Origin of the sequence: Ferriphaselus sp. R-1 (assembly GCF_000746095.1) — a bacterium.
Taxonomy (GTDB): domain Bacteria; phylum Pseudomonadota; class Gammaproteobacteria; order Burkholderiales; family Gallionellaceae; genus Ferriphaselus.
The window spans coordinates 284,655-396,882 of sequence record NZ_JQKP01000002.1 but is presented as its reverse complement, the minus strand read 5'-3'; the positions used below and the strand labels follow the sequence as shown (position 1 = coordinate 396,882).

General features: G+C 62.1%; 115 protein-coding genes, 2 tRNA genes and 1 riboswitch (2 of these 118 only partly in view). Of the genes, 62 read left to right on the top strand and 55 right to left on the bottom strand.

Annotated elements, in window-relative coordinates:
* Window positions 1–533, bottom strand: the start of a protein-coding gene (mpl, locus tag DM08_RS04340; RefSeq protein WP_035383377.1) for a UDP-N-acetylmuramate:L-alanyl-gamma-D-glutamyl-meso-diaminopimelate ligase. Its footprint begins 847 nt before the window's first position; 533 of the gene's 1,380 nt are visible here — the first part of the coding sequence; its start codon is at window positions 531–533; its stop codon lies off the left edge, out of view.
* A gap of 4 nt (window positions 534–537) precedes the next feature.
* Window positions 538–882, bottom strand: a complete 345-nt coding sequence (locus DM08_RS04335) for a DMT family protein (RefSeq protein ID WP_035383376.1) — start codon at window positions 880–882, stop codon at window positions 538–540.
* Window positions 883–940: 58 nt separating this feature from the next.
* Between DM08_RS04335 and DM08_RS04330 the strand changes: the two genes are divergently transcribed.
* Complete coding sequence (locus DM08_RS04330; RefSeq protein ID WP_051937788.1) at window positions 941–1,354, top strand: YqaA family protein; 414 nt, start codon at window positions 941–943, stop codon at window positions 1,352–1,354.
* Between the two features lies 1 nt (window position 1,355).
* Here DM08_RS04330 and DM08_RS12995 read toward each other — a convergent pair whose 3' ends face one another.
* From DM08_RS12995 to DM08_RS04295, 8 genes are all read right to left on the bottom strand, one after another.
* Entirely contained in the window at window positions 1,356–1,496 is a 141-nt protein-coding gene (locus DM08_RS12995) for a hypothetical protein (protein ID WP_161780260.1), read from the bottom strand.
* Window positions 1,497–1,498: 2 nt separating this feature from the next.
* Window positions 1,499–2,986: a M17 family metallopeptidase gene (locus DM08_RS04325; protein WP_035383375.1), complete on the bottom strand. Its 1,488-nt coding sequence runs from the start codon at window positions 2,984–2,986 to the stop codon at window positions 1,499–1,501.
* Window positions 2,987–3,102: 116 nt separating this feature from the next.
* The gene (locus DM08_RS04320; protein ID WP_035383374.1) at window positions 3,103–3,306 is read right to left on the bottom strand and encodes a hypothetical protein; all 204 of its coding nucleotides are present in this window, start codon (window positions 3,304–3,306) and stop codon (window positions 3,103–3,105) included.
* Between the two features lie 163 nt (window positions 3,307–3,469).
* Complete coding sequence (gene ispD, locus DM08_RS04315; protein WP_035383373.1) at window positions 3,470–4,147, bottom strand: 2-C-methyl-D-erythritol 4-phosphate cytidylyltransferase; 678 nt, start codon at window positions 4,145–4,147, stop codon at window positions 3,470–3,472.
* On the bottom strand, window positions 4,140–4,637 hold the full coding sequence (gene rfaE2, locus DM08_RS04310; protein WP_035383372.1) for a D-glycero-beta-D-manno-heptose 1-phosphate adenylyltransferase: 498 nt from the start codon (window positions 4,635–4,637) through the stop codon (window positions 4,140–4,142). The genes ispD and rfaE2 overlap by 8 nt, the downstream gene beginning before the upstream one ends.
* Window positions 4,637–5,233, bottom strand: coding sequence for a BON domain-containing protein (locus DM08_RS04305; protein WP_237560218.1), 597 nt, complete (start codon window positions 5,231–5,233; stop codon window positions 4,637–4,639). The genes rfaE2 and DM08_RS04305 overlap by 1 nt, the downstream gene beginning before the upstream one ends.
* Entirely contained in the window at window positions 5,230–5,820 is a 591-nt protein-coding gene (locus DM08_RS04300) for a phosphoheptose isomerase (RefSeq protein ID WP_035383370.1), read from the bottom strand. The genes DM08_RS04305 and DM08_RS04300 overlap by 4 nt, the downstream gene beginning before the upstream one ends.
* A gap of 32 nt (window positions 5,821–5,852) precedes the next feature.
* Window positions 5,853–6,314, bottom strand: a complete 462-nt coding sequence (locus DM08_RS04295; RefSeq protein WP_343282966.1) for a YraN family protein — start codon at window positions 6,312–6,314, stop codon at window positions 5,853–5,855.
* On the opposite strand from DM08_RS04295, the gene rsmI reads away from it, so the two are divergent.
* Window positions 6,314–7,141, top strand: a complete 828-nt coding sequence (rsmI, locus tag DM08_RS04290) for a 16S rRNA (cytidine(1402)-2'-O)-methyltransferase (protein ID WP_237560217.1) — start codon at window positions 6,314–6,316, stop codon at window positions 7,139–7,141. The genes DM08_RS04295 and rsmI overlap by 1 nt on opposite strands.
* Here rsmI and plsY read toward each other — a convergent pair.
* On the bottom strand, window positions 7,138–7,740 hold the full coding sequence (gene plsY, locus DM08_RS04285; protein WP_035383367.1) for a glycerol-3-phosphate 1-O-acyltransferase PlsY: 603 nt from the start codon (window positions 7,738–7,740) through the stop codon (window positions 7,138–7,140). The genes rsmI and plsY overlap by 4 nt on opposite strands.
* A 73-nt stretch (window positions 7,741–7,813) precedes the next feature.
* On the opposite strand from plsY, the gene folB reads away from it, so the two are divergent.
* Window positions 7,814–8,167, top strand: coding sequence for a dihydroneopterin aldolase (gene folB, locus DM08_RS04280; RefSeq protein WP_035383366.1), 354 nt, complete (start codon window positions 7,814–7,816; stop codon window positions 8,165–8,167).
* Between the two features lie 15 nt (window positions 8,168–8,182).
* Here the strand turns inward: folB and DM08_RS04275 are convergent, their stop codons facing one another.
* From DM08_RS04275 to DM08_RS04255, 5 genes are all read right to left on the bottom strand, one after another.
* Window positions 8,183–9,106 (bottom strand): branched-chain amino acid ABC transporter permease, encoded by a 924-nt coding sequence (locus DM08_RS04275; protein ID WP_035383365.1) that lies wholly within the window; start codon window positions 9,104–9,106, stop codon window positions 8,183–8,185.
* Window positions 9,107–9,118: 12 nt separating this feature from the next.
* On the bottom strand, window positions 9,119–10,294 hold the full coding sequence (locus DM08_RS04270) for a branched-chain amino acid ABC transporter substrate-binding protein (protein WP_051937787.1): 1,176 nt from the start codon (window positions 10,292–10,294) through the stop codon (window positions 9,119–9,121).
* Window positions 10,295–10,415: 121 nt separating this feature from the next.
* On the bottom strand, window positions 10,416–10,736 hold the full coding sequence (locus tag DM08_RS04265) for a c-type cytochrome (RefSeq protein ID WP_035383364.1): 321 nt from the start codon (window positions 10,734–10,736) through the stop codon (window positions 10,416–10,418).
* Window positions 10,737–10,879: 143 nt separating this feature from the next.
* Window positions 10,880–11,701 carry an undecaprenyl-diphosphate phosphatase gene (locus DM08_RS04260; RefSeq protein ID WP_035383363.1) on the bottom strand — a complete coding sequence of 274 codons (822 nt, stop codon included), beginning with the start codon at window positions 11,699–11,701 and terminating at the stop codon, window positions 10,880–10,882.
* A gap of 15 nt (window positions 11,702–11,716) precedes the next feature.
* Entirely contained in the window at window positions 11,717–12,511 is a 795-nt protein-coding gene (locus DM08_RS04255) for a thymidylate synthase (protein WP_035383362.1), read from the bottom strand.
* Window positions 12,512–12,721: 210 nt separating this feature from the next.
* Between DM08_RS04255 and ispF the strand changes: the two genes are divergently transcribed.
* From ispF to DM08_RS04235, 4 genes are read left to right on the top strand one after another with little or no spacing between them, the layout of a single operon-like run.
* Window positions 12,722–13,195, top strand: coding sequence for a 2-C-methyl-D-erythritol 2,4-cyclodiphosphate synthase (gene ispF, locus DM08_RS04250; protein ID WP_035383361.1), 474 nt, complete (start codon window positions 12,722–12,724; stop codon window positions 13,193–13,195).
* Window positions 13,195–13,887, top strand: coding sequence for a tRNA (adenosine(37)-N6)-threonylcarbamoyltransferase complex dimerization subunit type 1 TsaB (gene tsaB / locus DM08_RS04245; protein WP_035383360.1), 693 nt, complete (start codon window positions 13,195–13,197; stop codon window positions 13,885–13,887). The genes ispF and tsaB overlap by 1 nt, the downstream gene beginning before the upstream one ends.
* Window positions 13,884–14,318, top strand: a complete 435-nt coding sequence (gene rimI / locus DM08_RS04240) for a ribosomal protein S18-alanine N-acetyltransferase (protein ID WP_237560216.1) — start codon at window positions 13,884–13,886, stop codon at window positions 14,316–14,318. The genes tsaB and rimI overlap by 4 nt, the downstream gene beginning before the upstream one ends.
* Window positions 14,315–15,061, top strand: a complete 747-nt coding sequence (locus tag DM08_RS04235; RefSeq protein ID WP_035383359.1) for a uracil-DNA glycosylase — start codon at window positions 14,315–14,317, stop codon at window positions 15,059–15,061. The genes rimI and DM08_RS04235 overlap by 4 nt, the downstream gene beginning before the upstream one ends.
* 49 nt (window positions 15,062–15,110) lie before the next feature.
* Here the strand turns inward: DM08_RS04235 and DM08_RS04230 are convergent, their stop codons facing one another.
* Entirely contained in the window at window positions 15,111–15,482 is a 372-nt protein-coding gene (locus tag DM08_RS04230; RefSeq protein WP_035383358.1) for a c-type cytochrome domain-containing protein, read from the bottom strand.
* 126 nt (window positions 15,483–15,608) lie between these two features.
* On the opposite strand from DM08_RS04230, the gene DM08_RS04225 reads away from it, so the two are divergent.
* The 3 genes from DM08_RS04225 to DM08_RS04215 all read left to right on the top strand — a co-directional run bounded on the left by DM08_RS04225 (window position 15,609) and on the right by DM08_RS04215 (window position 17,989).
* Window positions 15,609–16,355 carry a hypothetical protein gene (locus DM08_RS04225; RefSeq protein WP_035383357.1) on the top strand — a complete coding sequence of 249 codons (747 nt, stop codon included), beginning with the start codon at window positions 15,609–15,611 and terminating at the stop codon, window positions 16,353–16,355.
* 76 nt (window positions 16,356–16,431) lie between these two features.
* Entirely contained in the window at window positions 16,432–16,842 is a 411-nt protein-coding gene (locus tag DM08_RS04220) for a CopD family protein (protein WP_035383356.1), read from the top strand.
* A gap of 1 nt (window position 16,843) precedes the next feature.
* Window positions 16,844–17,989: a THUMP domain-containing class I SAM-dependent RNA methyltransferase gene (locus DM08_RS04215; protein WP_035383355.1), complete on the top strand. Its 1,146-nt coding sequence runs from the start codon at window positions 16,844–16,846 to the stop codon at window positions 17,987–17,989.
* Between the two features lie 5 nt (window positions 17,990–17,994).
* On the opposite strand, the gene DM08_RS04210 is transcribed toward DM08_RS04215, so the two are convergent.
* Both DM08_RS04210 and DM08_RS04205 read right to left on the bottom strand, forming a co-directional pair.
* The gene (locus DM08_RS04210; RefSeq protein ID WP_081908756.1) at window positions 17,995–19,131 is read right to left on the bottom strand and encodes a PilT/PilU family type 4a pilus ATPase; all 1,137 of its coding nucleotides are present in this window, start codon (window positions 19,129–19,131) and stop codon (window positions 17,995–17,997) included.
* 19 nt (window positions 19,132–19,150) lie between these two features.
* Window positions 19,151–20,194, bottom strand: coding sequence for a type IV pilus twitching motility protein PilT (locus tag DM08_RS04205; RefSeq protein ID WP_035383354.1), 1,044 nt, complete (start codon window positions 20,192–20,194; stop codon window positions 19,151–19,153).
* Between the two features lie 69 nt (window positions 20,195–20,263).
* Between DM08_RS04205 and DM08_RS04200 the strand changes: the two genes are divergently transcribed.
* From DM08_RS04200 to DM08_RS04095, 22 genes are all read left to right on the top strand, one after another.
* Complete coding sequence (locus DM08_RS04200; RefSeq protein ID WP_035383353.1) at window positions 20,264–20,959, top strand: YggS family pyridoxal phosphate-dependent enzyme; 696 nt, start codon at window positions 20,264–20,266, stop codon at window positions 20,957–20,959.
* Window positions 20,956–21,765 (top strand): pyrroline-5-carboxylate reductase, encoded by an 810-nt coding sequence (proC, locus tag DM08_RS04195; protein ID WP_035383352.1) that lies wholly within the window; start codon window positions 20,956–20,958, stop codon window positions 21,763–21,765. Before DM08_RS04200 ends, proC begins: the two co-directional genes overlap by 4 nt.
* The gene (locus DM08_RS04190) at window positions 21,765–22,331 is read left to right on the top strand and encodes a YggT family protein (protein ID WP_035383351.1); all 567 of its coding nucleotides are present in this window, start codon (window positions 21,765–21,767) and stop codon (window positions 22,329–22,331) included. The genes proC and DM08_RS04190 overlap by 1 nt, the downstream gene beginning before the upstream one ends.
* A 1-nt stretch (window position 22,332) precedes the next feature.
* Window positions 22,333–22,632, top strand: coding sequence for a DUF167 domain-containing protein (locus DM08_RS04185; RefSeq protein WP_035383350.1), 300 nt, complete (start codon window positions 22,333–22,335; stop codon window positions 22,630–22,632).
* Between the two features lie 214 nt (window positions 22,633–22,846).
* Entirely contained in the window at window positions 22,847–23,296 is a 450-nt protein-coding gene (mraZ, locus tag DM08_RS04180) for a division/cell wall cluster transcriptional repressor MraZ (protein WP_035383349.1), read from the top strand.
* Window positions 23,293–24,231 (top strand): 16S rRNA (cytosine(1402)-N(4))-methyltransferase RsmH, encoded by a 939-nt coding sequence (rsmH, locus tag DM08_RS04175; RefSeq protein WP_035383348.1) that lies wholly within the window; start codon window positions 23,293–23,295, stop codon window positions 24,229–24,231. The genes mraZ and rsmH overlap by 4 nt, the downstream gene beginning before the upstream one ends.
* Entirely contained in the window at window positions 24,228–24,518 is a 291-nt protein-coding gene (ftsL, locus tag DM08_RS04170) for a cell division protein FtsL (RefSeq protein ID WP_035383347.1), read from the top strand. The genes rsmH and ftsL overlap by 4 nt, the downstream gene beginning before the upstream one ends.
* A complete protein-coding gene (locus DM08_RS04165; RefSeq protein ID WP_051937786.1) occupies window positions 24,515–26,254 on the top strand; it encodes a peptidoglycan D,D-transpeptidase FtsI family protein in 1,740 nt (579 codons plus the stop codon). Before ftsL ends, DM08_RS04165 begins: the two co-directional genes overlap by 4 nt.
* Window positions 26,251–27,735, top strand: a complete 1,485-nt coding sequence (locus tag DM08_RS04160; protein WP_035383346.1) for a UDP-N-acetylmuramoyl-L-alanyl-D-glutamate--2,6-diaminopimelate ligase — start codon at window positions 26,251–26,253, stop codon at window positions 27,733–27,735. The genes DM08_RS04165 and DM08_RS04160 overlap by 4 nt, the downstream gene beginning before the upstream one ends.
* On the top strand, window positions 27,732–29,108 hold the full coding sequence (murF, locus tag DM08_RS04155; protein WP_035383345.1) for a UDP-N-acetylmuramoyl-tripeptide--D-alanyl-D-alanine ligase: 1,377 nt from the start codon (window positions 27,732–27,734) through the stop codon (window positions 29,106–29,108). Before DM08_RS04160 ends, murF begins: the two co-directional genes overlap by 4 nt.
* On the top strand, window positions 29,093–30,196 hold the full coding sequence (mraY, locus tag DM08_RS04150; RefSeq protein ID WP_035383344.1) for a phospho-N-acetylmuramoyl-pentapeptide-transferase: 1,104 nt from the start codon (window positions 29,093–29,095) through the stop codon (window positions 30,194–30,196). The genes murF and mraY overlap by 16 nt, the downstream gene beginning before the upstream one ends.
* 9 nt (window positions 30,197–30,205) lie before the next feature.
* Entirely contained in the window at window positions 30,206–31,588 is a 1,383-nt protein-coding gene (gene murD, locus DM08_RS04145; protein ID WP_202593364.1) for a UDP-N-acetylmuramoyl-L-alanine--D-glutamate ligase, read from the top strand.
* A complete protein-coding gene (ftsW, locus tag DM08_RS04140) occupies window positions 31,585–32,742 on the top strand; it encodes a putative lipid II flippase FtsW (RefSeq protein WP_035383342.1) in 1,158 nt (385 codons plus the stop codon). Before murD ends, ftsW begins: the two co-directional genes overlap by 4 nt.
* 109 nt (window positions 32,743–32,851) lie before the next feature.
* Window positions 32,852–33,916: an undecaprenyldiphospho-muramoylpentapeptide beta-N-acetylglucosaminyltransferase gene (murG, locus tag DM08_RS04135; RefSeq protein WP_035383341.1), complete on the top strand. Its 1,065-nt coding sequence runs from the start codon at window positions 32,852–32,854 to the stop codon at window positions 33,914–33,916.
* The gene (murC, locus tag DM08_RS04130; RefSeq protein WP_035383340.1) at window positions 33,913–35,379 is read left to right on the top strand and encodes a UDP-N-acetylmuramate--L-alanine ligase; all 1,467 of its coding nucleotides are present in this window, start codon (window positions 33,913–33,915) and stop codon (window positions 35,377–35,379) included. Before murG ends, murC begins: the two co-directional genes overlap by 4 nt.
* 2 nt (window positions 35,380–35,381) lie before the next feature.
* Complete coding sequence (gene murB, locus DM08_RS04125) at window positions 35,382–36,305, top strand: UDP-N-acetylmuramate dehydrogenase (RefSeq protein WP_237560215.1); 924 nt, start codon at window positions 35,382–35,384, stop codon at window positions 36,303–36,305.
* Complete coding sequence (locus DM08_RS04120; protein ID WP_035383338.1) at window positions 36,302–37,213, top strand: D-alanine--D-alanine ligase; 912 nt, start codon at window positions 36,302–36,304, stop codon at window positions 37,211–37,213. Before murB ends, DM08_RS04120 begins: the two co-directional genes overlap by 4 nt.
* A complete protein-coding gene (locus DM08_RS04115; protein ID WP_035383337.1) occupies window positions 37,203–37,940 on the top strand; it encodes a cell division protein FtsQ/DivIB in 738 nt (245 codons plus the stop codon). The genes DM08_RS04120 and DM08_RS04115 overlap by 11 nt, the downstream gene beginning before the upstream one ends.
* Window positions 37,941–37,956: 16 nt before the next feature.
* Window positions 37,957–39,192, top strand: coding sequence for a cell division protein FtsA (gene ftsA, locus DM08_RS04110; protein WP_035383336.1), 1,236 nt, complete (start codon window positions 37,957–37,959; stop codon window positions 39,190–39,192).
* A gap of 53 nt (window positions 39,193–39,245) precedes the next feature.
* On the top strand, window positions 39,246–40,415 hold the full coding sequence (gene ftsZ, locus DM08_RS04105; protein WP_035383335.1) for a cell division protein FtsZ: 1,170 nt from the start codon (window positions 39,246–39,248) through the stop codon (window positions 40,413–40,415).
* Window positions 40,416–40,510: 95 nt separating this feature from the next.
* Complete coding sequence (gene lpxC / locus DM08_RS04100; protein WP_035383334.1) at window positions 40,511–41,422, top strand: UDP-3-O-acyl-N-acetylglucosamine deacetylase; 912 nt, start codon at window positions 40,511–40,513, stop codon at window positions 41,420–41,422.
* 16 nt (window positions 41,423–41,438) lie between these two features.
* On the top strand, window positions 41,439–41,639 hold the full coding sequence (locus DM08_RS04095; RefSeq protein WP_035383333.1) for a hypothetical protein: 201 nt from the start codon (window positions 41,439–41,441) through the stop codon (window positions 41,637–41,639).
* On the opposite strand, the gene DM08_RS04090 is transcribed toward DM08_RS04095, so the two are convergent.
* Window positions 41,636–42,058 carry a DciA family protein gene (locus tag DM08_RS04090; RefSeq protein WP_035383332.1) on the bottom strand — a complete coding sequence of 141 codons (423 nt, stop codon included), beginning with the start codon at window positions 42,056–42,058 and terminating at the stop codon, window positions 41,636–41,638. The genes DM08_RS04095 and DM08_RS04090 overlap by 4 nt on opposite strands.
* A gap of 87 nt (window positions 42,059–42,145) precedes the next feature.
* On the opposite strand from DM08_RS04090, the gene secA reads away from it, so the two are divergent.
* From secA to DM08_RS04065, 5 genes are read left to right on the top strand one after another with little or no spacing between them, the layout of a single operon-like run.
* The gene (gene secA, locus DM08_RS04085) at window positions 42,146–44,860 is read left to right on the top strand and encodes a preprotein translocase subunit SecA (RefSeq protein WP_035383331.1); all 2,715 of its coding nucleotides are present in this window, start codon (window positions 42,146–42,148) and stop codon (window positions 44,858–44,860) included.
* Window positions 44,861–44,878: 18 nt separating this feature from the next.
* Window positions 44,879–45,376 (top strand): Crp/Fnr family transcriptional regulator, encoded by a 498-nt coding sequence (locus DM08_RS04080; protein ID WP_035383330.1) that lies wholly within the window; start codon window positions 44,879–44,881, stop codon window positions 45,374–45,376.
* Window positions 45,377–45,387: 11 nt separating this feature from the next.
* Window positions 45,388–46,602, top strand: a complete 1,215-nt coding sequence (argJ, locus tag DM08_RS04075) for a bifunctional glutamate N-acetyltransferase/amino-acid acetyltransferase ArgJ (protein ID WP_035383329.1) — start codon at window positions 45,388–45,390, stop codon at window positions 46,600–46,602.
* 4 nt (window positions 46,603–46,606) lie between these two features.
* The gene (locus tag DM08_RS04070) at window positions 46,607–47,068 is read left to right on the top strand and encodes an EVE domain-containing protein (RefSeq protein ID WP_035383328.1); all 462 of its coding nucleotides are present in this window, start codon (window positions 46,607–46,609) and stop codon (window positions 47,066–47,068) included.
* The gene (locus DM08_RS04065) at window positions 47,068–47,871 is read left to right on the top strand and encodes a sulfite exporter TauE/SafE family protein (protein ID WP_035383327.1); all 804 of its coding nucleotides are present in this window, start codon (window positions 47,068–47,070) and stop codon (window positions 47,869–47,871) included. The genes DM08_RS04070 and DM08_RS04065 overlap by 1 nt, the downstream gene beginning before the upstream one ends.
* A 33-nt stretch (window positions 47,872–47,904) precedes the next feature.
* Here the strand turns inward: DM08_RS04065 and DM08_RS12190 are convergent, their stop codons facing one another.
* Complete coding sequence (locus tag DM08_RS12190) at window positions 47,905–49,752, bottom strand: hypothetical protein (protein ID WP_152555773.1); 1,848 nt, start codon at window positions 49,750–49,752, stop codon at window positions 47,905–47,907.
* 111 nt (window positions 49,753–49,863) lie between these two features.
* Window positions 49,864–52,644, bottom strand: a complete 2,781-nt coding sequence (gene ppc, locus DM08_RS04055) for a phosphoenolpyruvate carboxylase (protein WP_051937784.1) — start codon at window positions 52,642–52,644, stop codon at window positions 49,864–49,866.
* A 102-nt stretch (window positions 52,645–52,746) separates the two neighbouring features.
* On the opposite strand from ppc, the gene hemC reads away from it, so the two are divergent.
* The 4 genes from hemC to DM08_RS04035 are packed head-to-tail and all read left to right on the top strand — an operon-like array spanning window position 52,747 to window position 56,732.
* Window positions 52,747–53,697 (top strand): hydroxymethylbilane synthase, encoded by a 951-nt coding sequence (gene hemC / locus DM08_RS04050; protein ID WP_035383326.1) that lies wholly within the window; start codon window positions 52,747–52,749, stop codon window positions 53,695–53,697.
* Window positions 53,690–54,460: a uroporphyrinogen-III synthase gene (locus tag DM08_RS04045; RefSeq protein ID WP_035383325.1), complete on the top strand. Its 771-nt coding sequence runs from the start codon at window positions 53,690–53,692 to the stop codon at window positions 54,458–54,460. Before hemC ends, DM08_RS04045 begins: the two co-directional genes overlap by 8 nt.
* Complete coding sequence (locus DM08_RS04040; protein ID WP_237560214.1) at window positions 54,433–55,560, top strand: uroporphyrinogen-III C-methyltransferase; 1,128 nt, start codon at window positions 54,433–54,435, stop codon at window positions 55,558–55,560. The genes DM08_RS04045 and DM08_RS04040 overlap by 28 nt, the downstream gene beginning before the upstream one ends.
* Window positions 55,557–56,732: a heme biosynthesis HemY N-terminal domain-containing protein gene (locus DM08_RS04035; protein WP_035383323.1), complete on the top strand. Its 1,176-nt coding sequence runs from the start codon at window positions 55,557–55,559 to the stop codon at window positions 56,730–56,732. Before DM08_RS04040 ends, DM08_RS04035 begins: the two co-directional genes overlap by 4 nt.
* Window positions 56,733–56,740: 8 nt before the next feature.
* Here the strand turns inward: DM08_RS04035 and DM08_RS04030 are convergent.
* Window positions 56,741–56,814 (bottom strand) — tRNA-Gly (locus DM08_RS04030).
* A gap of 42 nt (window positions 56,815–56,856) precedes the next feature.
* Between DM08_RS04030 and thiS the strand changes: the two genes are divergently transcribed.
* The gene (thiS, locus tag DM08_RS04025; RefSeq protein ID WP_035383322.1) at window positions 56,857–57,060 is read left to right on the top strand and encodes a sulfur carrier protein ThiS; all 204 of its coding nucleotides are present in this window, start codon (window positions 56,857–56,859) and stop codon (window positions 57,058–57,060) included.
* A gap of 24 nt (window positions 57,061–57,084) precedes the next feature.
* Window positions 57,085–57,873 carry a thiazole synthase gene (locus tag DM08_RS04020; protein ID WP_035383321.1) on the top strand — a complete coding sequence of 263 codons (789 nt, stop codon included), beginning with the start codon at window positions 57,085–57,087 and terminating at the stop codon, window positions 57,871–57,873.
* Here DM08_RS04020 and DM08_RS04015 read toward each other — a convergent pair.
* Entirely contained in the window at window positions 57,870–60,332 is a 2,463-nt protein-coding gene (locus DM08_RS04015) for an EAL domain-containing protein (protein WP_152555772.1), read from the bottom strand. The two genes, DM08_RS04020 and DM08_RS04015, sit on opposite strands and share 4 nt — an antisense overlap.
* An 83-nt stretch (window positions 60,333–60,415) precedes the next feature.
* Here DM08_RS04015 and trmB point away from each other — a divergent pair, with 83 nt between their 5' ends.
* Window positions 60,416–61,093 (top strand): tRNA (guanosine(46)-N7)-methyltransferase TrmB, encoded by a 678-nt coding sequence (trmB, locus tag DM08_RS04010; RefSeq protein ID WP_035383319.1) that lies wholly within the window; start codon window positions 60,416–60,418, stop codon window positions 61,091–61,093.
* Between the two features lie 3 nt (window positions 61,094–61,096).
* Here trmB and DM08_RS04005 read toward each other — a convergent pair whose 3' ends face one another.
* The 4 genes from DM08_RS04005 to mfd all read right to left on the bottom strand — a co-directional run bounded on the left by DM08_RS04005 (window position 61,097) and on the right by mfd (window position 67,777).
* A complete protein-coding gene (locus DM08_RS04005) occupies window positions 61,097–61,675 on the bottom strand; it encodes a histidine phosphatase family protein (RefSeq protein WP_035383318.1) in 579 nt (192 codons plus the stop codon).
* Window positions 61,676–61,706: 31 nt separating this feature from the next.
* Window positions 61,707–62,924, bottom strand: a complete 1,218-nt coding sequence (hemW, locus tag DM08_RS04000; protein WP_035383317.1) for a radical SAM family heme chaperone HemW — start codon at window positions 62,922–62,924, stop codon at window positions 61,707–61,709.
* 19 nt (window positions 62,925–62,943) lie between these two features.
* Entirely contained in the window at window positions 62,944–64,221 is a 1,278-nt protein-coding gene (locus DM08_RS03995; RefSeq protein ID WP_035383316.1) for a DUF445 domain-containing protein, read from the bottom strand.
* 67 nt (window positions 64,222–64,288) lie between these two features.
* Window positions 64,289–67,777 carry a transcription-repair coupling factor gene (gene mfd, locus DM08_RS03990; RefSeq protein WP_035383315.1) on the bottom strand — a complete coding sequence of 1,163 codons (3,489 nt, stop codon included), beginning with the start codon at window positions 67,775–67,777 and terminating at the stop codon, window positions 64,289–64,291.
* A gap of 102 nt (window positions 67,778–67,879) precedes the next feature.
* Between mfd and DM08_RS03985 the strand changes: the two genes are divergently transcribed.
* From DM08_RS03985 to DM08_RS03970, 5 genes are all read left to right on the top strand, one after another.
* Complete coding sequence (locus DM08_RS03985; protein WP_237560213.1) at window positions 67,880–68,230, top strand: gamma-butyrobetaine hydroxylase family protein; 351 nt, start codon at window positions 67,880–67,882, stop codon at window positions 68,228–68,230.
* A 116-nt stretch (window positions 68,231–68,346) separates the two neighbouring features.
* Window positions 68,347–69,081, top strand: a complete 735-nt coding sequence (gene ubiE, locus DM08_RS03980; RefSeq protein WP_035383313.1) for a bifunctional demethylmenaquinone methyltransferase/2-methoxy-6-polyprenyl-1,4-benzoquinol methylase UbiE — start codon at window positions 68,347–68,349, stop codon at window positions 69,079–69,081.
* Between the two features lie 5 nt (window positions 69,082–69,086).
* Window positions 69,087–69,707 carry a cold shock domain-containing protein gene (locus tag DM08_RS12485; protein ID WP_081908755.1) on the top strand — a complete coding sequence of 207 codons (621 nt, stop codon included), beginning with the start codon at window positions 69,087–69,089 and terminating at the stop codon, window positions 69,705–69,707.
* Window positions 69,708–69,787: 80 nt separating this feature from the next.
* On the top strand, window positions 69,788–70,126 hold the full coding sequence (locus DM08_RS03975; RefSeq protein ID WP_035383312.1) for a zinc ribbon domain-containing protein YjdM: 339 nt from the start codon (window positions 69,788–69,790) through the stop codon (window positions 70,124–70,126).
* Entirely contained in the window at window positions 70,123–70,320 is a 198-nt protein-coding gene (locus DM08_RS03970) for a hypothetical protein (RefSeq protein ID WP_237560212.1), read from the top strand. Before DM08_RS03975 ends, DM08_RS03970 begins: the two co-directional genes overlap by 4 nt.
* Before the next feature lie 10 nt (window positions 70,321–70,330).
* Here DM08_RS03970 and DM08_RS03965 read toward each other — a convergent pair whose 3' ends face one another.
* The 6 genes from DM08_RS03965 to metK all read right to left on the bottom strand — a co-directional run bounded on the left by DM08_RS03965 (window position 70,331) and on the right by metK (window position 76,386).
* A complete protein-coding gene (locus DM08_RS03965) occupies window positions 70,331–70,621 on the bottom strand; it encodes a hypothetical protein (protein ID WP_035383311.1) in 291 nt (96 codons plus the stop codon).
* Window positions 70,622–70,855: 234 nt separating this feature from the next.
* Complete coding sequence (locus DM08_RS03960) at window positions 70,856–72,304, bottom strand: peptidase U32 family protein (RefSeq protein WP_035383310.1); 1,449 nt, start codon at window positions 72,302–72,304, stop codon at window positions 70,856–70,858.
* Between the two features lies 1 nt (window position 72,305).
* Window positions 72,306–73,142: a methylenetetrahydrofolate reductase [NAD(P)H] gene (metF, locus tag DM08_RS03955; protein ID WP_035383309.1), complete on the bottom strand. Its 837-nt coding sequence runs from the start codon at window positions 73,140–73,142 to the stop codon at window positions 72,306–72,308.
* On the bottom strand, window positions 73,139–73,492 hold the full coding sequence (locus DM08_RS03950) for a phage holin family protein (protein WP_035383308.1): 354 nt from the start codon (window positions 73,490–73,492) through the stop codon (window positions 73,139–73,141). Before DM08_RS03950 ends, metF begins: the two co-directional genes overlap by 4 nt.
* 63 nt (window positions 73,493–73,555) lie before the next feature.
* Window positions 73,556–74,968, bottom strand: a complete 1,413-nt coding sequence (gene ahcY / locus DM08_RS03945) for an adenosylhomocysteinase (protein ID WP_237560211.1) — start codon at window positions 74,966–74,968, stop codon at window positions 73,556–73,558.
* A gap of 72 nt (window positions 74,969–75,040) precedes the next feature.
* Window positions 75,041–75,115: riboswitch (S-adenosyl-L-homocysteine riboswitch) on the bottom strand.
* A 107-nt stretch (window positions 75,116–75,222) separates the two neighbouring features.
* Window positions 75,223–76,386 (bottom strand): methionine adenosyltransferase, encoded by a 1,164-nt coding sequence (gene metK / locus DM08_RS03940; protein ID WP_035383306.1) that lies wholly within the window; start codon window positions 76,384–76,386, stop codon window positions 75,223–75,225.
* A gap of 58 nt (window positions 76,387–76,444) precedes the next feature.
* Here metK and DM08_RS03935 point away from each other — a divergent pair, with 58 nt between their 5' ends.
* From DM08_RS03935 to ubiD, 3 genes are all read left to right on the top strand, one after another.
* Window positions 76,445–77,332, top strand: coding sequence for a lysophospholipid acyltransferase family protein (locus tag DM08_RS03935; protein ID WP_035383305.1), 888 nt, complete (start codon window positions 76,445–76,447; stop codon window positions 77,330–77,332).
* Window positions 77,332–78,201 carry an LpxL/LpxP family acyltransferase gene (locus DM08_RS03930; RefSeq protein ID WP_035383304.1) on the top strand — a complete coding sequence of 290 codons (870 nt, stop codon included), beginning with the start codon at window positions 77,332–77,334 and terminating at the stop codon, window positions 78,199–78,201. Before DM08_RS03935 ends, DM08_RS03930 begins: the two co-directional genes overlap by 1 nt.
* A 115-nt stretch (window positions 78,202–78,316) precedes the next feature.
* On the top strand, window positions 78,317–79,795 hold the full coding sequence (ubiD, locus tag DM08_RS03925) for a 4-hydroxy-3-polyprenylbenzoate decarboxylase (protein WP_035383303.1): 1,479 nt from the start codon (window positions 78,317–78,319) through the stop codon (window positions 79,793–79,795).
* A gap of 60 nt (window positions 79,796–79,855) precedes the next feature.
* Here the strand turns inward: ubiD and fba are convergent, their stop codons facing one another.
* The 11 genes from fba to def all read right to left on the bottom strand — a co-directional run bounded on the left by fba (window position 79,856) and on the right by def (window position 92,997).
* On the bottom strand, window positions 79,856–80,920 hold the full coding sequence (gene fba, locus DM08_RS03920; protein WP_035383302.1) for a class II fructose-bisphosphate aldolase: 1,065 nt from the start codon (window positions 80,918–80,920) through the stop codon (window positions 79,856–79,858).
* Between the two features lie 82 nt (window positions 80,921–81,002).
* Complete coding sequence (gene pyk, locus DM08_RS03915) at window positions 81,003–82,442, bottom strand: pyruvate kinase (RefSeq protein WP_035383301.1); 1,440 nt, start codon at window positions 82,440–82,442, stop codon at window positions 81,003–81,005.
* An 8-nt stretch (window positions 82,443–82,450) separates the two neighbouring features.
* Window positions 82,451–83,650: a phosphoglycerate kinase gene (locus DM08_RS03910; RefSeq protein ID WP_035383300.1), complete on the bottom strand. Its 1,200-nt coding sequence runs from the start codon at window positions 83,648–83,650 to the stop codon at window positions 82,451–82,453.
* Window positions 83,651–83,782: 132 nt separating this feature from the next.
* On the bottom strand, window positions 83,783–84,784 hold the full coding sequence (gap, locus tag DM08_RS03905; protein ID WP_035383299.1) for a type I glyceraldehyde-3-phosphate dehydrogenase: 1,002 nt from the start codon (window positions 84,782–84,784) through the stop codon (window positions 83,783–83,785).
* Window positions 84,785–84,852: 68 nt separating this feature from the next.
* Window positions 84,853–86,868 (bottom strand): transketolase, encoded by a 2,016-nt coding sequence (gene tkt / locus DM08_RS03900; protein WP_035383298.1) that lies wholly within the window; start codon window positions 86,866–86,868, stop codon window positions 84,853–84,855.
* 109 nt (window positions 86,869–86,977) lie between these two features.
* Complete coding sequence (locus DM08_RS03895; protein ID WP_035383297.1) at window positions 86,978–87,616, bottom strand: response regulator; 639 nt, start codon at window positions 87,614–87,616, stop codon at window positions 86,978–86,980.
* Entirely contained in the window at window positions 87,616–89,736 is a 2,121-nt protein-coding gene (locus DM08_RS03890) for a sensor histidine kinase (RefSeq protein ID WP_035383296.1), read from the bottom strand. Before DM08_RS03890 ends, DM08_RS03895 begins: the two co-directional genes overlap by 1 nt.
* Window positions 89,737–89,739: 3 nt before the next feature.
* A complete protein-coding gene (locus DM08_RS03885; RefSeq protein WP_237560222.1) occupies window positions 89,740–90,270 on the bottom strand; it encodes a DUF4390 domain-containing protein in 531 nt (176 codons plus the stop codon).
* A 22-nt stretch (window positions 90,271–90,292) separates the two neighbouring features.
* On the bottom strand, window positions 90,293–91,564 hold the full coding sequence (rsmB, locus tag DM08_RS03880; protein WP_035383295.1) for a 16S rRNA (cytosine(967)-C(5))-methyltransferase RsmB: 1,272 nt from the start codon (window positions 91,562–91,564) through the stop codon (window positions 90,293–90,295).
* Window position 91,565: 1 nt separating this feature from the next.
* A complete protein-coding gene (gene fmt, locus DM08_RS03875; protein WP_035383294.1) occupies window positions 91,566–92,489 on the bottom strand; it encodes a methionyl-tRNA formyltransferase in 924 nt (307 codons plus the stop codon).
* Between the two features lie 4 nt (window positions 92,490–92,493).
* Complete coding sequence (def, locus tag DM08_RS03870; RefSeq protein ID WP_035383293.1) at window positions 92,494–92,997, bottom strand: peptide deformylase; 504 nt, start codon at window positions 92,995–92,997, stop codon at window positions 92,494–92,496.
* 87 nt (window positions 92,998–93,084) lie between these two features.
* Here def and DM08_RS03865 point away from each other — a divergent pair, with 87 nt between their 5' ends.
* From DM08_RS03865 to topA, 4 genes are read left to right on the top strand one after another with little or no spacing between them, the layout of a single operon-like run.
* Window positions 93,085–94,140 carry a LysM peptidoglycan-binding domain-containing protein gene (locus DM08_RS03865; RefSeq protein ID WP_035383292.1) on the top strand — a complete coding sequence of 352 codons (1,056 nt, stop codon included), beginning with the start codon at window positions 93,085–93,087 and terminating at the stop codon, window positions 94,138–94,140.
* A 2-nt stretch (window positions 94,141–94,142) separates the two neighbouring features.
* Entirely contained in the window at window positions 94,143–95,210 is a 1,068-nt protein-coding gene (gene dprA / locus DM08_RS03860) for a DNA-processing protein DprA (protein ID WP_035383291.1), read from the top strand.
* 23 nt (window positions 95,211–95,233) lie between these two features.
* Entirely contained in the window at window positions 95,234–95,689 is a 456-nt protein-coding gene (locus tag DM08_RS03855) for a Smg family protein (RefSeq protein WP_035383290.1), read from the top strand.
* 20 nt (window positions 95,690–95,709) lie between these two features.
* Window positions 95,710–98,178, top strand: coding sequence for a type I DNA topoisomerase (gene topA, locus DM08_RS03850; protein WP_035383427.1), 2,469 nt, complete (start codon window positions 95,710–95,712; stop codon window positions 98,176–98,178).
* Between the two features lie 46 nt (window positions 98,179–98,224).
* Here topA and murI read toward each other — a convergent pair whose 3' ends face one another.
* Both murI and DM08_RS03840 read right to left on the bottom strand, forming a co-directional pair.
* Window positions 98,225–99,052: a glutamate racemase gene (murI, locus tag DM08_RS03845; protein WP_035383289.1), complete on the bottom strand. Its 828-nt coding sequence runs from the start codon at window positions 99,050–99,052 to the stop codon at window positions 98,225–98,227.
* A 40-nt stretch (window positions 99,053–99,092) separates the two neighbouring features.
* Entirely contained in the window at window positions 99,093–100,688 is a 1,596-nt protein-coding gene (locus DM08_RS03840; RefSeq protein WP_035383288.1) for an ABC-F family ATPase, read from the bottom strand.
* Window positions 100,689–100,866: 178 nt separating this feature from the next.
* Between DM08_RS03840 and DM08_RS03835 the strand changes: the two genes are divergently transcribed.
* The 6 genes from DM08_RS03835 (at window position 100,867) to ptsP (ending at window position 106,146) form a co-directional block, all read left to right on the top strand.
* The gene (locus tag DM08_RS03835) at window positions 100,867–101,325 is read left to right on the top strand and encodes a bacteriohemerythrin (RefSeq protein ID WP_035383287.1); all 459 of its coding nucleotides are present in this window, start codon (window positions 100,867–100,869) and stop codon (window positions 101,323–101,325) included.
* Window positions 101,326–101,432: 107 nt separating this feature from the next.
* The gene (gene gshA, locus DM08_RS03830) at window positions 101,433–102,704 is read left to right on the top strand and encodes a glutamate--cysteine ligase (RefSeq protein WP_035383286.1); all 1,272 of its coding nucleotides are present in this window, start codon (window positions 101,433–101,435) and stop codon (window positions 102,702–102,704) included.
* On the top strand, window positions 102,704–103,750 hold the full coding sequence (locus DM08_RS03825) for an FAD:protein FMN transferase (RefSeq protein WP_035383285.1): 1,047 nt from the start codon (window positions 102,704–102,706) through the stop codon (window positions 103,748–103,750). The genes gshA and DM08_RS03825 overlap by 1 nt, the downstream gene beginning before the upstream one ends.
* Window positions 103,751–103,758: 8 nt before the next feature.
* Window positions 103,759–104,181 carry a PTS sugar transporter subunit IIA gene (locus tag DM08_RS03820; protein WP_035383284.1) on the top strand — a complete coding sequence of 141 codons (423 nt, stop codon included), beginning with the start codon at window positions 103,759–103,761 and terminating at the stop codon, window positions 104,179–104,181.
* A complete protein-coding gene (locus tag DM08_RS03815) occupies window positions 104,153–104,422 on the top strand; it encodes an HPr family phosphocarrier protein (RefSeq protein WP_035383283.1) in 270 nt (89 codons plus the stop codon). Before DM08_RS03820 ends, DM08_RS03815 begins: the two co-directional genes overlap by 29 nt.
* Entirely contained in the window at window positions 104,419–106,146 is a 1,728-nt protein-coding gene (ptsP, locus tag DM08_RS03810) for a phosphoenolpyruvate--protein phosphotransferase (protein ID WP_035383282.1), read from the top strand. The genes DM08_RS03815 and ptsP overlap by 4 nt, the downstream gene beginning before the upstream one ends.
* 128 nt (window positions 106,147–106,274) lie before the next feature.
* On the opposite strand, the gene DM08_RS03805 is transcribed toward ptsP, so the two are convergent.
* The 8 genes from DM08_RS03805 to DM08_RS12180 form a co-directional block, all read right to left on the bottom strand.
* A tRNA-Arg gene (locus DM08_RS03805) sits at window positions 106,275–106,351 on the bottom strand.
* A gap of 83 nt (window positions 106,352–106,434) precedes the next feature.
* Window positions 106,435–107,070: a carbonic anhydrase gene (locus DM08_RS03800; RefSeq protein WP_035383281.1), complete on the bottom strand. Its 636-nt coding sequence runs from the start codon at window positions 107,068–107,070 to the stop codon at window positions 106,435–106,437.
* Window positions 107,070–107,951, bottom strand: a complete 882-nt coding sequence (locus DM08_RS03795) for a phosphoribosylaminoimidazolesuccinocarboxamide synthase (protein ID WP_035383426.1) — start codon at window positions 107,949–107,951, stop codon at window positions 107,070–107,072. The genes DM08_RS03800 and DM08_RS03795 overlap by 1 nt, the downstream gene beginning before the upstream one ends.
* 55 nt (window positions 107,952–108,006) lie before the next feature.
* The gene (purE, locus tag DM08_RS03790) at window positions 108,007–108,498 is read right to left on the bottom strand and encodes a 5-(carboxyamino)imidazole ribonucleotide mutase (RefSeq protein WP_035383280.1); all 492 of its coding nucleotides are present in this window, start codon (window positions 108,496–108,498) and stop codon (window positions 108,007–108,009) included.
* Between the two features lie 60 nt (window positions 108,499–108,558).
* Window positions 108,559–109,548 carry a class 1 fructose-bisphosphatase gene (locus DM08_RS03785; protein WP_035383279.1) on the bottom strand — a complete coding sequence of 330 codons (990 nt, stop codon included), beginning with the start codon at window positions 109,546–109,548 and terminating at the stop codon, window positions 108,559–108,561.
* A gap of 82 nt (window positions 109,549–109,630) precedes the next feature.
* Window positions 109,631–110,479 carry a formyltetrahydrofolate deformylase gene (gene purU, locus DM08_RS03780; RefSeq protein ID WP_035383278.1) on the bottom strand — a complete coding sequence of 283 codons (849 nt, stop codon included), beginning with the start codon at window positions 110,477–110,479 and terminating at the stop codon, window positions 109,631–109,633.
* A gap of 91 nt (window positions 110,480–110,570) precedes the next feature.
* Window positions 110,571–111,929 carry a diguanylate cyclase gene (locus tag DM08_RS12185; protein WP_051937782.1) on the bottom strand — a complete coding sequence of 453 codons (1,359 nt, stop codon included), beginning with the start codon at window positions 111,927–111,929 and terminating at the stop codon, window positions 110,571–110,573.
* A 29-nt stretch (window positions 111,930–111,958) separates the two neighbouring features.
* Window positions 111,959–112,228: the 3' end of a response regulator transcription factor gene (locus DM08_RS12180; RefSeq protein ID WP_161780259.1), read on the bottom strand. 336 nt of this gene lie beyond the right edge of the window; 270 of the gene's 606 nt are visible here — the last part of the coding sequence; its start codon lies off the right edge, out of view; its stop codon occupies window positions 111,959–111,961.

Genomic DNA, 112,228 nt, shown 5'->3' with positions numbered 1-112,228 from the left:
TACTCGTCGGCTTCGATGACGAAGAACGGGGAACCCTCTCCCCCACCCCCTCTCCCGCCTGCGGGCGAGGGGAGTCCAGAAAGTCGTGCCGAGACGCCGAAGTTCTGCGGCACGCCGCCGATCAGGAATCCGGGATTCAGCCCCGCGTACTCCAGCACCCAAGCCAGCATCGAGGTCGTCGTCGTCTTGCCGTGCGTCCCGGCTACGGCCAGCACCCACTTGTCGCGCAGCAAAGTATCCGCCAGCCATTGCGGGCCGGAGGTGTAAGGCAGGCCGCGATTGAGAATTTCTTCCATCAGCGGGTTGCCGCGCGACACCACATTGCCGATCACGAACATGTCGGGCTTCAGATCGAGCTGCTCAACGCCAAAACCTTCGATCAATTCGATGCCCTGCTCCTCAAGCTGGGTGCTCATCGGCGGATAGACGTTGGCATCGCAGCCGGTGACGCGGTAGCCCGCCTGTTTGGCCAGCACGGCGATGCCGCCCATGAACGTGCCGCAGATGCCGAGGATGTGGATGTGTTTGCGCATGATGTCAGGTACGGAAGATGAAATAGACTGCGCCCAGCAGGCACAGCGCGGCGTAAAGGTAATCCAGCTTGAACGGCTGGTTCATATAGTAGATAGCGAACGGTACGAACACCGTCAGAGTGACGACCTCTTGCAGGATCTTGAGCTGCCCCAGATCCAGTGCGGTATAGCCAATCCGATTAGCGGGCACTTGCAGCAGATACTCGAACAGCGCGATGCCCCAGCTCACCAGCGCCGCCACGTACCACGGCGATTGCGCAAAATTCTTCAGGTGGCCATACCAGGCGAACGTCATGAAGACGTTGGAAGCAATCAATAACAGGGTAGTGAGGATCAGTGGCGACGGCATGGCCGGATGGTAACGGTAAGCGCGCCGCCGTGCCAGTGGATTGCGCTACACTCGGCGCATGGATGCGCTCAACCAACTCTTTTCCAGCGATCTCAGCCTGTGGGGATTGTTCCTGTCCAGCCTGCTGGGCGCGACCTTGCTGCCAGGCGGCTCGGAAGTGGTGCTCGCAGGCGTACTGAAAATACATCCCGAGCTACTTTGGCCCGCCCTGCTGCTTGGTACGCTGGGGAACACGCTGGGCGGCATGATCTCGTTCGGCATGGGCTGGATGCTACCGATGACGCAGCAACTCAAGCATGTAGACAAAGTGCGACGCTATGGCACACCCACGCTACTGTTGGCTTGGGCACCGCTGATCGGCGATGCGCTGTGCGTGGCGGCTGGCTGGCTGCGGCTCAATCCCTGGCACGCCGCGCTGTTCATGGCAGCAGGCAAGTTCGGTCGCTACGGGTTGATCGCGCTCGCCATCTGAATCAAGTGAAATCGATCTGGGTGAACACCACCCACAGCCCGAACCCCGCCAGCGGGACGCTGATCAGCAGGGCCAGAATCACCAGTATCCAGAACAGACCGTTCGGCATCTCATCCGGCTTGAAACGCAGCAGCCACGCCATCTTTACACCTCGCCCAACATCTTGAGGCCCCAGGCCACGCCGAAGCCGTTCACGTCCGCCGCCACCGCACCCAGCCCGCCCTCGCAGCGACTGGCCGACAGATCGACGTGCAGCCAGGGCGTGTCGTGCTCGACGAAGCGTTTGAGGAAGCGCGTCGCCAGAATGTGGTCGGCCTCGCCCGCCAGCGTGCATTGCTTGATGTCCGCGATCTTGGACTCCAGCTCGGTCTCGTAATCCTCGTCCTGCGGGAAGGCGCACAGGCGTTCGCCGGCCTCTTTGCCGACACGCACCGCACGCTGCGCCAATTCATCACTGGTAGCGAACACACCGGAATAGCGCGCGCCCAGCGCGGTAGCCATGCTGCCGGTGAGCGTGGCGAAGTCGATCATCAGATTGGGCTTGGCGCGCGAGGCCAGCGTCAGCGTATCGGCCAGCACCATGCGACCTTCTGCGTCGGTGTGGATGATCTCAATCGTGGTGCCGTTCAGCGCCTTGACGATGTCGTTCTGCTTGTAGGCTTTCGGGCTGATGTGGTTCTGCGCGATGGCCAGCCAGCAATCAAGATTGACCGCCAGTTTCTGCTCGCTGGCGGCCAGCAAGATACCGAGCGCCACGGCGGAGCCGTTCATGTCCTCGTGCATGTTGTGCATGTAGCGCGAAGGCTTGAGGTTGTGGCCGCCAGTGTCGAAGCAAATGCCCTTGCCCACCAGCGCCAGGCTGCATTTCGCCTTGGGGTGACGATAGCTGAGATGCACGATGGCGGCATCCTCAGGCTCGCTGCCCTGGGCTACCGCCACGAACGCGCCCGCACTCAGCTTGCGCAACGCCTTCATATCGAATTCCTCATGCGCCCAGCCCTGCTCGGCAGCCAGCATCCGCACCCGCTCGCGGTACAGCCCCGGTGTCAACTCGTTCGGCGGCAGGATGGTCAGCTCGCGGCACAGCAGATTGCCTGCGGCTTGAGCGCGTAGCGCGTCGAACGCTTTCTTGTCCAACGCCGCACTGCCCCCTCTCCCTCTGGGAGAGGGCTGAGGTGAGGGAATGCGCGCACTCAAATTCACCACCTCGATCTTCTTCAGCGGCTTGCGCTCGTCTTTTTTCTTGCGGACCGGCAACAGCGCGCCATTCACCCACGCGCCATACACCGCCAGCTCCGCCGCCCGCTGCGCAAGGTCGCCCGACACCGCGATACCCAGCATCTTGGGCTGCTCTTCCAGCAACAATTGCAGCGCCTTACGCACCACCACCTGCAACGCGAACGTATCCTTTTTCCCGTCCAGCATCGCCCACGCCACCAGCGAGCCATCCGCCGCATTGGCCGCCACAGGTGATTTCGCCAGCTCTTCGAACTTCATGTCGCGGCGCTTGAGTACGCTGGCCAGCAGCTCACTGTGCGCGCAGTCCTGCGGCAGAGTCTTGGATTTGGGGAGAAGGATGAGTTGGTGTGAAGCGGTGAGGGTGTCGGTAATAGCGAGTTGGGCGAGGGGCATGGCGTTCTCCGGAAGTCAGGAGCGGATTATACGGAATTGTCGATCCGCCACATCCCCCGCCCCAGTTCACGCCACCACGGGCAGCTTAGACGGCTGCCCATGACTGCCCCGGTAGCTTACACGCTGTATGCCGATACCGAGGTGGCACAGCGCACCCGATCGAAACGCAGGGTATGAAGGAACGCCTCCCTGCTGAACAGCAGGATCAACAACAGCACAGGTGCCGTGATGATGACGGCGCTGATGACCATGCTATGGATCAACAGATTAAGAATGATGCCGATCGTAACCGTGACTACTTTGTGAAGGATGGTACCCATGCTGCCCCCGATGGATGTATCTGTTTGACGGGACGCATGGTATCCGCAGACCCGTCTAGGGGTAATCGGGCAGGCGATGATTCTACAGCTGAGATTCCTTCACTCCGGACAGGGGACTTTACCTAGTACCGACTAAAGGAATCTCAGCGCGCTGGGTGCCAGATCAAGGGTGGCCGAGCAACAGTTCGGCCAGACGCAGATCCTGCGGGTAGGTCACTTTGAAGTTGGTCGAGTCGCTGGCGACCAGTTTGGGCGACAAGCCGAGTGTCTCGATGGCGGAGGCTTCGTCGGTGACTTCGATGGCGCTGCTCAGCGCCTGCGCCAGCAGCCCGACACGGAACATCTGCGGTGTCTGCGCGCCCCACAAGCCGTTGCGGTCTTCGGTGCAGGCGATGCGGTTGCCCTCCCCGGCGCGCTTGAGCGTGTCGGCCACCGGGGCGGCGAGGATGCCACCGACCGGGTCGTCGCGCAGTTCGGCGATGAGTCTTGCGATCAGCGCCTGAGTCAGGCAGGGACGGGCGGCATCATGCACCAGCACCCAGTCATCCACGTCGAGTTCGGACATCAGCAAGCCGTTCTGCACGCTCTCGGCGCGGGTCGCGCCGCCGCAGTACAGCGGTTGCAGCTTGTCGCCGAACGCCGACCAGTCGTAGCTTCTGAACCATTCGTCTTGCGGCGAGAGCACCACGAACACGGTGGCGAGTTGCGGGCTGGCGCACAAGGCGGCCAGCGCATGGCGGATCATCGGCTGGCCTGCCAGTGGCAAGTATTGCTTGGGTAACTCACTGCCCATGCGCGAGCCGGAACCGGCGGCGGGAACGAGGGCGTGGAACTCAGCCATGCGCGCGGATTTTCTTCAGCAGCGCGGTGGTGGAGCGCTGGTGCTCGAACGGGATGCTGTGGACGCTGCCGCCGCGCGCCTGTACTTCGGGTGCGCCGACGATGTACTCCGGCTTCCAGTCGCCGCCCTTGACCAACACGTCCGGCTGACAGGCGAGGATGAGGTTCAGCGGCGTATCCTCGTCGAACACCACGACCAGGCTGACCGCTTCCAGCGCGGCCAGCACGGCCAGACGGTCGTCTTCCTGATTGACCGGGCGGTCGTCTCCCTTGCCTTGGCGCTTGACCGAGGCATCGCTGTTGACCCCGACGATGAGCGACGCACCCAGCGCGCGCGCCTGCGCCAGATAGGTGACGTGGCCGCGATGCAGCACGTCGAAGCAGCCGTTGGTAAATACGATGGGGTGCGGCAACTGCGCCGCCCGCGCCGCGAAGTCAGCGGGGGCGCACAGTTTCTGTTCGAATGCGGGAGCGGGGTACAGCGGGGCCATCAATGCTTGGCGGGGGGCGGGGGGCACTCGATGTTCTCGAACACCTTGACTACGCGCTGCACACCGCTGGACGTGCTGGCGATTTCGGCGGCGGCATTCGCCTCGGGTTGGCACACCAAACCCATCAGGAACACGGTGCCGTTCTCGGTGATGACCTTGACATGGTTGGGGCTGAACACCTTGTTGCCGAGGAAACGCGCCTTCACGTTGGAGGTGAGCAGCGTGTCGTTGCTGCGCGAAGTCAGACTGGTCGCACCCGAGATGGTCAGCTCATTCGTCGTGCCCCTGACGTTACCCTGAGCCGAGACGATGGCTGCCACGTCTGCCTTGACTGCCTCGTCCGGCACCTCGCCCGTGATCAGCGCATGGCGGTTGTAGCTGGTCACATTGACATGGACACCGGCGTTGTTCTTGTATTTGGCGAGTATCTGGCTGAGCGACTTGTTCTCGATGGATTCATCCTCGATGTACGCGCCGGTGGTACGGCGGTCAGCCACCATCAAGGCTCCGGCTCCCACGATCACCGGAGCCACACAGCCTTGCAGCGCCCCGGCCAGCGCCAGGGTCAACAGCGTGATCTGGATCGTTCGCATCATTCGTCTCCCAGTAGCAAGTGGTCGATGACATCGCACAGGCAGTGCAACGCCAGTAAATGGACTTCCTGGATACGCGCCGTGCTGGTAGCGTTGACGCAGATATGGACATCGCCCGGCTCCAGCACCTTGCCCATGCCGCCGCCATCGCGCCCGGTCAGCGCCACTACGGTCATCTCGCGCTCATGAGCGGCATGGATGGCCTCGACCACATTGCCGGAATTGCCGCTGGTAGAGATGGCCAGCAACAGGTCTCCAGACATACCCAGCCCGCGCACCTGCTTGGAGAAGATCTGGCTGAAGTCGTAGTCGTTGGCGATGGAGGTCAGCACCGAGCTGTCGGTGGTCAGCGCGATGGCCGCCAGGCTGGGGCGCTCGATCTCGAAACGGTTGATGAGTTCGGCGGCGAAGTGTTGGGCATCTGCTGCCGAACCGCCGTTGCCGCACACCAGAATCTTGCCGTCGCTGGTCAGACAGTCGAACATGGCTTGCGCCCCGGCAGCGATGGGCTTGGAAAGTTCGTCGCGCAAAGTCAGCTTGAGTTGTGCGCTATCCTGGAAATGTTTGCTGATGCGTTGGGTCAGACTCATGGCGTATATCGGGGGCGATGATTGCGCGCATCTTACCATGCACTGAAAGCATTCTTGATCCATTCAAGCGGCGCGCCGGTGTCCCGCAGCAATACGACATCGAAGCGGCAAGGCGGCGTGCGCGGCAGTTGCGCCAGGTAATGCTGGGCCGTGAGCGTGAGCTTGCGCTGCTTGTGGCTGTCGATGCTGGCGGCGGCACCGCCGAAGTCACCACGCGAGCGCAGGCGCACTTCGACGAACACCAGCGCGTCCCCGTCTTGCAAAATCAGGTCGATCTCGCCGTAGCGGCAGCGGTAGTTGCGTGCCAGTAGCCGCAGCCCCTGGCGCGTGAGCAAGTCGGTGGCAAGCTGCTCGGCCTGCGCACCCCGGTCGCTCATCGCCGCGCTCCCGGCAATATGGCGCAGGTGCAGGCGCTCACGTATAGTGCGCGGCAAATCGTCATCGGAATCGTCGGCCTGTGCATACTTCTGCTCCCCCCAAACTCGAAGCCGCATTGTATGTCGTCGCCACCCCCATCGGGAACCTGCGCGACATCACTCTGCGTGCGCTCGACACGCTGGCTGCGGCCGATACCATCGCCGCCGAAGACACCCGCAACACCCGTCACCTGCTCAATGCCCACGGCATTAGCGACGTGCGCCTGCTGGCGCTGCACCAGCACAATGAGCGCGGGGCGGCGGACAAGATCGTCGCGCTGCTGCAACAAGGTCAAAGTGTGGCGCTGGTGACGGATGCTGGCACGCCTGCGGTGAGCGATCCCGGCGCGCTGCTGGTGGAGGCGGTGCGCGCGGCGGGTTTCCGCGTCATCCCCATCCCCGGCGCGAGTGCCGCCATCGCGGCGTTGTCTGCCTCCGGTCTGGTAAATCCGCATTTCCTGTTTCACGGCTTCCTGCCCAACAAGTCTGCGGCGCGCCGCAGCGAACTGCAAACGCTGCTCGAACATCCTTACACGCTGGTGTTTTATGAGGCTCCGCACCGCATCCTGGAGTGCGTGGCCGATCTGCATGCGGTATTCGGTGGTGAGCGCGAGCTGGTATTGGCGCGCGAGGTGACCAAGCTGTTCGAGAGCATCCACCGCTGCAAGCTGGCCGATGCGCTGGAGTGGCTGAACCGCGACTCGAACAATCAGCGCGGCGAATTCGTATTGCTGGTGTCCGGTGCTTTGCCGCATTCGGAAGGCTTGAGCGCCGAGGCCGAGCGTACGCTAAGTCTGCTGCTGGAAGAGTTGCCGCTCAAACAGGCGGTGCAGCTCGCTACCCGCATCACGGGCTTGGGGCGCAATGAACTGTATCAGCGCGCCCTGGAGTTGAAGGAGCGCTAGGCTTTTCCGCCGATCTTGCCTTCTTGACCAGAAAGTAGCTTCTGGATGTTGCTCTTGTGTCGCCACACCAGCAGCACGGCGAGGGTGAAGGCGACGGCGGTGTATTCCAGCGGCTCGTTGAGCAGCCAGGTGTAGAGCGGCGCACAGGCGGAAGCAATGAGGGCGGCCAGCGACGAGACTTTGAACACCTTCGCGACGATCAGCCAGGTGCCAAAGGCGGCCAGTCCCAGCCAGGGATTCAGCGCCAGCAGGATGCCCAGCGCAGTGGCCACGCCTTTGCCGCCCTGAAAACGGAAGAATACCGGGAACAGGTGGCCGAGGAACACCGCGATGGCGACTGCCGCCACCAAGCCCACCAATTGCGCATCCTGCGGGGCGAACTTCAGCGTCAGGAACACCGCCAGCCAGCCCTTGGCGGCATCGCCCAGCAGGGTCAGTGCGGCGGCGGCTTTCTTGCCGGTGCGCAGCACGTTGGTCGCGCCGGGATTGCCGGAGCCGTAGCTGCGCGGATCGGGCAGGCCGAAGGCCTTGCTGGTGATGACGGCGAACGAGATGGAGCCGAGCAGGTAGGCGGAGACAACAAAAAACAGGTTGGGCATCGGGAATGACTTAAAATGCGGTGGTGGGCGGATTCTACGCCAACTCCCTGCGACCACCAAACGACGGCATTACATGGACATCATCTTTCTACGCGAACTCAAGGTCGACATGCTCATCGGCGTGTACGAATGGGAGAAGCGCGTACCCCAGACCTTGCAGATCGATCTTGAGATCGCCCTGCCCAGCAGCCGCGCCTGCGAGACCGACGACATCAACGACGCGCTCGATTACTCCGAGATCGTCCGCCACATCCAGACCGTGCTCACCAGCCGCCATTTCAACCTGCTCGAAGCCCTGGCCGAACACATCTCCCGCATCATCCTCGACGACTTCAAAGCCCCCTGGGTGAAAGTAAGCGTCGCCAAACTCCAGGCGATACGCGGCAGCAAGATGGTGGGGATTTGTGTCGAGCGCGGCAGCCGCTGACCCCGAGTGTGCGGGTCAGGCGCGTTCCGCAACCCGCTCGCCCAGCAAGCCGGAAGGTCGGAGCACCAGCACGGCGATGAGGACGAAGAAGGCGAACACGTCCTGGTAGTTACTGCCGAGGAAGCCGCCGGTGAGTCCGCCGATGTAGCCCGCGCCCAGACTTTCGATCAATCCCAGTAACACCCCGCCCAGCATGGCACCGCGCAGGTTGCCGATGCCGCCCAGCACGGCGGCGGTGAACGCCTTCAGGCCGAGGATGAAGCCCATGTAGTAATGCACGATACCGTAGTTGGCGCTGACCATGAGTCCGGCCACCGCAGCCAGCGCCGAGCCGAGCATGAAGGTGACGGAGATGACGCGGTTGGTGTCCACGCCCATCAGTTGCGCGGCGGCGGGGTTTTCGGCCACGGCACGCATGGCGCGCCCCAGCCGGGTGCGATGCACCAGTAGCAGCAACCCGGCCATAACCAGCAGCGAAACAAAGATGATGATGAGTTGCGTGTCATTGATCACCGCGCCGCCCAGAGTGTGGGTGCCGTTGGGTAGCAAAGCGGGGAAGGCGCGGTATTCGCGCCCCCAGAAGATCATCGCCAGATTCTGCAGCACGATGGAGATGCCGATAGCGGTGATCAGCGGGGCAAGGCGGGGCGCGTTGCGCAGCGGGCGATAGGCGACGCGCTCGATGCTGTAGCCCAGAGCCATGCAGACCAGGATCGCCACCAGCAGTCCGAACAGCAACACCAGCGGCGCGGCCAGCCCGGCGGCGATCAGCTTGAGCATCACCGACAGCGCCACCATCGCGCCGACCATCAGCACCTCGCCGTGGGCGAAGTTGATCAGTCCGAGGATGCCATAGACCATGGTGTAGCCGAGCGCGACCAGAGCGTAGACGCTGCCCTGAACCAGGCCGTTGAGTATCTGCTGGAGGAGGATTTCCATCGGATGGGGGCGTTACTTGGCTGCGCCACCCATGGTCAGCACCGGTTGCCACTTGCCCTGTTGTACTTGGTACAAGGTCACCGCGCCGCCGGTCAGGTCACCTTTGGCATCGAAGGCGATTTTGGCGGTCACGCCATCGTGGTTGGTCTTGGCCAGTTCCGGCAGATACTTGGCCGGATCGGCGGAGTCGGCGCGCTGCATGGCGGCAATCATCACGTTGACTGCATCGTAGCAGTAGGGCGCGTATTGCTGGATGGGTTGCTTGAAGCGTGCCTCATAGCGCTGGGTGAAATCTTTGCCCGCCGGAGCTTGCGCCAGAGGCACGCCGGGTAGCGAAGCATACACGCCTTCCGCCGCAGCGCCAGCCAACTCGATCAGCTTGGGCGTAAAGCCACCGTCGCCCATCATGAATTTGGCGTTCAAGCCCAGCGCCTTGAGCTGCTTGACCAACGGCACGCCCTGCGGATCCATGCCGCCGAAGAACACCAGATCGGGCTGCTTGCCTTTGATCGAAGTCAGCACGGCGGTGAAGTCCACGGCCTTGTCGCTGGTGTATTCCTGCGCCACGATGGTCGCGCCACCCGCCTTGGCCGCCTTGATGAATTCGTCCGCCAGACCTTGGCCGTAAGCAGTGCGGTCATCGATCACGGCGATCTTCTTGGCGCTCAGATTGCTGGCGGCGAAATCGCCCAGTGCCTTGCCCTGCTGGCCGTCATTGGCCATCACGCGGAAGGCGGTGTTGAAATTCTGCGCGGTGTAAGCGATGGCGGTAGCGGACGGCGAGATCTGCGGGATGCCGAGGTCGTGGTAGATGCGCGAGGCAGGGATGGAGGTGCCGGAATTGAGGTGGCCGATGACCCCGTTCACCTTATCGTCCATCAGCTTCTGCGCCACGATGGTGGCGGTCTTCGGGTCGGCTTGATCGTCCTCGCTCACCAGCTCGAAATGCACTTTTTGCCCGGCGATGCTGATGCTCTTTGCGTTGGCATCCTCAATGGCCAGCCGCGCGCCGTTCTCGTTGTCCTTGCCCAGATGCGCTTGCGGCCCGGTCAGCGGTGCGACCGAGCCGATCTTGACGAGCAGCTCGCCTGTGGCAGCTGTGCCGGTAGGCGCTGCAGATTTGCCGCAGGCGGCGAGGGTGGCGGTAAGCAGCAGAGCAAGCGTCAAGGCGGAGCGTTTGGGCGACATGGCGGGATCAGGAGGTCATAGGATGGACGCGCGGATTATGCGTAGCGGCTCCCGCGCTTGTCAATTTCACAAGCAAGAAAAAAGCCGGGTCGCCCCGGCTTGCTGACTATCCCGCCACGACTTACAGGGACAGGATGAATTTCACCAGCTCTTTGATCTCGGCTTGCTTGGTGCCGCTCGGATCATTGGCCGGCATGGGCATGGAGCCCCAGACACCGCCGCCGCCCTTGGTCACTTTGGTGATCAGCTTGGCTTCGGCACCGGCATCGCCCTTGTATTTGTCGGAAACCGCTTTCCAGCCCGGGCCGACCACTTTTTTATCAATCGCGTGACAGGCAGTGCAGTTGAGCTTCTTGGCCGTAGCAGGCATATCGACAGCACCGGCAGAGCCAGCGACCATCAGACCTGCTCCAACGATCACGCTTGCAATGATAGATTTCATATTGTCTCCAAGTTTAAGTAGTGTCCCGAAACAGCCAGTAGCACATAGTGCTGTGAGCTTGGCCGCTTGCACCCGTTCGATGAGCAGACGAGGTGCCTGTTCTAACGCATCGTTCCGACTCAGGTTGACATCACCGTCCAAAATCAGGCCGACCAACTGACCAGGCCCGTCCACGATGTAGCCAGTACGATCAGGCCGAACACGATGCGATACCAGGCGAACAGGGTGAAATCATGGTTGCTGATGTAGCGCAGCAGCCAGCGCACGCACAGGAAGGCGCTGATGAACGAGGCGATGCCGCCGACGACGAACATGGGCAGGTCGCTGGCATGGAACAGGTCGCGATACTTCACCACTTCGTACAAGGTGGCGGCAAACAGCGTCGGGATGGCAAGGAAGAACGAGAACTCCGTCGCGGCACGGCGCGACAGGCCGAAGAACAGGCCGCCGATGATGGTCGCGCCGGAACGCGATGTGCCTGGGATCAGCGCCAGCGACTGGGCGAGGCCGACCTTAAGCGCATCCCGCCAGTTCATATCCTCGATCGAATGGATGGTGGTCTGATGGTCGCGCCGCTCCGCCCACAGAATGATGAAACCACCGATGATGAAGGCGCTGGCCACCGGCACCGGCGCGAACAGATGCGCCTTGATGCTCTTGGCGAACAGGAAGCCCAGCATCGCCGCAGGCAGGAAAGCCACCATCAAATTGGTCGCGAAGCGTTGCGCCGGCTTGCTGCGGGGCAGGTCGATGATGACGGCGCTGATGCGGGTGCGGTATTCCCAGCACACCGCCAGAATGGCGGCGAACTGGATGATGATCTCGAACACCTTGCCGCGCTCGTCGTTGAAATTGAGCAAGTCGCCCACCAGGATCAGGTGGCCGGTGGAAGAGATCGGCAGGAATTCGGTCAGACCTTCGACCACGCCGAGGATGGCCGCTTTCAGCAGCAGGAAAATGTCCATAGTGACTTTCTTGAGTTAAACGGCAACGGGTGCTTTGATCGGAGGGTGCGGGTCGTAGCCTTCGAGTGTGAAATCCTCGAACTTGAAGCCGAAGATGTCTTTTACCTCGGGGTTGATCTTCATCGTCGGCAACGCACGCGGCTCGCGCGCGAGTTGCAGCGCGGTCTGCTCCATGTGGTTGGAATACAGATGCGCATCGCCGAAGGTATGCACGAAGTCGCCATACTTCAGCCCGCACACCTGCGCCATCATCATCGTGAGCAAGGCATAAGAAGCGATGTTGAACGGCACGCCGAGGAAGATGTCCGCGCTGCGCTGGTAGAGCTGGCACGACAGCTTGCCGTCTGCCACGTAGAACTGGAAGAAGGCATGGCAGGGCGCGAGCGCCATCTTGTCCAACTCGCCCACGTTCCAGGCCGAGACGATGATGCGGCGCGAATCCGGGTTGTTCTTCAGTTGCTCGACGGCGATCTTGATCTGGTCGATCACGCGACCATCGACGGTCTCCCACGAACGCCACTGCTTGCCGTACACCGGGCCAAGGTTGCCGTGCTCGTCCGCCCACTCGTCCCAGATCGAGACGCCGTTGTCCTTGAGGTATTTGGTATTGGTACTGCCCTGCAAAAACCACAGCAATTCGTGGACGATGGATTTCAGGTGGCACTTCTTGGTCGTGACCAGCGGAAAGCCCTTGGAAAGATCGAAGCGCATCTGGTAGCCGAACACGCTGGTGGTGCCGGTGCCGGTGCGGTCGGATTTTCTCGTGCCGTGGTCCAGCACATGTTGCATCAAGTCAAGGTAGGGGCGCATGGGGTCTCATCGTCGTCACTGCGTACCGAAGACGCATCAGAGTGCGCAATGCTAGCACAGCCCAGTCGCCGGTGTCGCTGCCCGCCGCCCTGCTCAGACTCCCGCAGCCAGGCTCCCTGCTGCTACAATCCGCCGCTGACAAAGGACGGCGCTCCCGCCTTCCCGCCCCATCCAACCCGGGCCTTCGCGCCCCAATCGAGTACAGACGAAATGCGTATCGGACAAGGTTTCGACGTTCATCAACTGGTGGCAGGGCGCAAGCTCATCATCGGCGGGGTGGACATTCCCTACGAAAAAGGGCTGCTCGGCCATTCCGATGCCGACGTGCTGCTGCACGCCATCTGCGACGCGCTGCTGGGCGCGGCGGCGCTGGGTGACATCGGGCGGCACTTTGCCGACACCGATGCGCAGTTCAAGGACATCGACAGCCGCATCCTGCTGCGCGACGTGGTGCGTAAGGTCGAAGCGCAAGGCTTCCGCATCGGCAACGTGGATGCCACCATCATCGCCCAAGCGCCCAAGATGGCCCCGCACATCCCGACCATGACCGCCAATATTGCCGCCGACCTGGGCGTTGCGATGAACGCCGTCAACGTGAAAGCCACCACCACCGAAAAACTGGGTTACACCGGACGCGGCGAAGGCATCGCAGCGCAGGCGGTGGCATTGTTGCTGGTGGCCTGATGCGCCTGCTCGCCCTCGAAACCTCCACCGAATATTGCTCCGTCGCCCTGTGGCAAGACGGCGCGCTGACCTCGCGCTGCGAGCTGGTGGGGCAGAAGCACTCCGAATTGTTGATGCCCATGCTGGATAGCGTGCTGCGCGAGGCGGGCGTAAAGCTGGGCGAACTGGATGGCATCGCCTTCGGCTCCGGCCCCGGCTCGTTCACCGGCGTGCGCATCGCTTGTGGCGTGACGCAGGGGCTGGCGCTGGGAGCCGGGCTGCCGGTGGTCGGCATCTGCACCTTGCTGGCACTGGCCGAGGCCGCCGGTCAAGACAAGGTGATCGCCGCGCTGGATGCGCGCATGGGCGAGATCTATCACGCGGCTTACGCCAAGCGGGACGATGCCTGGTTGACGGTGGTCGAGCCGAATCTGTGCAAGGCGGAAGATGCGCCGATGGTGACGGGCGAGGGCTGGCACGGCAGCGGCAGTGGCTTCGCCGCACACGAGAACGCGCTGGCCGTCCGCTATGCCGGTCAGTTGGCGAGCAGCGATGGCACAGCCATTCCGCAGGCTGCCGCCATAGCCCGTCTGGCCGCTCCCTTGTTGGTCGCAGGCGCGGGCATGGATGCCGCACTGGCCGCTCCCTTCTACCTGCGCGACAAGGTGGCGCTGACCACGGCAGAGCGGCTGGCGCGCGGAGCGACGGCGTGATCCGCACCATGACCGCAACGGATGTGGATGCCGTCTTGGCCATCGAACAAGCCGTGCACGCCCATCCGTGGACTCGCGGCATGTTCGCCGATGCGCTGGCCTCGGGTTACCAAGGCTGGGTAGATGAGGAGCATGGCTCTCTGCGCGCCTATGCCGTGCTGCTGCCGGGCGTGGACGAGGCGGAGCTGCTGACCCTGGGCGTAGCAAGCAGCTGCCAGCGTCAGGGTTTGGCGAACGATCTGATGCACTGGCTGGAAGCTCAAGCCAGGGCACGCAACTTTGCCCGACTGTGCCTGGAAGTGCGCCCATCCAACACGGCTGCGCTGGCGCTCTACCGCAAGACCGGCTTCGCCGAGATCGGTCGCCGGCGCAGCTACTACCCGGCAGCACATGGGCGCGAAGACGCGATCCTGATGGAGAGACGGCTGTGAACCACGATGACGCGCTGCTGCGCGAACTGAACATTTATCCGCTGTGGTTGCGCCGCGATGTGCAGGTGGAAGCTCCGCCGGTCGCCGTCGCGCCGCCACAGCCCGCACCACCGGAACCCGAGATGAAACGAACCGCCGCCCCCCCTGCTCCAGCCGCCATTCAGCCTTCGCCTTATGCCGACTTAGGCTGGTCAGAGCTGAAACAAAAAGTAACCGACTGCACCGCCTGCAAGCTGCGTCCGACCTGCACCCAGACCGTGTTCGGGGTGGGCGACGAGCAGGCTGACTGGATGATCGTGGGCGAAGGTCCCGGTGCAGACGAGGACATCAAGGGCGAACCCTTCGTGGGACAGGCCGGCAAGCTGCTGGACAACATGCTGGCGGCCATCAAGCTCAAGCGCGGCGACAATGTCTACATCGGCAACATTGTGAAGTGTCGCCCGCCCGGCAACCGCACACCGGAGCCGGACGAGATCGCGCAGTGCCTGCCCTATCTGCGCCGCCAGATCGAACTGATCCGGCCCAAACTCATCGTCGCCCTAGGCAAGACTGCCGCCACCTCGTTACTCGGACGCGATGCGGCGTTAGGCTCGCTGCGTGGTCATCTGCATGAGTTCGACGGCATTCCGCTCATCATCACCTACCACCCCGCCTATTTGCTGCGCTCACCTACGGAAAAAGCCAAGGCTTGGCAGGATCTGTGTCTTGCCGTGGCCACGTTGCAGGGAATGGCCGAGCAGTGAGCCGGAGCGCGGTGCCCCGAGCAACCAGAGCTGGCGAACCACACGCCGCTCAATTGTCCTTGGCGCCCTGATCCACCCAGCGCTTGAACAATCTGACCTTGTCTGGAGACAACGAGCCCTTGATGCCGTAAGGCATGCTGATGGAAGGGTCGGCCCGCCCTTCGATCAACATGTTGAGCGTACTGTTCTGACTATCTCCAGGCTTGACCACCGGACCGAACTGGGTGCCTTTCATCAGGCTCTGGTAACTGCTCAGGTCCAACTTGCTCTTTTCGTATCCTTTGCCGCCGGGCACGTGACAGCTCAAGCAATAATCATCCAGCACGGGCCGTATGTCCGCCTTGAAACTCACCGGCTGCTGAGCCAGCGCCACCAACGGGAGCGCCGCCAGCACCGCCCCTATCATCCTGATCGCCTTCATTGCCACACCCCCTGTATCCCATACATCGAATGACCCGATGGCCCCGATTCTATGCCCATGTAGCCGCGTGGGCCATCTTCCCAAAGGGGTATAATCCCGTCCATTGTTAACTATCAGTACCGCGCCATGACAGATATCCAACGCTTCACCCTGGCAAATCTAGCCCTGCCCACCAAGACACTGTTCACCGGCTACCTGCTGACCATAGGCCTGGGATTATTGATGGCCGGAGCCCAGATCATGCTGACGCACGGAATGGCAGACGGCAAACCTGGCCTGTCGGTGGACGACATCGTATACAGCTACCACGGCAACCATGACGGCCCGAACGCCTCCAAGCTGGAAGCCAAACTCTATGGTTCGATGAAGGACAATGCGCCACCCGAGGTCAGGCTGGAGCTGCTCAAATGGGCGGACAAGGGCGCGCCGGCGAACGAATGGGAGTCCAGCATCAAGCCCAAGGTCGACGAGTATTGTGCCCCGTGCCACGCCAACATGCCGGGGCTGGCCAACGTCGCCGATAAGGCGGTGATGGACCAGATGACCAAGCGTGATGAGGGAGCCTCCTTCTCCACCTTGACGCGCGTGTCACATATCCATCTGTTCGGCATCGCATTCATCTTCTTCTTCGTGGGCTGGATCTTCACCTACGCGACCGGCTTCTCGTCCAAGATGAAAGCGCTGCTGATCTTCACGCCGTTCGGCTTCCTGATGCTGGATGTCGTTTCCTGGTGGCTGACCAAGATGAATCCCGGCTTTGCCTGGCTGGTCATCATTGGCGGCTTCGGCTACAGCGTCGCTTCAACCGTGATGATCTTGTCGTCCCTGTATCAGATGTGGATCAGCCCGCTCCGCGCGGCTGACAAGCCCTGAACGCAGCCTCCGTGAAGCGGACGTAAACCGGCTTCCCGTATAATCCGCCGCATACGATTTTCACATAGGACATTCCATGCTTTGGCTCAAGGCGTTCCACATCATCATGGTCGTTTCCTGGTTCGCCGGGTTGTTCTACCTGCCGCGCATCTTCGTCAACCACGCGATGGTGGGCGATGCCGCGACGCTGGAGCGGCTGGGGCTGATGGAGCGCAAGCTGTATCGTTTCGTCACGCCCATCGCTGCACTGGCCTTGGCTAGCGGGCTATGGCTGTGGTTCGGCTACGGCTTCGAGGGCGGCTGGCTGCACGCCAAGGTCGCATTGGTGCTCGGCCTGGTCGCCTATCACCTGTACTGCGGCCATCTGGTCAAAGAGTTCGCCGCCGGACGCAACACGCGCAGTCACGTGTGGTTCCGTTTCTTCAATGAAGTGCCCGTGCTGGTGTTGATGGCCGTGGTCATACTCGTAGTCGTTAAACCATTCTGATATGCCTGAATTCTTCGCACCTTGCCCGCGCGGGCTGGAAAAACTTCTCACCGACGAACTGACCTCGTTCGGTGCGACCAAGTTAGCCCCCACTGACGGCGGCGTCGGCTTCTTCGGAGACTGGGCGGTGTGCTACCGCGCCAACCTGCAAAGCCGCTTGGCCTCGCGCATCCTGTGGCAGGTGCAGCCTGCGCTGCTGTATCGCAGTGAACAGGACATCTACCAGATGGCGCTCGATCTGCCCTGGCCGCGCTGGTTCGACGTAAAGGACACCATCCGCGTCAACGTCACCGCCATCAAGTGCCCGCTGAAGAGTCTGGAGTTCATCACCCTCAAGATCAAGGACGCGATCTGTGACAAGTTCCGCAGCGCCAAGGGCGCGCGCCCCAGCGTGGACACGCTGGAACCGGACATGCGCATCCACGCTTTCATCGAGGGCGAGAAGGTCACGCTGTATCTGGATACTTCCGGTGATGCGCTGTTCAAGCGCGGTGTGCGCCTGCACACCAACATCGCCCCCATCCGCGAGAACCTGGCGGCGGGCATCCTGATGATGACCGGCTGGAAACCAGGCATCCCGCTGATCGACCCGATGTGCGGCAGCGGTACCTTCCTGATTGAGGCGGCGCAGATGTCGCTCAACATCCAGCCGGGCATAGCACGGCGCTTCGCCTTCGAGAAGCTGAAGAACTTCGATAGCAAGCTGTGGAGCGAGATGCGCGAACAGGCACTGGCCGCACAACTGCCGGTGAGCGAGCTGCCCATCTACGGCAGCGACTTGTACGGTGATGCGTTGCGCGCGGCCCACGCCAATCTGGACGATGCCGGTCTGCGCGAGACCGTGGACCTGAAACAGTGCAATGCGCTGGAAGCCTCGCCACCGACCGATGAGCCCGGCATCCTCGTCGCCAACCTGCCTTACGGCGAACGCATGGGTGATGAAGATGAGATGGCCGCGCTCTACCCCAAGCTGGGCGACACGCTGAAGCAGAGATTCGCAGGCTGGAATGCCTACCTGTTCACCGCCGACCTGCGCATCGCCAAGTTGATGCGCCTTTCGCCCAGTCGGCGCACCCCGTTGTTCAACGGCGCGATCGAGTGTCGTTTGTTCGAATACAAGATGCGGGCGGGCAGCAACCGTCCCTGACGGGTTCAGGTCAACTTCAAGTGACCGATACCTGACATCAGATCGCTATCCTTGGCCGCTTTGCTCTCCAGCTTGATACGCAAGCGCAGGTCGTTGAGCGAGTCGGCGTTCTTGAGCGCTTCCTCGTAGGTGATGAGGTCGCTATCGAACAAGGCGAACAGCGCCTGATCAAAGGTCTGCATCCCGATCTCACGCGACTTGCCCATCACCGCCTTCACTTCGTTGATCTCGCCCTTGAAGATGAGGTCGGCGATCAGCGGGGAATTGAGCAGTATCTCCATCGCGGCGATGCGCCCGGAATCACTCTTGCGCGGAATCAGCCGCTGCGAGATCAATGCCTTGAGATTGAGCGAAAGGTTCATCAGCACTTGCTCGCGGCGCTCTTCCGGATAGAAGTTGATGATACGGTCCAACGCCTGATCGGCATTGTTAGCATGCAGCGTGGCCAAGCATAGGTGACCGGTCTCGGCAAACGAGATGGCGTATTCCATCGCTTCGCGGTCGCGTATCTCGCCGATCAGAATCACGTCCGGGGCCTGGCGCATGGCGTTCTTCAGCGCCGAATGCCACGAGTCGGTGTCCACACCGATCTCGCGGTGGGTGACAATGCAGTTGCGGTGCTCATGCACGAACTCCACCGGGTCTTCCACCGTAACGATATGCCCCCGACTGTTCAGATTGCGATGCCCGAGCATCGCCGCCAGCGTGGTGGACTTGCCGGAGCCTGTCGCCCCGACCAGCAACACCATCCCGCGCTTGCTCATCACGATATCTTTGAGGATGGGCGGCAGATTCATCTGCTCGATGGTCGGGATCTTGGTAGTGATGGTGCGCAACACCATCCCGACATGCAACTGCTGCATGAACACGTTGACGCGGAAACGCCCGATGCCCGGCGGACTGATGGCAAAGTTGCACTCATGGGCGATCTCGAACTCGTTCGCCTGCCTGGCATTCATCAGGCTACCGGCCAGTTCCTGCGTATCCAGCGCAGTCAAGGACTGGTCGGACAGCGGGGTAAGGACACCGTCAATCTTCAGTGCCGGCGGGAAACCGGCGGTGATGAACAGGTCGGATGCCTTGTGCGCCAGCATCTGTCGCAGCAGGGAGTGGATCGTCTCGGTCGCAAGCACGTGGTCCATGATTCGGCTCCGGCGGCGATCAAGCCGGGAACATATCCTTGTTGGCGGCACGGGTGCGCGCCTCGGAGGAGGCAACGACGCCGCGCCGCACCAGATCCATCAGACACTGGTCCAGCGTCTGCATGCCCATGGCCTGGCCTGTCTGGATGGCGGAATACATCTGCGGCACCTTGGCTTCGCGGATCAGGTTGCGGATGGCCGGGGTACAGATCATGATCTCGTGAGCGGCCACGCGACCGTTGCCGTCCTTGGTCTTGAGCAAGGTCTGCGAAACCACGGCGCGGAGTGATTCGGACAACATGGCGCGCACCATCTCTTTCTCGTCAGCCGGAAACACGTCGATGATACGGTCGATAGTCTTGGCAGCGGAGCTGGTATGCAAGGTGGCGAACACGAGGTGGCCGGTTTCAGCCGCCGTCATCGCCAGCCGGATGGTTTCCAGATCGCGCATTTCGCCGACCAGGATCACGTCCGGATCCTCACGCAACGCCGAGCGCAGCGCATTGCTGAACGACATGGTGTGCGGACCGACTTCGCGCTGATTGATCAGACATTTCTTGCTCTCATGGACGAACTCGATCGGGTCCTCCACGGTCAGGATGTGTCCCAGCATGCTCTCGTTGACGTGATTGATCATCGCCGCCAGCGTGGTGGACTTGCCGGAGCCGGTCGGCCCCGTCACCAGCACGATGCCGCGCGGGTATTCGGCAATGTCCTTGAATATCTTGGGTGCCTTCAGATCCTCCAGCGTCAGCACGGTGGAAGGAATGGTGCGCAACACCGCGCCAACTCCGCGCTGGTGGTTGAAGGCATTCACGCGGAAGCGTGCCAGCCCCGGCACCTCGAACGAGAAGTCGATCTCCTTGTTCTCTTCGTAATGCTTGCGCTGGCCATCGTTCATGATGTCGTACACCATGGCATGCACGTCCTTGCTTTCCAGCGGCGGCAGATTGATGCGGCGAATGTCGCCATGCACCCGTATCATCGGCGGCAAGCCGGCAGAAAGATGCAGGTCTGAGGCCTTGCTCTTGACGCCAAAGGCGAGCAGTTCGGTAATATCCACTATAATCCCCCGTCGTTGGACAAACCCACCGGGTGGGGCTTGCCGAGTCAACCTGAAACGCGACCGATTATGACCACAATCACTTCCAACTGGCAAGCTGTGCACGCGGCCATCGCGGCGGCGGCACGCGCTGCCGGACGCGATCCGGCAACGGTGGATCTGTTGGCTGTGAGCAAGACTTTCCCGGCCTCGGCGGTGCGCGAAGCATATGCCGTCGGACAACGCGCCTTCGGCGAGAATTACGTGCAGGAAGCCGTCGAGAAGATGGCGGAGCTGGCTGACCTGCCCATCGAATGGCATTTCATCGGCCCCATCCAGAGCAACAAGACGCGCAGCATCGCCGAACATTTTGCCTGGGTGCACGGAGTGGACAGACCGAAGATCGCGGCACGGCTGTCAGAGCAGCGTCCGGCGGGGCTGCCGCCGCTGAACATCTGCTTGCAAGTGAACATCAGCGGGGAAGATAGCAAAAGCGGCGTACGGCCTGGCGAAGTCGAAGCCTTGGCGCAGGCCATCGCCGGATTACCGAACCTGCGCTTGCGCGGCTTGATGGCGATCCCCGCCCCCGCCTCGGGTGAGACCGAGCGCGCCCCGTTCGCCCGGATGCGCGAATTGCAACAGCAGCTGAATGCCCACGGGTTCAGGCTGGACACATTATCGATGGGCATGTCGCACGATTTTGCGGCGGCCATCCACGAGGGCGCGACGCTGGTACGGGTCGGAACGGCCATCTTTGGACCAAGAAACTACGGAGAAACGACATGAGCATCTGTTTCATAGGCGGTGGCAACATGGCGACGGCACTCATCGGCGGGATGCTCAAGCGCGGACACTCGGCAGGCAAGATCCGGGTCGTCGAGATCAACCCCGATGCGCGGGTACGCCTGCATGAGGAGTTCGGGGTACGCGCCGTTGCCGCTGTCGCCGAGGGCGTAGCCCATAGCCGGGTGATCGTGCTGGCAGTCAAACCCCAGCAGCTCCGCAGCATCGCCACAGAGATCGCCCCGGCACTGGACGGACAGCTGATCATTTCCATCGCAGCCGGCATCCGGGCAATCGATCTGGCGCGCTGGCTGGGAACACAGAACATCGTACGTGCCATGCCCAACACCCCGGCGCTGGTGCGGCGCGGCATGACTGGCCTGTACGCCCTGCCTCAAGTAGCCGAGAACCAGCGGGAGCAGGCGGAAAACATCCTGGCCGCCGTGGGCCACACTTTATGGCTGACCGATGAGACGTTGATGGACGGCGTGACCGCGATCTCCGGCAGCGGCCCGGCCTATGTGTTCTATTTCATCGAAGCGATGCAACAGGCTGCCAGAGAGCTGGGCTTTGACGCTGACGCTGCCCGTCGCTTGACACTGGACACCTTTATCGGGGCAGCCAAGCTCGCTGAGTCCAGCCATGAGGATGTCAGCGTGCTGCGCGCCCGCGTCACCTCCAAGAACGGCACCACGGAGCGCGCCCTGCTCAGCATGGACGCGGCATCGGTCAAAGCCGGCATTGTGGCCGCCGCTCATGCAGCAGCACAGCGCTCGCGGGAATTGGGCGACGAGCTGGGGCGCGACTGATGTTGGCACAAGCGCTCCAATTCCTGCTCGATACGCTGGTACAACCGTTCGCGGCGATCCTGCTGCTGCGCTTCCATCTGCAATGGCTGCGCGCACCGCTGCGCAACCCGGTCGGCGAGTTCGTCATGGTGTTCACCGATTTTGTGGTGCTGCGCACCCGCCGTTTCATCGCCTCCGCCTGGGGTTACGATACCGCCACCTTGCTGCTGGCCGCGATCGTCGAAGGCTTTTACGTGACCGCCAATCTCGGTGTGCAGGGCTACCCGTTCACCGGCCTGCCCCTGCTTGGCCTGTTGGCCTGGACGGTGGTCAAGCTGCTGAAGATCAGCATCTATCTGTTGATAGGCTCACTCTTCGTCGAGGCCATCCTGTCCTGGGTAAATCCGCACACGCCGCTGGCACCCGTGCTGAATGCGATCAACCGCCCCTTCCTGTCGCCATTACGTCGCCGCCTGCCAACCATCGGCAACCTCGACCTTTCGGTGCTAGCTCTGTTCATCCTGTGCCAACTCATCCTGATCGTGCCGGTCACCTGGCTGGAGCGTCTGGCCGTTGGGCTGCTCTGAAATGCCGGAATGGTTCCGCCGTGATGGCGACGTGGTGACCCTGACCCTGCATGTGCAACCCGGCGCCAAGCGTAGCGAGATCGCCGGGCTGCACGGCACCGCGCTGAAGTTGAGACTGGCCGCACCGCCGATCGAGGGCAAAGCCAACGAAGCCCTGCTGCGCTTCCTGTCCGGAGTGTTCGCCGTGCCTTTGCGCAACATCGAACTAAAACAAGGCGCACAGTCCAGACATAAAGTCATCCGCATCACCGCCAGCCCGATCTCCCCGGAAGCCCTGCTTCCCGCTCCTAGCGCAAAGTGAACCGCATCACCCCCGCTTCTAACAAACAACTCTAGGTTGTTTACACAACCCTTTCTTTATCAAGACAATTCGCAGACATTAGCAATCTGCGCTAACTCCTTGTACTGTAAAGAAAAAACCCGTTTCCGCGCTTGACCGGCCCAATATTTTTCAATATAGTGGGCGCAAGTGGTGATTTGTGGGTTTTTGTGGGAAATTGGAAGCGGGGTTAAGGGTGTTTCAGGGGGCAATTCAACTCAATCTGGATAGCAAGGGCAGGCTGGCGATACCGGCCAAGCACCGCGATGTCCTGCTTGCGCAATGCGCAGGCAAGTTGGTGTTGACCGCCGATCATCAGGATGCCTGCCTGCTGATCTATCCCGAGCCGGAGTGGGCCCCGATCAGCGAAAAGTTGCAAAAAATGCCCGCGCTCAATCCGCAAGTCCGTCAGTTGCAACGCCGCTTGCTCGGTCACGCCGAGACCATCGAGATGGATGCCGTTGGACGTGTGCTGGTGTCTTCCACCCTGCGCGACTACGCCAAGCTGGACAAACAAGTGGTGCTGGTCGGTCAGGGCAACAAATTCGAACTGTGGGATCAACAACGCTGGGGCAAGCTGAGTGAGGAGGTCATCGACTTTGGCGATGGCTCGCTACCGCCCGGCATGGAGGGCTTCACACTGTGAGCGAGGGTTTGTCCCACGCCACGGTGTTGTTGCAGGAAGCAGTCGAAGCGTTAGAGATCAAGCCGGACGGCATCTATGTAGATGGCACGTTCGGTCGCGGCGGCCACAGCCGACTGATTCTGCAACGGCTCGGCCCGCATGGGCGATTGATCGCGCTGGACAAGGATCCACTGGCGATCGCTGCCGCCCGCCAGATCACCGATGTGCGCTTCCAGATCGCTCACAGCGCCTTTGCCGACCTCGGCGAGGTGTTGCAGGCATTGCAAGTGCCGCGAGTGGACGGCGTGCTGCTCGATTTGGGTGTCTCTTCACCGCAACTCGACGATGCACAACGCGGGTTCAGCTTCCGCTTCGACGCACCGCTGGACATGCGCATGGACACCAGCCGGGGCCTGACTGCCGCAGAGTGGTTGGCCGTTGCTGAAGAAGGATCAATCAAAGAGGTCATCAGGGAATATGGCGAAGAACGGTTTGCTGCACAGATTGCAAGGGCGATTGTTGCTGCGCGCCAAAAGCAGCCTATCGCAACCACGCGCCAACTCAGCGAGGTCGTTGCTCAGGCCGTGCGCACCCGCGAACCCGGCCAGAATCCGGCGACGCGCACCTTTCAGGCTATACGGATTCATCTCAACGGTGAGCTCGACGAGCTATCGCGGGTCTTGCCGCAATGCGTGGAGCATCTGAGGGACGGGGGGCGACTGGTGGTCATCAGTTTTCATTCGCTGGAAGACCGTATGGTCAAGCGCTTCTTGCGCGACATGGCCGAGGGCGACAAACTCCCCCGCCATGTGCCCATCCGCGCCAGTGAGATCCCGCAGGGTAAGCTACAGCTCATCGGCAAGCCGGTCCGCGCCTCGGAAGCCGAACTGGCAGTCAACGCGCGCGCGCGCAGCGCCATCATGCGGGTAGCCGCAAGAATACGGGAGGCGGCATGAATCGCCTCGATTTGCTGCTGCTGATCGTTGCCATCGTCTGCGCCCTGGGCACGATCACGGCACAACATCATGCCCGCAAGCTCACCGTGGCCATCCAGCACGAGAAGGACAGCGCCCAGCAGATGGAAGTCGAGTGGGGCCAACTCCGCCTCGAACACAGCACCTGGTCGATGCCCGCACGTGTCGAGAACATCGTCACCAACCAGCTGCAGATGCAGCTACCCAACCCAAAACAGATCCAGTACGTGCACGTCAGCCGGGCCATGTTGCAGGAGGCGCAGCCATGAGCTACGCCGGCACCCTGCGCCGCCGCCCACCGGAGCCGATGAAGCTGCCGCCGTGGCGCGCGCGACTACTGTTCCTGCTGCTGCTCGCGGGCATGGGCGGCCTGGTGGTCCGCTCCGCCTACCTGCAAGGTTTCCACGACACCTTCCTGCAAAGCAAGGGCAACGCCCGTTACAGCCGCGACATCGAGATCTCGGCCCATCGCGGCATGATCACCGACCGTTTCGGCGAGCCGCTGGCCGTCAGCACGCCGGTCGAATCCATCTGGGCGAACCCGGAAGATGTCGAGGCCACGGCACAGCAACTGGACAAACTGGCGAAGGTGTTGCATCTCGGCAAGGACGAACTGGCCAGCAAGCTGGCCAACCGCGACAAGGGTTTCGTCTACCTCAAGCGCCAGCTTCCACCGGACGAAGCCGAAAAGGCGGTCCGACTGAAGATACCCGGTGTCGCCCTGCACCGCGAATATCGCCGTTTCTACCCCGGAGCCGAAGTCACGGCGCACCTGCTGGGCTTCACCGGCGTGGATGACAACGGCCAGGAAGGGCTGGAACTACTGCTGCAAGACCAGCTCGCCGGCATGGCGGGCAGTGAGCGCATCATCAAGGATGCGCGCGGCCATGTGGTCGAGGATGTGGCCAACGTGCGTCCGCCCAAACCGGGCACCGATGTCGCACTGAGTCTGGACAGCAAACTGCAATATCTCGCCTTCCGCGAGATCAGGCTAGCGGTCGAGAGCCACCACGCCAAGGCCGGCTCCATCGTGGTGCTCGATGCCAAGAACGGCGAAGTGCTGGCGCTGGCGAACTGGCCCAGCTACAACCCGAACAACCGCGAACGGCCAGCCATGCAGACCATGCGCAACCATGCCGTGACCGACCTGTTCGAGCCGGGCTCCACCATGAAGCCGTTCACCGCTGCTGCCGCGCTGGAAGCGGGCAAGGTACGCCCGGACACTCTGATCAATACCGAGAACGGCGCTTATGTCGTAGGCGGACACAAGATCCGCGACACGCACTCCGCCTCGTCCATGACGGTGTCCGAGATCATCCAGAAATCCAGCAACGTAGGCGCGACCAAGCTGGCGCTTTCGTTGCCGCCGGAGGTGTTCTGGCACAACCTGAGCGAGGCCGGTTTCGGCGCGCTGACGGGCAGCAACTTCCCCGGCGAAGCCTATGGCCGCCTGCGCGATTTCAAGCGCTGGGTGCCCATCGATCAGGCCACCATGTCCTACGGCAACGGCATCTCGGTCAATCTGCTGCAACTGGCGCGCGCCTACACCGTGTTCGCCAACGACGGGGAGTTACAGCCGGTCACACTGACCCGGCGCGACGTGCCCATGGTCGGCAAGAAAGTGTTCTCGGAACGGACCGCGCGTGAAGTGCGCGCCATGCTGGAACTGGTGGTACAGCCCGGCGGCACCGCGCCGCAAGCCCAGATCAACGGCTACCGCGTGGCGGGCAAGACCGGCACCGCGCACAAGCTGGACGGCGGACACTACGTCAACAAATACATCGCGTCCTTTGTCGGCATGGCACCCGCCTCCAACCCCCGCTTGATCGTCGCCGTGATGGTGGACGAGCCCGCCGGGGCGCAGTATTACGGCGGTCAGGTCGCCGCGCCGGTGTTCAGCAACGTGATGGGCAGCGCCCTGCGCATGATGAACATCCCCAACGATGCGCCGCTGGGCAACGTGTTGATGCCGCCCGCAGGCGAAGTCATCGGAGAGGAAGTATGAGCTTCACTCCCGACCTCCTGCACACGCTGGGCGCTCCGGTCTCGCGCCTGACCACCGACAGCCGCGCCGTGCAGCCGGGCGACACCTTCGTCGCCTACCCCGGCGCCGCTGCCGATGGCCGTCGCTTCATCCCGCAAGCCATCGCCAACGGTGCCAACGCGGTGATCTGGGAATCGCACGGTTATGTCTGGGATGCCGCATGGCATTGCCCCAACCTGCCCGTCGCCGGACTGCGCGAACACGCAGGCGAGCTGGCCGATGCCGTGTACCGGCACCCGTCCGACAAGCTGTGGATGATCGGCGTGACCGGCACCAACGGCAAGACTTCGTGCAGCACCTGGCTGGCCACCGCGTTGGCGGCCCAGGGCCGGAGATGCGGCTTGATCGGCACGCTGGGCAACGGCTTCCCCGGCGCGTTGCTGCCGACAGCCAACACCACGCCGGATGCCATCCGCCTCCACGGCCTGCTGGCCGAGTTCCTGAAGCAAGGTGCCGCTGCCGTGGCGATGGAAGTCTCCTCCCACGCGCTGGAGCAGGGCCGTGTTCAGGCCGTGCGTTTCGACGTGGCGCTGTTCACCAATCTGAGCCGCGACCATCTCGATTTCCACGGCGACATGACGCACTACGCCGCCGCCAAGCGCAAGCTGTTCGACACCCACGGGCTCAGATACGCCGTGCTGAATCTGGACGATGCGCACGGCATGGAGTTCGCCGAGCAACTGCGCGACAGCGATGTCGAAGTGATCGGCTACGGCTTGAGCGATGCCGCACTCCAGCGCGCCGAGCATCTCGGCATCCGCATGGTGTACGGCGGCGAGCTCCGGATGGCCGGTACGGGCCTGCAACTGAACGTGCATTCGAGCTGGGGTGGCGCGCGCTTGAGCAGCCCGCTGGTCGGTCGCTTCAACGCCGCCAACCTGCTGGGTTCGCTGGCCGTACTGCTGGTCAGCGACGTGCCGCTGGCACAGGCGGTGGCTGCGCTGGAGCAAGTCCAGGCAGTCCCCGGACGCATGCAACGGCTGGGCGGAGATGACCGCCCGACGGTGGTGGTGGACTACGCCCATACGCCGGATGCGCTGGACAAGGTGCTGACTGCGTTGCGCGAACTGGCCGAAGCGCAGCGCGGTCAATTGATCTGCGTGTTCGGCTGCGGCGGCGACCGCGACAGCGGTAAGCGCCCGATGATGGGCAAGGTCGCCGAGAAGCTGGCCCAGCAGGTCATCGTCACCAGCGACAACCCGCGCAGCGAAGCGCCGCAAGCCATCATCGCCGACATCGTATCCGGCATGGAACGCGCCCAGGTCATCGAAGACCGGGCCGAGGCTATCGCCCACGCCATCGCCCGGGCGGGCGCACGCGACACCGTGTTGCTGGCTGGCAAGGGACACGAGCCGTACCAGGAGATCGGCGGGATCAAGCATCCGTTCAGCGATGTGGCGCAGGCCGAAGCGGCACTTTCCGTCTGGAGGGCCCGCACATGATGACGCTGCTGCAAGTCGCCAAGGCTCTGGGCATCGCGCGCAGCGCGACGAACCCGCGCATCGCCAACGTGAACACGGACAGCCGCAAGATCGTCGCGGGTGACCTGTTCGTCGCCCTGCGCGGCGAACACTTCGACGGGGCCGCATTCGTGGCGCAGGCGGCCAAGGACGGTGCGGTCGCTGCCGTGGTCAATGCCGACAGCGAGGTCGGCGACGTGACCATTCCCGTGTTGCGCGTGCCCGATACCCGTTTGGCGCTGGGGCAGCTCGCCGCCTGGTGGCGCAGCCGCTTCGATCTGCCACTGATCGCCGTCACCGGCAGCAACGGCAAGACCACCGTGAAAGAAATGCTGGCCGCCGTCTGCACCGTCGCAGCGGGCAGCAAAGATGCCGTGCTGGCCACGCAGGGCAATCTGAACAACGACATCGGCATGCCGCTGACCCTGCTGCGCCTGCGCAAGACCCATCGCTACGCGGTGATCGAGATGGGCATGAATCATCCCGGCGAGATCGACTATCTGACCCGTCTGGCCAGCCCCAACGTCGCGCTGGTGAACAACGCCAGCGGGGCGCATCTGGAAGGCCTGGGCACGGTGGAAGCCGTCGCCCGCGCCAAAGGCGAGATCTTCGCCGGACTGGCGGCGGGTGGCGTGGCCGTGCTCAATGCCGACAATGCCTATGCCGGATTGTGGCGCAAACTCGCCGCACCGCATCCCGTCCTCGATTTCGGTCTGGATGCCGCCGCCGTGGTGTGTGGCAGCTGGCAACCGATCGCCGCCGGCTCGCAACTGACCATCAGCACACCGGCGGGCATCGCCCACCTGCATCTGCAAGTGCCCGGCGCGCACAACGCCCGCAACGCCCTCGCGGCCACCGCCGCCGCTTTGGCGATAGGCATCAAGCTGGAGCAGATCAGGGCCGGGCTGGAAGCGTTCGCCGGGGTGAGTGGCCGCTTGCAGCGCAAGCGCACCCCCGGCGGTGCCATCGTGATCGACGACACCTACAACGCCAATCCCGCTTCGATGCGCGCGGCCATCGCCGTACTGGCGCAAGCCGACGGACTGCGCATCTTCGTGTTGGGCGATATGGGCGAGCTGGGCGCTGATGCGGCACGTTTCCACGCCGAGATCGGCGCAGCCGCAGCGACCAGCGGGATCGATCGACTGTACGCGCTGGGCCCGCTGAGCGCCCAGGCGGTACAGGCGTTCGGCGCAGGCGGACAACATTTCGACCGCATCGAGGATCTGCTCGATGCGCTGGACAGGGCGCTGGAACCCGAAGCCACCGTATTGGTGAAGGGATCGCGCTTCATGAAGATGGAACGGGTGGTAGCCCACTGCCTCACCGGGGAGGAAACATGCTGCTCGCATTAGCACAATGGCTGGGCCAGGACGTACGCACTTTCAACGTGTTCAATTACATCACGCTGCGCGCCGTGCTGGCCGCGATGACGGCCTTGTTCATCTCCTTCGCCGTCGGCCCGTGGATGATACGCAAGCTGACCGCCATGAAGATCGGCCAGTCGGTTCGCAACGATGGGCCACAGACACATCTGGTGAAAGCGGGCACACCCACCATGGGCGGCGCGCTGATCCTTACCTCGGTCGCCATCACCACCCTGCTCTGGGGCGACCTGCACAACGCCTACATCTGGGTGGTGCTGTTGACCACACTGGGCGTGGGTGCCATCGGCTGGGTGGACGATTACCGCAAGGTGGTGCACCGCAACCCCAAGGGCTTGTCGGCCAAGGCCAAGATGTTCTGGCAATCGCTGATCGCGCTGGCTGTGGGCGCGTATCTGTGGCAGACCGCCTCCCTGCCCGCCCACACCGAGCTGATCGTGCCGTTCTTCAAGTATCTGGTGTTCCCGCTGTCGGCGTTCTGGTTCCTTGTACTGGTGTATTTCGTCATCGTCGGCACCAGCAATGCGGTGAACCTGACCGACGGGCTGGACGGCCTGGCGATCATGCCGACCGTACTGGTCAGCGGCGCGCTGGCCATCTTCGCCTACGTCGCGGGACACGCCGTGTTCGCCAGATACCTGGGCGTGCCGCACGTTCCGGGTGCGGGCGAGCTGGCCATATTCTGCGCCGCCATCGGGGGTGCCGGACTCGCCTTCCTGTGGTTCAACGCCTATCCGGCGGAAGTGTTCATGGGCGATGTGGGCGCGCTGGCGCTGGGCGCGGCACTGGGCACCGTCGCCGTGATCGTGCGGCAGGAAGCCGTGCTGTTCATCATGGGCGGCGTGTTCGTGGTGGAAACCCTGTCGGTCGCCGCCCAGGTGAGCTACTTCAAATACACCAAGGCCAGATTCGGCGAAGGCAAGCGCATCTTCCTGATGGCACCGCTGCACCACCACTATGAGCAAAAAGGTTGGAAGGAGACTCAGGTGGTCGTGCGTTTCTGGATCATCACGATGTTACTGGTCCTGCTGGGACTGGCATCCCTCAAGCTGAGATAGGAGCCCATTATGGAATTGGCGAACAAACATGTGCTGGTGCTGGGTCTGGGTGAGACCGGGTTATCGCTTGTGCGCTGGTTGAGCGCGCAAGGGGCACGTGTGCGTATCGCCGACAGCCGCAACTTCCCGCCCGGTCTGGAATCCCTGCGCGCGCAATTCCCGCTGGCCGACGTGCGTTGCGGCTTCTTCCGCAGCGAGTTGCTGGACGATGTCGATCTGGTCGCCATCAGCCCCGGCGTGCCGGTCGCCGAGCCGCTGGTACAGCGCGCGATGGAGCGCAAGATCCCGGTCGTGGGCGACATCGAGCTGTTTGCCCGCACCCTGCCCAGGGAGGGCGCACCCAAGATCATCGCCATCACCGGCTCCAACGGCAAGACCACCGTCACCAGCATGGTCGGCGCGATGTGCCGCGCGGCCTGGCTGGATACCGAGGTGGCAGGCAACATCTCGCCCGCCGTGCTGGATGTGTTGCTGGATCGCGCCGGCAAGCAGCCCGAAGTATGGGTGCTGGAGCTGTCCAGCTTCCAACTGGAAACGACTTGGTCGCTCAGCGCCGATGCCGCCACCGTGCTCAACATCAGCGAAGACCATCTCGACCGTTACGCCGACATGTACGGCTATATCGCCGCCAAGTCGCGCATCTTCCGCAGCGAGGGTCAGCACGGGGTACAGGTGCTCAACCGCGATGACGCGGAAAGTTCGCGCATGGCCCTACTGGGCCGCAACTGTGTGACCTTCGGCCTGAGCGCGCCCCCCACCGGCAAGGACTGGGGCATCACCCACGCCGACGGCGATGTCTGGCTGGTACAAGGCATGCTGCGTGTGATGAAGGCCAGCGAACTTCAGCTCAACGGACAACACAACATCGCCAACGCGCTGGCGGCACTGGCGCTGTGCCGCGCCATCGGCCTGCCGCTGGAGCCGCTGGTGCAAGCGTTACGCGAGTTCAAGGGTTTGCCGCATCGCGTGGAAAAGGTCGCCGAGATCGGCGGTGTCAGCTGGTATGACGACTCCAAGGGTACCAACGTCGGTGCTACGGCAGCGGCACTCAGCGGCATGGGGCAGCCGACCGTGCTGATCCTGGGCGGCGATGGCAAGGGGCAGGACTTCTCCCCGCTGAACCAGCCCGTCGCACAATATGCCCGCGCCGTGGTGCTGATAGGCCGCGATGCCCCCCTGATCGAGCAGGCACTGCAAGGCTGTAACAAGCCGCTGTACCACGCCTCCGACATGGCCGAAGCTGTGCAACTGTCCGCCTCGCTGGCGCAAGCCGGCGATGCCGTATTGATGTCGCCCGCCTGCGCCAGCTTCGATATGTTCCGCAACTATGTACACCGCGCGCAGGTGTTCATCGCCGCCGTGCAGGCGCTGCCGCAACAGGAGCCCGCATGATCGCCGCCGCAAAACGGTCGTTCGCCCCCCTGGCCGAGTACGATGCCGTGCTGAGCTGGGTGGCGTTGCTGCTGCTCTCCATCGGGCTGGTGATGGTCTATTCCGCGTCCATCGCCACCGCCGAAGCCAGCAAGTTCACCCATCAGGCGACCTACTACCTGACACGCCAGACCATCTTCATCGCCGTCGGATTCACCGTTGGCATGATCGCCTTCCAGATGCCGGTACGCGGTTGGCAGAAGCTGGCCCCCTGGCTGTTCCTGGCAGGAGTGGCCTTGCTGACTCTGGTACTGATCCCGGGTATCGGCAAGGTGGTCTATGGCAGCCGCCGTTGGCTCTCGCTGCTGGTGTTCAACCTGCAACCGTCGGAACTGATGAAGCTGTTCGCCGTGCTGTATGCAGCCGACTATACCGTGCGCAAGAGCAGCGTCGGCCACCTGCTCACCAAAGCCTTCCTGCCCATGGCTATCGTGATGGGCGTGGTCGGAGCCCTGCTGTTGCTGGAACCTGACATGGGTGCCTTCGTGGTGATCTTCGCCATCGCTTTCTGCATCATGTGGCTGGGGGGGTTCAAGCTCAAAGTATTTGCCGGGCTGATGATCATTCTGCCACTCGGGTTCGCCGCGCTGATCCTGTCGTCCGAATACCGCATGAAGCGGGTCACCGGCTTCATGGACCCCTGGTCCGACCCCTACGGCAAAGGCTACCAGTTGAGCCATGCCCTGATCGCCTTCGGTCGCGGCGAATGGACCGGGGTCGGCCTGGGCGGCAGCGTGGAGAAACTGTTCTACCTGCCCGAGGCCCACACCGACTTCCTGATGGCGGTGATCGGCGAGGAACTGGGCTTCATCGGCGTGTTCGTGGTGATGGCACTGATCACCTGGTTCGTCGCCCGCGCCTACATGATAGGCCGTCAGGCTGCCTTCGTGGAGCGCCCGTTCGCAGCCTTGGTCGCTCAGGGCATCGCCGTCTGGATCGGCATCCAGTCGATGATCAACATCGGCGTGAACATGGGCGTGCTGCCCACCAAAGGTCTGACCCTGCCCTTCCTCAGCTTCGGCGGCAGCGGCATCGTGGTGAACTGCGTCGCAGTGGCGATCCTGCTCAGAATCGATTATGAAAACAGAAGGCTATTACGGGGGCTGCCAGCATGATGCTTAGCGTTGAGCCTTCTGTTTCGGCGAAGACTAACTTGCGACAGCAAGTTAAGCCCCAACGGGGCGGTCGCAGCCAAAACAGACGATTGCTACGGGGGTTGCCAGCATGAGCCCGCGCAACATTCTCATCATGGCAGGCGGCACCGGCGGGCACATCTACCCAGGGCTGGCGGTGGCCGACGTACTGCACGGTCAGGGCTGGAACGTGACCTGGCTGGGTGCACCCGCCAGCATGGAGGCTGAACTGGTGCCCAAGCACGGCTACCCGGTGGCCTGGGTGAACTTCGGCGGGCTACGCGGCAAGGGGCTGGTACGCAAGTTGATGCTGCCGTTCAACCTGCTGCGCGCACTCGGACAGAGCGCCGCAGCCATCTTCCGCCACCGCCCCGACGTGGTGCTCGGTCTGGGCGGCTACATCACCTTCCCCGGCGGGTTAATGGCCTGGTTGCTGCGCCGCCCGCTGGTGATCCACGAACAGAACTCGGTGGCCGGATTAAGCAACAAGGCGCTGGGCAAGCTCAGCGACCGCGTGCTGTCCGGCTTCCCGCAGGTGTTGCCCGATGCCGAGTGGCTGGGCAACCCGGTGCGCGACAGCATCGCCGTGCTAGCCGCGCCCGCCGAGCGGTTCGCCGGACGCAGCGGCCCGCTCAAGGTGCTGGTGGTGGGCGGTAGTCTGGGCGCGAAGGCGTTGAACGAATGCCTGCCGCAGGCCTTGGCCTTGCTGCCGGAAGGTGCGCGTCCGCACGTGACGCATCAGACCGGCAAGCAACATTTTGAAGCAGTGCAGGCCTTGTACGCGCAAGCCGGCGTGAACGCCGAAGTGTGCGCCTTCCTGAACGATATGGACGCGCGCTACGCCGCCGCCGATCTGGTGATTTGCCGCTCCGGCGCGCTCACCGTGGCGGAGCTGGCAGCGGCTGGCGTGGCCAGCGTGCTGGTGCCGCTCCCGTTCGCAGTGGACGATCACCAGACCGGTAACGCCAAGTTTCTGGCCGATCACGGCGCGGCCATCCTGTTGCCGCAACCGGAACTGACAGCGGAAAAACTGGCGGGCATGTTGCAAGAGATGACACGCGAACGCGCTCTGGCCATGGCCGAGGCGGCGCGGGCGCTGGCCAAGCCGGACTCGGCGCGGCAAGTAGCCAAAGTATGTGAGGAGTTGGCCGCATGAAGCATAAAGTCAAAGCGCTGCATTTCGTCGGCATCGGCGGCTCGGGGATGAACGGCATCGCCGAGGTGCTGCTCAATCTGGGTTTTCAGGTGAGCGGCTCGGACTTGGCCGACAACGCCGCGACGCAACGTCTGGCCGCGCTGGGCGCGACCATCCATCGTGGTCACGCTGCCGAGAATCTGGGCAACGCCGACGCGGTGGTGACTTCCACCGCCGTGCAGGCCGACAACCCGGAAGTGGTCGAAGCTCGCGCCCGCAAGATTCCCGTGGTGCCGCGCGCCATGATGCTGGCCGAGCTGATGCGGCTGCGTCAGGGTATCGCCATCGCCGGGACGCATGGCAAGACCACGACCACCAGCCTCGCCGCCAGCGTGCTGGCGCAGGGCGGTTTCGATCCGACCTACGTGATCGGCGGGCGGCTGAACAGCAGCGGCACCAACGCCAAGCTGGGCACCGGCGAGTTTCTGGTCGCCGAGGCGGACGAATCCGACGCCTCCTTTTTGTATCTCTCGCCCATTCTGGCCGTGGTCACCAACATCGACGCCGACCACATGGAAACCTACGGTCACGACTTCAATCGTCTGAAGCAGACCTTTGTCGATTTCCTGGAGCGCCTGCCGTTCTATGGTCGTGCCATGCTGTGCGTGGACGACCCCAACGTGCGTGAGATCATGGGCCGCATCAGCAAGCCCTACACCACCTACGGCTTCAGCGAAGACGCGCAGATTCGCGCCGTCAACGTGCGCCACGAAGGCGGCAAGATGCGCTACACCGCGCTGTGCCGCCACAACAGCGTGCCGATCGATCTGGAAGTGACGCTGAATCTGGCGGGCAATCACAACGTGCTGAATTCGCTGGCCGTCATCGCCATCGCACTGGAAGTGGGCGTGGACGAACAGGCCATCGTGGCCGGGCTGGCCGAGTTCCAGGGCGTGGGACGGCGGTTCCAGCGGTATGGGGAGATTCCAGTGTTGGATGCCCCTCTCCCCAACCCTCTCCCGCTTGCGGGCGAGGGGGCAAACGTCCTTGCCGCCAGCGGCAAGGGAACCTTCACCCTCTTGGACGACTACGGCCATCACCCTGTCGAGATGGCGGCGACACTGGCGGCGGCGCGCGGCGCGTTCCCCGGTCGGCGCTTGGTGTTGGCCTTCCAGCCGCACCGCTACACCCGCACCCGCGACCTGTTCGAGGATTTTGTGAAAGTGCTGGGCACGGTGGACGCGCTGTTGCTAGCCGAGGTCTATGCCGCCGGTGAAGCCCCCATCGTGGCGGCGGACGGCCGCGCGCTGATGCGCTCGCTGCGGGTGACGGGCAAGGAAGCCGTGTTCGTCGAGCAGATCGCCGACATGCCGCAGACCATCCTCAATCTGGCGCAACCCGGCGACGTGGTGCTGACCATGGGCGCAGGCTCCATCGGCGGTGTGGCCGCGCAGGTTCGTAAGCTCGTCGCGAGGGCGGAATGAACATGAGCGAACCCACCAACTTCTTGCGCGGCGAACTCAGCCTGGACGTGGACATGAGCCGCCATGTGAGCTGGCGCGCGGGTGGCCGGGTGGCGCGGATGTATCAGGCGGTGGACTTGGCCGATCTGGCGCTGTTCCTGCGCACCTTGCCGCAAGACGAGCCGCTGCTGACGGTGGGGCTGGGCAGCAATCTGCTGGTGCGCGACGGCGGTCTGCGCGGCACCCTGCTGCTGACCCACGGCGCGCTGACCGAGTTGCATCAGGAAGCGGATGGCTTGCTGTATGCACAAGCGGGTGTGCCGGGCGCGAAGCTGGCGCGCTTTGCCGCCACCCACGATTTGATCGGCGCGGAATTCTGCGCGGGCATTCCCGGCACTGTCGGCGGGATGCTGGCAATGAACGCTGGCTGCTACGGCAGTGAGATCTGGGACAAGGTGGCGCGCGTGCAGGTGCTGACCCGCGCGGGCGAACTGGTCGAGCGCACACCGGCGGATTACGCCATCGGCTATCGCAGCGTGCAGCGGCGTGATGACGACGGCGAACCGTTCCCGCTGCCGACCGACGAGCTGTTCGTCGGCGTCTGGCTGAAGTTTGAATCCGGCGACGGCGCGGCCTCGCGGCTGGCGATCAAAACGCTGCTGGAAAAGCGCGTCGCCAGCCAGCCCATAGGCACGCCCAACGCTGGATCGGTGTTCCGCAACCCGGCAGGCGACCACGCCGCACGGCTGATCGAGTCTTGCGGGCTGAAGGGCTGCAAGATCGGCGGCGCTGAGGTGTCGCAGAAGCACGCCAACTTCATCGTCAACACCGGCGGGGCGACAGCGGCTGACATCGAAGGATTGATAGAGCGGGTGCAAGCGGAAGTGGCGGCCAGGACCGGCATCCATTTGCATCCGGAAATACGCATCATCGGAGAGAAGCAGTGAAAAATTTCGGCAAAGTCGCAGTCTTGTTCGGAGGTCGCTCGGCGGAGCGCGAAGTGTCGCTGAAGAGCGGCGCGGCGGTGCTGGCCGCCTTGCAGCGCAGCGGCGTGGACGCGCATCCCTTCGACCCGGCGGTGCAATCGCTGGAAGCACTACGCGACGACGGCTTCGACCGCGCTTTCATCGCCCTGCATGGTCGCGGCGGCGAGGACGGCACGGTGCAGGGCGCGCTGGAACTGCTGGGCATCCCTTACACCGGCAGCGGCGTAATGGCTTCCGCGCTGGCGATGGACAAGTGGCGCAGCAAGATGATCTGGCAGGCGGGCGGCCTGCCGGTGCCGCAGTACGAGATGCTCAGCGCCGACAGCGACTGGGCAGGCGTAGCTGAACGGCTGGGTCTGCCGCTGTTCGTGAAGCCTGCCAACGAAGGCTCCAGCGTCGGCATCAGCAAGGTGAAATCGCTGGCCGACTTGCCCACGGCCTACCACGAAGCGGCCAAGCACGACGCGCTGGTGATCGCCGAGCGCGCGGTGCTGGGCGGCGAATTCACCGCCGCGATTCTGGGGGATACGGCGCTGCCGGTGATCCGCATCGTGCCCGCCAACGAGTTCTACGACTACGAGGCCAAGTACCTGCGCAACGACACGCGCTACCTGTGCCCGTGCGGGCTGACTGCAGAACAGGAAGCCGAGATGCAGCGCCTGGCCTTGCAGGGCTTCAAGCTGCTGGGCGGTCGCGGCTGGGGGCGGGTGGATTTTCTGGTGGACGAAGCAGGCCGCCCCTATCTGCTGGAAGCGAACACCTCGCCCGGCATGACCGACCACAGCCTGGTGCCGATGGCGGCGCGTGAGTCGGGGCTGAGTTTCGAGCAACTGGTTCTCAAAGTATTGGAGATGGCCCATGTGGGATGACGCCAAAGCGCTGCGCAATCTCGCCAATGCCCTGCTGGGCATCAGCCTGCTGCTGATCCTGGCAGGTGCGGCGCATTACGTGGTGCATCTGCCGATCTTCCCGCTAAAGACGGCCAAGCTGGCCGCTGCCCCGATCCGGATTTCCGAGGAACAAGTGGCGCGAGTGGTGCGCAATGAGTTGAAAGGCAACTTCTTCACGGCTGACCTGGTCCATCTGCGCCAGTCGCTGGAACAACTGCCCTGGGTACGCAAAGTCAGCCTGCGCCGCGAGTTCCCGGCGCAACTGGAGATCGCGCTGGAAGAACATCAGGCCGTGGCACGCTGGAACGGCATCGAGCTGGTGAACAACCATGGCGAGGTGTTCGCCGCCGAGACCGAGGAAGAGTTGCCCGAGTATTACGGCCCGACCGGTACGGCAGCGGAGGTGATGCAGAAGTTCGCCGATTTCGGCGCGCAGGTCAAACCGCTGGAGCAGAGCGTGGTGCAGATCAGCCTGTCTCCGCGCCGCGACTGGCGACTCAAGCTGGACGACGGGCTGGTGCTGGAATTGGGACGCGAAGATGTCGGAAGGCGGCTGGCGCGCTTCGTCGCGGTGTACCACTACAGCCTAGCTTCATCGGCACACAAAGTCAGCTATGTGGATCTACGTTATCGCAGCGGCTTTGCCGCCTATCTGCCGGGCGGACTGAGCAAGCCGGCGGCACGCACTACGAACAGCAAGGTATAGGGGCAGGAGGAAAGACATGAGCAAGAGCAAGGAATACAAGGAACTGATCGTGGCGCTGGACATCGGCACCTCGAAGATCGTGTGCATCGTGGGCGAGGTCAAACCGGATGACACGATCGAGGTGATCGGTGCGGGCATGCAGGAATCGTCCGGCATGAAGAAGGGCATGGTGGTGAACATCGATGCCAGCGTGAACACCATCCAGAAGGCGCTGCGCGACGCGGAGTTCATGGCTGACTGCAAGATCACCCAGGTCTACACCGGCATCGCGGGCAGCCATATCAAGAGCATGAACACCAGTGGCATGGTCAAGATCAAGGACAAGGAAGTGACGCAGTGGGACATCGACCGCGTGGTCGAGACCGCCAGCTCGATCAGCCTGCCCAGCGACCAGCAGATCCTGCACATTCTGGAAAAGGAATTCAGCATCGACGGCCAAGGCGGCATCAAGAAGCCGCTGGGCATGAGCGGGATGAAGCTGGAAGTGGAAGTACACATCGTTACCGGCGCGGTGGCGGCGGTACAGAACATCATCAAATGCGTGCATCGCTGCGGGCTGGAGATGAACGAGATGATCCTGCAGCCGCTGGCATCGAGTCGCGCCGTGCTGGAAGACGACGAGAAGGAACTGGGCGTGTGCCTGGTGGACATCGGCGGCGGCACCACCGACGTGGCGATCTTCACCGGCGGGGCCATCCGCCATTCGGCAGTCATTCCCATCGCCGGTGATCAGGTGACCAACGACATCGCCATGGCCTTGCGTACCCCGACCAAGGATGCCGAGGACATCAAGATCAAATACGGCTGCGCGCTGCGCCAGCTGGCCGATGACGTGCCTATCGAGGTACCCGGCGTAGGTGAGCGCAGCACGCGCATGTTGTCACGCCAGACGCTGGCCGAAGTGATCGAACCGCGTATCGAAGAGCTGTATTCGCTGGTGCAAGCGGAGCTGCGCCGCAGCGGTTACGAAGACCTGCTGTCCTCCGGCATCGTCATCACTGGCGGCAGCGCTGCCATGCAGGGCATGGTGGAACTGGGCGAGGAGATTTTCCACATGCCGGTGAGGTTGGGCATGCCACGTTACGTCGGCGGCTTGTCCGACGTGGTGCGCACGCCACGCTACTCCACCGGCGTGGGGCTGTTGCTGTACGGACTGGAAAGCCACAAACAGCACAGTGAACACAAAATGCAAACCAAATCTGTCGGCGATGTGCTGGGCAAGATGCGGGCATGGTTTCAGGGCAATTTCTGATTTTTCGGAGTTGGTTTTATTCAGGGTGTGGTCGTTTTAATAAGGAGAGAACAATGTTTGAGATATTGGATGCACAACCTCACGGTGCGGTGATCAAGGTCATCGGAGTGGGCGGCTGCGGCGGTAATGCAGTCGATCATATGATCGAGCAGGGCATGAAAGGCGTGGAGTTCATCGCCATCAACACCGATGCTCAGGCGCTCAAGCGCAGCAAGTCGCGCGTGCAGTTGCAGATCGGTGCGAACCTGACCAAGGGTCTGGGCGCGGGTGCCAAGCCCGAGGTCGGCCAGGCAGCGGCGGAAGAAGACCGCGAGCGCATCGCCGAACTCATCCGGGGCGCGAACATGGTGTTCATCACTGCGGGCATGGGCGGCGGCACCGGCACGGGCGCGGCACCCATCGTGGCCAAGGTGGCCAAGGAGTTGGGCATCCTGACCGTGGCGGTGGTGACCAAGCCCTTCATGTTCGAGGGCAAGCGCATGACGCTGGCACAGAACGGTATCGAAGAGCTGGCCAGCCACGTCGATTCGCTGATCATCGTGCCGAACGCCAAGCTGATGGAAGTGCTGGGCGGCAAGACCACGCTGCCACAAGCGTTCAAAGCCTCGAATGGCGTGTTGCAAGGTGCTGTCGCCGGTATCGCTGAAGTCATCAACGTGCCCGGCATGGTGAACGTGGACTTCGCCGACGTGAGTACGCTGATGTCCGAGAACGGCATGGCCATGATGGGCGCGGCCACCGCGACTGGCGAAGACCGCGCCAAGCGAGCCGCCGAACAGGCCATCGCCAGCCCGCTGCTGGAAGATGTCGATCTGTCCGGCGCACGCGGCATCCTGGTCAACATCACCTCCAGCAGCAACCTGACACTGGAAGAGCTGCACGAAGTGATGAACTGCTTCCAGTTCGCCGCTCAGGAAGCCACCGTCATCGTCGGTTCCGTATTCGACGAAGACATGGGTGACGAACTGCGCGTGACGCTGGTGGCCACCGGTCTGGGCAAGGTCGGCAGCCGCCGTCAACCCAAGCCGGTGCTGGTCGCTCCGTCCTACGAGAACCAGCGCACCGGTACCGACGATATGCCGATGATCAACTACGGCGAACTGGATCGTCCCACCGTGATGCGCAGTGGCCGCAGCCAGCGCGAGACCGCAGTCGCCTCGCTGCGCGAATCCGGCATGGACATGCTGGACATCCCGTCCTTCCTGCGCAAGCAGGCGGACTGAGTCCGGGCGACCCGGGGCGCATCTCTCCGCCGCCCCGGGTCGCCGCCTGTCTGGCTATGCTAGAATCGCGGCCAGGCAAACGGCTCTGAACGGACATGATCAAGCAGCGAACTCTCAAATCGACGGTAACGGCCACGGGGGTCGGCCTGCACACGGGGGAAAAGGTCCAACTTACCCTCAAGCCAGCGCCCGTCAACCACGGCATCGTCTTTCGCCGCGTCGATCTGACACCCATAGTCGAAATCCCGGCTACCGCCGAGTCGGTCCATGACACCCGCCTTTCCACGTGCATGGAAGCGAACGGCACGCGCGTTTCCACCGTAGAGCATCTGATGTCGGCCTTTGCCGGACTGGGCGTGGACAACGCCATCGTCGAGCTGACCAGCGCCGAAGTCCCCATCATGGACGGCAGCGCGGGCACCTTCATCTTTCTGCTGCAATCCGCCGGCCTGATCGAACAGGCCGCACCCAAGAGATTCGTTCGCATCCTCAAGCCGGTCGAGGTCAGGGATGGCGACAAATGGGTACGCTTCGACCCGCATCACGGCTACAAGCTCACCTTCACCATCGCCTTCGCCCACCCGGTTTTCACCGCCACCAAGCAACATGTCACCGTCGATCTGGGCGAACACTCCTACATCCGGGAAGTGAGCCGTTCGCGCACCTTCGGCTTCATGCACGAAGTCGAGTACTTGCGCTCGCAAGGTCTGGCACTCGGTGGCAATCTGGACAATGCCATCGTGATGGACGAGTACCGCGTCATCAACCCGGACGGCCTGCGCTCGGACGACGAGTTCGTCAAGCACAAGGTGCTGGATGCCATCGGCGACCTGTATCTGATCGGGCATCCGTTGATCGGTGCCTTCTCCGGCTACAAGTCCGGCCACGCTCTCAACAACGCCCTGCTACGCGCGCTGCTGGCGGACGCATCGGCCTGGGAATACGTGAGCTTCGACAAGGAAGAGGAAGCGCCGGACTTCCTGCGCCTGCAACTTCAGGCGATCTGACGCATCGCACCGGGCCATGTTGATCCTGCGCCTGTTCCTCATCCTCGCCGCCCTGCTCATCGCCGTCTCCGGCGGCATGTACCTGTTCACCCGGAAGCAGCGTTACCTGAACTTTGCCTGGCAGACCGTGCGCCTGATCGTGGTCGTGGTGCTGATCTTCGCGGCCTTGTTCGTATTGGAACGGTTGGTGCTGACCGGCTGGCGGATACTGGTCTAGCGACAGTGCTGGAGTAGCTTCTCCAGCGCCGATCGCAGCGGCGATTCGGCCAGCGACTCGGCCAGCAAGCGTACCTCCTGCTGCCCCTGACTGCCCAGCGCCCCGCCGCCCTTGCGGCGCGGTGCGGCGTAACCGCCGACTTGCACGCGCACCCACACTTCACGGATCGGGCAACCCTTGCTCTGAAGCGCCTCCAGCAGGGTAGGCGCGAGCTGGCGCAACTTGGCCGCGACGGTCCCGTTGTCGGCCAGCAGTTGCAAACGCCCCGCATCCACCTGCCCCACACGACAGCTCGGTCGCAACGAAGGCGGCACGATTTGCTCGAACTCGCCCTGCCAGCGCTGCAACTCGCGAGCATGTTCGAGCAATGGCCGCAGCTCCGGGTTGTCGCCGAGGAAGGCAGTCAGTTGTTTCGACATGGGCTTAGGGTGATAGTGGGACGGTCTGTATGGTAATATGCCGCGCCCTTAGGCAGAAGCCTTTGTCATTCCCATAGAAGAAGAAACATGATCTCCAATTTGCTGAAAAGTGTCTTCGGTAGTCGCAACGACCGCCTCCTCAAACAGTATCGCAAGTCGGTGCAGGCGATCAATGCGCTCGAAGCGCAGATGGCGGCATTGACCGACGACGAGCTGCGCGGCAAGACCACGGCATTCAAGGAGCGCGCCGCAGCGGGTGAATCACTCGATGCGCTGCTGCCCGAAGCCTTCGCCGTGGTGCGCGAGGCGGGCAAGCGCGTGTTCGGCATGCGTCACTACGATGTGCAGATGATAGGCGGCATGGCGCTGCATCAGGGCAAGATCGCCGAGATGCGCACCGGCGAGGGCAAGACGCTGATGGCTACTCTGCCCGCCTACCTGAATGCCCTGTCCGGCAAGGGCGTGCATGTAGTGACAGTGAACGACTATCTGGCTGCGCGCGATGCGGAATGGATGGCCAGGCTGTACAACTTCCTCGGCCTGTCGGTCGGCGTGATCCTGTCGCAGATGGCGCACGACCAGAAACAGACCGCTTACGCCGCCGACATCACCTACGGCACCAACAACGAGTTCGGTTTCGACTACCTGCGCGACAACATGGCGACGCAGGCCAATGAGCGCTTTCAGCGCGGGCTCAATTTCGCCATCGTCGATGAAGTCGACTCCATCCTGATCGACGAGGCGCGCACCCCGCTGATCATCTCCGGCCAGGCCGAAGACAACGTCGAGATCTACAACCGCATGAACGTGCTGGTGCCCAATCTCAAGCGCCAGCAGGAAGAGGATGGCCCCGGCGACTTCAGCGTGGACGAGAAGAACCACCAGATCCTGCTGACCGAGTCCGGCCACGAACATGCCGAACAGATGCTGGCGCAAGCCGGCCTGCTGCCTCCGGGTGGCAGCCTGTACGATCCGGCCAACATCACGCTGATCCACCATCTGTACGCCGCGCTGCGCGCCCACAACCTGTTCTTCCGCGACCAGCATTATGTGGTGCAGGACGGCGAAGTGACGATCGTGGACGAGTTCACTGGCCGCCTGATGGCGGGTCGCCGCTGGTCGGATGGCCTGCACCAAGCCGTGGAAGCCAAGGAAGGCGTGTCCATCCAGAAAGAGAACCAGACGCTGGCCTCGATCACCTTCCAGAACTACTTCCGCATGTACAGCAAGCTGTCGGGCATGACCGGCACGGCGGATACCGAAGCATTCGAGTTCCAGAGCATCTACAACCTGGAGACCGTGATCATCCCGCCGCACCGCCCCACCGTGCGCAAGGACATGATGGACAAGGTCTATCTGACCGCCAAGGAGAAGTACGAGGCGGTGGTGATGGATATCAAGGATTGTTACGAACGCGGCCAGCCGGTACTGGTCGGCACCACCTCGATCGAGAATTCCGAGCTGATCTCGAACCTGCTGGCCAGGATCGATCTTCCCCATCAGGTGCTCAATGCCAAGCAGCACGCGCGCGAAGCCGAGATCGTGGCCCAGGCCGGTCGCCCCAAGATGGTGACCATCGCCACCAACATGGCGGGGCGCGGCACCGACATCGTATTGGGCGGTAACGTCGAGAAGCAGACCGAACACCTGCACGCCGATGCCTCGCTGGACGAGACGACGCGCAACCAGCGCATCGAGCAACTGAAGTCGGAGTGGCAGTCGCTGCACGAGCAGGTGCTGGCCGCCGGCGGCCTGCACATCATCGGCACCGAGCGCCACGAATCACGCCGGGTGGACAACCAGTTGCGCGGTCGCGCCGGCCGTCAGGGCGATGCCGGTTCCAGTCGCTTCTACCTGTCGCTGGAAGACCCGCTGCTGCGCATCTTCGCCTCCGACCGCGTCACCGCGATCATGAACAAGTTCAAGCTGCCGGAAGGCGAGGCCATCGAGCACACCTGGGTGACCCGCGCCATCGAGAACGCGCAACGCAAGGTGGAAGCGCGCAACTTCGACATGCGCAAACAGATTCTGGAGTACGACGACGTCGCCAACGACCAGCGCAAGGTGATCTACCAGCAACGCAACGAGCTGCTGGAAAGCGGCGACATCTCCGAGACCATCGTGGCCATGAGCCGCGACGTGCTCAACGACATCGTCAGCGAGTTCATCACGCCGGGCAGCATGGAAGAGCAATGGAACGTCGCCGGGCTGGAAGGCGAGCTGAAAGCGCGCTTCCTGCTCAACCTGCCGTTGCAGCAATGGCTGGATGAGGACAAGACGCTGGACGAGGCCAAGCTGCGCGAGCGCATCGAGCAGACCGCGCTGGATGGCTACATGATCAAGGTCGGCATCGTCGGTGCCGAGCTGATGCACCACTACGAGCGCGTGGTGATGCTGCAAAGCCTGGACCAGCACTGGCGCGAACATCTGGCGGCGCTGGACCATCTGCGCCAGGGCATCCACCTGCGCGGCTATGCACAGAAGAACCCCAAGCAGGAGTACAAGCGCGAAGCCTTCGAACTGTTTTCGCACATGCTGGAGAGCATCAAGCGCGAAGTCACCCAGTTGCTGCTGACCGTGGAGATACGCAACGAGGCCCAGGTGGAGCAGGTGGAAGCCACCCCTGGCGTGGAAAATGTACAGTATCATCACGCCGACTACGATGAGGCGCTGGCGCAGCCCGCCGAACCGTCCGCCGAGCATGCTCCGTTCGTGCGCGAGGAACAAAAGATCGGTCGCAACGATCCATGCCCCTGTGGCTCGGGCAAAAAGTACAAACAATGTCACGGTAAACTAAGTTAATTCGATGGGAGAAACGGCATGACCACTGATGAACTGCTTCTGCAAACTTTGCATCACACCACGCTGACCGAGGAGCTGCGCGACTCCGAGATCGAGGTTCTGGCAGGTGTCGTCACCCTGCAACGCTACAAGGCGGGCGAGGTCATCATCGAGCCGGGCCGCAACCCGCTGGCCGAATCGCTGATGATTCTGGCCGAAGGTGAGGCCGAGATCCAGGCCACGGTGAACAACGAACCGATGACCCTGCAGCTGAACAAGCAAGGCGACCTGGCCAGCATCATCGGCTTCGTCGGCGGCAAGGGCACCAACATCAACGCCCGGGTCGAAGTGAAGAAAGACGGCGCGGTACTGTTGCTGGAGCGCGCCAAACTGGAATCGTTGCTGGATCGCCACCCGGCCATCGTCTACTACGTGATGCGAGGTCTGGTGCGCTACATGCACGGCGTGGCACGGCGCAAGAACGCCGAGACCGAAGAGATGAGCAACTATTTCTACAAGATGCACGGACGTTACTAGGAGGAACCGCGATGCCGGTCAAACTGACATCGCCCACCGCCGCTGAACTGTTGCCAGTCAGCGGCGTTTTGTTGGGCACCACCGAAGCCAATATCAAACGCCCCAACCGCAAAGATCTGCTGGTCATTCGTCTGGATGACGGCGCGACCGTGGCGGGCGTGTTCACCACCAACCGTTTCTGCGCCGCGCCGGTCACCGTCGCCAAGGAACATCTGGCCGCATCGTCCACGCGCGCACTGGTGGTCAACACCGGCAATGCCAACGCCGGCACCGGCGAACCAGGCATGGCCGCCGCGCGCGCCACCTGTGCCGAACTGGCCAAACTGCTGGGCTGCGCGCCGGAAGCGGTGCTGCCGTTCTCCACCGGCGTGATCATGGAGCCGCTGCCGGTCGACAGGATCGTCGCCGGCCTGCCGCAAGCCGTAGCTGCGCTCGCCGAGGACAACTGGCACAACGCCGCCCACGCCATCATGACCACCGACATCGTCGCCAAGGGCTGCTCGCGCAAGGTGCAGATCGGCGGCAAGACCGTCACCGTCACCGGCATTGCCAAGGGCTCCGGCATGATTCACCCCAACATGGCGACCATGCTGGGCTACATCGCCACCGATGCCGCCGTGCCGCAGGCGCTGCTGCAAACCATGGTCAAGACCGCTGCCGATGCCTCGTTCAACAGCATCACCGTGGATGGCGACACCTCGACCAACGACGCACTGATGCTGATCGCCAGCGGCAAGAGCGGCGCGTCCGTCAGTGCCGCCAATTACGCCGAACTGCAAACCGCCATCAACGAAGTCGCCATCCAGCTGGCGCAAGCCATCGTGCGCGACGGCGAAGGCGCGACCAAGTTCATGACCATCACCGTTGAGGGTGCACGTGACGTGGCCGAGGCCAAGCAGATCGCTTACGCCGTGGCCAGATCGCCACTGGTCAAGACCGCCTTCTTCGCCTCCGACCCCAACCTGGGCCGCATTCTCGCCGCCATCGGCTACGCCGGGGTGAGCGACCTCGACGTGACGCGGCTAAAGCTGTATCTGGACGACGTACTGGTCGCCGAAAACGGCGGTCGTGCGGCGAGCTATCAGGAGGAGGACGGCGCGCGCGTGATGAAGCAAGAAGACATCGGCATCCGCGTCGTGCTGGATCGCGGCAACGCCACCGGCACGGTATGGACCTGCGATTTCTCCTACGACTACGTCAAGATCAACGCCAGCTACCGGAGCTGATCCCGTGCGTTACTGGCTGATGAAGTCCGAGCCCGCCGATGTCAGCATCGACGACCTTGCCGCCCTGCCCGAGCAGACCGTGGCGTGGTACGGCGTGCGCAACTATCAGGCGCGCAATTTCATGCGCGACCAGATGGCGGTCGGCGACGGCGTGCTGTTCTACCACTCCAACTGCGCCGCACCCGGCATCGCCGGTATCGCGCGAGTAGCCAGCACGGCCTATCCGGATGCCACCCAGTTCGACCGGCACAGCAAATACTTCGACCCCAAAGCCACGCTGGAAACGCCGCGCTGGTTCAATGTCGATGTGCAACTGGTACGCAAGGTCGAGCTGATCTCCCTGCCCGAACTGCGCGCCCATGCCGAGCTGGAGCGGATGCGCACCCTGCAGCGCGGCAACCGTCTCTCCATCACCCCGCTCGACCCGGCAGAGTGGCGTTACATCACCGAGGAACTGGCACGCTGATGGAATGGTGGGCGGCGTACCTGGCATTGGGTGCCGTCGCGGGTTTTCTGGGAGGCATGTTCGGTATCGGCGGCGGCACAGTGATGGTGCCGGTACTGGTCATGCTGTTCGAGGCCCAGAGCTTCCCCGGCGAGCAGATCATGCATCTGGCGCTGGGCACGGCCATGGCCTGTATCGTGTTCACCGCTCTGGCCAGCCTGCGCAAACATCACCAGCACGGGGCGGTGAACTGGGGCATCGTCCGCCGCATCACCCCCGGCATCCTGCTCGGTACGGCGCTGGGCGCACTGTCCGCCTTCAGCGTCTCACCGCGCTTCCTGTTCGGCTTCTTCGCCTGCTTCGTCTACTTTGCCGCCGCCCAGATACTGCTGGACCTGCGCCCCCATGCCGGACGCGACCTGCCGGGCCGGGCCGGGATGAGTGCGATGGGCGTGTGCACCGGGTGGCTGAGCAGCCTGGTCTCCATCGGCGGCGGCACGGTGGTCATTCCCTTTCTGGTGTGGTGCAACATACCGCTGCGGCAGGCCATCGGCACCTCTTCCGCCATCGGACTGCCCATCGCCTTGGGCGGCAGTGCAGGTTATCTGCTGACCGGCCTGTCGGCAGGTGCCGCCTCGCTGCCGCCCCACACACTGGGCTTCATCTACCTGCCCGCCCTGCTCGGCCTGGCTACCGCCAGCATGACCACCGCCCCACTGGGGGCCAGGGCGGCACACCGCCTGCCGCTGGGTATTTTGCGCAAGGCCTTTGCTCTGGTCTTGCTGGTACTGGCGAGCAAGATGCTGTTGAAAGCGCTGGGATAGGGGCCGACAGGACATCGGCCCCCGTTACTGCGATCACTTCGTGGCGGATGGGGTCACCGGCACGTTCTTCAGGGTACCGAGATCGACATAGCTGTCGCCGATACCGAACTTCTGGGTAAAGCCGCTGACCGGCAGATCGAACACCACGGCTGTTCTGGCCATCGCGCCGGGGGCGAACTCCCGCTTGTCATAGTTCGAATGGAGAACCGTCAGGCCACGCGTTTGCTGATACAGGCCGCGCGCTTCGCTCAAACCGCTGATGAAGTAACGACAACCGCCCGCTTCAGGGTTCTGGCAACCTGCCGCCGCACCGCTGGAAACGATCTGGAAGTTGTAGTCCAGCACGGATTGCGGGGCATTGCTGGTGTTCCTCAGCTCCAGGAACACCACCACCCACTCGCCCACGCTGGCGGTCTGATCGGCTGCACCGCGCGAAGCCAGCACATTACCCGGTCGGGAAACACCGATGATCGAGATGTCCCAGCCGGGGACCCGGATCGCATCCTTGAGCTTGAGTGCGGTATACGGCTCGGTAATGACCGGAAGTGCCAGGCGGGCCGCCACCGCCGACTTGACGGCGACACCGGGATCGACTTGCGGCTTCGCACCCGACCTTGCCGCGATGACATCCGCGTCAGCCCTGGCCTTGGCATCGGCGGCGGCCTGAGCCCTGGCCTGAGCCCTGGCGATGGCATCGGCAGCGGATTTAGCCTCGAAATCTGCGACCGCCTGAGCTGCCGCAGCGGCCTTCGCCTTGGCGACGGCCGCATCATGCGCGGCCAACTGCGCCTCCTCAGCCGCCTTGGCGGCAGTTCTGGCCTGGGATTCAGCCTTGGACCTTGCCAGTTCGGCAGCTTCAGCCTGCATATCCGCCTCGGCCTTCGCTCTGGAAGCCGTCGCAGACTTGGACTTGGCTGCGGCCTCAGCCTGGCGCATCTCCTCCCGCGCGGCAACGATCGCCGCTTCGGTCGACGCGCTTACTCCGGAACCCGAGCCGACGTTGTCCAGCGCTTCGGCAGCCGCCTTGGCCTCAAGGTCCGCCAGCGCTTTTGCAGCATCGGCAGACTTGACCTTGGCTTCGGCTGCATCGCGGGCAGTCGCCTTGGCTTCCGCCCTGGCCTTGGCCGCGACATCGGCCTGATCTTCGGCGCGAGCCTGGGCGCGGTGTGCGCTGCCAGCCTTCTCATCGGCTATGGCTTGCAGCTCGGCAGCGGCCTTGGCCTTGAAATTGGCCGATCCGCGCGCTTTCTTGGCCTCGAACTCGACCTTTTCTTGGGTGGGGGCCTCTTCCTGCCGGGATTCCACTACTGCGGGCTTGGCCTCTTGCGATCTGGCCGACTCACGCTCAGCGGCAGCCGCAGCCTTGGCGGCTTCTCTGGCTTGAGCCTCTTCCTGACGCTGCTTCTCCCGTGCGACCTTGGCCGCCTCTCTGGCCTGGGCTTCTTCCTGCTTCTTGGCCTCACGCGCGGCCTTGGCCTCGGCTCTGGCCTGCGCATCCGCCAGCTTTCCAGCTTCGCGTGCAGCCTTGGCCTCGGCCTTATCCCGCGCCTTGGCACTCATTCCGTCCTCGGTCGGGGCGACAGTCGGCACCACGTCTTCCTTTTGCGTCACCGGCTCCACAGCTGTCTCTGCGGGCGCAGGGATGGTGCCGCCCAGGGCCCCGCTGACTTCGAGCATAGGTGCCGGTTCAGCTGCCGACTTGCCATGCCCGGACGAACCTTTGGTAGCTGAAATGCCGCCGATCTGGTCACTGGTCTGCAGTTCTATCCTTGGGCTCAATCGCCCCATGGGCGCTGTCTCCGAGGCTAACGTCAGGACAGGAGCACCTGCCAGCAGGGTCAACAGCAAGACCGACGGATATTTGGTGTTACGGTTAGACATGTAAAGCTCCCCTTTAGCTCGATACGAAACTTTGCACGAAGAGACTGCCGCTCTTCAAATACCAAAAACAACGCCTGCCGGAGAATCCCCCTGACCCGGCAGGCGCACCCCCTAGCCGCTGTTGCGCAGACCTGCCGCGATGCCGTTGATCGTCAGATGGATGGCGCGCTTCACCTTCTCGTCGTTGTCGCCATTACGGTGGCGGTACAGCAAGGAGACCTGCAAGTGGTTCAGCGGATCGATGTAAGGCGTGCGCGTCGTCAGGCTGCGTGCGAATGTGGGATTGTCCTGCAACAGGGTGGTGTTGCCCGTCACGCTGAACAAGGTCTCGACAGTCGCCTCCCACTCGCGCTCGATCTCGCCGAAGATACGTTCACGCAGCTCGACATCCTCGACCAGGTGCGCATAACGCGACGCGATGCCCATGTCGGTCTTGGACAGCACCATATCCATGTTGGACATCAGCCCCCGGAAGAACGGCCAGGTCTGGTACATCAGCCTCAACTGGGCCAGACCGGCCTCGCCTTCGCGCTCGATGAAGCGCTGCACCGCACTGCCGAAGCCATACCAGCCCGGCAGCATGACGCGGTTCAGCCCCCAGCTGAACACCCAGGGGATGGCGCGCAGATCCTCGATCCTGTCGGAGGCCTTGCGCGACGAAGGGCGGCTGCCAATATTGAGCTCGGCGATCTCGCGAATCGGTGTCGCAGTAAAGAAGTAATCGGTGAAACCGGGTGTCTCGTACACCAGCTTGCGGTACGCGGCGAACGCATCCAGGCTCAAGGACTCCATGATGCGCATGAATTCGGGATTGCCGTCCGCATCGTGCGGATGGTCCAGCAGCGTGGCTTCCAGCGTGGCCGCGATCAGCGTTTCGAGGTTGCGGCGACCGATCTCGGGGTTCGAGTATTTGCTGGAGATCACCTCGCCCTGCTCGGTGATGCGGATCTGCCCGTTCACGCTGCCCGGCGGTTGCGCCAGGATGGCATCGTAGCTGGGGCCGCCACCACGCCCCACCGTGCCGCCACGGCCATGGAACAGCCGCAGTTCGATACCGTGCTTGGCGAACACCTGCACCAGTTCGACCTCGGCCTTGTACAGCTCCCAATTGGCCGTCAGATAACCGCCGTCCTTGTTGCTGTCGGAGTAGCCCAGCATCACTTCCTGAGTGTTGTCGCGGCTTTCCAGCAGCTTTCTGTACCAGGGGATGGAGAACAACTCATCCATGATGCGGGCACCACCACGCAGATCCTCGATGGTCTCGAACAGGGGGATGATGTTGACATGCAGGCGGCTCGACTCTTCCAGCAGGCCCACCTGCTGCAACATCAGGGCCACTTCCAGCATGTCGCTGACCGCATCGGTCTTGGAGATGATGTGATTGGGCAGGGCGGCACGACCGAAACTCTGATGCAGCTCGGCGGCTGCCTGCATGATGCGCAGCTCGCTCTGGGCCACGTCGCCGTACTGGTCGAGATCGGCGAGCAGGATCTTGTCCGCTTGCAGTGCAGCGAGCAGCACCTGACGCCGCTCCGCCTCACCCAGCTGCGGGTAATCGGTCTGGCCAGCGCCATGCGAGAACAGCTCACTGACGGTCTGCTCTATGATCGCGCTGTGCTGGCGCATGTCCAGCGGTGCCAGATGGAAGCCGAACACCTCGACCGCCCGGCGCAAATTGGCCAGACGTCCGCGCGCCAGATACACCGCGCCGTGCTTGTACAACGAGTCGATCAGCACATCCAGATCGGCGATCAGCGCCTGCGGATTGGCATAGGGTTCGGCCTGCTCGTCCAGCGGACGGCGATGGACGATGTCGTGGCCGAGCGCTCTGGCCGTGGCTGCCAATCGGGAATAGACCAGGATCAGGGCACGGCGATAAGGCTCATCCGCACGGCTCGATGCAGTGTCGGGCGACGCATCGGACAGGGCGCGCAGCGCAGCGCTGACATCGACCAGACGATCGGTGAGGCTCAGCCGCGTGCCCAGGATGTGGGTCTCTTCCAGATAGTGCTCGAACACCAATGCGGAGTGCTGACGCACCGCATCGCGCATCACATCATGGGTGACAAAGGGATTGCCGTCACGGTCGCCGCCGATCCAGCTGCCGACGCGCAACAAGGACGGCACCTTGATGTCCTTGGAGAACCGCCCTTCAAGCTGTTTCTCCAGCCCGGCATAGATCTCGGGAATCTCTTTCAGGAAGGTGTAGCGATAGAATTCCAAACCATTTTTGATCTCGTCGCGCACCGTCAGTTTGGCCGTGCGCAGCATGCGGGTCTGCCACAGGATCAGCACGAAGCGACGCAGGGCGTGTTCGTTGTCTTCCTCGTCGCTCGGGGTCAGATCCATGCGATCGCGAACGGCCAGCAAGCTGGAAATGATCAGCTGGCAATCCAGGATGCTCTTGCGCTGGACCTCGGTGGGGTGGGCGGTCAACACCGGCGAGATCAGGGCACTGTCGAGGAAGCGCTGCAACGATTCCTGGTCTATCGCTGCCTTCTCGACCCGGTCCAACGCCAATTGCAGGCTACCGTCCTTGGGTGCGCTCCTGGCTTTGAGGTGGGCGCGATGGCGGCGATTGTGGTGCAGATCCTCGGCGATGTTGGTGAGCTGCGAGAAATAACTGAATGCGCGCACCACGGCCAGCGTCTCGCTGGGGGACAACGCGTTCAGCATGAGCTCCAGCGTCTCGCCGTCGCGGGCATCCTGAGTCTTGCGGAAACTGACCGCCGCGCGGCGCACGCGCTCGACCAGTTCAAACGTGGCCTCGCCCTCTTGCTCGCGCAGGGTGTCGCCCAGAATGCGGCCCAACAGGCGGATATCCTCGCGCAGCGGCAAATCCTTGCTGGACAGGTCAGCAGGAGCGGAAAGCAAGTTCTTAACAGTCTTCATTTCAGCAGCGTCTCAACATCATGGGCGACAACGCGCGCGCAATCGCCATGCTAGAATGCGCCGCGCACAAAATCTCAACAAGACATCAGGAATTTCAACTCAATGAGTCAGGCATCCCACACTCACATCGCTCCCGCCAAACTGGTCATTGCCTCGCGCGAAAGCGCCTTGGCGATGTGGCAAGCAGAACACATACGGGATCGGTTGCGCGCATTATACCCAGAAACCGAGGTTAGCATCCTAGGCATGACCACGCAGGGCGACCGCATCCTCGACGTAACCCTATCCAAGATCGGCGGTAAAGGGCTGTTCGTGAAGGAGTTGGAAACCGCGCTGGAAGAGGGACGCGCCGACATCGCCGTGCACTCGCTGAAGGACGTGCCCATGCATCTGCCCGCAGGTTTCGCCCTGGCCTGCATCGGCGAGCGCGAAGACCCGCGCGATGCCTTCGTCTCCAACCACCACGCCAACCTTGAGTCGCTGCCTGCCGGCGCCGTGGTCGGCACCTCCAGCCTGCGCCGCGAGAGCCAGTTGCGCGCCCGCTTCCCGCACTTGGTGATCCAGCCGCTGCGTGGCAATGTGCAGACCCGCTTGCGCAAGCTGGACGAAGGCCAGTACGCCGCCATCATCCTCGCCGCTGCCGGACTGAAGCGTCTGGGCTTGGGCGACCGCATCCGTGCGCTGATCTCCTCCGACGACAGCCTGCCCGCCGTGGGCCAGGGTGCGCTGGGCATCGAGTGCCGCGCCGACCGCGCTGACCTGGTGCAGGCGCTGGCTCCGCTGCATCACGCCGATACCGCCGCCTGCGTGCTGGCCGAGCGCGCCATGAGCCGCCGTCTGGCCGGGAGCTGTCAGGTGCCGCTGGGCGGCTTCGTCGAAGTGGTCGACGGGAAGCTGCGCATGCGCGGCTTCGTCGCCACCCCGGACGGCAGCCGCATGCTGCGCGCCGAGCAGACCGGCGACATGGCTGCGCCTGAGGCTCTGGGCAATGCCGTGGCCGATGCGCTGCTGGCGCAAGGCGCCGGTGAGATCCTCGCTGCATTGAATGACTGACACCCCGTTAGCCGGATTGAACATCGTCGTGACTCGCCCGCGCGAGCAAGCGACGCAACTGATGCAAGGCATCAGCCGCTTGGGCGGCAATCCGGTGTCGCTCCCCCTGCTGGAGATCGCCCCACCCGCCGACCCGCGGGCGCTCGCAGCACAACTGGCGCAACTGGCCGACTTTCAACTAGCCATCTTCATCAGTCCGAACGCAGTGCAGTACGGCATGGCTGCCATCCAGTCAGCAGGCGGCTTGCCGCCAGATCTGCGCGTCGCCACCGTCGGTCAGGGGAGCGCCCAATCACTACGCGCACTCGGGGTCGGCTCCATCATCGTTCCACAGGAGAGATTCGACAGTGAGTCCCTGCTCGCGCTGCCGGAGTTGCAGGCCGTGGCCGGGAAGCGCGTGCTGATCCTGCGCGGGGATGGCGGGCGCGAATTGCTGGGCGACACGCTCAAGCAGCGCGGTGCCACCGTCGAATATGCCGCGTGCTACCGGCGCGCCAAGCCGACCTTCGATGTCGCCGCATTGCTGGCCACCGCCCCCGATGCAATCACCGTCACCAGCAGCGAGGCCCTGGCCCATCTGCACGAACTATTGGTGGCCAGCGGCAAGCCGCGAGCGCTCGCCATCCCCGTGTTCGCGCTGCACCCGCGCATCGCGGAAAAAGCACAGCAACTCGGCTTAAACGAAGTGCATACCACCGCCACAGGTGATGACGGCCTGCTCTCAGGTTTGGTAGCATGGGCAAACCAGCGGACCCCATCATGAGCGAAACCACGCCTACATCAAACGGCCACCCCGAACCGCACTCCTCGCCGGATGTCGCCGCCACGCGCGTCGCCCACTCGCGGAGCGTGTTCGATTATCTGTCCCGACTCAGCATCGGCCAGATGACTTTGGCGCTGGTACTGGCCCTGTTCGTGTGGCAATGGCTAGACGGCCAGCGCCAGCTCAGCGCCATGCAGCAGGAACTGGCCAAGCGCCTGACCGAGATGGACGGCAACAACAAGGCCAACCAGGTACTGACCAGGCAAAGTCAGGAAGCCCTGAGCGAGTTGAGCAACAAGGTCACCGCACTGGAAAGTGCCAATGCCGAAGCGCAAAGCGAGCGCGCCGCGCTGGAGACGCTGTATCAGGAGATGTCGAGCAACCGTGACGAGACGGCACTGGCCGAGGTCGAACAGATGCTGATGATCGCTTCGCAGCAGTTGCAACTCTCGGCCAACGTCAAGGCGGCGCTGATCGCCATGCAGCAGGCGGATGGCCGCTTGCAGCGCATGGACCGCCCCGCGCTGAACACGCTGCGCAAGGCGATCAACGCCGACATGGACAAGCTGCGCACCCTGCCCGCCGTGGACACCACCGGCATCACGCTGCGGCTCGACAGCCTGATCCTGGCCGCCGAGTCCATCCCGCTGAACCATGAGGTGAGTCCGACCGCTACCCGGCCCGCCACACCCGCGCCTGCCGTCGCCGCACCCGCCAACGAGAGCAGCTGGCAGCACCTGTGGCGCGAGATCTGGCAGGAAGCCCGCAACATGGTGCGCATCGAAGACATGCGCAAGCGCGAGATGCCCTTGCTGTCGCCGACCGAATCGTTCTTCCTGCGCGAGAACCTGAAGCTGCGCCTGCTGTCGGCCCGGCTGGCCCTGCTGTCGCGCGACGAGACCAGCTTCCGCAACGACCTCAAGGCCGCGACCGATTGGGTCAAGCGCTATTTCGATGCCAACTCGACAGATGGCAAACAGGCGCTGACCGCCTTGCAGAAGCTGGGCACGGCCAGCATCGACATCGACCTGCCGGACATCAATGGCAGCATCGAAGCAGTGCGCGCCTACCGCATCGCCCACGAGAAAGCCAAGAAATGAAATTCCTGATCTGGCTGCTGGTGCTGGCGGCGGCAGCCGTGGCGCTATCGCTGGCGGCACACAACCCGGGCTACGTCCTGCTGGTCTATGCACCGTACCGCATCCACCTGTCACTGACGCTATTCGCCCTGACCCTGATCGGCCTGTTCGTACTGAGCTTCCTGTCGGCACAATTGCTGATCCACGCACTCAACCTGCCGGAGAAGGTGCGTCGCTTCCGCAGCGAACGCGCCGAAGAAAAGAAACGCGGCGTGTTTCTGGAGGCCTTGACCGCCTTTCTGGAAGGACGCTACAGCGCGGCGGAAAAGGCTGCGACCGAGGCGATGGGTCTGGGCGAGACCAGCGCTGTGCTGCCGGTCATCGCCGCACGGGCGGCCCATGCCCACCGCGAAGTCGAGCGGCGCGATGCCTTCCTCGCCGCCATTGACGACGACTCGGCCATGAAGCTGGCCGCACGAGCCCAGTTCGCACTGGATGAACAGCAACCACAAGCCGCGCTGCTGGCCCTGCAAGCCCTGCGCGAGATCGGCAGCAAACATCACGCCGGGGTGCTGACTCTGGAGCTGAAAGCGCAGCAGATGCTGGGCGACTGGCCTGCCGTACTGGAATGCGTGGAACAACTGGAACAACGTCATGCCATGGACGTGACCCGCCTGAGCCAGACCCGCCAGCAGGCCTGGCAGGAAAGACTGCGCTCCAGCCTCGGCCAGGCCGGGGCGCTGCTGGCAGTCTGGAAAGCCATGCCGGCAGACCTGCATCGCAGCCCGGACATCGCCATGGTGGCCGCGCAAGGTTTTGGTGCCCAAGGCAATGTCCACATGGCATGGCAGGTCATCACCCATGCACTGGAGCAGCGCTGGGATAGCGAACTGGCCGCACATCTGGGCGACTATCCCGGCGAGGATGCGCTCGACCGCCTGACACAAGCCGGTCGCTGGAAGCAAGCCCACCCCAACGATGCCGGGCTGTTACTGGCACTGGGCAAGCTGTACTCGCACCTGCAGCGCTGGGACGAGGCGCGCATCCATCTGCAAGCCAGCCTGAATATCCAGCCCAGCCGAGCCACCCATTACGCGCTGGGACAGTTGGCCGAACGGCAAGGCGACACGGCCACTGCACTGGCACAGTACCGGCTGGCTTCGGAGCGGCGGAGTGGCAAACGGGAGGGGTGATACGCGAGTGGAGCGGGTGAAGGGAATCGAACCCTCGTCGTAAGCTTGGGAAGCTTCTGCTCTACCATTGAGCTACACCCGCATGTAAAATGCGGCGCAATTCTAACACGAGCCACACCACAACGTGATTTCAGTCTCCATCAACGGCGCACCCCAGACTTTTGACGCTGCGCCCAGCGTCTCCGAGCTGATCCAGCAGATGCAACTCACCGGCAAGCGGATCGCCATCGAGCGCAACGGCGAGATCGTGCCGCGCAGCCTGTTCGCCGAACAGCGACTGGCCGACGGCGACAAACTTGAGATCGTCGTCGCGGTCGGCGGCGGCTAGCCCCATCAAACCACGGAAAAACACATGAGCAACGATACTCTGACCATCGCCGGCAAGGCGTATTCATCCCGCCTGCTGGTAGGCACCGGCAAATACAAGGATTTTGCGCAGACGCGCGCGGCCATCAATGCCAGCGGCGCCGACATCGTGACGGTGGCGATCCGCCGCACCAACATCGGCCAGAACTCGGGCGAAGCCTCGCTGCTGGATTTCCTGCCGCCCTCCGAGTTCACCTACCTGCCCAACACCGCCGGCTGTTACAGCGCCGACGATGCGGTACGCACGCTGCGTCTGGCGCGTGAACTGCTGGACGACCACCGGCTGGTGAAACTGGAAGTGCTGGGCGACCCGCAGTCGCTCTATCCCAACGTGGTCGAGACCCTGGCCGCCGCCAAAACGCTGGTGAAAGAAGGCTTCGAGGTGATGGTCTATACCTCGGACGACCCCATCATCGCCCAGCAACTGGAAGACATCGGCTGCGCCGCCATCATGCCGCTGGCCTCGCTGATCGGCTCCGGCATGGGCATCCTCAATCCGTGGAATCTGCAACTGATCCTGGAGCGGGTGAAAGTCCCTGTGATCGTGGATGCGGGCGTGGGCACGGCCTCCGATGCCGCCATCGCGATGGAACTGGGCTGTCAGGGTGTGTTGATGAACACCGCCATCGCAGCCGCGCAAGACCCGGTGCTGATGGCTTCGGCGATGAAGAAGGCGGTGGAAGCGGGTCGCGAGGCCTATCTGGCTGGACGGATGCCGAGGAAGTTCTACAGCGCCACGCCCAGCTCGCCGACCAGCGGCATGATAGGTCGCTAAGTTCGACCCTTCAAAAACTCCGTGAATTGCTCGGGCGGCAGCGGCTTGCTGAAATAGTAGCCCTGCCCGATGTCGCAGCCCAGGCCGCGCAGGAAGTCGAGCTGGCGCTCGCTCTCGATCCCTTCCGCGATCAATCCCATCTTCAGGCTGTGTGCCACCGCCACGATGGCGGTGACGATGGCCTCGTCATCCGCATCGATGCCGATGTCACGCACGAACGACTGGTCGATCTTCAGGGTGTCGATCGGGAAGCGCTTGAGATAGCTCAGGCTGGAATAGCCGGTGCCGAAATCGTCGATGGCGATCTGGATGCCCAGGCTGCGCAACTGCTCCAGCAATAGCGAAGTCTCCTCGATGTTGCTAATCATGGTGCTCTCGGTGATCTCCAGCTTCAGCTGCTGCGCGGGCAGACCGGACAGGCGCAGCGCATGGATGATGGCCTGGTGCAGATCCCCGGTGTCGAACTGGCGCACGGAAAGGTTGATCGCCACTTGCAGGACATGGCCCTGATCCCGCCACTGTTTGGCCTGCCGGCAAGCCTCGTTCAGTATCCAGTCACCGATGCTGGTGATCAGACCGGTATCCTCGGCGATCTCGACGAAACTGGCGGGGCTGAGCAAGCCACGTTGCGGATGCTCCCAGCGGAGCAACGCCTCCATGCCGACCACCACATCGGTCTTGAGGTCTACCAACGGCTGGTAATAGAGCCTCAACTCACTCTGCTGCAACGCCAACCGCAAGCCATTCTCGACCTCCAGGCGCTCGCGCGCCACACTGTCGATCTGCTCGGTAAAAAATTGGGCATGGTTACGGCCATTCGCCTTGGCGTGATACATCGCCGCATCCGCCATCCGCATCAGGTGACCCGGCTCCTTGCCGTCACGCGGGTACTGGCTGATGCCGATGCTGACCCCGATATGCAAGGTGTGCCCTTCGATCGAGAAGGCCTGCGCCATGGCGGCGAGCACCCGGTCGGCCACCTCGGTCACATCGGCATCCGACTGGAAGGTAGGCAACAGGACCACGAACTCGTCTCCCCCCAGACGTGCGACCGTATCACCCTCCCCCAGGCAGGATTCGATGCGTTGTGCCGCGATCTGCAGCAACGTATCCCCGATGTGGTGGCCGAGCGAGTCGTTGATATGCTTGAAATGATCGAGGTCGAGGAACAGTACGGCCAGCTTGTGGCTCTCGCGGTGCGCCTGATGGATGGCTTGCAGGATGCGATCCTGCAACAGGCTACGGTTAGGCAAGCCGGTCAGCGCATCGTGATGCGCCAGATTCCAGATGGTCTGTTGCGACTGCTTGTGTTCGGTGATGTCGCGCGAATGCACCACGATGCCGTCCACGGCAGGATTCGCCAGCTCGTTGCGAGCGAAGGCCTCCAGAATGCGCCAAGAGCCATCCTTGTGGCGGGTACGGAACTCGATGGGCCGCACCATCTCGTAACCTGAGATCACTTGCTCGAACTTGTACTGCACCGCGTCCTTGTCTTGCGGGTGAATGATCTCGAAGATGCTCTGCCCGATCAGCTCTTCCGGATCGTAACCCAAGGCATCCTTGACTGCCGGGCTCTCATATTTGGCGATACCTTCCGCACTCAGGATGGTGAAGATGTCGCGCACCCGTTCGGTCATGGTGCGGAAGCGCTCCTCGCTGTCGCGCAGTTCACGCGTCATCTCGCGCACCCGTCGCTCGGCCTGCAAGGCGATGCGGGCATCCATCATCCCCAGCAGCAATGTCGCGGTGAGGATCAGGCCGGAACAGATCGCCACGATCACGGCCAGCAGATTGCCACTGAACTCGGGCGCAGCAACGGTACACACGGTATCGGGCGCAAAGATGGCACCCGCCATGCCGACATAGTGCATGCCGACGATGGCAGCACCCATCAGCACCGCACTCCCAGCCTTCTTCCAGATCGGCGCGGGGCTGTGGTCACCACGCAGAGAGAAGGTCAGCCACAACGCCGCGATGGATGCCAGCACCGCGATGACGATGGACAGGCTGAACAGCCCTGGATCATGACGTATGGGAGGCGACACCCGCATCGCCTGCATCCCCAGATAATGCATGGCCGCGATGCCCAGCCCCATGACGGTGCCGGTGAGAATCAGCGAACCCAGACCCAGCGACTTGCGGCTGGCCATGAACAGCGCCAAGCCGGAGACCGCATTGGCCACCAGCAAGGACAGCAAGGTCATGGGAATGTCATAGGCGATGGGCACCGGCAGATTGAAGGCCAGCATGCCGATGAAGTGCATCGCCCAGACACCGCATCCCATCGACAGCGTGCCGCCCGCCAGCCAGAATCTGCGCTGGCCGACACGCCGGGCCGCGTTGGTGCGCGAAGCCATATCCAGACCGACATATGAGGCCATGACCGCAATGCCGATGGATAACAGAACCAACCAGATGTCGTAATTGCCCTGCATCAACTCGCCCTTGTGATGACTCACCCTCAAGAGTCCGTGGTGGCAATGGCGGACTCGGGTAAAATTCTACTCCATTCGAGCCACGCGGCTATTCATTAAAACCTGTCATGACCGAAACCACTCACCGACACATCCGCAGCTTTGTTCTGCGCCAAGGGCGGGTCTCGCCCGCCCAGCAACGTGCCGTTGACACACTGATGCCGCGCTTCGGCATCACTTACGCGCCCCAGCCGCTGGACCTGGAACTTGCCTTTGGCCGACCGGCACCGAAGATCCTGGAGATAGGCTTCGGCATGGGCGACAGCACCGCCGCTATTGCCGCAGCCAAGCCTGAGAACGACTATCTGACACTGGAAGTGCATACGCCGGGGGTAGGGAACTTGCTCAAACTGATCGACGAGCAAGGCTTGAACAACATCCGCATCATCCAGCACGATGCCGTGGAAGTGCTGCGCGACATGATCGCTGATGGCTCCCTCGACGGCGTGCACATCTACTTCCCCGATCCGTGGCACAAGGCGCGCCACAACAAGCGCCGTCTGGTGCAGTCACCCTTTGTCGCCAGCCTGATGCCCAAACTCAAGACCGGCGGATACATCCACTTCGCCACCGATTGGCAGGAATATGCGGAGCAGGCGCTGGCGGTATTCAGCGCCGAACCACAATTGGAGAACACCGCCGACGGCTATGCGCCCCGCCCCGATTACCGGCCTCTGACCAAGTTCGAGCAGCGCGGCATCCGGCTAGGACACGGGGTATGGGATCTGATCTTCAAGAAGCGCTGAGCCTCACGGCTCGACGTTGATGGTCACGATGGAGAACTTGCCGCCGGCATCCTGCTTCAAATGGGTGATGCGCGCATTCTCCAGCCCCGGCAGATCATCGCGACTCACTCCCAGCAGCTTGGCCAGCAACACCTGCCCCGAATGGTAATGAGCGACGACCAATATGGTCTTGCCGGAATTGCCATAGCGCTGACGGATCATGTCAGCAGCGCGCCAGACTTGCTCTGTACCCGCCACATATTTGGGATCGTCCCGATCACGCTGCCAGCAACACTCGGTGAGCTCCTGCCAGGTTTCGGCTGACTTGCCGCTCTGCTCCAGATAGGGACGGATGGTCTGCTGGGTACGCTCGGTCGGGCTGACCAGAATGGCATCGAAGCGATAACCTTTGAGCGCCGCCGTCAGCGCCTCGACCTGCGCCAAGCCAGCCTCGCTGAAGGTGCTGCTGGTCTGGGTGGTGTGTACGCCTTGGGCGTTGGCCTGAGTCTGCGCATGACGCACGAAGTAGAGGTCCAGCCCCTCCCCGGCATACGCGCTGGCACAAAGCAGGGATAGCAACAGTGCGACGATACGATGGATCATGGCGGCCTCCGTTGGGTGAGCCGTCAGACTATCAATCCTTCAGGAAGATTGCCAGCAGATCGTTGAGGAAACGCCGCCCCAGTTCGGTCGGCGCGATGCGCCCGCCGTCCTGCACCAACAAGCCGCGCCGCTCGGCCTCGGCCAGCTCGCGGCGGATCAGCAGCAGCGGCAAACTGGTACGCTCCTCGAACAGCGCAGCATCGCATCCCTCGTTCAGCCGCAGCGCGTTCATCATGAACTCGAAGCTCAGATCGTCCCGGCTGAGCGTGTGCTCGCTCTGCACCTGCGTGCCGTTAGCGACAGCGTCCAGATAGGCTTGCGGCTGCTTGTGGCGCGCCTGACGCATCACCTTGTCGTGGAAACTCAGCTTGCTGTGCGCCCCCGCGCCAATGCCGAGATAATCGCCGAACTGCCAGTAGTTCTGGTTGTGGCGTGAGTGTTTTCTGGGTTGCGCGTAGGCCGAGGTTTCGTAGTGCCGGTAGCCGTGTGCGGCCATCAGCTCGCCGATGCGCTGCTGCATCTCGGCGCTGGCATCGTCGTCCGGCAGCACGGGCGGCTGATGGGCGAACAGCGTGTTTGGCTCCAGCGTGAGGTGGTAATACGAAAGATGCGGCGGCGCGAAGCTCAGCGCGGCACGCAGGTCAGCCTCAGCCTCGGCCAGCGTCTGCTGCGGTAGCGCGTACATCAGGTCGAGGTTGAAATTGTCGAAGTGCCGCTGCGCCAGTTCGATGGCATGACGCGCCTCGTCCGCCGAATGGATGCGCCCCAGCGCCTTGAGATGAGCATCGTTGAAGCTCTGGATGCCCAGCGACAGCCGGTTCACGCCCGCATCGCGGTATGCGGCGAAACGCCCGGCCTCCACCGTGCCGGGATTGGCTTCCAGCGTGATCTCCGCATCGTGCTCCAGCGTCAAACGCATGCGCAGCCCGGTCAGCAAGCGCTCCACCGCCGCGCCACTCAACAGACTGGGCGTGCCGCCACCGATGAACACGCTGACCACCCGACGTCCCCAGATCAGCGGCAGCGCCGACTCCAGGTCGCGCAACAGCGCCTCGACATAAGCCTCCTCCGGCAGACCACCGCCCTGCGACAGGCTCGGGGCAGGCTTGGCCTCGTGCGAATTGAAGTCGCAATAGGGACATTTGCGCACGCACCAGGGGATGTGGACGTACAGCGCCAGCGGCGGCATGATTTTGAAGGTGAGCGGGGTGGAGCGCAGCCCGAACGGCTGCAGGATTTGAGTGTTCATGCCGCCATTCTACCGGCAGTCAGCGCAGCCACTGCGTCACTGTGTAGATCAGCAAGCCGATACTGCCACCAACCAGGGTGCCGTTGATGCGGATGAATTGCAGGTCACGGCCTATGTTGTGCTCCAGCGCTCCCACCAACTCTCCGGTATCCCAGGCATCCACCCGCTCCGCGATGTAACGCCGGATGTCTTCGCGGTATTGCTCTATCCAGCGCGGCGCGGCGACCATGATCTGCTCATTGATCCAGGCACGCATGGGTTCGTCGCCCTGCAACTTCTCGCCCAGCAACTGCACGGTGGCGGTGACGCGGGTACGCAGCACCGAATCCTCGCGTCCCAGATCGTCGCGCAGCCAGTCGAGCAGGTCGTGCCAGGCCTGACTCAAGGCATCGGACAGTTGCGGATGATGGAGCAGATGCGCCTTGATCTGTTCGCCCTTCAGATGCATGTCGGGGTCGTCCTTGAGACGCAGGACGAAATCGGCGACGTAGTGATCGAAGCGCTCGCGCAGCGGGTGACGGGTATCGCGGCAGATGTCGGCGATCAATCCGGACAAGCCACTGACCAGTTTGGCCGTGGAGTAGCGCGCGCCCAACTCGTCCACGCCCAGCCTTTGCAAGGTACCGCCGAGGTAGTTCATGCTGCGCAGCTCACCGGCGATGGCCTCGCTCACCTGCTCCTGCACATGCGGGCTGGCCAGCAACTCGTCCAGCATGCGCAAGGCCTCGTCCAGCAGCGCCTGGTGCCGCCGGTCGTGCGTCAGCAGGTCCAGCACCTCGCCGCTGGCGCGGGCGAAGTCCACCTGTTCCAGCCGGGCGATGGCGGTATCGCGAATGAAGTGCTGCACCCGGCTGTCTTCCAGCGCGATCAGGCTGTAGCGGGCGGCATCAGCGGACAAGCGCCCCAGCAGCTGCGCCTGTTGTGGCGTGGCCAGCCAGTTCGCCAGTCTGGCCGCCGGATCGAATTCGCGGATCTTGGCCAGCACCTGCTCGGTACTCAGGAAATGCTGACAGATAAAGGCGGCGAGATTGTTGCCGATGCGCTGCTTGTTCTGCGGGATGATGGCGGTGTGAGGGATGGGCAGGCCGAACGGGCGGCGGAACAGCGCCACCACGGCGAACCAGTCGGCGATCGCGCCCACCATCGCTGCTTCGGCGAAGGCCGCAACGTAACCGAACAGCGGATGGAAGCGGTGCAATGCCATCGCCAGTGCATACAGCACCGCCGCTGCCAGTAGCAGATACAGTGCGAAGCGCTTCATCCGCTGAAGTTGTTCGATCTGGCTGAGTGTCGGCATGGCCCTCGTCCCCAAGTTGCGCAGAGTATAGCCCAGAAGTCCGGCCCGGGCCGCTTGCAGCAGCGCGCTAACCCAGCTCCCCAAGGAAGTTCCCGATCGCCAGCACGCGCTGCGTGAGGTCGTGGTATTTCAGCTCGATACGCAGCTTGTCTTGCCCCACCAGTTTGTAGTGCCGTTTGGTCTGGATCAGCTTGATGATCTTCATCGGGTCGATGGGCGGGTTCGGCACGAACTGCACCTGGATGGCTTCGGTCGAAGCATCCAGCTTGGCGATGCCCAACGGTTTCGCGGCGATGCGCAGCTGGTGGCACAGCAGCAGTGCCTCGGCGGCCTCCGGCAGCAGGCCGAAGCGGTCGATCAGTTCGGCTTGCAACGCTTCCAGCTCGCTCAGATCAGTACAACTGGCCAGCCGTTTGTACAGCACCAGGCGCTGGTGGATGTCGCCGCAATAGTCGTTGGGCAACAACGCCGGGGTGTGCAGATTGATCTCGGTGGTCACGCCCAGCGGATGCGCCATGTCCGGCTCGTGTCCCTGGCGCAGCGAGGTGATGGCGGCGTTGAGCATGTCGGTGTAGAGGGCGAAACCGATCTCCTGCATCTCGCCGCTCTGCGATTCGCCCAACACTTCGCCCGCGCCGCGTATCTCCAGATCGTGCATGGCGAGGTAGAAGCCGCTGCCCAGCTGCTCCATCGCCTGGATCGCTTCGAGGCGCTTCTTGGCCTGGGCGGTCAAGCCCTCCAGACTATCGACCAGCAGATAAGCGTAGGCCTGATGGTGCGAGCGACCGACGCGGCCACGCAACTGGTGTAGCTGCGCCAGGCCGAAGCGGTCGGCGCGGTTCATGATAATGGTGTTGGCGGACGGCACGTCGATGCCGGTCTCGATGATGGTTGAGCACAGCAGCACATTGAAGCGCTGGTGAGTGAAGTCGCGCATCACCGCTTCCAGTTCGCGCTCGCCCATCTGACCGTGCGCCATGCGGATGCGCGCCTCGGGCAACAGGCTGGTGAGCTTTTCCAGCATGTTGGGCATGGTGTCCACCTCGTTGTGCAAGAAGTACACCTGGCCGCCGCGCTTGAGTTCGCGCAGCACGGCTTCGCGGATCACGCCCTGGCTGTATTGGCTGACGAAGGTTTTGATCGACAAACGGCGCTGCGGCGCGGTGGCGATCACCGAAAAGTCGCGCAGCCCTTCCAGCGACATCGCCAGCGTGCGCGGGATGGGCGTGGCGGTCAGCGTCAGCACGTCCACCTCGGCGCGTAGCGCCTTGAGCCGCTCCTTCTGCTGCACGCCGAAGCGGTGCTCTTCGTCGATGATGACGAGGCCGAGGTTGGCGAACTTGATGTCCTTCTGAATCAGCTTGTGGGTACCGATCACGATGTCCACCTTGCCCTCAGACAGCTCTTGCAACGCCTGCGCGGATTCCTTGGTGGAGCGGAAACGCGACAGCTCGGTCAACCGCACCGGGAAATCGGCAAAGCGGGTGGAGAAGTTCTGGTAATGCTGCTCGACCAGCAGCGTAGTGGGGGCCAACACCGCCACCTGCTTGCCTTCCATCGCAGCGATGAAGGCGGCGCGCAAAGCCACCTCGGTCTTGCCGAAACCCACATCGCCGCAGATCAGCCTATCCATCGGCTTGCCCGACTGCAGATCGAGGATGACGGCCTCGATGGCGGCAGCCTGATCGGCGGTCTCCTCGAAACCGAACCCAGCGGCGAAGGCCTCGTAGTCGTGATATGTCAGCTTGAAGGCATGTCCCTTCCGCGTGGCGCGCTGGGCATAGAGGTTGAGCAGCTCGGCGGCGGTGTCGCGCACCTGCTGCATGGCGCGACGCTTGGCCTTGTCCCACGCCCCGCTGCCCAGCTTGTGCAAAGGCGCATCTTCCGCCGCGCCGCCGCTGTAACGGCTGATGACGTGCAGTTGCGACACCGGCACGTAGAGCTTGTCCTCGCTCGCATACTGCAACAGCAGAAACTCGTTGTCGCCCTCGCCCAGATCCAGCGTGATCAGCCCTTGATAACGCCCGATGCCGTGCTGTTCATGCACCACCGCGTCGCCCGGCTTAAGTTCGGACAGGTCGCGCAACATGCCTTCGACGCTGCTCTTCTTGGCACCGCGCGCGCTGCGGCTCTTGGGCTGCGTGGCATACAGCTCGGTCTCGGTGACGATGGCACAGTGCTCGTCGGGCAGGATGAAACCGCGCTGCAAGGGGCCGACCCCCAGCATGAACGACGCTTTGCCTTGCTTGAAGTCGGCGTAACTCTCACACGTCTCCGGCGTCAGCCCGTACTCGCGCAGGTAGCCCGCCATGATCTCGCGCCGCCCCAGCGACTCCGCCAGCAACAGCACGCGCCCATCGTGGCGCTGGATGAAGGACTGGAACGCCAGCACCGGCACCTCCGCCTTGCGGTCCACGGCGATGGGCGGAATGGGGGCGGTGGGGCACGGAGTGGAGGTTTGGGGTACTTCCCTCTCCCCTAACCCCTCTCCCGGAGGGCGAGGGGAATCAGAACCCCCTCTCCCCTCGGGAGAGGGCTGGGGTGAGGGCACCCCAGCGGCAAGCACATCTACCCGCCCAAATTCCTTGACCCGTCCAAAAAACTGCTCGCCATCCATGAACAGCTCTTTCGGCTCCAGCAGCGGGCGCTGCGGATCGCCGCGCAGCAGCTTGTAACGGCTGGCGGCATCCTTGCCGAACTCGGTGACGGCCTCGTTCACGGCGTGGTGCAGGCACAGCGTGGCCGCCGGCGGCAGGTAGTCGAACAAGGTGGCGGTCTCGCCGAAGAACAGCGGCAGGTAGTACTCGATGCCCGCCGGGGCGATGCCCTTGCTCACATCCTTGTAGATGCTGGCCTTGGACGGATCGCCCTCGAAGCGTTCGCGGAAATTCTGGCGGAAGCGCGCCTGTCCGGCCTCATCCAGCGGAAATTCGCGGGCGGGCAACAGGCGGATGTCCGGCACCGGATAGATGGTGCGCTGCGTGTCCACGTCGAAGGTGGCGATGGTCTCGATCTCGTCGTCGAACAGGTCGATGCGATACGGCACCGGGCTGCCCATGGGGAACAGGTCGATCAGCCCGCCGCGCACGCAATACTCGCCGGGGGTGAGCACCTGCTGCACGTGGGTGTAGCCTGCCAGCGTCATTTGCGCACGGAAAGTGTCTAGCACCAGCCGCTCGCCCTTGTTCATGAAAAAGGTGTACGCCGCCATGTAACTCACCGGCGGCAGCGGGTAGAGCGCGGTGGTCACCGGCACGATGATCACGTCGCACATCCCGGTGCGGATATGGTGCAGCGTCGCCAGCCGCTCGGAGACCAGATCCTGATGCGGCGAGAAATGGTCGTAAGGCAGCGTCTCCCAGTCAGGCAGCAGGTGCACGCGCAGCTCAGGATCGAAGTAGGGCAGCTCTTCCACCAGCCGCTGCGCCTCGCGCGCGTCCGCCGTCAGGATCACCAGCGGGGATTTCTGCCGGGCGAGTTGCGCCAGCGCCAAGGCATCAGACGAACCGTGCAGGTTGGCGTAGCGGGGACGGGAATGGGTGGAATCGAACAGCATGACAGCGGCGCAGCAAATCGGGCGTGCATTATAAGCCAGCACGGTCTGCGCCGTGTTTGCCCGGTATATAATGGCCGCCGTTTTATGCCATTGATGTCAGCCATGCCCACACCCACCGAGATCACCGCGCACCAGAGTTCGCGCAAGCTGGAGATCGCCTTTGACGACGGCGCACGCTACACCCTGCCGTTCGAGTTCCTGCGCGTCTATTCCCCCTCCGCCGAAGTGCGTGGCCACGGCCCTGGGCAGGAGACGCTGCAAGTGGGTAAGCGCAACGTCGGCATCAGCGATATCCAGCCTTCGGGCAGCTACGGCGTGAAACTGGTGTATGACGACGGCCACGATTCCGGCATTTATACCTGGGCCTACCTGTATGAGCTGGGGCAGGATCAGGATGGCCTGTGGCAGGACTATCTGCAACGGCTGGAAGCGGCGGGCGCAAGCCGGGATTGACGACGTATCCCCTCTCCCATTGAATGGGAGAGGGGCAGGGAAGAGGCTAGGCGCGCAGCACCCTCTTCCTGGCCCTCCCCCTCAAGGGGGAGGGGATAATTAGCTAAGGAGTTGAGATGAGCAAAACCACCCATTTTGGTTTCCAGACCGTCGCTGAAGAAGAAAAAGCCAAGAAGGTGGCGGGCGTGTTCACCTCCGTCGCCAGCAAATACGACGTGATGAACGACCTGATGTCCGCCGGTCTACACCGCATCTGGAAGCGCTTCGCCGTCAGCATCAGCGGCGTGCGCGCCGGCGACCGCGTGCTGGACGTGGCGGGCGGCTCGGCGGACATGTCGCGCCTGTTCCTGAAGAAGGTCGGCAGCGGCGGCCAGGTCGTCCTCACCGACATCAACAACGCTATGCTGCGCGTGGGTCGCGACCGCCTGCTGGACGAAGGCATCGTCACCCCCACCTCGCAGTGCGACGCCGAACACCTGCCCTTCCCGGACAACTACTTCGACTGCGTCAACATCTCCTTCGGCCTGCGCAACGTCACCCACAAGGATGCCGCCCTGCGCGAGATGACCCGCGTGCTCAAACCCGGCGGCCGCGTCATCGTGCTGGAATTCTCCAAAGTCGCCAAACCGCTGGAAAAGGGCTACGACCTCTACTCCTTCAAGCTGCTGCCGCTGATGGGCAAACTCGTCGCCGACGACCCCGACAGCTACCGCTACCTCGCCGAATCCATCCGCATGCACCCGGGGCAGGAAGAACTGAAGCAGATGATGACCGACGCCGGACTCTCCCGCGTCGACTACTTCAACCTCACCGGCGGCGTCGTGGCGGTGCATCGGGGGTATAAGCTGTAATCGAGATGAAATTCGTCGGTAAACTTTCCAAGTGGAATGACGAGCGGGGATTCGGTTTTATCGAACCCTCACAAGGTGGCGATCAGATCTTTGTTCATATATCGTCCTTTCCAAAGGATAGTCCTCGGCCAATTGTTGGCGAGAGCCTGACCTTTGGAATTGCGCTAAGTGAGCGGGGAAAGAAACAGGCGATCAATGTTGAACGGGCATTGAAATCCACGCGCTCATCTGTGCATACGGGCTACAAACTTGGCCGCTCTCCGCGACGTGGTGGTTTTCTTGCAAAATTAGCTCTGCCCTTCTTTGTCGTGCTTTGTTTCTATGGCTATGCTGAGTTCTCGAAGCGCTCCCCGGAGCCCATTGGGCAGATTCCCAGTTCATTGCAGCCTAAAATGGACAATGCGTCAGACGCCTTGCCCCCACCAAAGTCCGCTGCCGAACACCCCCTTTTACAACCCATCACTCGACAGTGTGATGGCCGTATTTTCTGCTCACAAATGACTGATTGTGATGAGGCCAAGTATTTTCTGTCTAACTGTCCCAACACGAAAATGGATGGCGACAACGACGGAATACCTTGCGAAAGTCAGCACTGCGATAATTTCGGGGATCAGCTACTCCCCTGACATAGATCACAGAAACCAGTGCCAGAAGGACAAACACACATCCCAGCATCTCCATCCTACCGAAAGATTAAAGGAACCCTATGACCGTCCTCCCTCCCTGCCCCAAATGCAATTCCGAATACACCTACGAAGACGGCGACAATTTTGTCTGTCCCGAGTGCGCGCATGAGTGGCCGAAGGTCGCCGCTGAAGCGGTTGAAGAAACCAAGGTGTTCAAGGATGCCTTCGGCACCGTGCTGAACGACGGCGACACCGTGACGGTGATCAAGGACTTGAAGATCAAGGGTTCGTCGTCGGTGGTGAAGGTCGGCACCAAGGTGAAGAACATCCGCCTGGTGGACGGCGACCACGACATCGACTGCAAGATCGACGGCATCGGCGCGATGCAGTTGAAGACGGAGTTCGTGAAAAAGGCATGAACATGAGTAATTGGGGCTGTCCGCATCTGGTGGATGACAAGTGCGAGCGGGTGAATCACTTGCCGTGCGAGCTGGGCATGAAGGGCTGCGTGCTGTTCGGGCGCTTCCGCTTCTTCGACGAGAGCAAGAATCGCCCTAAGCCGCTTGCGCCTACGCCCGCGACCAAATCTGCTGCTGAGGATAAAGCCGAGTAGTCCTGCGCCTTTACCAGGAGCGCGCGCCGAATTTGTAGCTGCGCCCTGTCTCTGTTTGTGGCGGCTCCTCGACCGCTTTAACTTGGGGCGGAGGGGCGACCGGCAGCAGGATGCCGCGCAACCGCAGCACCATCATCAGCAACTCTTCGTCATCGGCAAGGTTCTCGATCTCGGATAAGCGGGTGCGGGCATACGCGCTGTCGGTCTTGAGCAGGTCAAGGTCTACCAGTTGATTGAGCTGTCGCCGCACCTGCAGTTTGAAGCGCGCCATCAACTGCATCAATTCCAATTCTTCCGTCATTTCTGTCTCCTGATATTGCAGGCCATGGGCGATGCGGGGCAGCGCCCATGCGTTTGACAGAATGCAGAGCAATATTCAGGCCACCGCGTGTGGATGGCCTGTAGCGGCAGCAAAGCGCGCGAAATCCAGAGCGGGAGGAGAAGCGGGGGTCGAGCAGCCGTCCAGAATGGTGCGTGGCGCGCACGCATGCACTAAGACTTAGCCAGGGAACCGGCACCCGACCGTTGCGGTGGCTTACAGGAAGCGCGCCACCATGCCCTTGGCCAATTCGCCTTGCAACGGGATCTGCACGCGGTGGCCGCTGCCGGGAGCGACGCTCATGGCCGCACCTTCGAGACTGCGCATCTCGGTCACGTCCACGATGTGATTGCCAGCGGGGTGAATGATCTCCAGCTTGTCACCGACCGAGAACTTGTTCTTCACCTCGATCTCAGCCATGCCGTCGGCACAGCTCACGATATCGCCGACGTATTGCTGACGGAAGCTCTCGGAGTGGCCGCGCATATAGTTCTGCTGCTCGTGGGTGTGGTGACGTTCGTAGAAACCGTCGGTGTAGCCGCGATTCGCCAGCGCATCCAGCGCGCCCAGCAGTTGCAGGTTGAACGGGCGACCGGCCACCGCGTCATCAATGGCTTGACGATAGACTTGTGCGGTGCGGGCGACGTAATAGATGGACTTGGTGCGGCCTTCCACCTTGAGCGAATCCACACCGATCTTCACCAGACGCTCGACGTGTTCCACGGCGCGCAGGTCCTTGGAGTTCATGATGTAAGTGCCGTGCTCGTCTTCCAGCACCGGCATCAGCTCGCCGGGATGATCCTGGCGCGAGATGACATACACGCGGTCGGCCAGTGGATGACGCGGCTGGCTGCCGCAATCGGACAGCGCACTTTGACTGAGTGCCTTGTCGAAATCGAAGTCTAGTCTTTCAGGTTGGCTGTCTTCAGCCAACCCTCTCCCTAGCCCTCTCCCGCTAGCGGGAGAGGGAACGTTCGCTCTCTCTCCCACTTGTGGGAGAGAGTTGGAGAGAGGGTGTTTTTCAATATCACCCGTGCCATTTTCCTCGGCGTTATCGATCTTGTAATCCCAGCGGCAGGAATTGGTGCACGTGCCTTGATTCGCATCGCGATGGTTGAAGTAGCCGGAAAGCAGACAACGTCCCGAGTAGGCGATACACAGCGCACCGTGCACGAACACTTCCAGTTCGATGTCGGGACACAGCTGGCGTATCTCTTCGATCTCATCCAACGACAGTTCACGCGACAAAATCACCCGCGACAGGCCGAGCGATTTCCAGAACTTCACCGCCGCGTAGTTGACGGTGTTGGCCTGCACGGAGAGGTGGATCTCCTGCTCCGGCCAGCGCTCCCGCACCATGGCGATCAGGCCGGGGTCGGCCATGATGAGCGCATCCGGCTGCATCTCGATCACCGGCTGCATGTCCGCCATGTAGGTCTTTACCTTGGCGTTGTGCGGCATCAGATTGCTGGCGACGAACAGCTTCTTGCCCAGCGCATGCGCCTCCTGGATGCCAGTGCGCAGCTCCTCCAGCTTGAATTCGTTATTGCGCGCGCGCAGTGAGTAGCGCGGTTGCCCGGCATACACCGCGTCCGCACCAAAGGCGTAGGCGGTGCGCATTTTGTCCAGCGTACCGGCGGGCAGGAGGAGTTCGGGAGCTTTCATATCAGGCGCGGTAACCCAGACGTTTCAGGATCTCGACCGAGGCGCCAGCCTGATTCAGCGTGTAGAAGTGCAGACCGGGCACGCCCGAGGTTAGCAATTGCTCACATAGCTGGCTAACCACATCCAGGCCGAACGCCTGCACGGAGTCGGTGTCGTCGCCGAAGCCTTCCAGCGTCTTGCGCATCCAGCGCGGGATCTCCGCCCCGCACATCTCGGAGAAGCGTGCCAGTTGCGAGTATTTCATGATGGGCATGATGCCCGGCACAATGGGCTGGGTGATGCCCTGCTTGCGCGCCTGCTCGACGAAGTGGAAATAGGCATCGGCGTTGTAGAAATACTGGGTGATGGCGGCGTTCGCACCGGCGTGCATCTTGCGCTTGAAATTGAGCAGATCGTCGCGGGCAGATTTGGCCTGCGGGTGCACTTCCGGATAGGCGGCGACTTCGAGGTGGAAGTGCTCGCCGGTCTCGGCGCGGATGAACGAGACCAGCTCGTTGGCATACTGGAATTCGCCGGTGGTGGCCATGCCGGACGGCAGGTCGCCGCGCAGCGCGACGATGCGCTTCACGCCCAACGCCTTGTAAGTGTGCAGGATCTCGCGGATGTTCTCGCGGGTGGAGCCGACGCAGGACAGATGCGGCGCGGCGTCAAAGCCCTGGCGCAGAATCTGCTCGACCGTGGCCAGCGTACGGTCGCGGGTGGAGCCGCCCGCACCGAAGGTCACCGAGAAGTATTCCGGCTTGTACAACGCCAGTTGTTTGCTGGTATCGACCAGCTTGCCCAGACCTTCCGGGGTCTGCGGCGGGAAGAATTCGAAACTGATGGGAGTCTTGTTCATGATTTCCTCATGAGTTGTGCGGCGGCTGAGGTGAGCCCCCACGAAAATACGCTGTACAGGATGGCACCAGCCAAACCATACCAGAACCCGTCCACGACAAAGCCGCGCAGGATAGAGCCGGTGAACCAGAACAGCAAGCCGTTGATCACGAAGATGAACAGCCCCAGCGTCAGCACGGTGGCGGGCAGGGTCAGCAGGACGAACAGCGGGCGGATGAAGGCATTGACGAGTCCCAGAAGCAGCGCAGCGATCATGGCATCACCGTAACCGTCCAGATGGATGCCGGGAACAAGGTTGCCCACCGCCAGCAACGCCAGCGCGTTCAACATCCAGATCAGCAACAGTTGCATCGTCACTCCTCAAGCCAAAAGGGGCGGAAAATCCGCCCCTCGCATCATACGCCTACAGCCAGATTAGTAGCGGTAGTGGTCGGCCTTGTACGGACCTTCCTTGGGCACACTGATGTAAGCGGCCTGCTGGTCGGTCAGTTCGGTCAGTTGCGCGTTCAGCTTCTTCAGCTGCAGGCGCGCGACCTTCTCGTCCAGATGCTTCGGCAGTGTGTACACGCCCACCGGATACTTGTTGCTGCCCTTCTCAGCTTCAGTCCACAGCTCGATTTGAGCGATGGTCTGGTTGGCGAAGGAGGACGACATCACGTAAGACGGGTGACCGGTGCCGCAGCCCAGGTTGACCAGACGACCCTTGGCCAGCAGGATGATGCGGCGGCCAGTCGGGAAGATCACGTGGTCGACTTGCGGCTTGATCTCTTCCCACTGGTACTTCTCGATGGAAGCGACGTCGATCTCGTTGTCGAAGTGACCGATGTTGCAGACGATGGACTGATCCTTCATCTTGATCATGTGGTCGTGGGTGATAACGTGGAAGTTGCCGGTGGTGGTGACGAAGATGTCAGCGTGTTCACAAGCGTAATCCATGGTCACCACGCGGTAGCCTTCCATCGCAGCTTGCAGCGCGCAGATCGGGTCAATCTCGGTGACCCAAACTTGAGCAGACAGGGCGCGCAGCGCCTGAGCCGAACCCTTGCCCACGTCGCCGTAACCTGCGACCACGGCGACCTTGCCCGCGATCATCACATCAGTCGCACGCTTGATGCCGTCCACCAGCGATTCGCGGCAGCCGTACAGGTTGTCGAACTTGGACTTGGTGACGGAGTCGTTCACGTTGATGCCGGGGAACTTCAGTTCGCCGCGCTGGTGCATCTGGTACAGACGGTGCACGCCGGTGGTGGTCTCTTCGGTCACGCCCTTGATCTCGGCCAAGCGCTTGGAGTACCAGGTCGGGTCCTTGGCCAGGGTGGCCTTGATGGAGGCGAACAGACAGGTCTCTTCTTCCGAGGTCGGGTTGTTTAGCAGCGACAGATTGGTTTCAGCGCGGGTGCCCAAATGCAGTAACAGGGTGGCATCGCCGCCGTCGTCCAAAATCATGTTGGTATAGCCGCCGTCCGCCCATTCGAAGATGCGGTGGGTGTAGTCCCAGTATTCGGCCAGCGATTCGCCCTTGACGGCGAACACCGGAGTGCCGCCTGCTGCGATCGCCGCAGCAGCGTGGTCTTGCGTGGAGAAGATGTTGCAGGATGCCCAGCGCACTTCCGCGCCGAGCGCCTTCAGCGTCTCGATCAGCACGGCGGTCTGGATGGTCATGTGCAGCGAGCCGGTGATGCGCGCGCCACGCAGCGGTTGGGTCGCCGCGAACTCTTCGCGGATGGCCATCAGACCGGGCATCTCGGTCTCGGCGATAGCGATCTCCTTGCGGCCCCAGGCAGCAAGATTGATGTCGGCGATTACGTAATCATTGAATTCAGCCATAGTGTTCTCCTTGAACATAATGACCGGAGGGAGGGGGATTTCGACTCACCCGGACTCCCGTGCCCGGCACGGTTTGGGTGAGCGTCGTTGAAACTTGCCGAGTCACTGAGCCTGGCAGGAAACCCTGTCGCAACGCTCCTCAGTGTCGGATACAAACAAATCGAGTGAAACTGCGACTTGCGGGCGCGCATTCTAGCATAAGAAAACGGCACCGTTGGGTGCCGTTTTGTCTTTTGCTTGCGACTACTTACGAATTACAAACCAGCATCGGCACGCAGAGCCTCCGCCTTATCAGTAGCTTCCCAAGTGAAGCCCGGCTCTTCGCGGCCAAAGTGACCGTAAGCGGCGGTGTTTTGGTACACCGGGCGCAGCAGGTCCAACATCTGCACGATGCCCTTGGGGCGCAGGTCGAAGTGGCGTTTGACCAGTTCGGTGATCTTCTCGTCGGAGATCTTGCCGGTGCCGTAGGTTGTGACCATGATACTGGTCGGCTGGGCCACGCCAATCGCGTAGGACACTTGCACCAGGCACTTGTCGGCCAAACCGGCAGCGACGATGTTCTTCGCCACGTAACGACCCGCGTAAGCGGCGGAACGGTCCACCTTGGACGGATCCTTGCCGGAGAATGCGCCGCCGCCGTGCGGGGCTGCGCCGCCGTAGGTGTCGACGATGATCTTGCGGCCAGTCAAGCCGGCATCACCGTGCGGACCACCGATGACGAAGCGACCAGTAGGGTTAACCAGATACTTGATGTCGCCCTTGATCAGCTCCTTCGGCAGGGTCGGCTTGATGATCTCTTCGATCACCGCTTCGCGGATCTGCGGCAGGTCGATGTCGGCCGTGTGCTGGGTGGAGAGCACCACGGTGTCGATGCAGAACGGCTTGTCGTCCACATATTTGACGGTGACTTGCGATTTAGCATCCGGACGCAGCCAGTTCAAACGGCCATCGCGACGCAGTTGCGACTGGCGCTCGACGATGCGGTGCGACAGGTAGATCGGCAGCGGCATCAGGGTGTCGGTCTCGGTACACGCGTAACCGAACATCAAGCCTTGGTCGCCCGCGCCCTGATTCAGGTAGTCATCGGAGGCGCGATCCACGCCCTGAGCGATGTCCGGGCTTTGTTGACCGTAGCAGACGTGGACGGAGCAGCCGTCGGCGTCGAAGCGCAGATTGGGGTCGTCGTAACCGATCTTGCGGATGGCTTCGCGCGCCACTTTTCCGTAGTTCACGTTGGCGCTGGTGGTGATCTCACCCGCCATCACTACCAGGCCGGTGGTCACCAGAGTCTCGGCGGCTACCCGCGCGTAGGGGTCTTGGGCTAGAATCGCGTCCAGAACTGCATCGGAGATCTGGTCGGCAACCTTGTCGGGATGGCCTTCAGACACTGATTCAGAGGTAAAAAAGTACTCGCTCATGGCTCTCCGTTATTTCAGGTTGGTTAAAAGTGGCGGGCATTATAACAAAAACTTGACAATGGCCACGGTGCTCACTCCCTTATTCCTGTTTATTTTTAGACTGGCCTCCCGGCTACCGTTACGGTGGCTACACCGCTTGGGAACCTTGGCTGGTTGGGCGACCTATCTCTTGTCCGGCCGCTACGCCGAGCGCCTGCATGACAATCTGCGTCTGGCTTTGCCGGGACTGAGCGATACGGAGTTCCGCCAGACGCTGCGCAGCAATGTGGCCGAGATGGGAAAAAGCATCGCGGAACTGCCCTGGATCTGGCTACGCCCGCAGGAGGAGGTCTCCGCCTGTGTCCATGACTGCCACGGCTGGGATAAAGTGATGGCCGCGCATGCACAGGGCAAGGGCATCATCGTGCTGACGCCGCATCTGGGCTGCTTCGAGATCGTCGGCCAGTACATCACTCTGCGCCTGCCCATGACCACCATGTATCGCCCACCCCGCCTGGCCTGGATCGAGCCGATGATGCGCCTTGGGCGCGAGCGCGGCTTGCTGGAGCTGGTTCGCACCGATGTCAGCGGCGTGCGCGCCATGCTCAAAGCGCTCAAGCGCGGTCAGGCCATAGGCCTGCTGCCCGATCAGGCACCGGGCAACGGCGAAGGTGAGTGGGTCGAGTTCTTCGGTCGCCCCGCCTACACCATGACGCTGGTCGAACGCCTGGCCCAGTCCACAGGTGCGGCCATCATGATGACCCATGCCGTGCGCCTGGAGGATGGCAAGGGCTATGTGCTCAGCTTCTCTCCGCTGGAGCAGACTGACGGCGAATCCATCACCCATGCCATGAACCGGGCCGTCGAGACTGCCGTACGCAGTTGCCCCGAACAGTATCTGTGGAGCTACAACCGTTACAAAGTGCCCCCCGGTGCCGAGCCGCCCGCCATGGGCAAGGAGTCGTGATGCTGGCACGTTTCGGAGTCTTCATCTTCTGGCTGATCCATTTCCTGCCGTTCCGCCTCATCGTCATTCTGGGCAATGTACTCGGCACCGTGGTCTATCCCTTTGCTGCGGAGCGGCGACGGGTGGGTGATACCAATCTACGCTTGTGCTTCCCGGCCATGGACGTGGCCGCACGAAAAAAACTGTTGCGCGCACATTTCAGGATGTTCATGCGCGGCCTGATCGAACGCAGTCTGCTCTGGTGGGCCAGTGCCGAACGCATCAACTCGCTCATCCATGTTGAAGGTCTGGAGCATTTCGATGCGGTAAAAGGGCAGCCTATGATCTTGCTGACACCGCATTTCGTGGCTATGGATGCTGGTGGGCAATGGATCGCACAGCAGGTGGATACCGTATGCATGTACTCCAAACAGAAAAACTTGTATCTCTCAGATCTGTTGCTACGCAAGCGCTGCCGCTTTCGAAATCAGCGTCTGTATGCACGTCAGGAAGGGCTGCGCCCTATCATCAAGGGAATGAAGGAAAGCATGCCGTTCATCTATCCGCCCGACCAGGACCAAGGCGTGCGCGATGGCGCGTTTATCCCGTTCTTCGGGGTGCCTGCCGCCACCATGACCTCTGTACCGCGCATCGCCAAAATGACGGGCGCGAAGATTGTGCCCAGCATCACGCGCATGCTGCCCGGGGGGGCAGGTTATGTGCTGACTTTCTATCCGGCATGGGAAAACTTCCCGAGCGGTGACGACATCGCAGATGCCCGCCGTATGAACGAGTTCATCGAGCAACGCGTGCTTGAGATGCCCGAGCAGTACTTCTGGCTGCACAAGCGGTTCAAGACGCGCCCCGAGGGGACGGAGAGTTTTTATTGAGTGGGTAGTCGTGAGACGTAAGACGTAAGTTACCCCGCTCCGTGGTTAAACTTACGTCTTACGTCTTACGTCTTACGTCTGGCGACTGGCGACTGGCGACTGCGGAGGAGCAAGCATGAAGTACCACGACCTGCGCGATTTCATCGCGCAACTGGAGAAAATGGGCGAGCTCAAGCGCATCGCTGCGCCGGTGTCCACCCATCTGGAGATGACCGAGATCAGCGACCGGGTGCTGCGGGCGCAAGGTCCGGCGCTGTTGTTTGAAAACGCGGTGGATGCGCAGGGCCGGAAGCACGCCATGCCAGTGCTGGCCAATCTGTTCGGCACCCCGCGCCGGGTGGCGCTGGGCATGGGCGAAGAAAACATTGCCGCCTTGCGCGAGGTCGGCAAGCTGCTGGCTTACCTCAAGGAGCCCGAGCCGCCCAAGGGGCTGAAGGATGCCTGGGAGAAGTGGCCGATCCTGAAACAGGTGCTGTCCATGTCGCCCAAGGTGCTGTCGTCTGCGCCGTGTCAGGAGGTGGTGTGGGAAGGCAAGGAGGTGGATTTGTCGCGCCTGCCGATCCAGCATTGCTGGCCGGGTGACGTGGCGCCGCTGATCACCTGGGGATTGGTGGTGACGCGCGGGCCGAACAAGCCGCGCCAGAATCTCGGCATCTACCGTCAACAGGTGCTCGGCCCGAACAAGGTCATCATGCGCTGGCTGGCGCATCGCGGTGGAGCCCTGGATTTCCTCGATCACTGTCTGAAGCATCCCGGCCAGCCTTTCCCGGTCGCGGTCGTCATCGGGGCCGATCCGGCGACCATACTCGGCGCGGTGACGCCGGTGCCGGATTCCTTGTCCGAATATCAGTTCGCCGGATTGTTGCGCGGCGCCAAGACCGAGCTGGTGAAGTGCCTGGGCTCCGACTTGCAAGTGCCCGCTTCTGCCGAGATCGTTCTGGAAGGCGTGATCCATCCCGGCGAGACCGCACTGGAAGGCCCTTACGGCGACCACACCGGCTACTACAACGAGCAGGACAGTTTCCCGGTGTTCACCGTCGAACGTGTGACGATGCGCAAGAATCCGATCTACCACAGTACCTACACTGGCAAGCCGCCCGACGAACCGGCGATGCTGGGCGTGGCGCTGAACGAGGTGTTCGTTCCGCTGCTGCAAAAGCAGTTTCCCGAGATCGTCGATTTCTACCTGCCGCCGGAGGGCTGTTCGTACCGGATGGCGGTGGTCAGTATCCGCAAGCAATATGCCGGACACGCCAAACGGGTGATGTTCGGCGTGTGGTCATTCCTGCGCCAGTTCATGTACACAAAATTTATTATCGTGGTGGACGACGACATCGACGTGCGTGACTGGAAAGAGGTCATGTGGGCGATCACCACGCGCATGGACCCGGTACGCGACACGCTGCTGGTGGAGAACACGCCGATCGACTATCTCGACTTCGCTTCACCTGTTTCCGGCCTTGGCGGCAAGATGGGCTTGGATGCCACCAACAAGTGGCCGGGTGAAACCAGCCGAGAATGGGGTACGCCCATCGTAATGGATGTGGCGGTGAGGCAGAAGGTGGATGCGATGTGGAGCGACTTGGGGCTTTGATTTGGCGCACTCAACAAAAAAGCGACCCGGAGGTCGCTTTTTTGTTGGATTAAGGAACGCTTACTTGATAACCGCGTTCAGCTCACCCTTGATGTAACGCATCGCCATGGCATCCAGCGAGATCGGCTTGATCTTGGCAGCCTGACCTGCGGAGCCGAAAGCTTCGTAACGCGCCTTGCAGATCGCCTTCATCGCCTTGGTGGTCTCGGCCAGGAACTTGCGTGGATCGAAATCCTTGGGATTGTTGGCCAAGTAGCGACGGGTAGCGCCCGTGGAAGCCATGCGCAGGTCGGTGTCGATGTTCACCTTGCGTACGCCGTGCTTGATGCCTTCAACGATCTCGTCAACCGGCACGCCGTAGGTCTGGGGCATCGCACCGCCGAACTGGTTGATGATCTCAAGCCACTCTTGCGGCACAGAGGAAGAACCGTGCATCACCAGATGGGTGTTGGGAATGCGTGCGTGGATTTCCTTGATGCGGCTGATTGCCAAGGTGTCGCCTGTGGGCGGCTTGGTGAACTTGTACGCGCCGTGGGAAGTACCGATGGCGATAGCCAGAGCGTCCACTTGGGTAGCCTTCACGAACTCAGCGGCTTCGTTGGGGTCAGTCAGCAGTTGGTCGTGCGACAGGACGCCTTCAGCGCCGTGACCGTCTTCCTTCTCGCCGTGGCCGGACTCCAGGGAACCCAGGCAGCCCAGTTCGCCTTCGACGGACACGCCGACGGCATGGGACATCTCGACGACCTGACGGGTCACGTTGACGTTGTATTCGAAGCTGGACGGAGTCTTGCCGTCAGCCAGCAAAGAGCCATCCATCATCACGCTGGAGAAGCCGGACTTGATGGCCTGGATACAGATGGCCGGGGATGCGCCGTGGTCTTGGTGCATCACGACGGGAATGTGCGGGTACATCTCGACGGCAGCTTCGATCAGGTGACGCAGGAAGGCTTCACCGGCGTACTTACGCGCGCCAGCAGAACCCTGCATGATGACCGGGCTGTTGCATTCGTCAGCCGCCTCCATGATCGCCTTCACCTGTTCCAGGTTGTTGACGTTGAATGCGGGCAAGCCGTAGCTGTTTTCTGCTGCGTGATCGAGCAGTTGGCGCAAAGAAACGAGTGCCATGTTTTCCTCTCCTAATTTATCAACTATTAAACAAACTGCCTAACCCGGAGTGTACGAGCAAACCCTCTCCGGCCTCAACCCTTCACTTGCCGTGGTGATCGCCGACACGGGCGATCTTCATCGTATTGGTATGACCTGTCTTGCCTACGGCATCACCTATGGTCAACACCATCAGATCATCCGCATTAACCAATCCCAAGCGTTCCAACTCCTGCTCAGCCTCGATCAGCGTGGTTGCCGGATCAGTGGAGCTGGGATTGAAAGCGATCGGGTGAACGCCGCTGAACAGCGTAACCTTGCTCAGGGTCGCATCCGTCGGAGTCAGCGCGAAGATCGGCACGCCGGCGTTCACACGGGACATCCACAGCGCCGTCGAACCGGATTGCGTCAACGCAACGATGGCCTTGACCTTGAAATGTGAGGCAGCGAACAACGCCGACATGGCGATCGACTGATCGATACGGCTGAACTTCTGGGTCGCCAAGCGGCGGTCCATGGAGTTGTCTTCCACTTCCCGCTCGGCCTTCAGGCAGATACGCGCCATGGCCTGTATGGTCTCGACCGGGTAATCACCGACCGCCGTCTCTGCGGACAGCATCACCGCATCTGTCCCGTCCAGCACCGCATTGGCCACATCGGACACCTCCGCGCGGGTCGGGATCGGATTGGTGATCATCGACTCCATCATCTGAGTCGCCGTGATGACCAACTTGTTCTTGGCGCGCGCCATCTTGATCATGCGCTTCTGCAAACCAGGCACGGCAGCATCGCCGACTTCCACCGACAAGTCACCGCGTGCCACCATGATGGCATCAGAGGCATCGATGATGTCGCCCAGTACCGGAATCGCTTCGGCACGCTCGATCTTCGCCATCAGCAGGCTCTTGCCGCCCGCCGCGTGCATCAGCTCGCGCGCCTGCCGCATGTCGTCCGCCGAACGGGGGAAGGATACCGCCAGGAAGTCCGCCTTGATCAACGCGGCGGTCTTGATGTCTTCCTTGTCCTTATCGGTAAGCGCCGGAGCGGTCAGGCCGCCACCCTTGCGGTTAATGCCCTTGTTGTTGGACAACACGCCGCCACGCACGACTTTGCACACTACTTCTTCGCCGCGCACTTCTTCCACGTCGAACTCCAGCATGCCGTCGTTCAACAACAACACGGAGCCTTTGCTCACATCGCGTGGCAGCTCCTTGTAGTCCAGACCGACCCGCTCCTGATTGCCCAGCGCCGTCCAGCTAGCATCGAGGATGAAGGTATCGCCCTTGTTCAGGATGATCTTGTCGTTCTCGAACTTGCGGACACGGATCTTGGGACCTTGCAGGTCGGCGAGGATACCGACGGTACGCCCCACTGCTCGCGCAGCGGCACGCACGGTCTCGGCACGCCCCATGTGGTCGGCGGCGGAGCCGTGGGAGAAGTTCATCCGCACCACGTCAACACCGGCCCGGATCATTTGCTCCAGGACTTTCTGGTCACTGGTGGCCGGCCCGAGGGTGGCCACGATTTTAGTTCTACGCAGCATGTGGTTCCTTATTTAGACGCACGCTCTTCCAGGATCGCCACGGCCGGCAGGGTCTTGCCTTCGAGGTATTCCAGGAACGCGCCGCCTGCGGTGGAGATGTAGCTCACCTTGTCATAGATGTCATACTTCTGAATCGCTGCGATGGTGTCGCCGCCGCCCGCCAGAGTGAACGCCTTGGTATTGGCGATGGCCATGGCGATGGTCTTGGTGCCTGCACCGAACTGGTCGTATTCAAACACGCCGACCGGGCCGTTCCAAACCACAGTACCTGCCTTCATGATGATGTCAGCCAATTCTTGTGCAGATTTCGGGCCGATGTCGAAGATCATTTCATCTTCAGCCACATCCTTGGCATCCTTCAGGATGGCCGGGGTGTTTTCATTGCCGGGCAGGAAGGGTGCTGCCGTACCCACAACCACGTCGGTCGCGATAGGGATGGTCGCGCCGCGCGCGGTCATCTTGGAAATCAGCGCCTGCGCAGTCGGTACCAGATCGTTCTCGCACAGCGACTTACCGACGGGGTGGCCGGTTGCCTTGAGGAAGGTGTTGGCGATACCGCCGCCCACCACCAGCTGTTCACACTTCTCTGACAGCGCTTCCAGCACGGTCAGCTTGGTGGAAACCTTGGAGCCGCCGACGATGGCGACCATCGGACGGGCCGGGTTGGCCAATGCCTTGTTCAGCGCATCCAGCTCTTCGGTCAGCAGAATACCTGCGCAAGCGGTCGGAGCGTACTTAGCGACACCGTGGGTCGAAGCCTCGGCACGGTGGGCAGTGCCGAACGCATCCATCACGAACACGTCACACAGGGCGGCGTACTTCTGGGCGGTCTCGTCCACGTTCTTCTTTTCGCCCTTGTTGATGCGGCAGTTTTCCAGCACCACCAACTCACCAGCAGCCACATCGAAGCCGCCATCCACCCAATCCTTGATCAGGCGCACGGTCTTGCCCAGACGACCGGAGATGTTGTCGGCTACCGGCTTCAGGGAGTTCTCTTCGGACCACTCACCTTCGGTCGGACGGCCCAGATGGGAAGTCACCATCACTTTGGCGCCAGCCTTCAGGCAGTGGTTGATAGTGGCCATGGAGGCAGTGATACGGGCATCGGAAGTAACCTTGCCGTCCTTGACGGGCACGTTCAGGTCAGCGCGGATCAGCACACGTTTGCCTGCCAGATCCAGATCGGTCATGCGGATGAAATTAGCCATTTTTTGCTCCTAACAATAAATTAACCACGGAGAGACAGAGCTTGCTAGCCTGGGCTGCGGCTGCGTGGTGAATCTGGGATGGATGCCAGAAACCGCAGAGGCACAGTTGCCTGTGCCTCTGCGGTCTTGCGATTACTTCGCGACGTGCTCCACGAAACGGAGCATGTTGCAGGTGTAGCCGTACTCGTTGTCGTACCAGGACACCACCTTGACGAAGGTCGAGTCCAGCGCGATGCCAGCTTCTGAATCGAAGATGGAAGAGTAGCCACAGCCACGGAAGTCGGTGGAAACCACCTTCTCGTCGGTGTAACCCAGAGTCTTGCTGATGTCGCCGGAGCTCGAAGCCGCCTTCATCGCTGCACAGATCTCAGCGTAAGTGGCTGGCTTGTTCAGTTCTACGGTCAGGTCAACCACGGACACATCGGAAGTCGGCACGCGGAAAGCCATGCCGGTCAGCTTGCCGTTCAGTTCCGGCAGCACCACGCCCACAGCCTTGGCAGCGCCAGTGGAGGACGGGATGATGTTTTCCAGGATACCGCGACCACCGCGCCAGTCCTTCTTGGACGGGCCGTCAACAGTCTTCTGGGTCGCCGTCGCAGCGTGCACGGTGGTCATCAGGCCGCGCTTGATACCCCAGTTGTCGTTCAACACCTTGGCAACAGGAGCCAAGCAGTTGGTGGTGCAGGAAGCAGCAGAAACGATCGCCTGACCAGCGTAAGTGGTGTGGTTCACACCATAGACGAACATCGGGGTCTTGTCCTTGGAAGGAGCCGAAATCACAACCTTCTTCGCACCTGCGGCGATGTGCTTTTTGCAGCCTTCTTCGTCCAGGAAGAAACCGGTACATTCCAGCACGATGTCCACGCCGACTTCGTTCCACTTCAGGTTGGAAGGGTCGGTCTCGGCAGTCAGGCGAATGGTCTTGCCGTTCACCTTCATGTTGTTACCGTCAACGCCGACATCACCCTTGAAATTGCCATGCACGGAGTCGTACTTCAGCATATAGGCCAGATAGTCCGCATCCAGCAAGTCGTTGATCGCCACCACTTCGATGCCAGGAAAATCCTTGGCGATGGCGCGGAATGCCATACGACCAATACGACCAAAACCGTTAATACCAACACGAATTGCCATGTTTCCCTCTCCTTAGGTCTGTTAATGTAAACAATGCAGAGGAGGCTGTGCCTCCTCTGTTTCAGGACTTACAGGACGCTCTTGACGGCGCCTACCACGTTCTCGACGGTGAAACCGAAGTGCTTGAACAGCTCAGGTGCCGGGGCGGATTCACCGAAGCAATCCATGCCGATCACCTTGCCCTCCAGGCCCACGTACTTGTACCAGAAGCCGGTCACGCCTGCCTCGACCGCCACGCGCTTCACGCCCGGGACCAGCACGCTGTCCTTGTAGGCCTGGTCCTGACGATCAAACACATTGGTAGACGGCATGGAGACCACGCGCACGTTCACGCCTTCAGCGGCCAATGCGGCTTGCGCCTTCATCGCCAACTCGACTTCGGAGCCAGTGGCAATGATGATCGCCTGTGGCTTGCCGCCTGCGGCCTCGGACAGCACATAGCCACCCTTGCGGATGTCGGCGATCTGCGCGTCGGAGCGCTTCTGGAACTGCAGGTTCTGACGGCTGAAGATCAAGGAAGCCGGGCCGGTCTTGCGCTCGACGGCACACGCCCAGCTCACGATGGACTCGGTGGTGTCGCACGGACGCCAGACATCCATGTTAGGGATATAGCGCAGCGTAGTGGTCTGCTCCACCGGCTGGTGGGTCGGACCGTCTTCGCCCAGACCGATGGAGTCATGGGTGAACACATAGATCACGCGTTGCTTCATCAGAGCCGACATGCGCAGCGCATTGCGGGCGTATTCAGAGAACATCAGGAACGTGCCACCGAACGGCAGCAGACCACCATGCAGTGCCATACCGTTCATGATGTGGGACATGCCGAACTCGCGCACGCCGTAGCTGATGTAGTTGCCGGGCTTCTTGCCGGAAACGTGGTGCGCGCCTGTCCAGTTGGTCAGGTTGGAACCGGTCAGGTCGGCGGAGCCGCCCAAGAATTCGGGCAACGCGGGTTGCAGCGCATTGATGGCGTTCTGCGAAGCCTTGCGAGTGGCGATGGTCTCACCCTTGGCGTTGACCGCAGCGATGGCCTGGGCCACATGAGCTTCCCAGTTAGCCGGCAGATCACCCGCCATGCGGCGCTCGAACTCGGCAGCCTCTTTCGGGTAAGCGGCACGGTATTCGGCGAACTTGTTGTTCCACAGCGTCTCCAGCCCCTCACCTGCAGTGCGCGCATCCCAAGCCTCGTACACATGGGCAGGGATCTCGAACGGTGCGTAGTTCCAGCCGATGTGGGCACGGGTGGCAGCCACTTCGGCATCACCCAGCGCAGCGCCATGCACGTCGTGGGTGCCTTCCTTGTTGGGGGAGCCAGCACCGATCACGGTCTTGCAGCAGATCAGGGTCGGCTTGTCGGTGACCGCCTTGGCCGCCTCGATCGCAGCATCGATCTCCTCGGGAACGTGACCCTCGACATCCGCGATCACATGCCAGCCATAGGCCTCGAAACGCTTGGCGGTATCATCGGTGTACCAGCCGTCGATGTGACCGTCGATGGAGATGTTGTTGTCGTCCCAGAAGGCGATCAGCTTGCCCAGACCCCAGGTACCAGCCAGCGCGCAGGCTTCATGCGAGATACCCTCCATCATGCAGCCGTCGCCCATGAACACATAGGTGTGATGATTGACGATCTCGTGGCCGGGCTTGTTGAATTCGTTGGCCAGCAGTTTTTCGGCCATCGCCATGCCCACGGCATTGGTGATGCCTTGGCCCAGCGGGCCGGTGGTGGTCTCGACACCTACGGTGTAACCATACTCAGGGTGACCAGGAGTCTTGGAGTGCATCTGGCGGAAGCGCTTCAGCTCTTCGATCGGCAGATCGTAACCGGTCAGGTGCAAGAGTGCGTAGATCAGCATGGAACCATGACCGTTCGACTGCACGAAGCGGTCGCGGTCGGCCCACTTGGGGTTGGCCGGGTTGTGACGCAGGTGGTGGTTCCACAGCACTTCCGCAATCTCAGCCATACCCATCGGCGCGCCAGGGTGGCCAGAATTGGCTTTTTGCACCGCATCGACCGCAAGCATGCGAATCGCGCCGGTGATGTCGTTGTATTTGGGGGGGGTTACTTTGCGTTCCGAAGCCATTTTCCTCTAGTCTCCTGTGCTTCCCGATATAGCAGATTTGGGTAAGTTTATCTGGTTGGGGTGGTCGATTATGCCGCAGCGCCCTGTTTAGGGCAACCATGAATACAGTTCATTCGGTAGAAGGGTCGGCCTCTTTCTTGCCTACCCGTATGCCCAATTGCTTCAATTTGCGATGAAGATGAGTACGCTCCAGACCTACTTTGTCTGCGATGTGGGTGATATTCCCGTGTTCCTTGCGTATGTGGTGCTCGAAGTAGAGTCGCTCGAAATTCTCTCTAGCCTCGCGCAAGGGCAGGTCCAGCGGCAGGGTCGTGGCACCTCCCTCCGTCACACCGCTCTCGACCGCCGCAGCCGTCGACTCGGGCAAGCGCTTCTGGAAGTCCTGCTTGATAGCCTTGGCGACCGTAGTCAACAGCTTCTGCAAAGCGACCGGCTTCTCCAGAAAATCGACTGCGCCTATGCGCGTAGCCTCCACCGCCGTTTCGATGGTGCCGTGGCCGGACATCATGATGACCGGCATGGTCAGCAGCCCGTCTGCCACCCACTCCTTGAGCAGGCTGACACCGTCCGTGTCCGGCATCCAGATGTCGAGCAACACCAGGTCCGGCTGTTGGCGACTGCGGAATTGCCTCGCCTGTGCCGCATTCTCGGCCAGATGAACGCTGTAACCCTCGTCGTACAGGATCTCAGACAGCAATTCGCGTATACCCACCTCGTCATCGACTATCAGTATGTTTTTTCCTGCCATCATGCCGCTCCTGTCAATACCGGCAGCGTGACAATGACCCGCGCCCCGCCACTCACCACATTCTCGATCGCGATGATCCCGCCATGCTCTTCGACTATCTTCTTGACGATCGCCAGCCCTAAACCCGTGCCCTTGGGTTTGGTCGTGATGTAGGGCTCGAAGGCGCGATCCAGCAGATTCTCGGGGAAGCCGCTACCGTTGTCCTCGACCGACATCCTCAGCCAGCCCTCCTCGTTCGAGGTCTGTAAGATCAGTCGCGGCTGCTCGACCTGCCCCAGTGCATCCTGCGCGTTCTGCAACAGATTATGTATCACTTGCCGCAACCGTGTGGCATCGCCCCGGATGCGCGTGTGCGGGGCCTCCAGCCGGACACTGAGCGGATAGCGGTTCGCCTCATACAGACCGAGCACCTCGCGCAGCAACTGGTGCATGTCCAGCTCAGTGAGTTTCAGTGCCGGAGCGCGAGCGTAGTCGGCGAAATCCGTCACCATGTTCTTCATCGCCGTCACTTGGCTGACGATAGTCTGCGTCGCGCGTTGCAACAGCGAGGCATCCTTCTCATCCAGCTTCGCGCTGAGTTTGTGCTGCAATCGCTCGGCGGAAAGCTGGATGGGTGTCAGCGGGTTCTTGATCTCGTGCGCCAAGCGCCGTGCCACCTCGCCCCAAGCCGCTTGCCGCTCCGCCCGCAGCAGATGGGTGATGTCATCGAACACCACCACGTAGCCGCTCTCTGCCGCCGTCGACAACCAGGTTCCCCGGATCAGCAGGATCTGATTGCCGTTCTTGCTCACACGCTCAATCTGCCGCTGCCACTCACCGTTGGGCATCTCTTCGAATGCATGCTCCAGCGTGGCGACGAAAGGACGCAGCAGCAGATGCACACTCGCCACATCCTGTAGCGGCTGCCCCTGCATCTCCAGCAAAGGCGCACCGAGGATCTGTGCCGCGCTGGCGTTGACCGAGCGCAACTTGTACTCGGCATCCACCACCAACACGCCCGACGACAGGTGCGCCAGCACACTTTCCAGATACAGTTTGGCATTCTCCACCTGCCGCTGCTGTTGCTCGCTGGTGTCTTTGGCCTCGGCCAATTGCCGGGTCATCTGATTGAACAAGCCGGTCAGCATGCCCAACTCATCGCTGCTTTGCACCTCGTGTTGGCGCGAGAAGTCGCCCTGCGCAACCGCCCGCGTGCCCTCGGCCAGAGCCGCCAGCGGCGCGCTCAGGCGATTGCTCAGGAAGATCGCCGCCGATACCACCGCCAGCAGCACTACCAACAGGAATAGCGTCAAGGTCAGGCTATACATCCGCTTCAGACCCAGCCTAGAGATGGAGATACCCTGATAGTCGCGATAGACCGCCTGCACCATCTCCGCATCATCCGACTGCTGTTTGGGGACGAGCTGGGCGAATTGCAGGATGCGCACGCCATTGGCGCGTACTGCGTTGACCGGCACCAACACCCGCAGCACCAGCCGATTATCCGGCAAGGTGTCGACCACGCTGTAAAGGCCCTGCCTGCGCACCTCCCCCAGCATATTGGCATCGGGCATGTCGGGTGCCAGCCGCCGCTCGCTGGAGGCGAAGGCAAGCAGCTTGCCCGAGTTGGAGAACAGTGCGATCTCTTGCGCCGCGCCCTCGTCCATCAGCCGGTTGAGCGTGGCCGCATGCTGCGCCGGATCTTGCTCGGCCAGCAGCAGGGCAATGAACTGACCCTTCTTGGTCAAGTCCTTCAAGCCGTTCTCCAGTGCATTCCTGCCCAGATTAAGACCGCCTTCGAGGGCCTTTTCCACGCGCACGTCGAACCACGATTCGATACTTTTGCCCAGAAACTGCACCGACACGCCATAGACCAGCAGGCCGGGCAGGATGGCGATGAGGGTAAAGAACACCGCCAGCCGGAACGCCAGCGTCGCCCCGAACACCTGGGCCTTGATCTTTTGGCGCAGCTGCCAGAACTGGTAGCCCACCAGCGCCATCAACAACACCGCCAGCACCCCGATCGATGCCAGCAACCAGTACAGGCTGTGCGAGAACAACTCGGACTTCGCGTTGGCTTGAGACAGCAGATAGAGCAGCAGGGTGCCGATCAGCGTGCTGGCAGCGAGAAAGTATTTCACCGGCTAGTTACCCCCGGTCGTGTTAGGGTGCACGATCCAGCTATACCAGTCTGAATCGAGGTTCCACTCCTTGCTGGTCAGCGCGTTCACCTGCAAGGGTTTGGGCAACTGGGTAATGTCCAGACGCATGCGCGCCGAGACCACATGTTTGCTCTCGGATTTCAGCGCAGTCAGCGGCACGGGTGCGGAAGCCTGGTGCCCGACCACCCGCAGGGCATCTTCCAGATTGGAAAAGTTCTGGAACAACGAGCCCCGCCCGATGCGGTATTGGCGGGTAAGCGCGTTATACGAAAGATTGGTCGTCTGCTCGCTGGCCACCAGCACATCATCGAACCAGTACCAGCGTGGCCGGTTCAGATTGAACTCGCTGATGAAGTGCAGTGTCACGCCGCGCATCAGCGCCTGTTCGACCACATAGTTGAAATTGATGCCAAAATCCACCGCAAGCTGGTAGCTGCTGCCGACCGTGCGGCCCTCGGCTTTTTGTACCGAAATACCCTCAGCCTGCGCGCCCGCGACACCGAACCACAGCATCCCCAGCAAGAGCAGTAGGTGTCTAAACAGATTTTTGCAGCAGCGCATAGAAGAAGCCGTCATGCCGATCGCCGGGTAAGAGTTGTCCGCTTTCAGGGAGGTCGGGCCGCAGCGGCAGCTCGTGCGCATCCACATGCTGCCGCAAGAAATCCTGCACCACCTGCCTGTTCTCCTCCCCCATCACCGAACAGGTCGCGTAGAGCAATTTACCACCACTCGCCAGCAAGTGCCACAGCGCCTCCAGTATCTGCGCTTGCTGCCGCGCAAAACCGGCGATGTCGGCGGGGCGACGCAGCCATTTGATGTCGGGATGGCGACGCACCACGCCCGTTGCCGAACACGGCACATCGGCCAGGATACGGTCGAACGGCACACCATCCCACCAGTCAGCAGGGTGTGCGGCATCGCCGACCTTCAAATTGGCGCTTAGCTGCAAGCGCCTCAGGTTCTCGTCCACCCGCTGTAGCCGCTCCGCGTCCAGATCCAGCGCGGTCAGCTGGATGTCTGCGAGCTCCAGCAGATGGGCACTTTTGCCACCCGGCGCGGCACATGCGTCCAGCACGCGCATCCCGGTGTGCGCATCCAGCAAAGGCGCGGCGTATTGCGCACCGGCATCCTGTACCGAGACCTCGCCATCGAAGAACCCGGGCAGCTTGTCCACCCCGACCGGGCGCGCCAGCAGGATCGCGTCCGGCTCGATCAGGCTCGCCTCGATGCCGTGGTGCGCCAACCGCGCCAGATAGTCGGCGGGCGTGGTGCGACGCTGATTCACGCGCAGCGTCATCGGCGGATGCTGGTTGCCCGCCAGCAGCACCGCATCGGCACGCGCGCCGTACTGCGACCGGAGCTGATCTATCCACCATTGCGGGTAGGAATAGCGACTGGATTCACTTTTCGCCGCCGTCGCCAGCAGCATTTCGCGCTGGCGCAGGAAATTGCGCAGCACCGCATTGACCAGCCCGCTGGCCGCCGGACTGAGTTCGCGCGCGGCACGCACGGCATGATCCACCACCGCATGGCTGGCCGATTTGCTGTACTGCAACTGGAACAAGGCCACCAGCAGCAAGAAGCGCAGCCGTTCATCCTTCAAGGGTTTATGCAGCAGGGGCGCGAGCATGGCCGCGAGCTGGCCGTAGAAGCGCAGGGTGCCGTAGCTCAGATCCTGCACGATGGCGCGCTGCTGCGGGGTCAGTTCGGCATGGCGGCGCAGGTGTTCAGCCAGCGCCTGATTCAGATTGCGGCCGCCCATCACTTGAGCGACGATCTGGGTGGCTCCGAGTTGGGCGAGATTCATTTCAGCTGCCGAAGCGGTCGCCAACTTGCAGCGGGAAACCTTGCAAGAACTGGGCTGCGGGCAGAGCCTTGCCGCCCGGACGCTGCAACACCTCCAGATTCAGTGCACCCTTGCCGCAGGCGACCACGATGCCGCGCTTGTCCGCCGCCAACACGGTGCCGGGGATGCCGCCCAGATCGCTGCGCACACTGGCCTGCCAAAGCTTGATGGCGGTGTCCTTGCAGAGCGAGTTAGCCACCGGCACCGGATTGTAACCACGCACCGCACGGGCCAGCTGCTCGGCATCCTGCGACCAGTCGAGCTGCGCCTCGGCCTTGTTCAGCTTGGCAGCATAGGTCGCCCAAACGCTGTTCTGCACTTCCGGTTTCAGTTCGGCCAGTTTGGCCAGAGCCTGCACGATGGCCTCGGCCCCTTGTGTCGCCAGCTTGTCATGCAAGGTCTGCGCGGTATCGGCAACGGTGATTGGACAGCAGGTCTTCAACAGCATGTCGCCGGTATCCAGCCCGGCGTCCATCTGCATGATGGTGATGCCGGTCTCCGCATCGCCCGCCAGAATGGCGCGCTGGATGGGGGCCGCGCCGCGCCAGCGCGGCAGCAACGAAGCGTGGATGTTAAGACAGCCGAAGCGTGGCGTATCCAGCACGATTTGCGGCAGGATCAGGCCGTAGGCGGCGACCACCATCACTTCCGCGTTCAGCGCGGCGAGTTCTTGCTGGATCTCGGCGTGCTTCAACGTCAGCGGTTGTAGCACCGGCAAGCCGTGCTGCAGCGCCAGCTGCTTGACCGGACTGGGCTGCAACTGCATGCCGCGACCAGCGGGGCGGTCCGGCTGGGTCAGTACCGCGACGACCTGATGACCGGCATCGAGCAAAGCCTGCAGCGCGGCAGCGGCAAAGTGCGGAGTACCCGCGAAGATGAGTTTCATCGATTTACAGCGTCTCGCGTTGGCGCTTCTTCAGCTTGGCGCGGATGCGGGTCTGCTTGAGTTGCGACAGGTACTCGACGAACACCTTGCCTTTGAGATGATCCATTTCGTGCTGGATGCACACCGCCAGCAAATCGTCGGCTTCCAGCGTGAAGGGTTTGCCGTTCTTATCGAGAGCTCGCACGGTGACTCGCTCGGCGCGCTTCACCTTGTCGTAGATGCCCGGTACGGACAAACAGCCCTCTTCCAGCGCACTCTCGCCATCCATCGCCACCAGCTCTGGATTGATGAACACCAACAACTCGTTGTGCTTCTCCGACACATCGGCCACGATGATCTGCTGATGAATGTCCACTTGCGTCGCCGCCAAGCCGACTCCGGGTGCCGCGTACATGGTCTCGGCCATGTCCGCGATCAGCTTGCGGGTAGCCGCAGTGACCTCGCCCACCGGACTGGCGACCTTGTGCAAACGCGGATCGGGATATTGGAGGATTTTCAGGATAGCCATAATGCTTGCTAAGTTCGGGTGACTGGCTGCAAAATCGAAGCGGCGACGAACTCGTCGCACCGTCCCACCTTCCAGCCGGGGTTCTCAATGCGCAAGATTATATCGCTGATTTGCTTTTTGTTGCCCGCCGTCACCTTCGCCGCTGATGCGCAGATACGCGACAACGCCCCGGAACAGCACATCGTGACTCAGGGCGACACCTTGTGGGGCATCGCCCATCGCTTCTTCAACGACCCGTGGCAATGGCCACAGATCTGGGGCCTGAATCAGGACACCATCAAGGATCCGCACTGGATCTATCCCGGTGATGTGGTGCGACTCGACCGCCAGCACGGCAAGCTCGATGTCGATACGGCGCGCGGGACGGGCGGCATCGTCAAACTCGCACCCCAGATCCGCAGCGCCCCGGGCCGCAGTCAAGCCATACCCGCCGTCCCGCGCGGCGACATCGCGCCCTTCCTGAAATATCCTCTGGTGGTCAATGAAGGCGACCTGGCCAATGCGCCCTTGCTGGTCGCCACGCTGGACGAACGCGTAGTGGTCGGTGACGATGACATCGTCTACGTTCAGGGACTCGATCGGGCGCAGGGCATCCACTGGCAGCTCTATCGTCCCGGCAAGGCTTTGATCGATCCGGATAGCGGACAGGTGTTGGGCCATGAGGCCATCTTCCTGGGCGAAGCACAGGTGGAGCAGTTCGGCAACCCGAGCACCGTGCGCATCGTGCATGCCACGCAAGAGATCAAAAAAGGTGACCGCCTCATCGCCCGGGCGGCCGCGCAAAGCGACAACTTCATCCCGCGCGCGCCGGGCAGCCGGCTGAGCAGCAAAGTCATCTCCGTCCACGGCGGTGCAGAATTGGCCGGCCAGCATTCCGTCATCACCCTCAACAAGGGGCAACGCGACGGACTGGAAGTCGGCCATGTGCTGACATTGACGCGCCACGGCAGGACCCTGCGCAATGACGACCAAGCGTTGTGCGAGGCCGGGGATGCCGCCTGCAAGAAAGGCCAGAGCGTCACGCTGCCTGACCAGCACTATGGCCTGATCTTCGTGTTCCGCACCTTCGAGCGGGTCGCCTATGCGCTGGTGATGGAAACCCGCTTGCCGGTGGAACTGCTGGACAACGCCCTGACTCCGTGACCATGGACACGGCGCTCGCTCACTGGGTCGCGCTCAGCCTGATCCCCGGTCTGGGCAACGAGAGCCTGCGCCACCTGCTCCAAGCCTTCGGCACGCCGGAGCAGATCTACGCCACCCCCGCCCGCGCCCTGCGCGAGGTCGTCCGCCCTGCCGTCGCCGAAGCTATCGCGCGCGGTCTGGATGAGTCCTCGCTCGCTCTGCTGGAAGTCTGGCTGCAAGACCCGAACAACGCGGTGCTGACCTTGGCTGACAGCGGGTACCCGCAGGCGCTGCTCAACACCAGCGACCCGCCCATGCTGCTCTACATCAAGGGGCGGCAGGAATTGCTCGGCGCACCCGCCCTGGCCGTAGTCGGCAGCCGCAACGCCTCGCCAGCAGGGATCAAAAATGCGGAGGACTTTGCGCTGGCAGCCAGCGATGCCGGCCTGTGCATCGTCAGCGGCATGGCCCACGGCATCGATGCAGCGGCGCATCGCGGAGGACTGCGCGGGTCGGGCTCCAGCATCGCCGTGATCGGCACCGGACTGGACAAAGTCTACCCCGCTGCCAACCGCGAACTGGCACACCAACTGGCCAAGGACGGCCTCATCATCTCGGAATTCCCGCTCGGTACGCCGCCGCTGGCCGCCAACTTCCCGCGCCGCAACCGCATCATCAGCGGCCTGAGTGCCGGCACGCTGGTGGTCGAGGCTTCCCTGCAAAGCGGTTCGCTGATCACCGCTCGCATGGCATTGGAGCAGGGCCGCGAGGTATTCGCCATCCCCGGCTCCATCCACTCGCCACAGTCCAAGGGCTGCCATTACCTGATCAAGCAGGGTGCCAAACTGGTTGAATCGGCGCAGGACATTCTGGAGGAGTTGGGCGCACTCCCCGTGCCGACACAACCCGTCACGCCCCCGGCATCGGTCTTGCCCGCACTGGAGGCGATGGGCTACGACCCGGTAGATATGGACACGCTCGCCCAGCGCAGTAACTTGACGATTGAGGCGCTATCCGCCATCCTGTTGCAACTGGAACTGGATGGACGGGTGGCGACACTGCCCGGCGGAAGGTTCCAGCGTATCACTTGAAAAAACCGTAACCGTGGGATGCCATGTTCGATATCTTGATGTTTTTGTTTGAAAGTTACGCAAATGCTGGCAGCTACCCCGAACCCGACAAACTCTCGCTCAAGCTCTCAGCCGCCGGCTTTGAGGAAGAGGAGATCAGCCAGGCGCTGAGCTGGCTGTCCGGGATGAAGCGGTTGACACCAGCTGACTATCCGCTCGCCATCAACCATGGCGGCTACCGCCATTACGCTGCGCTGGAGCTGAAGCGACTCAGTCCCGAGGCGCGCAGCTTTCTGGCGTTCTGGGAGCAAAGCGGCATGGTCTCGGCGGTCGAGCGCGAAATGATCATTGACCGCGCTGTCGCTCTCGGCATCGACCAGCTGTCACTGGACAAATTCAAGCTGATTGCTCTGTTGGTCCTGTGGGACCAGCACGAAGCACTGGACCCTCTGGTGGTCGAAGACCTGCTGACACCGGCAGACTCGTTGAACCTGCACTGAATCCCAAACCGACCTACGCCATGGCCTCCAATCTGCTCGTCGTCGAATCGCCCGCCAAAGCCAAGACGCTCAAAAAATATCTCGGCAAGGACTTCGAAGTACTGGCCTCCTACGGTCACGTGCGCGATCTCATCCCCAAGACCGGCGCGATCGACGTGGACAACGGCTACGCCATGCAGTACGAGACCATCGCACGCAACGCCAAGCACGTTGATGCCATTGCCAAAGCAGCTGCCGCTGCCGACAACATCTTTCTGGCACCCGACCCGGACCGCGAAGGTGAGGCCATCGCCTGGCATCTGGCCGAGATCCTCAAAGCCAAGCGCGGACTGAAGAACAAGCCCTTGCAGCGCGTGGTGTTCCACGAGATCACCCAGAGCGCGGTGCAGGAAGCCGTTGCCCATCCGCGCGACATCTCGCTGCCGCTGGTCAACGCCCAGCAAGCGCGCCGTGCGCTGGACTATCTGGTCGGCTTCAACCTGTCGCCGCTGCTGTGGCGCAAGATCCGCCCCGGCTTGTCCGCCGGTCGGGTGCAAAGTCCGGCGCTGCGGCTGATCGTCGAACGCGAGCTGGAGATCGAGGCCTTCCGCCCGCAGGAATACTGGACAGTGCATCTGGACAGCCAGAAGAACACCCTGCCGTTCACGGCGAAACTGTTCCAGTACCACGGCAAGAAGGTCGAGCAGCTCAGCATCGGCAGCGAAGCCGAGTACAACAAAATCTTCGCTAGCTTGAGCGATGCCAAACTGCCGCCCAAGGTAGTCAAGGTAGAAAAACGCGGCAAGCAGCGCTACGCCGCCGCGCCGTTCACCACCTCCACGCTGCAACAGGAAGCCGTGCGCAAGCTGGGCATGACCTCCGAGCGCACCATGCGCTTGGCGCAGCAACTGTACGAAGGCATCGACATCGGCGGTGGCACGGTCGGTCTCATCACCTACATGCGTACCGACTCGGTGAATTTGGCTAATGAGGCCGTGGCTGAGATACGCGGCTACATCGGTGCCGATTTCGCCCCCGACTACCTGCCCAAGACCTCGCCGGTCTACAAGAGCAAGACCAAGAACGCGCAGGAAGCGCACGAGGCGATCCGCCCGACCAGCATCAGCCGCACGCCGGACAGCGTGCGCGAATTCCTCACCGTGGATCAGGCGCGGCTGTACGAGATGATCTGGAAGCGCACCTTGGCCAGCCAGATGACACCCGCCCGCTTCGACACCGTGAGCGTGGACATCCGCTTGGGCGGCGACACCACGCTGTTCCGCGCCAGCGGCCAGACGCTGGTGTTCCCCGGCTTCATCGCCGTGTATCAGGAAGACACCGACGACAGCACCGAGGAAGACGGCGGCAAACTGCCCCCGCTGGCCGAAGGCGAAACCCTGCCGCTGGACAAGCTCTATGGCGAGCAGCACTTCACCCAGCCGCCGCCGCGCTTCTCCGAAGCCAGTCTGGTCAAGGCGCTGGAAGAGTTCGGCATCGGCCGCCCGTCCACTTACGCCAGCATCATCTCCACCTTGCAGGCGCGCGAATACGTCACGCTGGAGAAAAAGCGCTTCCAGCCCACCGACGTGGGCCGCGTGGTGAACCGCTTCCTCACCGACCACTTCACCCGCTACGTGGACTACGGCTTCACCGCCCAGATGGAAGACGAGCTGGACGAGATCTCCGAAGGCAAGCGCGACTGGATTCCGGTGCTGGACGAATTCTGGAAAGGCTTCCACGCGCTGATCGGCGAGAAGAAGGATGTCGACCGCCCCGGCACCGAGGTGCTGGAAGAAGCCTGCCCCAAGTGTGGCAAGCCGCTCTCCAAACGCCTCGGCAAGCGCGGCAGTTTCATCGGCTGCACCGGCTATCCGGAATGCGATTTCACCCGCAATCTGAGTGGCGAAACCGAATCGGCGGAGGATGCGCGCAAAGAGCTCGGCACCAATGAGGAAGGCACGACCATCCTGTTGCTGCGCGGCCCTTACGGCCCCTACGTGCAACTGGGCGAAGCCAAGGAAGGCGACAAGAAGAAACCGAAACGGGTGAGCTGGCCCAAGGAGCTGCCGCTGGAAGCCGCCGACCTCGGCATGGCGCTCCAGTTGCTGGCCCTGCCGCGCGAACTCGGCGCACATCCCGAGTCCGGCAAGAAAGTGGTGGTCAACATCGGTCGCTTCGGCCCCTACATCGGCCACGATGGCGCGTTCAAGTCCATCCCCAAGACCGACAGCATCTTTACCATCGCGCTGGATCGCGCCGTGGAACTGCTGGCGCAGAAGAAAGACAGCACCACCGTGCTGCGCGACTTGGGCGTGCATCCCGCCGACCAGAAACCGGTCGAAGTCTGCGACGGTCGCTACGGACCCTACGTCCGCCACGGCAAGGTCAACGCCACTCTGCCCAAGGACGTCACCGTGGACGACGTCACCCTGCCGCAAGCGCTGGAGCTGCTGGCGGCCAAAGCCGCCAAGGGCCCGACCAAGCGACCTGTACGAAAGAGCAAGGCGTAAGACTGGAGCGCCCGCCACGCCTCCGGCTAGCGTCGGTCGACCCCGCTCAAGCCAGGCTGCGCACCTCTACCGCCCGCCCCCACAGCTTGGACATGATCCGCTCCGCCTGTACTGGGTCCCCGCTGGAATAGAAACGCTCGGTGCCGGTGGGCAGGACGGGCAGTGCCTCCGGATCTACCGGTGGAGGAGGCAGTGTCGGCAGTTCGAGGTCGATACGGCGCTTCAGCTCCCGGGCAACCGCCTTGCCCGTGTCAATCAACTGGACCTGCGCACCGACCACCTCGCGAATCAACGGGGCCAGGAAAGGGTAATGGGTACACCCCAGAATGATGGTGTCCGCCCCGCTCTTGAGCAAGGGCGTGGTATAGCGCGCAACCAGCTGGCGCGCTTCGGCACCTTGCAGGTCGCCGCGCTCCACCACCTCGACCAGGCGCGGGCAGCTTTGAGTCACGATCTTCACATTTCCGGCATATTTTTCCAGCAAGGCGGCGAAACGCGCGCTTTCCAGCGTCCCCGTAGTCGCCAGTACGCCAACCACGCCGCGCTTACTGGCAGCGACAGCAGGTTTGACGGCGGGCTCCATACCGATGATGGGTAGTGCATAGCGACGGCGCAATCCGGCGGCGGCGGCAGCCGTAGCCGTGTTGCACGCGATGACGATGGCCGCCGCACCTTGTTCGATCAGGAAGCGGCTGATGATGGACGAGCGCGACTCGATATACGCGGGCGACTTGTCGCCGTAGGGCACAAAGGCAGAGTCGGCCACATAGATCAGGTGCGCGTCAGGCAGAGCGGCGCGGATGTGCTGCAACACCGACAGTCCGCCGACACCGGAATCAAATACGCCTATGGTCCCCGAGAAGGTACTCTCCATCCTCAACCCCCGCAGCGCCCGCCCGGCGGACGCGATCCGATCAAGCCTCCAGCTGACTCCGCAGATACTCCTCGTACGTGCCGTGGTAATCGGTCACGCCCTTTTCGCTGATCTCGATGATGCGGGTAGCCAGCGAGGAGACGAACTCACGGTCATGGCTGACGAACACCAGCGTACCCTTGAACTGATCCAGCGCGGTGTTGAGCGACTCGATGGACTCCATGTCCATGTGGTTGGTCGGCTCGTCCATCAGCAGGATATTGTTGCGCTGCAACATCAACTTACCGAACAGCATGCGCCCCTTCTCCCCGCCGGACAGCACTTTGACGTATTTCTTGGCATCGTCACCGGAGAACAACAGGCGACCCAACGTGCCGCGCACCACTTGGTCGTCATCGCCGGGACCACGCCAATCGGTCATCCAGTCCATCATGATCTTGTCTTCGGCGAAATCGTGGGCATGATCCTGCGCGTAGTAGCCGATCTTGGCCTTGTCCGTCCACTTGATAGTGCCAGTGTCTGGCGTGAGATCTCCAGCCAGACAGCGTAACAGCGTGGTCTTGCCGATACCGTTCGGGCCGATGATGGCGACGCGCTCGCCGGCATCGATACGGAAGTTCACGTTGGAGAACAGCATGCGGTCGAAGCCCTTGGCCATCTTCTGCACCTCGACGGCAGTACGGTGCAGCTTGTCCTTCTCGTCATATTCAAAGCGGATGAAGGGATATTGGCGACTCGATGGCTTGATGTCCTCGATCTTGATCTTGTCAATCTGGCGCGCACGCGAGGTAGCCTGCTTGGCTTTGGAGGCGTTGGCCGAGAATCGGGCCACGAAGGCCTTCAGCTCGGCGACCTTTTCCTTGGCCTTGGCGTTATCAGCCGCCTGCTGCTCGCGCGCCTGGGATGAGGCCAGCATGTAATCGTCGTAATTGCCCGGATACACCGTGATCTTGCCATAGTCCAGATCGGCCATATGGGTACACACGCTGTTCAGGAAGTGACGGTCGTGCGAGATGATGACCATCGTGGAGTTGCGCGCGTTGAGGATGTCTTCCAGCCAGCGGATGGTATTGATGTCGAGATTGTTGGTCGGCTCGTCCAGCAGCAGGATGTCCGGATTGGAAAACAGCGCCTGCGCCAACAGCACGCGCAGCTTGAAGCCGGGAGCCACCTCGCGCATCGGCCCTTGGTGCAGCTCGATGGCAATGCCCAGGCCCAGCAGCAGTTCGCCCGCACGCGCTTCGGCGGTGTAGCCGTCATACTCCGCGAACACTGCCTCCAGGTCAGCGGCACGCATGTAATCCTCTTCCGTCGCATCCGGATTGGCGTAGATCGCATCCCGCTCGCTCATCGCTCCCCACATCTCGGCGTGCCCCATCATCACCACATCCAGCACGCGATTGTCTTCGTAGGCGAACTGGTCCTGACGCAGCTTGCCCAGGCGCTCTCCCCGATCCAGCATCACCTCGCCGGAGGTCTGCTCCAGATCGCGCCCAAGAATCTTCATGAACGTGGATTTACCGCAACCGTTCGCCCCGATCAGGCCGTAACGGTTGCCGTCGCCGAACTTGACGGAGACGTTCTCGAACAACGGCTTGGAGCCGAACTGCATGGTGATGTTGGCGGTAGAAAGCATGATGGCTACAGAATCCGGTGAAAAAACCCCGCGATTCTACCACTCGGAGCGCCCCAGCCCGAGTTTTCGGGTGATAGTCGTTACTTGAGCGAACGCAAAGTCACCAGCCTTGGTATGGGTTACGCTACCCATACCAAGGTCGGGGTGACGAGCCTTGGCAATTACAAGGGGAAACAAAATGGCATTCATACAATGGTCCAAGGATCTGGACATCGGAATCAATGTGATCGACACCCAGCACCGGCGCATCGTTGACTACATCAACGAGCTGGACGTGGTGAACAAGGGGGGCGACATCACCGATATCAATCGCGTATTGGACGAGTTGGTTGATTACACCGTTACGCACTTTGCATTCGAGGAGGACCTGCAGGAGAGCGCGGGTTACCCCTTCATCAAGGCGCATCGCCGGGTCCACGAGGTTTTCACCAAACGGGTGCTGGACTTCCAGAACCGTGCCAAAGCGGGTGACAACATCGCCCCCGAACTGCTCTCCATGCTCAAGGTCTGGCTCATCAATCACATCAAGGGTGACGATGTCGATTATGCCGAAGTCGTGAAGAAGTCTCTGGGCAATCAGGAGACAGCAGAAAAGAGCGGTTGGCTAGGCTCAAAGCTGAAACGGTTCTTTGGCTGAGCAGCCAACCTCCGACTAGGGGCGGCACCAGCCGCCCCGGTTGTTTCCAGCGCCGCCACCGTAACGGAATCGGCTAGAATGGCCGCCTCTGATCCTTGGCAAAATCTATGGTTCCCCATCTTACTACCGCACTGAATGGCCCCCTGCTCGATCTGGAACGGCGCATCCTTGCGGCCCAGCCGACCATCGAGCATTGGTTTCGCACACAATGGCTAGAGCACTCCGTACCGTTCTACGCCTCGGTCGATCTGCGTAATGCGGGCTTCAAGCTGGCACCGGTGGATACCAATCTGTTCCCTGGTGGGTTCAACAACCTGAACCCCGACTTCATGCCGCTCTGCGTGCAGGCTGCGCAGAGCGCCATCGAGAAGATCTGCCCGGAGGCGCGCGGTATCCTGCTGGTACCGGAGAACCACACCCGCAACCAGTTCTACCTGCAAAACGTGGCGCGGCTGGCTCTGGTGTTGAAGCAGGCGGGACTGAAGGTGCGCATCGGCAGCCTGCTGCCGGAAATCACCTCGGCCACCACGTTGACGCTGGCGAATGGCGCGACACTCACGCTGGAGCCACTGTTACGCAAGGGCAACCGCCTGACGGTCGAGGGATTCGATCCTTGCGTCATCCTGCTGAACAACGATCTGTCCGCCGGAGTGCCGGAGATATTGCAAAATCTGGAGCAGGCCGTACTGCCGCCACTGGAGGCCGGCTGGACGACCCGACGGAAGTCGCAACACTTCGCGGCCTATGACCGTGTTGCCGCCGAATTCGCCAAACTCATCGACATCGACCCTTGGCTGATCAACCCCTATTTCGCCCGCTGTGGCGAGGTGGACTTCCAGGCACAGACCGGCGAAGAGTGCCTGGTCGCGCAGGTCGATAGCGTGCTGCAAAAGATACGCGCCAAATACGCGGAATATGGTGTCAAGGACGAGCCCTTCGTCATCGTCAAGGCGGATGCCGGCACCTATGGCATGGGCATCATGACGGTCAAGGATGCCAACGAAGTGCGCGGCCTGAACCGCAAGCAGCGCAACAAGATGGCTGTGGTCAAGGAGGGTCTGCAAGTGCATGACGTGCTGGTGCAGGAGGGGGTGTACACCTTCGAGCACATCAACGAGGCCGTGGCCGAGCCGGTGGTGTACATGGTGGACCACTATGTGGTCGGCGGCTTCTACCGCGTCCATACCGGGCGCGGCGTGGATGAGAACCTCAATGCTCCGGGGATGCACTTCGTGCCGCTGGCCTTCGAGACGTGCTGCTCCCTGCCCAATCCGGACTGCGCTCCCGACGACACGCCCAACCGTTTCTACGCTTATGGCGTGGTGGCTAGACTGGCGCTGCTGGCGGCAGCGGTCGAGCTGGAAGAGCTGGCAGGCTGATGCGATTCGTCGTCAGCCTGCTCCTTGCCCTGCTCTTGACCGCCTGCGGCAAGGAGCCGCTGTATCAGGAACAGGGCTACGTCTTCGGTACGCTGGTCGAGGTCAGTGTCTACGGCGCGGAAGAGCCCAAGGCCAAGAGCGCTGTGGCGGCGGTGATGCAGGAGTTCCAGCGGCTGAACGATCTGCTCCATGCCTGGAAACCCAGCTCGCTGAGTGAGCTGAATACAGCACTGGCGCGGGGCGAAAGCCACGAAGTTACACCGGAACTGGCCGCGATGTTGCAAGAAGCAACGGCACTGTCGCAACGCTCCGGAGGCACGTTCAATCCGGCCATCGGCGGCTTGGTCAAGCTGTGGGGATTCCAGGCGGATGAGTTTCAGGCTGCTCTGCCCGATGAGCGGCAGGTGGCAGCCCTGGTCGCGGCCAATCCACAAATGAGCGACCTCAGCTTTCAGCCAACACCGGCGGGTGACGCGGTGCGGGTCAGCAGTCGCAATCCTGCGGTCCAGTTCGATCTTGGTGGCTATGCCAAAGGCTATGCCCTGGATCGCGCGATCGCGTTACTCAAGCAGCAGGGTATCCACCATGCGCTGGTCAACATCGGCGGCAACGTGATGGCGCTGGGGCAGCATGGCTCGCGCCCGTGGCGCGTCGGGATCCAGCATCCGCGCAAGCCCGCGCCCATCGCCACGCTGGAATTGCGTGACGGCGAGGCCATCGGCACCTCGGGCGATTACCAGCGTTACTTCGAATTCGGCGGCAAGCGCTATTGCCATCTTATCGACCCGCGCACCGGCCATCCCGCGCAAGGCGTACAAGCGGTGACCATCCTGACGCACGGCGATCACGCCGGACTGTTGTCCGATGCCGCCTCCAAACCACTGTTTCTCGCCGGTGCCGCTGCTTGGGTGAAGGCAGCGCACACGATGGGGCTGGACGAGGCCATGCTGATCGATGGGGATGGTCATGTACAGGTCACCGCTGCGATGCAGAAAAGGCTAGAATTCACCGATAAAGGCACCGTGCGCAAGAGCGCACCTCAATAGGCGGGCATATGGTCGGGATCCTACTGGTTACTCACAATGGCTTGGGCGACAGTCTGCTGGACTGTGTGCGCCATGTGTTGCGCACGTTGCCCTCACATCTGCGCTCCCTGTCGGTGTACGAAGATGACGATCCGGCACAGAAAGAAGCTGAAGGCCAGGCACTGATCGCGGAATTGGACACGGGAGACGGCGTACTGCTGCTGACCGACATGTTCGGTGCCACACCCAGCAACATCGCTCGACGGCTGTGCCAGTCCGAGCATGTGAAAGGAGTGGCCGGGGTGAATCTGCCCATGCTGTTGCGCATCAGCTGTTGCTGCGACAAACCGCTGGCCGAGATGGCGCAGCGCGCCTTGGAGGGTGGGCGCGAATGTATCGTTTTTATGGATTCGGAAGGTCATCATGCTGCAACAAAATGCCTTGATCATTAACAAGCTGGGTCTGCACGCCCGGGCCTCGGCCAAGCTGACCCAGCTCGCCTCGCAGTTTCCCTGCGAGGTGTGGCTGACCCGCAACAATCGCCGCATCAATGCCAAGAGCATCATGGGAGTGATGATGCTGGCAGCCGCGAAAGGCAGCACCATCGCCATCGAGACCCATGGCGAGCGCGAACAGGAGGCGATGGATGCACTGCTGGCGTTGATCAACGATTACTTCGGAGAAGGTGAGTGAGCTTCACCCTGCACGGCATCGCGGTTTCCAGCGGCATCGCCATCGGTCATGCCCATTTGGTGTCGCACACCTCGCTGGAGGTGGCGCACTATGTTCTGCCCAAGGCCTTCATCGCCGAAGAGGTCGCCCGGCTGGATGTGGCACTGCATGCGACCCGCGAAGAACTGAGCAACCTGCGCACCACGCGCCCCAGCCAGGTGGCGGCGGAATTCGATGCCTTCCTCGATCTGCACCTGATGTTGCTGGATGACGAGCATATCAGCCATGCCGCCCGCAGCATGATAGAGCGCGAGCAGTGCAACGCCGAATGGGCGCTGAAGGTTCAGATGGACGAGCTGGTGGCGCAGTTCGAGGCGTTTGAGGATGCCTATCTGCGTGAGCGCAAGAGTGATGTGGTACAAGTCGTCGAGCGCGTCTTGAAGCGCCTGTCCGGTCAGCCGGGGCATGTGCCGCCGCCCTCCAGCCACGGCCTGAGCACTATCCTGATCGCGCACGACCTGTCGCCTGCCGACCTCATCCAGTTCAAGTCGCATCAATACGCCGCCTTCCTCACCGATCTGGGCGGGGCGACCTCGCACACCGCCATCGTCGCGCGCGGCCTGAACACGCCCTGCGTGGTCGGTCTGCACTATGCCCGCGAGCTGATCCGCGAGGACGACCAGCTCGTCGTGGACGGCGATCAGGGCGTCATCATCGTCAACCCCGACCGCCACATCCTGGCGGAGTATCGGCTGCGCCAAAGCCAATGGGAACTGGAACGCAAGAAGCTGAAGCGCTTGCGCTCCACCCGCGCCAATACGCTCGACGGCGCGACCATCGAACTACAGGCCAACATCGAGATGCCGCACGATGTGCCCGAGGCCAAGGAGAACGGCGCGACCGGTATCGGCCTGTTCCGTAGCGAGTTCCTGTTCCTCAACCGCGACACCCTGCCCGATGAAGAGGAGCAGTTCGAGGCTTACCGCGCCGTGGCCGAAGGCATGGACGGTCTGCCGGTCACCATCCGAACCTTCGATCTGGGAGCGGACAAGCAAATCAAGGGTGTCGAACGTGTCGCCAGCAACCCGGCGCTCGGCTTGCGTGCCATCCGTTTGTGCCTGGCCGAGCCGCAGCTGTTCCAGACCCAGCTGCGCGCCCTGCTGCGTGCCTCGGTCTACGGCAATGTGAAGATCCTGGTGCCCATGCTGTCCAGCGTCTCCGAGATCAACCAGACCCTGCAGTTCATCGAAGCGACCAAGCGCCAACTGGACGAGCAAGGTATCCCTTACAATCGCGAAGTCCCCATCGGCGGCATGATCGAGATCCCCGCTGCCGCCCTCGCGCTCAACGTGTTCGTCAAGAAACTGGACTTTCTCTCCATCGGCACCAATGACCTGATCCAGTACACGCTGGCCATCGACCGTACCGACGAAGAGGTCGCTCATCTGTACGACCCGCTGCATCCCGCCATCCTGTACCTGCTGGCACACATCATCGGTACCGCCAACAAGGCCGGCATACCGATCTCGGTATGTGGGGAAATGGCTGGGGAACTGGTCTACACGCGCCTGCTGCTCGGCTTCGGGCTGCGCCAACTCTCCATGCAGGCCGGGCAACTGCTCGGTGTCAAACAGCGCGTCCTGACCACCAGCCTGCCCGACATCGCCCCGCTGGTGCAGAAGATCCTGCGCTCGGACGACCCCCTGAAGATACGCGACCTGCTCGGTAAGCTGAACGCCTCCTGAGCGTCCAGTCCCGGCGCACCCAGCCCGACTGGGCGGGCATTCATCTGGTAAGAGCGCGCCCTGGCGCGATACGTCGTAACTTCGGAGCGGGATCTCTGCGGTCTGGGGAGTAGAACGTGTTGAATTTGTGGCGCGCTCGGCGGGAGTCGAACCCACGACCCTTGGCTTCGGAAACCAATACTCTATCCAACTGAGCTACGAGCGCGTTTTGAGGCGCGCAGTATAGCGGTTTTTTCACGGACTGCCACGCTCTCAGGAACGCAAAGACGCTGCCCGCACCGGTTTGCCCTAGAGTTTGTTGAATGCCCGGGTGTGTTCGTCGTATTGCAGGAGCTGGCCGTGCTCGATGTCGAAATACCAGCCGTGCAGGGTCAAGCTACCGGCTTCCACGCGTTCGCGTATCCAGTCGAAGGTCATCAGGTTGTTAAGTGAGCCCAGAATGGCGCGCTGTTCACAGGCCTCAAGCTGCACCTCGACCGGGGCATCGGGCAGGTCACGCAGGACGCTGGCACGGGCATCTTCCGCCAAACGCATCCAGCTGTTGATGAAGGATTCGGGCGCTTCGCTGCCACCGCTGCCGAACAGGGCGCGGATACCGCCGCAGTGGGCATGGCCGAGGACGATGATGTGTTCGATTTTAAGTGTGCGCACCGCATAGTCGAGCGCGGCACTGGTGCCGTGGCGGCCTCCGAGACGGCTTTCTGCGGGTGGAACCAGATTGGCCACGTTGCGGATGACGAACAGGTCACCTGGCGCGCAATCCAGCACCAGCGCTGGATCCACGCGCGAATCGCAGCAGGCGACCACCAGCGTCTTGGGTGTTTGACCCTCGGTCACCAGCTGCCGGTACAGGGCATCGTCTTCCGCGAAATGTTGTTCGCGGAAGCGGCGGAATCCTTCGATGAGCTGGTGCGGCTGGGCCATCAGGCGGTCAGGCGTTGCAAGGCTTCGCGGTACTTGGCAGCAGTATGCTCCAGCACCTCGGCTGGCGCGCTGGGGGCGGGCGGCTGCTTGTTCCAGCCGGTGGATTCCAGCCAGTCGCGCACGAACTGCTTGTCGTAGCTGGGCGGGTTGCTGCCGACGTGGTACTGGTCAGCGGGCCAGAAGCGGGAAGAGTCCGGTGTCAGCGCCTCGTCGATCAGATACATCTTGCCGTCGGTATCGGTGCCGAACTCAAACTTGGTGTCGGCGATGATGATGCCCTTGGTCAGCGCGTAATCGGCAGCTTGGGTATAGAGCGCCAGCGTGGCCGCCTTCACCTCTTCGGCGCGCGCCTCGCCCAGCAGCTTCTTGGCTTCGTCGAACGAGATGTTCTCGTCATGCTCGCCGACAGCAGCCTTGGTCGAGGGCGTGAACAGCGGCTCTGGCAGCTTCTGCGCCTCCTGCAAACCGGCGGGCAACTGAATGCCGCACACCGCGCCAGTCTTCTTGTAATCCTTCCAGCCGGAGCCGACCAGATAGCCGCGCACGATGGCCTCGATGGGCAGCGGCTTCAGGCGCTTCACTACGAAGGCGCGACCCTTCACCTGGGCGCGGTCGGCGTCGGTCTTGACCACCTCTTCCGGCGTGATGCCGGACAGATGGTTCGGGATGACGTGGCCGAGCTTGGCGAACCAGAAGTTGGACAGCGAAGTGAGCACTTCGCCCTTGCCCGGCACCGGATCCGGCAGGATCACGTCGAAGGCGGACAAGCGGTCGGTCTGCACGATCAGCAGATGCTGGTCGTCCACCTCGTAGATGTCGCGCACTTTGCCGCGATGCAGGAACTTCAGGCTGGTCAGGTTGGATTCGTGTAGGGCGGACATGGCGTTCTCGGCAGTGATCCGCTCACCCGGCAGCATCGCCGGACGAGCGTGGCGGTTACAAAGTAGGCAGCGTGGTCGCGGCGATCTGGTCGGCCTGCTTCTGGCGATAAGCCTTCAGCTGGTCGGCCAGCGCGGCATCGTTCAGCGCCAGCATGGATACGGCGAACAGTCCGGCGTTGGCCGCACCCGCTTCGCCAATGGCAAAGGTGGCGACCGGGATGCCCTTGGGCATCTGCACGATGGACAGCAGCGAATCCATACCCTTCAGGTACTTGGACGGGATGGGCACACCCAACACCGGCAAGGTGGTCTTGCTGGCGATCACACCCGCCAAGTGAGCCGCTGCGCCGGCACCGGCGATGAAACACTGCACGCCGTTGTCAGACATTTCCTTGATGTAGGAGAACAGCAGATCGGGAGCGCGGTGGGCGGAAATGACGCGCGCATCATATCCCACGCCGAAATCCTTCAAGGCTTGGGCCGCCTGCTGCATGACATCCCAGTCATTGGCGCTGCCCATAACGATGGATACGAGAGGTTTGCTCATAGTAGTTTCTCCAAATGCTGGACGTGGAAACGCCCCCGTTGCCGGGGGCGCCGCCCGGAGTTACGCGCCTTGGTGGTAACCGACCACGCGCTCGACTTCGTTCTTGGAGCCCAGGATCACCGGCACGCGCTGATGCAGACCGTTCGGCTGGATGTCCAAAATGCGCTGACGGCCAGTGGACGACATGCCACCCGCTTGCTCCACGATGAAAGACATCGGGTTAGCTTCGTACATCAGGCGCAGCTTGCCGGCCTTGGTCGGGTCCTTGGTGTCGAACGGATACATGAACACACCGCCACGGCACAGGATGCGGTGAACTTCCGCCACCATGGAGGCAACCCAGCGCATGTTGAAATTCTTCTCGCGACCGCCGTCCTTGCCCTTCACGCACTCCTCGATGTAGCGCTGTACCGGCGATTCCCAGAAGCGGCGGTTGGACATGTTGATGGCGAACTCTTGGGTGTCAGCCGGGGTCATCATGCCAGGATTGGTCAGCACGAACTCGCCGGTCTCGACATCCAGAGTGAAGCCGTTCACGCCGTGGCCGGTGGTCAGCACCAGCATGGTGGACGAACCGTACAGGGCGTAGCCACCGCACAGCTGTTGGGTGCCAGGCTGCAGGAAGTCAGCCACGACCGGGTTCTTGTTCGGGGCCTTCAGGATGGAGAAGATGGTACCGACGGAGATGTTCACATCCACGTTGGAGGAGCCATCCAGCGGATCGTACACCAGCAGGTAATCGCCACGCGGCACATTGGCGGCGATCTCGTGCGGATCGTCCATCTCTTCGGAAGCCAGACCGGCATAGAAACCAGTGATCTCGTTGTCGTGGGTGAAGATGTCGTTGGTGATCACATCCAGCTTCTTCTGGGTCTCACCCTGAATGTTCTCGCTGGCGGCATAGCCCATCACGCCGGACAGTGCGCCGCGATTCACGGCTACGGCGATCTTGCGGCAGGATGCGGCGATTTCGAAGATCAGGCCGGAGATGTCCGGACCGCCATGTTGACGCTGTTCTTCGACGATAAACTCTTGCAAACTCTTGGCCATACTGTTCTCCTCGTAAAAATTTTAGTTGCGTGATTCTACAGGTTTTCCGGCTGGGGCTCCACCCGGCACGGCAGAAAGCAGCTTATTTGAACACGACGGTCTTGTTGCCGCAGACCAGGACCCGGTCCTCGATGTGGTAGCGCAAGCCCCGCGACAGCACGGTCTTCTCGATGTCGCGACCATAGCGCACCAGATCATCCACCGTGTCGCCATGATCGATGCGCACCGTATCCTGCTCGATGATCGGACCGGCATCCAGCTCGTCCGTGACGTAATGACAGGTCGCGCCGATGAGTTTGACACCGCGCTGATGTGCCTGATGGTAGGGCCGCGCCCCGATGAAAGAGGGCAAGAAGCTGTGGTGGATGTTGATGATGCGTCCAGGAAAGCGTTGGCACAGCGCGGGTGGCAGAATCTGCATGAAGCGCGCCAACACCATCGTGTCGCCGTGATGCTGCGCGAACAGCGCACCGATACGCTCGAAAGCGGCGGCCTTGTCGCTCATCTCGACGTGGATGAACGGTATCCCGTGCCATTCGACGAAGCTACGCAAATCCTCGTGGTTGGAGATGACGCACGGGATATCCACCTGCAATTCGCCACTGCGCCAGCGGTACAGCAAGTCGTCCAGACAGTGATCCTGCTTGCTGACCAGAATGACCAGCCGCTTCTTTCGAGCGGAGTCGGCCAGTTGCCAGTCCATGCTGAACTCGCCTGCGAGGGGGACGAAACGCTGCCGGAACTCGCCAGCATCGAACGGGAGGGAGTCTGCCCGTATCTCCTGTCGCATGAAGAATCGCCGCTCCTCGTGCTCGGTGTGATAACTGGCCTCGACTATGAAGCCACCATGTTGGGCAATAAAGCCGGAAACGGCGGCAATGATACCTGCACGGTCAGGACAGGAAATAGTCAGGGTGTAGTGCTGCGACACGTCAATCCTCGGGAGTGGAAAGATAAGGTCGCGCTTTGTCTCACAAATCCACGAGCAAGTCCATTACAGCGGGAGAGCGGAGCGACTCTCCTTACGGCTGCGAGTCCTCCAGGCCGGGATCTGTCTCCACCAGATTGCGCCCCAGAGCTTTGGCACGATACAGTGCGCGGTCGACTCTCTGGAAAAACGACTGCTCGTCCTCTTTGGTCGAATACTCGCCCACACCGGCGCTGATGGAGACTTTCGCACCATTTGGAAAAGCCAAATGTCCGACCATCTCCCGCAGCCTGTTTGCGAACAGCGCAGCATCCGACAGCGCTGTATTGGAGAGCAGCACAGCGAACTCCTCTCCGCCCCAGCGCACGGCGGTATCACTTTTCCGGACGAGACTCTCCATCAGCCCGGCAATGGCCTTGAGTATCTCGTCACCAACCAGGTGACCATATTGGTCATTGACAAGCTTGAATCGATCAACATCCACTATCACCAGCGAGAACATCTGACCGCCGTAACGGTTCAATCGCCCCATCTCCTCCAGCATGCGGAGGTGCAACATCCTGCGATTGCCCAAGCCCGTCAATACATCGGTGACCGTCAGCCGCTCAAGGCTGCGCGTCCGCTGCTCCAGAATTCCGACCAACTCATGCAGCTCGGCCGTATGGTTTTTCATCAGATTGACCCATGAGCCATAGGCAAACCCCACCAGCTCACTTTGTTTGAGCACGCCGACCACTCGGTCCTGCTCATCCACCACGATCGCCCGTTTGATGTTGTGTTCCCGGAGTTGCAACAGTGCACAGCTGATGGAGTATCCCACTGGCGTGGTAATCACGGGGCTGGTCATGTAGTGAGATAGCGGCTGGTCCATCGCGCCACTCGATGTGACCAGACCAAAGATGTCTTTCGCGGTGATGATACCGATCGCTTTGCCAGACTCGACGACCAGAATGGAGTCCTCTTGCTTCTTGATATGGTGGACCACGTCCTCCAATATCCAGTCAGCTGTGAACATGACCGGGTTTGAGCGTGTCAGGATGTCGCCGACCGTCTTTCTTTCCATCAACACAGCGGGATCGATCGAGTGCAGGATATCGCTGTAGGTCACGATGCCGACCAGCCTACCGGAAGGGTCGGTCACCCCCAGATGACGTCTGGCGGTTTGTTCCATCATCTCGAAAGCGACCAGCACGCGCTCTGACTCTGACATGCAATCGATGATGTGCAACGGGGTCTGATTCAGGGGGGTGTCGAACTTCCCTCCTTCATGGATGAAATCAAGCAGATCCTCCATGGAAAAAAGGTATTTCTCTTCGTTACGCTCCATGACGATCGAGCTGACCTTATGATCGTTCATGAGCCTAGCCGCATCCATGACGGTCAAGTCGAAGTCACCTCTCAACAAAGCCCGCTGCGCGATCGAGCCAACGGTGGGAAACGCCTGAAAGTCCATAATCCTCGCCACATCCTGTCGGGATACCGCTAACTATCGTCCCCGACACCTAACCTCGAAAAGCTATCGAAACACCGCACCAGATCAACCAGTGTGTCAGAACCGGACTTCTCCATCACCTTGGCGCGGTGCACCTTGACCGTTTTGATCGAGATCCCCAGCTGCGCTGCGATCTCCTGATTGGTCAGCCCCCTTACCACCAACAACCCTACTTCGCGCTCCCGATTACTCAGCCTCCTGACCCGGTCGATGATCCGAGTCGTGTCTCGTAGCAGCTGCTCGTGGTAGTCAAGTGCAGC

Excerpts from the sequence above, each read along its gene's own strand:
- DM08_RS04335 (WP_035383376.1), bottom strand. The coding sequence starts at position 882 with ATGCCGTCGCCACTGATCCTCACTACCCTGTTATTGATTGCTTCCAAC.
- DM08_RS04330 (WP_051937788.1), top strand. The coding sequence starts at position 941 with ATGGATGCGCTCAACCAACTCTTTTCCAGCGATCTCAGCCTGTGGGGA.
- DM08_RS12995 (WP_161780260.1), bottom strand. The coding sequence starts at position 1,496 with ATGGCGTGGCTGCTGCGTTTCAAGCCGGATGAGATGCCGAACGGTCTG.
- DM08_RS04325 (WP_035383375.1), bottom strand. The coding sequence starts at position 2,986 with ATGCCCCTCGCCCAACTCGCTATTACCGACACCCTCACCGCTTCACAC.
- DM08_RS04320 (WP_035383374.1), bottom strand. The coding sequence starts at position 3,306 with ATGGGTACCATCCTTCACAAAGTAGTCACGGTTACGATCGGCATCATT.
- ispD (WP_035383373.1), bottom strand. The coding sequence starts at position 4,147 with ATGGCTGAGTTCCACGCCCTCGTTCCCGCCGCCGGTTCCGGCTCGCGC.
- rfaE2 (WP_035383372.1), bottom strand. The coding sequence starts at position 4,637 with ATGGCCCCGCTGTACCCCGCTCCCGCATTCGAACAGAAACTGTGCGCC.
- DM08_RS04305 (WP_237560218.1), bottom strand. The coding sequence starts at position 5,233 with ATGATGCGAACGATCCAGATCACGCTGTTGACCCTGGCGCTGGCCGGG.
- DM08_RS04300 (WP_035383370.1), bottom strand. The coding sequence starts at position 5,820 with ATGAGTCTGACCCAACGCATCAGCAAACATTTCCAGGATAGCGCACAA.
- DM08_RS04295 (WP_343282966.1), bottom strand. The coding sequence starts at position 6,314 with ATGCGGCTTCGAGTTTGGGGGGAGCAGAAGTATGCACAGGCCGACGAT.
- plsY (WP_035383367.1), bottom strand. The coding sequence starts at position 7,740 with ATGCCCAACCTGTTTTTTGTTGTCTCCGCCTACCTGCTCGGCTCCATC.
- folB (WP_035383366.1), top strand. The coding sequence starts at position 7,814 with ATGGACATCATCTTTCTACGCGAACTCAAGGTCGACATGCTCATCGGC.
- DM08_RS04275 (WP_035383365.1), bottom strand. The coding sequence starts at position 9,106 with ATGGAAATCCTCCTCCAGCAGATACTCAACGGCCTGGTTCAGGGCAGC.
- DM08_RS04270 (WP_051937787.1), bottom strand. The coding sequence starts at position 10,294 with ATGTCGCCCAAACGCTCCGCCTTGACGCTTGCTCTGCTGCTTACCGCC.
- DM08_RS04265 (WP_035383364.1), bottom strand. The coding sequence starts at position 10,736 with ATGAAATCTATCATTGCAAGCGTGATCGTTGGAGCAGGTCTGATGGTC.
- DM08_RS04260 (WP_035383363.1), bottom strand. The coding sequence starts at position 11,701 with ATGGACATTTTCCTGCTGCTGAAAGCGGCCATCCTCGGCGTGGTCGAA.
- DM08_RS04255 (WP_035383362.1), bottom strand. The coding sequence starts at position 12,511 with ATGCGCCCCTACCTTGACTTGATGCAACATGTGCTGGACCACGGCACG.
- ispF (WP_035383361.1), top strand. The coding sequence starts at position 12,722 with ATGCGTATCGGACAAGGTTTCGACGTTCATCAACTGGTGGCAGGGCGC.
- tsaB (WP_035383360.1), top strand. The coding sequence starts at position 13,195 with ATGCGCCTGCTCGCCCTCGAAACCTCCACCGAATATTGCTCCGTCGCC.
- DM08_RS04230 (WP_035383358.1), bottom strand. The coding sequence starts at position 15,482 with ATGAAGGCGATCAGGATGATAGGGGCGGTGCTGGCGGCGCTCCCGTTG.
- DM08_RS04225 (WP_035383357.1), top strand. The coding sequence starts at position 15,609 with ATGACAGATATCCAACGCTTCACCCTGGCAAATCTAGCCCTGCCCACC.
- DM08_RS04220 (WP_035383356.1), top strand. The coding sequence starts at position 16,432 with ATGCTTTGGCTCAAGGCGTTCCACATCATCATGGTCGTTTCCTGGTTC.
- DM08_RS04215 (WP_035383355.1), top strand. The coding sequence starts at position 16,844 with ATGCCTGAATTCTTCGCACCTTGCCCGCGCGGGCTGGAAAAACTTCTC.
- DM08_RS04210 (WP_081908756.1), bottom strand. The coding sequence starts at position 19,131 with ATGGACCACGTGCTTGCGACCGAGACGATCCACTCCCTGCTGCGACAG.
- DM08_RS04200 (WP_035383353.1), top strand. The coding sequence starts at position 20,264 with ATGACCACAATCACTTCCAACTGGCAAGCTGTGCACGCGGCCATCGCG.
- proC (WP_035383352.1), top strand. The coding sequence starts at position 20,956 with ATGAGCATCTGTTTCATAGGCGGTGGCAACATGGCGACGGCACTCATC.
- DM08_RS04190 (WP_035383351.1), top strand. The coding sequence starts at position 21,765 with ATGTTGGCACAAGCGCTCCAATTCCTGCTCGATACGCTGGTACAACCG.
- DM08_RS04185 (WP_035383350.1), top strand. The coding sequence starts at position 22,333 with ATGCCGGAATGGTTCCGCCGTGATGGCGACGTGGTGACCCTGACCCTG.
- ftsL (WP_035383347.1), top strand. The coding sequence starts at position 24,228 with ATGAATCGCCTCGATTTGCTGCTGCTGATCGTTGCCATCGTCTGCGCC.
- DM08_RS04165 (WP_051937786.1), top strand. The coding sequence starts at position 24,515 with ATGAGCTACGCCGGCACCCTGCGCCGCCGCCCACCGGAGCCGATGAAG.
- DM08_RS04160 (WP_035383346.1), top strand. The coding sequence starts at position 26,251 with ATGAGCTTCACTCCCGACCTCCTGCACACGCTGGGCGCTCCGGTCTCG.
- murF (WP_035383345.1), top strand. The coding sequence starts at position 27,732 with ATGATGACGCTGCTGCAAGTCGCCAAGGCTCTGGGCATCGCGCGCAGC.
- mraY (WP_035383344.1), top strand. The coding sequence starts at position 29,093 with ATGCTGCTCGCATTAGCACAATGGCTGGGCCAGGACGTACGCACTTTC.
- murD (WP_202593364.1), top strand. The coding sequence starts at position 30,206 with ATGGAATTGGCGAACAAACATGTGCTGGTGCTGGGTCTGGGTGAGACC.
- ftsW (WP_035383342.1), top strand. The coding sequence starts at position 31,585 with ATGATCGCCGCCGCAAAACGGTCGTTCGCCCCCCTGGCCGAGTACGAT.
- murG (WP_035383341.1), top strand. The coding sequence starts at position 32,852 with ATGAGCCCGCGCAACATTCTCATCATGGCAGGCGGCACCGGCGGGCAC.
- murC (WP_035383340.1), top strand. The coding sequence starts at position 33,913 with ATGAAGCATAAAGTCAAAGCGCTGCATTTCGTCGGCATCGGCGGCTCG.
- murB (WP_237560215.1), top strand. The coding sequence starts at position 35,382 with ATGAGCGAACCCACCAACTTCTTGCGCGGCGAACTCAGCCTGGACGTG.
- DM08_RS04115 (WP_035383337.1), top strand. The coding sequence starts at position 37,203 with ATGTGGGATGACGCCAAAGCGCTGCGCAATCTCGCCAATGCCCTGCTG.
- ftsA (WP_035383336.1), top strand. The coding sequence starts at position 37,957 with ATGAGCAAGAGCAAGGAATACAAGGAACTGATCGTGGCGCTGGACATC.
- ftsZ (WP_035383335.1), top strand. The coding sequence starts at position 39,246 with ATGTTTGAGATATTGGATGCACAACCTCACGGTGCGGTGATCAAGGTC.
- lpxC (WP_035383334.1), top strand. The coding sequence starts at position 40,511 with ATGATCAAGCAGCGAACTCTCAAATCGACGGTAACGGCCACGGGGGTC.
- DM08_RS04095 (WP_035383333.1), top strand. The coding sequence starts at position 41,439 with ATGTTGATCCTGCGCCTGTTCCTCATCCTCGCCGCCCTGCTCATCGCC.
- DM08_RS04090 (WP_035383332.1), bottom strand. The coding sequence starts at position 42,058 with ATGTCGAAACAACTGACTGCCTTCCTCGGCGACAACCCGGAGCTGCGG.
- secA (WP_035383331.1), top strand. The coding sequence starts at position 42,146 with ATGATCTCCAATTTGCTGAAAAGTGTCTTCGGTAGTCGCAACGACCGC.
- DM08_RS04080 (WP_035383330.1), top strand. The coding sequence starts at position 44,879 with ATGACCACTGATGAACTGCTTCTGCAAACTTTGCATCACACCACGCTG.
- argJ (WP_035383329.1), top strand. The coding sequence starts at position 45,388 with ATGCCGGTCAAACTGACATCGCCCACCGCCGCTGAACTGTTGCCAGTC.
- DM08_RS04065 (WP_035383327.1), top strand. The coding sequence starts at position 47,068 with ATGGAATGGTGGGCGGCGTACCTGGCATTGGGTGCCGTCGCGGGTTTT.
- DM08_RS12190 (WP_152555773.1), bottom strand. The coding sequence starts at position 49,752 with ATGTCTAACCGTAACACCAAATATCCGTCGGTCTTGCTGTTGACCCTG.
- ppc (WP_051937784.1), bottom strand. The coding sequence starts at position 52,644 with ATGAAGACTGTTAAGAACTTGCTTTCCGCTCCTGCTGACCTGTCCAGC.
- hemC (WP_035383326.1), top strand. The coding sequence starts at position 52,747 with ATGAGTCAGGCATCCCACACTCACATCGCTCCCGCCAAACTGGTCATT.
- DM08_RS04045 (WP_035383325.1), top strand. The coding sequence starts at position 53,690 with ATGACTGACACCCCGTTAGCCGGATTGAACATCGTCGTGACTCGCCCG.
- DM08_RS04040 (WP_237560214.1), top strand. The coding sequence starts at position 54,433 with ATGGGCAAACCAGCGGACCCCATCATGAGCGAAACCACGCCTACATCA.
- DM08_RS04035 (WP_035383323.1), top strand. The coding sequence starts at position 55,557 with ATGAAATTCCTGATCTGGCTGCTGGTGCTGGCGGCGGCAGCCGTGGCG.
- DM08_RS04020 (WP_035383321.1), top strand. The coding sequence starts at position 57,085 with ATGAGCAACGATACTCTGACCATCGCCGGCAAGGCGTATTCATCCCGC.
- trmB (WP_035383319.1), top strand. The coding sequence starts at position 60,416 with ATGACCGAAACCACTCACCGACACATCCGCAGCTTTGTTCTGCGCCAA.
- DM08_RS04005 (WP_035383318.1), bottom strand. The coding sequence starts at position 61,675 with ATGATCCATCGTATCGTCGCACTGTTGCTATCCCTGCTTTGTGCCAGC.
- hemW (WP_035383317.1), bottom strand. The coding sequence starts at position 62,924 with ATGAACACTCAAATCCTGCAGCCGTTCGGGCTGCGCTCCACCCCGCTC.
- DM08_RS03995 (WP_035383316.1), bottom strand. The coding sequence starts at position 64,221 with ATGCCGACACTCAGCCAGATCGAACAACTTCAGCGGATGAAGCGCTTC.
- mfd (WP_035383315.1), bottom strand. The coding sequence starts at position 67,777 with ATGCTGTTCGATTCCACCCATTCCCGTCCCCGCTACGCCAACCTGCAC.
- DM08_RS03985 (WP_237560213.1), top strand. The coding sequence starts at position 67,880 with ATGCCCACACCCACCGAGATCACCGCGCACCAGAGTTCGCGCAAGCTG.
- ubiE (WP_035383313.1), top strand. The coding sequence starts at position 68,347 with ATGAGCAAAACCACCCATTTTGGTTTCCAGACCGTCGCTGAAGAAGAA.
- DM08_RS12485 (WP_081908755.1), top strand. The coding sequence starts at position 69,087 with ATGAAATTCGTCGGTAAACTTTCCAAGTGGAATGACGAGCGGGGATTC.
- DM08_RS03975 (WP_035383312.1), top strand. The coding sequence starts at position 69,788 with ATGACCGTCCTCCCTCCCTGCCCCAAATGCAATTCCGAATACACCTAC.
- DM08_RS03970 (WP_237560212.1), top strand. The coding sequence starts at position 70,123 with ATGAACATGAGTAATTGGGGCTGTCCGCATCTGGTGGATGACAAGTGC.
- DM08_RS03965 (WP_035383311.1), bottom strand. The coding sequence starts at position 70,621 with ATGACGGAAGAATTGGAATTGATGCAGTTGATGGCGCGCTTCAAACTG.
- DM08_RS03960 (WP_035383310.1), bottom strand. The coding sequence starts at position 72,304 with ATGAAAGCTCCCGAACTCCTCCTGCCCGCCGGTACGCTGGACAAAATG.
- metF (WP_035383309.1), bottom strand. The coding sequence starts at position 73,142 with ATGAACAAGACTCCCATCAGTTTCGAATTCTTCCCGCCGCAGACCCCG.
- DM08_RS03950 (WP_035383308.1), bottom strand. The coding sequence starts at position 73,492 with ATGCAACTGTTGCTGATCTGGATGTTGAACGCGCTGGCGTTGCTGGCG.
- ahcY (WP_237560211.1), bottom strand. The coding sequence starts at position 74,968 with ATGGCTGAATTCAATGATTACGTAATCGCCGACATCAATCTTGCTGCC.
- metK (WP_035383306.1), bottom strand. The coding sequence starts at position 76,386 with ATGAGCGAGTACTTTTTTACCTCTGAATCAGTGTCTGAAGGCCATCCC.
- DM08_RS03935 (WP_035383305.1), top strand. The coding sequence starts at position 76,445 with ATGGCCACGGTGCTCACTCCCTTATTCCTGTTTATTTTTAGACTGGCC.
- DM08_RS03930 (WP_035383304.1), top strand. The coding sequence starts at position 77,332 with ATGCTGGCACGTTTCGGAGTCTTCATCTTCTGGCTGATCCATTTCCTG.
- ubiD (WP_035383303.1), top strand. The coding sequence starts at position 78,317 with ATGAAGTACCACGACCTGCGCGATTTCATCGCGCAACTGGAGAAAATG.
- fba (WP_035383302.1), bottom strand. The coding sequence starts at position 80,920 with ATGGCACTCGTTTCTTTGCGCCAACTGCTCGATCACGCAGCAGAAAAC.
- pyk (WP_035383301.1), bottom strand. The coding sequence starts at position 82,442 with ATGCTGCGTAGAACTAAAATCGTGGCCACCCTCGGGCCGGCCACCAGT.
- DM08_RS03910 (WP_035383300.1), bottom strand. The coding sequence starts at position 83,650 with ATGGCTAATTTCATCCGCATGACCGATCTGGATCTGGCAGGCAAACGT.
- gap (WP_035383299.1), bottom strand. The coding sequence starts at position 84,784 with ATGGCAATTCGTGTTGGTATTAACGGTTTTGGTCGTATTGGTCGTATG.
- tkt (WP_035383298.1), bottom strand. The coding sequence starts at position 86,868 with ATGGCTTCGGAACGCAAAGTAACCCCCCCCAAATACAACGACATCACC.
- DM08_RS03895 (WP_035383297.1), bottom strand. The coding sequence starts at position 87,616 with ATGGCAGGAAAAAACATACTGATAGTCGATGACGAGGTGGGTATACGC.
- DM08_RS03885 (WP_237560222.1), bottom strand. The coding sequence starts at position 90,270 with ATGCTGTGGTTCGGTGTCGCGGGCGCGCAGGCTGAGGGTATTTCGGTA.
- rsmB (WP_035383295.1), bottom strand. The coding sequence starts at position 91,564 with ATGAATCTCGCCCAACTCGGAGCCACCCAGATCGTCGCTCAAGTGATG.
- fmt (WP_035383294.1), bottom strand. The coding sequence starts at position 92,489 with ATGAAACTCATCTTCGCGGGTACTCCGCACTTTGCCGCTGCCGCGCTG.
- def (WP_035383293.1), bottom strand. The coding sequence starts at position 92,997 with ATGGCTATCCTGAAAATCCTCCAATATCCCGATCCGCGTTTGCACAAG.
- DM08_RS03865 (WP_035383292.1), top strand. The coding sequence starts at position 93,085 with ATGCGCAAGATTATATCGCTGATTTGCTTTTTGTTGCCCGCCGTCACC.
- dprA (WP_035383291.1), top strand. The coding sequence starts at position 94,143 with ATGGACACGGCGCTCGCTCACTGGGTCGCGCTCAGCCTGATCCCCGGT.
- DM08_RS03855 (WP_035383290.1), top strand. The coding sequence starts at position 95,234 with ATGTTCGATATCTTGATGTTTTTGTTTGAAAGTTACGCAAATGCTGGC.
- topA (WP_035383427.1), top strand. The coding sequence starts at position 95,710 with ATGGCCTCCAATCTGCTCGTCGTCGAATCGCCCGCCAAAGCCAAGACG.
- murI (WP_035383289.1), bottom strand. The coding sequence starts at position 99,052 with ATGGAGAGTACCTTCTCGGGGACCATAGGCGTATTTGATTCCGGTGTC.
- DM08_RS03840 (WP_035383288.1), bottom strand. The coding sequence starts at position 100,688 with ATGCTTTCTACCGCCAACATCACCATGCAGTTCGGCTCCAAGCCGTTG.
- DM08_RS03835 (WP_035383287.1), top strand. The coding sequence starts at position 100,867 with ATGGCATTCATACAATGGTCCAAGGATCTGGACATCGGAATCAATGTG.
- gshA (WP_035383286.1), top strand. The coding sequence starts at position 101,433 with ATGGTTCCCCATCTTACTACCGCACTGAATGGCCCCCTGCTCGATCTG.
- DM08_RS03825 (WP_035383285.1), top strand. The coding sequence starts at position 102,704 with ATGCGATTCGTCGTCAGCCTGCTCCTTGCCCTGCTCTTGACCGCCTGC.
- DM08_RS03820 (WP_035383284.1), top strand. The coding sequence starts at position 103,759 with ATGGTCGGGATCCTACTGGTTACTCACAATGGCTTGGGCGACAGTCTG.
- DM08_RS03815 (WP_035383283.1), top strand. The coding sequence starts at position 104,153 with ATGCTGCAACAAAATGCCTTGATCATTAACAAGCTGGGTCTGCACGCC.
- DM08_RS03800 (WP_035383281.1), bottom strand. The coding sequence starts at position 107,070 with ATGGCCCAGCCGCACCAGCTCATCGAAGGATTCCGCCGCTTCCGCGAA.
- DM08_RS03795 (WP_035383426.1), bottom strand. The coding sequence starts at position 107,951 with ATGTCCGCCCTACACGAATCCAACCTGACCAGCCTGAAGTTCCTGCAT.
- purE (WP_035383280.1), bottom strand. The coding sequence starts at position 108,498 with ATGAGCAAACCTCTCGTATCCATCGTTATGGGCAGCGCCAATGACTGG.
- DM08_RS03785 (WP_035383279.1), bottom strand. The coding sequence starts at position 109,548 with ATGGCCAAGAGTTTGCAAGAGTTTATCGTCGAAGAACAGCGTCAACAT.
- DM08_RS12185 (WP_051937782.1), bottom strand. The coding sequence starts at position 111,929 with ATGGACTTTCAGGCGTTTCCCACCGTTGGCTCGATCGCGCAGCGGGCT.